Source organism: Arthrobacter rhombi (assembly GCF_039526245.1).
Lineage (GTDB): Bacteria > Actinomycetota > Actinomycetes > Actinomycetales > Micrococcaceae > Arthrobacter_H > Arthrobacter_H rhombi.
This window is the reverse complement of the sequence record NZ_BAAAIV010000019.1, coordinates 14,020-128,172: the sequence shown is the minus strand read 5'-3', so window position 1 is coordinate 128,172 and position 114,153 is coordinate 14,020. Positions and strand designations below refer to the sequence as shown.

102 protein-coding genes and 1 pseudogene (1 of these 103 only partly in view) are annotated in these 114,153 nt (G+C 65.7%); 53 read left to right on the top strand and 50 right to left on the bottom strand.

The window, feature by feature from the left end:
* Positions 1-1,853: the 5' portion of a helicase-related protein gene (locus tag ABD088_RS14800; protein WP_343902731.1), read on the bottom strand. Its footprint begins 1,444 nt before the window's first position; the window shows 1,853 of its 3,297 coding nt (coding positions 1-1,853); its start codon is at positions 1,851-1,853; its stop codon lies beyond the left edge, outside the window.
* 325 nt (positions 1,854-2,178) lie between these two features.
* On the opposite strand from ABD088_RS14800, the gene ABD088_RS14795 reads away from it, so the two are divergent.
* Together ABD088_RS14795 and ABD088_RS14790 are read left to right on the top strand one after the other, a co-directional pair.
* Positions 2,179-3,258 carry a DUF3320 domain-containing protein gene (locus ABD088_RS14795; RefSeq protein WP_343902730.1) on the top strand — a complete coding sequence of 360 codons (1,080 nt, stop codon included), beginning with the start codon at positions 2,179-2,181 and terminating at the stop codon, positions 3,256-3,258.
* Between the two features lie 468 nt (positions 3,259-3,726).
* The gene (locus ABD088_RS14790) at positions 3,727-4,092 is read left to right on the top strand and encodes an RNA-binding protein (protein WP_343902729.1); all 366 of its coding nucleotides are present in this window, start codon (positions 3,727-3,729) and stop codon (positions 4,090-4,092) included.
* 243 nt (positions 4,093-4,335) lie between these two features.
* On the opposite strand, the gene ABD088_RS14785 is transcribed toward ABD088_RS14790, so the two are convergent.
* On the bottom strand, positions 4,336-4,608 hold the full coding sequence (locus ABD088_RS14785) for a hypothetical protein (RefSeq protein ID WP_343902728.1): 273 nt from the start codon (positions 4,606-4,608) through the stop codon (positions 4,336-4,338).
* Between the two features lie 453 nt (positions 4,609-5,061).
* On the opposite strand from ABD088_RS14785, the gene ABD088_RS14780 reads away from it, so the two are divergent.
* The 5 genes and pseudogenes from ABD088_RS14780 (at position 5,062) to ABD088_RS14765 (ending at position 10,271) form a co-directional block, all read left to right on the top strand.
* Entirely contained in the window at positions 5,062-6,147 is a 1,086-nt protein-coding gene (locus ABD088_RS14780) for a hypothetical protein (RefSeq protein WP_343902727.1), read from the top strand.
* A 360-nt stretch (positions 6,148-6,507) separates the two neighbouring features.
* Positions 6,508-7,194 carry a Helicase associated domain protein gene (locus ABD088_RS17285; protein WP_372710974.1) on the top strand — a complete coding sequence of 229 codons (687 nt, stop codon included), beginning with the start codon at positions 6,508-6,510 and terminating at the stop codon, positions 7,192-7,194.
* A gap of 154 nt (positions 7,195-7,348) precedes the next feature.
* Positions 7,349-8,494 (top strand): annotated as a pseudogene (locus tag ABD088_RS14775) (acyl-CoA dehydrogenase family protein).
* A 9-nt stretch (positions 8,495-8,503) separates the two neighbouring features.
* Positions 8,504-8,701, top strand: a complete 198-nt coding sequence (locus ABD088_RS14770; protein WP_343902726.1) for a 3-hydroxyacyl-CoA dehydrogenase NAD-binding domain-containing protein — start codon at positions 8,504-8,506, stop codon at positions 8,699-8,701.
* Positions 8,702-8,765: 64 nt separating this feature from the next.
* A complete protein-coding gene (locus ABD088_RS14765) occupies positions 8,766-10,271 on the top strand; it encodes a hypothetical protein (protein ID WP_343902725.1) in 1,506 nt (501 codons plus the stop codon).
* A gap of 181 nt (positions 10,272-10,452) precedes the next feature.
* Here ABD088_RS14765 and ABD088_RS14760 read toward each other — a convergent pair whose 3' ends face one another.
* The 3 genes from ABD088_RS14760 to pdxA all read right to left on the bottom strand — a co-directional run bounded on the left by ABD088_RS14760 (position 10,453) and on the right by pdxA (position 14,248).
* Positions 10,453-10,908, bottom strand: coding sequence for a phage major capsid protein (locus ABD088_RS14760; protein ID WP_343902807.1), 456 nt, complete (start codon positions 10,906-10,908; stop codon positions 10,453-10,455).
* Positions 10,909-11,189: 281 nt separating this feature from the next.
* Entirely contained in the window at positions 11,190-11,990 is an 801-nt protein-coding gene (locus ABD088_RS14755; protein WP_343902724.1) for a DeoR/GlpR family DNA-binding transcription regulator, read from the bottom strand.
* 29 nt (positions 11,991-12,019) lie between these two features.
* Positions 12,020-14,248: a 4-hydroxythreonine-4-phosphate dehydrogenase PdxA gene (gene pdxA, locus ABD088_RS14750; protein ID WP_343902723.1), complete on the bottom strand. Its 2,229-nt coding sequence runs from the start codon at positions 14,246-14,248 to the stop codon at positions 12,020-12,022.
* Positions 14,249-14,461: 213 nt separating this feature from the next.
* Here pdxA and ABD088_RS14745 point away from each other — a divergent pair, with 213 nt between their 5' ends.
* The 9 genes from ABD088_RS14745 to ABD088_RS14705 are packed head-to-tail and all read left to right on the top strand — an operon-like array spanning position 14,462 to position 23,518.
* The gene (locus ABD088_RS14745) at positions 14,462-16,039 is read left to right on the top strand and encodes an ABC transporter substrate-binding protein (protein WP_343902722.1); all 1,578 of its coding nucleotides are present in this window, start codon (positions 14,462-14,464) and stop codon (positions 16,037-16,039) included.
* 2 nt (positions 16,040-16,041) lie between these two features.
* A complete protein-coding gene (locus ABD088_RS14740) occupies positions 16,042-16,977 on the top strand; it encodes an ABC transporter permease (RefSeq protein WP_343902721.1) in 936 nt (311 codons plus the stop codon).
* Positions 16,974-17,909 carry an ABC transporter permease gene (locus ABD088_RS14735; protein ID WP_343902720.1) on the top strand — a complete coding sequence of 312 codons (936 nt, stop codon included), beginning with the start codon at positions 16,974-16,976 and terminating at the stop codon, positions 17,907-17,909. The genes ABD088_RS14740 and ABD088_RS14735 overlap by 4 nt, the downstream gene beginning before the upstream one ends.
* Positions 17,906-18,808, top strand: a complete 903-nt coding sequence (locus tag ABD088_RS14730; protein WP_343902719.1) for an ABC transporter ATP-binding protein — start codon at positions 17,906-17,908, stop codon at positions 18,806-18,808. Before ABD088_RS14735 ends, ABD088_RS14730 begins: the two co-directional genes overlap by 4 nt.
* Entirely contained in the window at positions 18,801-19,631 is an 831-nt protein-coding gene (locus tag ABD088_RS14725) for an ATP-binding cassette domain-containing protein (protein ID WP_343902718.1), read from the top strand. The genes ABD088_RS14730 and ABD088_RS14725 overlap by 8 nt, the downstream gene beginning before the upstream one ends.
* A 49-nt stretch (positions 19,632-19,680) precedes the next feature.
* Entirely contained in the window at positions 19,681-20,673 is a 993-nt protein-coding gene (locus ABD088_RS14720) for an aldo/keto reductase (RefSeq protein ID WP_343902717.1), read from the top strand.
* A 43-nt stretch (positions 20,674-20,716) separates the two neighbouring features.
* Positions 20,717-21,505, top strand: coding sequence for an HpcH/HpaI aldolase family protein (locus ABD088_RS14715; protein WP_343902716.1), 789 nt, complete (start codon positions 20,717-20,719; stop codon positions 21,503-21,505).
* A 58-nt stretch (positions 21,506-21,563) separates the two neighbouring features.
* Positions 21,564-22,805, top strand: coding sequence for a sialidase family protein (locus ABD088_RS14710; protein WP_343902715.1), 1,242 nt, complete (start codon positions 21,564-21,566; stop codon positions 22,803-22,805).
* Positions 22,805-23,518 carry an SDR family NAD(P)-dependent oxidoreductase gene (locus tag ABD088_RS14705; RefSeq protein WP_343902714.1) on the top strand — a complete coding sequence of 238 codons (714 nt, stop codon included), beginning with the start codon at positions 22,805-22,807 and terminating at the stop codon, positions 23,516-23,518. The genes ABD088_RS14710 and ABD088_RS14705 overlap by 1 nt, the downstream gene beginning before the upstream one ends.
* 28 nt (positions 23,519-23,546) lie before the next feature.
* Here the strand turns inward: ABD088_RS14705 and ABD088_RS14700 are convergent, their stop codons facing one another.
* A complete protein-coding gene (locus tag ABD088_RS14700) occupies positions 23,547-24,209 on the bottom strand; it encodes a GntR family transcriptional regulator (protein WP_343902713.1) in 663 nt (220 codons plus the stop codon).
* A 270-nt stretch (positions 24,210-24,479) separates the two neighbouring features.
* Here ABD088_RS14700 and ABD088_RS14695 point away from each other — a divergent pair, with 270 nt between their 5' ends.
* Positions 24,480-26,060 (top strand): AbgT family transporter, encoded by a 1,581-nt coding sequence (locus tag ABD088_RS14695; RefSeq protein ID WP_343902712.1) that lies wholly within the window; start codon positions 24,480-24,482, stop codon positions 26,058-26,060.
* A 67-nt stretch (positions 26,061-26,127) separates the two neighbouring features.
* Positions 26,128-27,222: an NAD/NADP octopine/nopaline dehydrogenase family protein gene (locus tag ABD088_RS14690; protein WP_343902711.1), complete on the top strand. Its 1,095-nt coding sequence runs from the start codon at positions 26,128-26,130 to the stop codon at positions 27,220-27,222.
* A 383-nt stretch (positions 27,223-27,605) separates the two neighbouring features.
* Here ABD088_RS14690 and ABD088_RS14685 read toward each other — a convergent pair whose 3' ends face one another.
* The 11 genes from ABD088_RS14685 to ABD088_RS14635 form a co-directional block, all read right to left on the bottom strand.
* The gene (locus ABD088_RS14685; protein WP_343902710.1) at positions 27,606-28,055 is read right to left on the bottom strand and encodes a MaoC family dehydratase; all 450 of its coding nucleotides are present in this window, start codon (positions 28,053-28,055) and stop codon (positions 27,606-27,608) included.
* The gene (locus ABD088_RS14680; RefSeq protein WP_343902709.1) at positions 28,052-28,870 is read right to left on the bottom strand and encodes an SDR family NAD(P)-dependent oxidoreductase; all 819 of its coding nucleotides are present in this window, start codon (positions 28,868-28,870) and stop codon (positions 28,052-28,054) included. The genes ABD088_RS14685 and ABD088_RS14680 overlap by 4 nt, the downstream gene beginning before the upstream one ends.
* Before the next feature lie 28 nt (positions 28,871-28,898).
* Positions 28,899-30,164, bottom strand: coding sequence for an acyl-CoA dehydrogenase family protein (locus ABD088_RS14675; RefSeq protein ID WP_343902708.1), 1,266 nt, complete (start codon positions 30,162-30,164; stop codon positions 28,899-28,901).
* Positions 30,157-31,020: a 3-hydroxyacyl-CoA dehydrogenase family protein gene (locus ABD088_RS14670; protein WP_343902707.1), complete on the bottom strand. Its 864-nt coding sequence runs from the start codon at positions 31,018-31,020 to the stop codon at positions 30,157-30,159. Before ABD088_RS14670 ends, ABD088_RS14675 begins: the two co-directional genes overlap by 8 nt.
* Before the next feature lie 7 nt (positions 31,021-31,027).
* Positions 31,028-31,828, bottom strand: a complete 801-nt coding sequence (locus ABD088_RS14665) for an enoyl-CoA hydratase/isomerase family protein (RefSeq protein WP_343902706.1) — start codon at positions 31,826-31,828, stop codon at positions 31,028-31,030.
* 6 nt (positions 31,829-31,834) lie between these two features.
* Positions 31,835-33,076 (bottom strand): acyl-CoA dehydrogenase family protein, encoded by a 1,242-nt coding sequence (locus ABD088_RS14660; protein WP_343902705.1) that lies wholly within the window; start codon positions 33,074-33,076, stop codon positions 31,835-31,837.
* Entirely contained in the window at positions 33,073-34,725 is a 1,653-nt protein-coding gene (locus ABD088_RS14655) for an AMP-binding protein (RefSeq protein ID WP_343902704.1), read from the bottom strand. Before ABD088_RS14655 ends, ABD088_RS14660 begins: the two co-directional genes overlap by 4 nt.
* Before the next feature lie 31 nt (positions 34,726-34,756).
* Complete coding sequence (locus ABD088_RS14650; RefSeq protein WP_343902703.1) at positions 34,757-35,503, bottom strand: SDR family NAD(P)-dependent oxidoreductase; 747 nt, start codon at positions 35,501-35,503, stop codon at positions 34,757-34,759.
* A gap of 80 nt (positions 35,504-35,583) precedes the next feature.
* A complete protein-coding gene (locus tag ABD088_RS14645; protein ID WP_343902702.1) occupies positions 35,584-36,729 on the bottom strand; it encodes an acyl-CoA dehydrogenase family protein in 1,146 nt (381 codons plus the stop codon).
* 43 nt (positions 36,730-36,772) lie between these two features.
* A complete protein-coding gene (locus ABD088_RS14640; RefSeq protein WP_343902701.1) occupies positions 36,773-37,597 on the bottom strand; it encodes an enoyl-CoA hydratase-related protein in 825 nt (274 codons plus the stop codon).
* A 28-nt stretch (positions 37,598-37,625) separates the two neighbouring features.
* The gene (locus ABD088_RS14635; RefSeq protein ID WP_343902700.1) at positions 37,626-38,297 is read right to left on the bottom strand and encodes a TetR/AcrR family transcriptional regulator; all 672 of its coding nucleotides are present in this window, start codon (positions 38,295-38,297) and stop codon (positions 37,626-37,628) included.
* Positions 38,298-38,511: 214 nt separating this feature from the next.
* Between ABD088_RS14635 and ABD088_RS14630 the strand changes: the two genes are divergently transcribed.
* From ABD088_RS14630 to ABD088_RS14620, 3 genes are all read left to right on the top strand, one after another.
* Complete coding sequence (locus ABD088_RS14630; protein WP_343902699.1) at positions 38,512-40,167, top strand: CocE/NonD family hydrolase; 1,656 nt, start codon at positions 38,512-38,514, stop codon at positions 40,165-40,167.
* Between the two features lie 148 nt (positions 40,168-40,315).
* Positions 40,316-41,539 (top strand): amidohydrolase, encoded by a 1,224-nt coding sequence (locus ABD088_RS14625; RefSeq protein ID WP_343902698.1) that lies wholly within the window; start codon positions 40,316-40,318, stop codon positions 41,537-41,539.
* 10 nt (positions 41,540-41,549) lie between these two features.
* Positions 41,550-42,932: an FAD-binding oxidoreductase gene (locus tag ABD088_RS14620; RefSeq protein WP_343902697.1), complete on the top strand. Its 1,383-nt coding sequence runs from the start codon at positions 41,550-41,552 to the stop codon at positions 42,930-42,932.
* A 176-nt stretch (positions 42,933-43,108) separates the two neighbouring features.
* Here ABD088_RS14620 and ABD088_RS14615 read toward each other — a convergent pair whose 3' ends face one another.
* Complete coding sequence (locus ABD088_RS14615) at positions 43,109-43,447, bottom strand: hypothetical protein (RefSeq protein WP_343902696.1); 339 nt, start codon at positions 43,445-43,447, stop codon at positions 43,109-43,111.
* A gap of 269 nt (positions 43,448-43,716) precedes the next feature.
* Here ABD088_RS14615 and ABD088_RS14610 point away from each other — a divergent pair, with 269 nt between their 5' ends.
* Genes ABD088_RS14610 through ABD088_RS14605 form a run of 3 tightly spaced genes read left to right on the top strand, consistent with a single transcriptional unit; the run spans position 43,717 to position 44,982 of the window.
* Entirely contained in the window at positions 43,717-44,355 is a 639-nt protein-coding gene (locus ABD088_RS14610; RefSeq protein ID WP_343902695.1) for an Lrp/AsnC family transcriptional regulator, read from the top strand.
* Positions 44,253-44,831 (top strand): Lrp/AsnC family transcriptional regulator, encoded by a 579-nt coding sequence (locus tag ABD088_RS17280; RefSeq protein ID WP_372710998.1) that lies wholly within the window; start codon positions 44,253-44,255, stop codon positions 44,829-44,831. Before ABD088_RS14610 ends, ABD088_RS17280 begins: the two co-directional genes overlap by 103 nt.
* Positions 44,773-44,982 carry a hypothetical protein gene (locus ABD088_RS14605; RefSeq protein WP_343902694.1) on the top strand — a complete coding sequence of 70 codons (210 nt, stop codon included), beginning with the start codon at positions 44,773-44,775 and terminating at the stop codon, positions 44,980-44,982. The genes ABD088_RS17280 and ABD088_RS14605 overlap by 59 nt, the downstream gene beginning before the upstream one ends.
* 446 nt (positions 44,983-45,428) lie before the next feature.
* On the opposite strand, the gene ABD088_RS14600 is transcribed toward ABD088_RS14605, so the two are convergent.
* Positions 45,429-46,598: a response regulator transcription factor gene (locus tag ABD088_RS14600; protein ID WP_343902693.1), complete on the bottom strand. Its 1,170-nt coding sequence runs from the start codon at positions 46,596-46,598 to the stop codon at positions 45,429-45,431.
* Positions 46,595-47,707 (bottom strand): LuxR C-terminal-related transcriptional regulator, encoded by a 1,113-nt coding sequence (locus ABD088_RS14595; protein ID WP_343902692.1) that lies wholly within the window; start codon positions 47,705-47,707, stop codon positions 46,595-46,597. Before ABD088_RS14595 ends, ABD088_RS14600 begins: the two co-directional genes overlap by 4 nt.
* 121 nt (positions 47,708-47,828) lie before the next feature.
* Here ABD088_RS14595 and ABD088_RS14590 point away from each other — a divergent pair, with 121 nt between their 5' ends.
* The 13 genes from ABD088_RS14590 to ABD088_RS14530 all read left to right on the top strand — a co-directional run bounded on the left by ABD088_RS14590 (position 47,829) and on the right by ABD088_RS14530 (position 61,859).
* Positions 47,829-48,983, top strand: a complete 1,155-nt coding sequence (locus ABD088_RS14590) for an acyl-CoA dehydrogenase family protein (protein ID WP_343902691.1) — start codon at positions 47,829-47,831, stop codon at positions 48,981-48,983.
* Between the two features lie 27 nt (positions 48,984-49,010).
* Entirely contained in the window at positions 49,011-49,820 is an 810-nt protein-coding gene (locus ABD088_RS14585) for an enoyl-CoA hydratase/isomerase family protein (RefSeq protein ID WP_343902690.1), read from the top strand.
* Positions 49,821-49,854: 34 nt separating this feature from the next.
* Complete coding sequence (locus ABD088_RS14580) at positions 49,855-50,745, top strand: SDR family oxidoreductase (protein WP_343902689.1); 891 nt, start codon at positions 49,855-49,857, stop codon at positions 50,743-50,745.
* The gene (locus tag ABD088_RS14575) at positions 50,742-51,515 is read left to right on the top strand and encodes an SDR family NAD(P)-dependent oxidoreductase (protein WP_343902688.1); all 774 of its coding nucleotides are present in this window, start codon (positions 50,742-50,744) and stop codon (positions 51,513-51,515) included. Before ABD088_RS14580 ends, ABD088_RS14575 begins: the two co-directional genes overlap by 4 nt.
* Before the next feature lie 30 nt (positions 51,516-51,545).
* Positions 51,546-52,334 carry an enoyl-CoA hydratase/isomerase family protein gene (locus ABD088_RS14570; RefSeq protein ID WP_343902687.1) on the top strand — a complete coding sequence of 263 codons (789 nt, stop codon included), beginning with the start codon at positions 51,546-51,548 and terminating at the stop codon, positions 52,332-52,334.
* Between the two features lie 88 nt (positions 52,335-52,422).
* Complete coding sequence (locus tag ABD088_RS14565; RefSeq protein ID WP_343902686.1) at positions 52,423-53,976, top strand: class I adenylate-forming enzyme family protein; 1,554 nt, start codon at positions 52,423-52,425, stop codon at positions 53,974-53,976.
* Positions 53,973-54,770: a PaaI family thioesterase gene (locus ABD088_RS14560; RefSeq protein ID WP_343902685.1), complete on the top strand. Its 798-nt coding sequence runs from the start codon at positions 53,973-53,975 to the stop codon at positions 54,768-54,770. Before ABD088_RS14565 ends, ABD088_RS14560 begins: the two co-directional genes overlap by 4 nt.
* A 549-nt stretch (positions 54,771-55,319) precedes the next feature.
* On the top strand, positions 55,320-56,171 hold the full coding sequence (locus ABD088_RS14555; RefSeq protein ID WP_343902684.1) for a response regulator transcription factor: 852 nt from the start codon (positions 55,320-55,322) through the stop codon (positions 56,169-56,171).
* Positions 56,172-56,272: 101 nt separating this feature from the next.
* Positions 56,273-57,601 (top strand): cytochrome P450, encoded by a 1,329-nt coding sequence (locus ABD088_RS14550; RefSeq protein WP_343902683.1) that lies wholly within the window; start codon positions 56,273-56,275, stop codon positions 57,599-57,601.
* A complete protein-coding gene (locus ABD088_RS14545; RefSeq protein WP_343902682.1) occupies positions 57,598-58,824 on the top strand; it encodes an NAD(P)/FAD-dependent oxidoreductase in 1,227 nt (408 codons plus the stop codon). The genes ABD088_RS14550 and ABD088_RS14545 overlap by 4 nt, the downstream gene beginning before the upstream one ends.
* 36 nt (positions 58,825-58,860) lie before the next feature.
* Entirely contained in the window at positions 58,861-59,172 is a 312-nt protein-coding gene (locus ABD088_RS14540) for a 2Fe-2S iron-sulfur cluster-binding protein (RefSeq protein WP_343902681.1), read from the top strand.
* A gap of 45 nt (positions 59,173-59,217) precedes the next feature.
* Positions 59,218-60,321, top strand: coding sequence for an NAD(P)-dependent alcohol dehydrogenase (locus tag ABD088_RS14535; protein WP_343902680.1), 1,104 nt, complete (start codon positions 59,218-59,220; stop codon positions 60,319-60,321).
* Between the two features lie 56 nt (positions 60,322-60,377).
* Positions 60,378-61,859, top strand: a complete 1,482-nt coding sequence (locus ABD088_RS14530; RefSeq protein WP_343902679.1) for an aldehyde dehydrogenase — start codon at positions 60,378-60,380, stop codon at positions 61,857-61,859.
* Between the two features lie 54 nt (positions 61,860-61,913).
* Here the strand turns inward: ABD088_RS14530 and ABD088_RS14525 are convergent, their stop codons facing one another.
* The 10 genes from ABD088_RS14525 to ABD088_RS14480 form a co-directional block, all read right to left on the bottom strand.
* Positions 61,914-62,738: an enoyl-CoA hydratase/isomerase family protein gene (locus ABD088_RS14525; protein WP_343902678.1), complete on the bottom strand. Its 825-nt coding sequence runs from the start codon at positions 62,736-62,738 to the stop codon at positions 61,914-61,916.
* On the bottom strand, positions 62,735-63,985 hold the full coding sequence (locus ABD088_RS14520) for a CaiB/BaiF CoA transferase family protein (RefSeq protein ID WP_343902677.1): 1,251 nt from the start codon (positions 63,983-63,985) through the stop codon (positions 62,735-62,737). The genes ABD088_RS14525 and ABD088_RS14520 overlap by 4 nt, the downstream gene beginning before the upstream one ends.
* A 3-nt stretch (positions 63,986-63,988) precedes the next feature.
* On the bottom strand, positions 63,989-65,488 hold the full coding sequence (locus ABD088_RS14515; RefSeq protein WP_343902676.1) for an aldehyde dehydrogenase family protein: 1,500 nt from the start codon (positions 65,486-65,488) through the stop codon (positions 63,989-63,991).
* A gap of 66 nt (positions 65,489-65,554) precedes the next feature.
* Positions 65,555-66,331: an enoyl-CoA hydratase gene (locus ABD088_RS14510; protein ID WP_343902674.1), complete on the bottom strand. Its 777-nt coding sequence runs from the start codon at positions 66,329-66,331 to the stop codon at positions 65,555-65,557.
* Entirely contained in the window at positions 66,328-67,320 is a 993-nt protein-coding gene (mmsB, locus tag ABD088_RS14505) for a 3-hydroxyisobutyrate dehydrogenase (RefSeq protein ID WP_343902673.1), read from the bottom strand. The genes ABD088_RS14510 and mmsB overlap by 4 nt, the downstream gene beginning before the upstream one ends.
* Positions 67,317-68,450 carry an enoyl-CoA hydratase/isomerase family protein gene (locus ABD088_RS14500; protein ID WP_343902672.1) on the bottom strand — a complete coding sequence of 378 codons (1,134 nt, stop codon included), beginning with the start codon at positions 68,448-68,450 and terminating at the stop codon, positions 67,317-67,319. The genes mmsB and ABD088_RS14500 overlap by 4 nt, the downstream gene beginning before the upstream one ends.
* A gap of 8 nt (positions 68,451-68,458) precedes the next feature.
* Positions 68,459-69,595, bottom strand: a complete 1,137-nt coding sequence (locus ABD088_RS14495; RefSeq protein WP_343902671.1) for an acyl-CoA dehydrogenase family protein — start codon at positions 69,593-69,595, stop codon at positions 68,459-68,461.
* A gap of 51 nt (positions 69,596-69,646) precedes the next feature.
* Positions 69,647-71,611 (bottom strand): cytochrome b/b6 domain-containing protein, encoded by a 1,965-nt coding sequence (locus tag ABD088_RS14490; protein WP_343902670.1) that lies wholly within the window; start codon positions 71,609-71,611, stop codon positions 69,647-69,649.
* 53 nt (positions 71,612-71,664) lie between these two features.
* Positions 71,665-72,663 carry an electron transfer flavoprotein subunit alpha/FixB family protein gene (locus ABD088_RS14485; RefSeq protein ID WP_343902669.1) on the bottom strand — a complete coding sequence of 333 codons (999 nt, stop codon included), beginning with the start codon at positions 72,661-72,663 and terminating at the stop codon, positions 71,665-71,667.
* Between the two features lie 83 nt (positions 72,664-72,746).
* Positions 72,747-73,526 carry an electron transfer flavoprotein subunit beta/FixA family protein gene (locus ABD088_RS14480; protein ID WP_343902668.1) on the bottom strand — a complete coding sequence of 260 codons (780 nt, stop codon included), beginning with the start codon at positions 73,524-73,526 and terminating at the stop codon, positions 72,747-72,749.
* A 196-nt stretch (positions 73,527-73,722) separates the two neighbouring features.
* On the opposite strand from ABD088_RS14480, the gene ABD088_RS14475 reads away from it, so the two are divergent.
* Complete coding sequence (locus tag ABD088_RS14475; protein WP_343902667.1) at positions 73,723-74,235, top strand: thioesterase family protein; 513 nt, start codon at positions 73,723-73,725, stop codon at positions 74,233-74,235.
* Between the two features lie 588 nt (positions 74,236-74,823).
* Here the strand turns inward: ABD088_RS14475 and ABD088_RS14470 are convergent.
* Genes ABD088_RS14470 through ABD088_RS14460 form a run of 3 tightly spaced genes read right to left on the bottom strand, consistent with a single transcriptional unit; the run spans position 74,824 to position 77,988 of the window.
* A complete protein-coding gene (locus ABD088_RS14470) occupies positions 74,824-75,630 on the bottom strand; it encodes a PaaI family thioesterase (RefSeq protein ID WP_343902666.1) in 807 nt (268 codons plus the stop codon).
* Between the two features lie 51 nt (positions 75,631-75,681).
* Positions 75,682-76,794: an acyl-CoA dehydrogenase family protein gene (locus ABD088_RS14465; RefSeq protein WP_343902665.1), complete on the bottom strand. Its 1,113-nt coding sequence runs from the start codon at positions 76,792-76,794 to the stop codon at positions 75,682-75,684.
* A 15-nt stretch (positions 76,795-76,809) separates the two neighbouring features.
* Positions 76,810-77,988, bottom strand: coding sequence for an acyl-CoA dehydrogenase family protein (locus ABD088_RS14460; RefSeq protein ID WP_343902664.1), 1,179 nt, complete (start codon positions 77,986-77,988; stop codon positions 76,810-76,812).
* 121 nt (positions 77,989-78,109) lie between these two features.
* Here ABD088_RS14460 and ABD088_RS14455 point away from each other — a divergent pair, with 121 nt between their 5' ends.
* From ABD088_RS14455 to ABD088_RS14420, 8 genes are all read left to right on the top strand, one after another.
* On the top strand, positions 78,110-78,562 hold the full coding sequence (locus tag ABD088_RS14455; protein ID WP_343902663.1) for an FAS1-like dehydratase domain-containing protein: 453 nt from the start codon (positions 78,110-78,112) through the stop codon (positions 78,560-78,562).
* On the top strand, positions 78,559-80,994 hold the full coding sequence (locus ABD088_RS14450; protein ID WP_343902662.1) for an acetoacetate--CoA ligase: 2,436 nt from the start codon (positions 78,559-78,561) through the stop codon (positions 80,992-80,994). The genes ABD088_RS14455 and ABD088_RS14450 overlap by 4 nt, the downstream gene beginning before the upstream one ends.
* 137 nt (positions 80,995-81,131) lie before the next feature.
* Positions 81,132-81,932, top strand: a complete 801-nt coding sequence (locus tag ABD088_RS14445; protein WP_343902661.1) for an enoyl-CoA hydratase-related protein — start codon at positions 81,132-81,134, stop codon at positions 81,930-81,932.
* Between the two features lie 45 nt (positions 81,933-81,977).
* Positions 81,978-83,120, top strand: coding sequence for an acyl-CoA dehydrogenase family protein (locus ABD088_RS14440; protein WP_343902660.1), 1,143 nt, complete (start codon positions 81,978-81,980; stop codon positions 83,118-83,120).
* 76 nt (positions 83,121-83,196) lie between these two features.
* Positions 83,197-84,099, top strand: coding sequence for an SDR family oxidoreductase (locus tag ABD088_RS14435; RefSeq protein ID WP_343902659.1), 903 nt, complete (start codon positions 83,197-83,199; stop codon positions 84,097-84,099).
* Between the two features lie 64 nt (positions 84,100-84,163).
* Positions 84,164-84,952, top strand: a complete 789-nt coding sequence (locus ABD088_RS14430) for an SDR family NAD(P)-dependent oxidoreductase (RefSeq protein ID WP_343902658.1) — start codon at positions 84,164-84,166, stop codon at positions 84,950-84,952.
* Positions 84,953-85,006: 54 nt separating this feature from the next.
* Positions 85,007-86,068 carry an NAD(P)H-dependent flavin oxidoreductase gene (locus ABD088_RS14425; protein WP_343902657.1) on the top strand — a complete coding sequence of 354 codons (1,062 nt, stop codon included), beginning with the start codon at positions 85,007-85,009 and terminating at the stop codon, positions 86,066-86,068.
* Positions 86,069-86,132: 64 nt separating this feature from the next.
* Positions 86,133-87,296: an acyl-CoA dehydrogenase family protein gene (locus ABD088_RS14420; protein ID WP_343902656.1), complete on the top strand. Its 1,164-nt coding sequence runs from the start codon at positions 86,133-86,135 to the stop codon at positions 87,294-87,296.
* Here the strand turns inward: ABD088_RS14420 and ABD088_RS14415 are convergent.
* Positions 87,284-88,051, bottom strand: a complete 768-nt coding sequence (locus tag ABD088_RS14415) for an alpha/beta fold hydrolase (protein WP_343902655.1) — start codon at positions 88,049-88,051, stop codon at positions 87,284-87,286. The genes ABD088_RS14420 and ABD088_RS14415 overlap by 13 nt on opposite strands.
* A gap of 358 nt (positions 88,052-88,409) precedes the next feature.
* Between ABD088_RS14415 and ABD088_RS14410 the strand changes: the two genes are divergently transcribed.
* The 4 genes from ABD088_RS14410 (at position 88,410) to ABD088_RS14395 (ending at position 92,985) form a co-directional block, all read left to right on the top strand.
* Positions 88,410-89,588: a 2-hydroxyacyl-CoA dehydratase subunit D gene (locus tag ABD088_RS14410; RefSeq protein WP_343902654.1), complete on the top strand. Its 1,179-nt coding sequence runs from the start codon at positions 88,410-88,412 to the stop codon at positions 89,586-89,588.
* A 38-nt stretch (positions 89,589-89,626) separates the two neighbouring features.
* Positions 89,627-91,024, top strand: a complete 1,398-nt coding sequence (locus tag ABD088_RS14405; RefSeq protein WP_343902653.1) for a 2-hydroxyacyl-CoA dehydratase subunit D — start codon at positions 89,627-89,629, stop codon at positions 91,022-91,024.
* A gap of 41 nt (positions 91,025-91,065) precedes the next feature.
* Positions 91,066-92,040 carry an acyl-CoA dehydratase activase gene (locus tag ABD088_RS14400; protein WP_343902652.1) on the top strand — a complete coding sequence of 325 codons (975 nt, stop codon included), beginning with the start codon at positions 91,066-91,068 and terminating at the stop codon, positions 92,038-92,040.
* Between the two features lie 72 nt (positions 92,041-92,112).
* Entirely contained in the window at positions 92,113-92,985 is an 873-nt protein-coding gene (locus tag ABD088_RS14395) for a PaaX family transcriptional regulator (protein WP_343902651.1), read from the top strand.
* On the opposite strand, the gene ABD088_RS14390 is transcribed toward ABD088_RS14395, so the two are convergent.
* Together ABD088_RS14390 and ABD088_RS14385 are read right to left on the bottom strand one after the other, a co-directional pair.
* Entirely contained in the window at positions 92,966-93,784 is an 819-nt protein-coding gene (locus tag ABD088_RS14390) for an enoyl-CoA hydratase/isomerase family protein (RefSeq protein ID WP_343902650.1), read from the bottom strand. The two genes, ABD088_RS14395 and ABD088_RS14390, sit on opposite strands and share 20 nt — an antisense overlap.
* On the bottom strand, positions 93,781-95,442 hold the full coding sequence (locus ABD088_RS14385) for an AMP-binding protein (protein ID WP_343902649.1): 1,662 nt from the start codon (positions 95,440-95,442) through the stop codon (positions 93,781-93,783). The genes ABD088_RS14390 and ABD088_RS14385 overlap by 4 nt, the downstream gene beginning before the upstream one ends.
* Before the next feature lie 337 nt (positions 95,443-95,779).
* Here ABD088_RS14385 and ABD088_RS14380 point away from each other — a divergent pair, with 337 nt between their 5' ends.
* Together ABD088_RS14380 and ABD088_RS14375 are read left to right on the top strand one after the other, a co-directional pair.
* Positions 95,780-97,105, top strand: a complete 1,326-nt coding sequence (locus ABD088_RS14380; protein WP_343902648.1) for an MFS transporter — start codon at positions 95,780-95,782, stop codon at positions 97,103-97,105.
* 12 nt (positions 97,106-97,117) lie between these two features.
* On the top strand, positions 97,118-97,942 hold the full coding sequence (locus tag ABD088_RS14375; RefSeq protein ID WP_343902647.1) for a PaaI family thioesterase: 825 nt from the start codon (positions 97,118-97,120) through the stop codon (positions 97,940-97,942).
* A 5-nt stretch (positions 97,943-97,947) separates the two neighbouring features.
* Here the strand turns inward: ABD088_RS14375 and ABD088_RS14370 are convergent, their stop codons facing one another.
* The 14 genes from ABD088_RS14370 to ABD088_RS14305 form a co-directional block, all read right to left on the bottom strand.
* Positions 97,948-98,961 carry an Rv3169 family protein gene (locus tag ABD088_RS14370; RefSeq protein ID WP_343902646.1) on the bottom strand — a complete coding sequence of 338 codons (1,014 nt, stop codon included), beginning with the start codon at positions 98,959-98,961 and terminating at the stop codon, positions 97,948-97,950.
* A gap of 35 nt (positions 98,962-98,996) precedes the next feature.
* Positions 98,997-100,079, bottom strand: a complete 1,083-nt coding sequence (locus tag ABD088_RS14365) for a phosphotransferase family protein (protein WP_343902645.1) — start codon at positions 100,077-100,079, stop codon at positions 98,997-98,999.
* 13 nt (positions 100,080-100,092) lie between these two features.
* Positions 100,093-100,905, bottom strand: coding sequence for an enoyl-CoA hydratase/isomerase family protein (locus tag ABD088_RS14360; protein WP_343902644.1), 813 nt, complete (start codon positions 100,903-100,905; stop codon positions 100,093-100,095).
* 52 nt (positions 100,906-100,957) lie between these two features.
* The gene (locus tag ABD088_RS14355) at positions 100,958-101,770 is read right to left on the bottom strand and encodes an enoyl-CoA hydratase/isomerase family protein (protein WP_343902643.1); all 813 of its coding nucleotides are present in this window, start codon (positions 101,768-101,770) and stop codon (positions 100,958-100,960) included.
* Positions 101,767-103,029: a CaiB/BaiF CoA transferase family protein gene (locus ABD088_RS14350; protein ID WP_343902642.1), complete on the bottom strand. Its 1,263-nt coding sequence runs from the start codon at positions 103,027-103,029 to the stop codon at positions 101,767-101,769. The genes ABD088_RS14355 and ABD088_RS14350 overlap by 4 nt, the downstream gene beginning before the upstream one ends.
* A gap of 56 nt (positions 103,030-103,085) precedes the next feature.
* Positions 103,086-103,871, bottom strand: coding sequence for an enoyl-CoA hydratase/isomerase family protein (locus ABD088_RS14345; RefSeq protein WP_343902641.1), 786 nt, complete (start codon positions 103,869-103,871; stop codon positions 103,086-103,088).
* 461 nt (positions 103,872-104,332) lie between these two features.
* Positions 104,333-105,859: an acyl-CoA synthetase gene (locus tag ABD088_RS14340; RefSeq protein ID WP_343902640.1), complete on the bottom strand. Its 1,527-nt coding sequence runs from the start codon at positions 105,857-105,859 to the stop codon at positions 104,333-104,335.
* 65 nt (positions 105,860-105,924) lie between these two features.
* Positions 105,925-106,752, bottom strand: a complete 828-nt coding sequence (gene menB, locus ABD088_RS14335) for a 1,4-dihydroxy-2-naphthoyl-CoA synthase (RefSeq protein WP_343902639.1) — start codon at positions 106,750-106,752, stop codon at positions 105,925-105,927.
* Complete coding sequence (locus ABD088_RS14330; protein ID WP_343902638.1) at positions 106,749-107,507, bottom strand: SDR family NAD(P)-dependent oxidoreductase; 759 nt, start codon at positions 107,505-107,507, stop codon at positions 106,749-106,751. Before ABD088_RS14330 ends, menB begins: the two co-directional genes overlap by 4 nt.
* 100 nt (positions 107,508-107,607) lie before the next feature.
* Positions 107,608-108,555: a hydroxymethylglutaryl-CoA lyase gene (locus ABD088_RS14325; RefSeq protein WP_343902637.1), complete on the bottom strand. Its 948-nt coding sequence runs from the start codon at positions 108,553-108,555 to the stop codon at positions 107,608-107,610.
* The gene (locus ABD088_RS14320; RefSeq protein ID WP_343902636.1) at positions 108,552-109,844 is read right to left on the bottom strand and encodes an acetyl-CoA hydrolase/transferase family protein; all 1,293 of its coding nucleotides are present in this window, start codon (positions 109,842-109,844) and stop codon (positions 108,552-108,554) included. The genes ABD088_RS14325 and ABD088_RS14320 overlap by 4 nt, the downstream gene beginning before the upstream one ends.
* Before the next feature lie 4 nt (positions 109,845-109,848).
* A complete protein-coding gene (locus ABD088_RS14315) occupies positions 109,849-111,051 on the bottom strand; it encodes a thiolase family protein (RefSeq protein WP_343902635.1) in 1,203 nt (400 codons plus the stop codon).
* Between the two features lie 4 nt (positions 111,052-111,055).
* Entirely contained in the window at positions 111,056-111,877 is an 822-nt protein-coding gene (locus ABD088_RS14310) for an SDR family NAD(P)-dependent oxidoreductase (RefSeq protein WP_343902634.1), read from the bottom strand.
* Position 111,878: 1 nt separating this feature from the next.
* Entirely contained in the window at positions 111,879-113,045 is a 1,167-nt protein-coding gene (locus ABD088_RS14305; protein WP_343902633.1) for an acyl-CoA dehydrogenase family protein, read from the bottom strand.
* A gap of 300 nt (positions 113,046-113,345) precedes the next feature.
* Here ABD088_RS14305 and ABD088_RS14300 point away from each other — a divergent pair, with 300 nt between their 5' ends.
* The gene (locus ABD088_RS14300; protein WP_343902632.1) at positions 113,346-114,086 is read left to right on the top strand and encodes a FadR/GntR family transcriptional regulator; all 741 of its coding nucleotides are present in this window, start codon (positions 113,346-113,348) and stop codon (positions 114,084-114,086) included.
* The last annotated feature ends 67 nt before the right edge of the window (positions 114,087-114,153 follow it).

Sequence of the window (114,153 nt, the reverse complement as noted above, 5' to 3'; positions counted from 1 at the left end):
TTGCCCAGCGGGAGGGGCAGCTTGTTGTCGATGGCATGCAGGAAGAGCTGGTTGCGGGCGCGTTGGCGCTGCAGGGACTGGATGAAGGAATGGCCGGAGGAGGAAAGCCGCTTGAACAGGCCGGTGCGCACGAATCCGGCCACGTTGCCGCGGCCTTTCTTGATGTCCTCGAGGATTTCCTTGTCCTCGGTGCTGTGGCGTTTGCGTGGTGAATCATAGGAGGCCAACACGTAGCGCGGCAGCAGCAGTGACTTGATCGCGTCCAGTGTCTGGTCGTCCTCCATCAGCCGGGCCGGATCGTCGTCGCTGAAGGCGTGGCTGACCGGTTTGGAGATGCGGGTGGGGAAGAAGAAGTGGGTGCCGTCGGAGAACTGGAGGTATTCGCGCTCGACGGTTTCCCCTTCCGCGTTCTTCACTTGCTGTTTCTTGGCGGAGCGTTTGATGAAGGACCGGGTGCGCCGCACGAGGTGGTCGCTCATCAGCCGGCGCCAGTCCTCTGCTTCCTCGGAAAGGCGGAACGCTGCCAGCGTGTTGGTCTTGCCGTCGACCTTTTCCACGAGTTTGGTGTCCTTGGCCATCGCGGCGGTTGGCTCGATGCCCAGGTCGTCGTCTTCCGCCAGGTACAGGGCGATCTGGTTGGCGACGTCCTCGAAGGCGAGGTTGTAGGGGGTGGCTGTCAGCAGCAGGACCTTGGAGTCGTTGTCCCGCACGTAGGTGTGGATCGCCTCGTAGTCCTTGCGGGCGTTGTTGCGCATGTTGTGTGACTCGTCGCAGATCACGAGGTTGAAGCGCCGCAGTTCCGGCAGGTCCCGTGCCGCGGTGGAGTACGGGATGACCCGCCCGTTGATGTCATAGGCATCCAGATGCTCCTGCCACATTTTCTCGAGGTTCTTCGGGCATAGCACCAGGGTCGAGTAGTCCTCGGCGGTTTGGAGCATCATTGCCGTGGCCACGGCGGTGAGGGTCTTGCCCAGGCCCACGACGTCGCCGAGCATCGTGCCGCCGCGGCGGACGATTCGGCGGGCCAGGATCCGCACCGCGCTTTCCTGGTAGCCCAGCAACAGGTTCTGCATCGAGGGCGGCAGCACGTAGCCGTAGCCGCCGAGCACGTCTTGGGACATAGAGTGGCAGACCTTGAGGAAGACCTCGAACGGGGTCGGTTGCTTCTCGTCGGCCCACGACTCCTCGATGAGCTCGATGACCTGCTCGGTGACGTCCACGGTGTATTCGTCGTCCCAGTGCGTGGCAAACCAGTCAGCCAGCTTGTGTGCCGCGTCTTGTTCGAGGACGTCGATGTTCAGCTCCAGGTTCCGGAACAGCCCGGCCGATGTCAGGTTCGAGGAACCCAGGTAGCCCATGACCGGATATGCGAAGTGCCCCGGGTTGTGCAGGATGTAGGCCTTGCCGTGCAGCGGCCGTGTTGTGTAGACCTTGATCTGCACCAGCCCGGCAGCAAGCTGGCGCTTGAGTCCCCGGAGCGCTTCCTGTCCCGCCGTGGTGGAGAGCCCCCGCATCAGCTGGTCCCTCAAGTGACTCACCAGATGCGCCGCCCGCTTGCCCGCCGTTTCGAAATCGTGCAGCCCTGCATGCGGATCGGGGCGCGCCACCTGCTCCTGCAACGTGGTGAGCATCGCTGCGGCGTCCGAGGGGGCAACCATGCCCACCAGGATCCTGGCCACCGGGTTCTGCGGGTTCGCATTACTGGCCTTGGCATCAACGAGTGGGGTGAAAGCACCCCATCCCCGCAAGTCGAAATACCCGGTCGCCACATCGAGGCGCTGGTGTTCCGGAAAGGCTTCCAACAAGCTGCCACCGAGGGTGCGCCCCTCGGCGTTGTCCAAAATCTTCGGCATGCTCTCCCCCAGTTGTATTTGATCCCGAATGCATTACCCGCACCAGGCATTCACGCGGGGACCAAAGATCCACTCAACGACAGGAAAGCTGCTGCCTTGTCATCCTAGCGAAGAGGCCTAAGCGGGTAATGACATGGGCCTAGCTCCAAATCGACTCATGCCACCGCTACCCTCTTACCAAGTCCGGCGGCTCGAACCCGTCGATGACACACGACTGGGCGTGCCGGACAACAATCGGCATATTTGTTGGCTCGATATCCGGTTCCGCGGTTAAGGGCCATCCGGAACATATTATTCAAGGATATGTATTGACTCTGGGGGGAAAATGACGAACATCCATGTCCAGCAAGCAATGGGCCTTCTCAGCGGGGGCCTGGACGACTTCATCACCGACAAGATTAGACCGCTCATCGGGGACCTCGAGTGGCCGTCCGTGCTGCGCGAGTTGGACAGCATGCGTGGCAAGGTCGGATGGACCTATACACGCAGAGACGTGGCCTTGCAGCTACGAATGCTGACAGAGCGCCTGGGCAATTTCGGATACCCCTTCGATGCGGGGGACAAGAGCCGCACATTGAGCTCCTACGGGTCCGTCCTGCGCATCGTACGTAGACGGTGGGCCCACAACGAGGATTTCGGGACCTTCGACTCACTCACCGCGGTGGACACCGTGCGCACCGTCCTGGTGCACATAGGCGATGAAGCCCGGGCGGCTGAAGCCGCAGCGCTGCGAACTTCCCTGCTCTCGGAACTCGTGGAACCCGCAGACGAAAGACCTGAGCCTGCCGATTCCAGCAAGGCGGAAGAATCCGCTTCGGCCGGGCCGGCCGAAAGTGGTTCCCCTGCCGGACCGGCAAAGGAAACCCCGCTGTCAGGTGCCACCGCGTGGGAACCATGGAATGTCGCAGTCATAGGAGAACAAGCCGATCTTGATTCCCTGCGACCCACGAGGGTGAAGGAAATGGTTCGAAGCCTCATCGAGGAGGTCGCAGAGACCGAAGGACCAATCCACAAGGAACGGCTGGCCAGGTTGGTTGGATACGGTTTCGGCTTCTCCCGGCTTTCCGCAGCCCGGATCAACCGCATTACCAACCAAATCGTTCATGCCGCGGTCTTCGTAGACGACTACGGTTTCGTTTGGCCAGAAGGCATCGATACTAACAAGTGGCTAATCCACCGCACCAGTACCGAGGTGCAGCGCAGGTTCGAAGACATCTCCCCGATTGAGATCGCCAACGCCGCGACTGCGCTCTATAACGCCGATTCAAGCCTCTCCAAGGCGGACCTGCGTCATAAGGTCCTCAAGCAGTTCGGACGGAAGAAGAAAAGCAAAGGATCCGATGCCCAGCTTGGGCTGGGCATCTCCCACGCCATTAGCAGTGGTCGAATCCCGGCCTCGTTCTAATCGCGCGCCAAGGGGGTCAGCTGGATCCATCGCTACTACCTACTGATTGAAGGACCGTTCATGGATTCCTCCTCAAATCATCTCGCCAGCCTTATGCAAGATCCCGTGGTGGCAATACTGGTCCTGCTCGCCCTTCTCCTGGGACTTTTCCTAGGTCACGTTATTTCCCGTAGCCACCCGGGAACCGATAGGCTAGACACCGGCGCTGTGTCCCGGACAGCGGCCCAGAAACCACCTGCCTCAACCCGGGCCGCTGAAAACGTGACAGAGCCACCGCCATCGTCGCCGAAGCCCAAACGAGAACCAGGACTCGATGAACCACCTGGACTTAAGCCAAGCGCCGTGCCTCTGCATCCCGTGGCTACAACTCCCGCCAGTGCAGTAAATGCCGTTCCGCCTCCCAAAGCGACAGAGCCCGGGCTGGACCCCAGCGTCACTGCAGGGGCCATTATACGGACCCGCACAGGAGTGAACCCGGGCAAGGGAAAGCTCCGAGATCCTTATGAGAGTGCGGAACGGCGGTGGCCGGCGGAGGAAGCAAGCCAGGCGGTGGCACTGTATCGGTCCGGCAAGTCAATCATCCAGATTGCCGGCATCATGGGCATCGACCAAAAGCAGGTGTCCATCTGCTTGATCCGGACTCTCTTCAATTTCACCGGCGAGATCGACGATGTCAGGGCCTCGCCCAGGAACGGCAAACGCTATACCGACGAGGAAATTTCGAAAATGGAAAGCTATTTTGACGCAGGGGTCCAGGTCCAAGAAATTGCCATTGAACTACAACGCACCGTCTTGGGTGTCGGCCGAAGGATGATCGATCGTCGAATGCTTTAAACACGATCACGAGAAAACCCCGACCGACGCTAAGGCTTGAAGCCGCGGACGACGGTGCTCAAGCTGGCATCCCATCGAATTACTCAATTTCACCGACTCGGTACGCGAAGCCGAGAGCGGGTAATGCGGGGGAATCCGTGCGTAAAGCGTTCACCACCTTCATCGACAGACTCCGGCGGCTGAGGTACCAGAGGATACGTCGAATATACGGTAGGCGGAACAAGCCATGATGGGCGGAAGATCCTAATTCAGGTACTCTTCAAGTTCGCGGACGGACCAGTCGTAGCCCGTTCCAGTAGAGATCCCGTCGGACTCGTCCCAGAGGTCAATTAGCTCCTCGATGGCGTCCTCGGGTACTCGCATAAGGAGAGCATCATCTAGAACGTAAGGCGAGTTCTTGGGCGTGATGAGGTCCCATCCACCGCTGTCCCTGAACGTCCACGGTTGACCGTCGGGCAGGGATACAAGCGATACGACAAAGTCGTCCTTCACCACCGCAAATACCTCGTCGTTCATGAGACTCCTTCGCTCAACTGCAAATATATCGTCGGTTACGGTGTGCCCGCTGATTATATGGTCCTCGGGCAGTTGGAACCCCGGAATTCCACTGTCCTGACACGCGAGCCCCGGATCGCCTCACCCAGGTTCATGGCCCTAGCGCAAGGAACACGTCCTGCAGTTCTTGCGTACAGGAAAGTCACTCAGCACCGGCACCATGGGAGTATCCCTGGGGCTGTCATTGAGGTGACGAGCAGGCTCGTTGGTTCGGCCTTCCGATCATCAGCGGTGTGGCGTTTTATCAGCACCTGCGGCCTGTCTCCGTAGGATCGGGGATACGCAGTCATCGGAGGGGGAACAGTGGGAAGAAAATCAGGCGCCAAACGGAAGCGGTTGAAGGCCGTAGCGAGCCGGGATGGGTTGCGGATCGTCATTGCCACAACGCCGTCGTCCCACGCTACAGGCGTCGATTTGGCGCACGACCTCCAGCTCATCCGCTCGGCATTGCTTTATGCAGACCAGGTGGAACTCATCAGCCCGAGCGTGACCATGCTCGAGGGCATGCGCCAAATCCACAGGGGTGGACCTGACGCGTTGATTGCGTTGGCCACAACTTTGGATGGTGACACTTTGGCACAACTCGGCGGCGGAGACCCGGCTCAGCTACAAATGCTGATGCAACGGATAGCCGATTACCAGGGTCTCAATCGCGTGCAAAAGCGGAATTTGCCCCCACAGACCCGCTTGCAATACGAGGCGATGTTGGATCACCTGAGGGCCGCCATGGCTTCGTCTGACACTTCTGGGCTGGAACGACAGGCATCGAGCTCCGACCTACTGGAAATCGATGAGGCTCTTGAGTCTGGATTGCTCCATGTCAATCACGGTGTTTCGCAGGTGTTCGGCGATGATGATTTCGGTGAATCCTATGGTGCGATGCTGCGCGAGCTCCTCACGGATGGACGCTCACTCTTGCTGGATGAACAGGTCAGCAAGGTCGTTCGCGCAATGATCCGCGAAGGAGTCGTTGAGGTTACCCCTATGACTGAGGCGCGCTCGATAAAAGCAAGCGCTGGAACGTCGATGATCGCTCAGCTGCCAGCTTTCCATCAGGCCGAAGTAGGAAAAATCCTTGAAGTGCGAAGCGACTTGGATCGGGAGCTATCAAGGTATCGACGCGGGATACGCGAGTATGCAAAGAAACTCGACTCGTCTCCCTTTACTCCTGAACTCCAGAATGAGCTGCACGACATGTGGCTGGAAGAAATACAACCGGCAGTTCGCGAAATCCAGGCAAAATCGGGCCGCAAGGCCATCGCAAAAAATACCCTTTGGGAGGCTGCAGCGTCCATGAAGTTCGCGGGCCTAGAAGGAGCTGCCTCTCTCTTGCACTTCCAAGGTCCTGTGCTGGGGTTGGAAGCAGCAGCTGCAACAGCGGCAGCGGCCGCAACAGCAGTTGGCGGCCTCGGAGGCCCATTTGTCAAAGCTATCCGCGGAGCTCAGGAAGCGAAGGAACATGACCTCTTCTACCTTGCTTCGCTGGACAATGCCTTGTAGCCGACGTTTACTACCACCCGGTCCGTCGGAGCGGCCGTCCCCGCGGTGCCAGATAGGAGTGGCTGGCGGCAGGTATGTCTGGTGATCGCAGTCCTGTGAACGGGTTAGCCGGTCCAGGGGGCCGGGCTCCCCTCACTAAGACGTTTCGGTCTCCGCTACGTCCAACGCCGATAATTCCCTGATATGTCAGCCCAGGAGAAGACCAGGCATCCCAGAGCCCTCGCCTCTACGTACCGTCCACTCATGCCGCGTCTTTCATGACGGGGTATATGGCAGAACTGCCGGCAACACGGACCCCGGCCCTCCACACGCAGAAGAGACGATTCCCGAGCGGCCTTGGGGATGGGATAGGTTGCTGGTATGGCGCGTGATCATGCTTCCAGAGCCGAGTGGATGCTCTTGTACCGGCGCGGACTCGAGCCCACAGACATCGCACGGATCTGCCACACACTGCCATGGACCGCGGAGTCATTCATCCGGGAACAGCTCAAACGCGACCCGACTCTGTTCGACACCCGGCTGTCCCGGTGCCGGGAGCCATCCCTGCCGGTCTTCCGGAACGAAGACGCTATGCAGGGATGGGAAGGCAATCGACTGTCCCTCTCCGTCTTCGTCGAGACACGAGGAAGATTTCCTCGGCGGTCTGCGGACACGACCACGACCTCCGGAGCGCTGGAGGTGTTCCTGTACCACTGGGCCCGTGCTCAACGCAGCCAATCCGCTGCTGGCGACCTGACGGCCCGTCAGGAGCGCCAGCTGGAGTCCATACCCCGGTGGACCATTCTCGGACGCGACCAACTCAACGCCAAACACTGGGATGAACGACTCGCGGCCTGCAGGGTGTTCATCGAAAAACATGGGCGGCTCCCGGCATACCGGGACGGGACAACCGACCACGAGCGCAGCCTGGGTTCCTGGTTGAGCCGGCAACGATCCCGAGGACGTCGTGGCGTTCTGCCTATGGCTCGGGCCAATGCTCTTGACGGTTTGCTATCGAAGTTCAGCAAGAAGCGCTCCGGTTCCCGGGCTCCATATTCTCCTGGATAGCTGGCGACGGATTCGGGAATTCGACTACCACCTCTCGACGCCTGCGGCGTGAATATGCGGCGAATGGTGCAACCGATGCAGTTTCAGCACCATAGCATCGCCATGCAGCGCGACCACCACAGATCCCCGTCCAGCCGCCGACGACCGCTCCGACGTGCTGAACCTCGACGGACTGCTGAGTGCGCCCGAGCTCGAACTGCGCGACAAGGTCCGTGCATTCGTCGATGCACGGATCCGCCCGAACATCGCCGCCTGGTACGAGGACGCGCATTTCCCGGTCGAGATCGCCCGTGAAATGGGCGAGCTCGGCCTGCTCGGCATGCACCTGGAGGGCTACGGCTGCCCCGGCCGCACCGCCGTCGAATACGGCATCGTCGCCATGGAACTCGAGGCCGGGGAGTCCGGACTGCGCACGTTCGTCTCCGTCCAGGGCTCGCCGGCCATGTCCGCCATCCACAAGTGGGGGTCCGAGGAGCAGAAGAACAACTACCTGCCCGGAATGGCGGCTGGCGACATCATTGGCTGCTTCGGCCTGACCGAGCCCACCGCCGGCTCCGACCCGTCCTCGATGGCCACCACCGCCACCGAATAGGCCGACGGGTCCTGGGTCCTCACCGGGGACAAGCGCTGGATCGGACTGGCGTCCATTGCGCAGATCGCCGTCGTCTGGGCCATGACCGATCAGGGCGTGCGCAGCTTCCTGGTCCCCACCGACACCGAGGGGTTCACCGCCACGCCGATCGAGCCCAAGCTGTCGATGCGCGCCTCCATCCAGTGTGACATCGCCCTTGAAGATGTCCGCCTGCCCGCCACCGCGATCCTGCCCGGCGCCAAGGGGCCGCGCAGACGGTTCTCCTGCCTGAACGAGGCCCGCTACAGGATCATCTGGGGCGCCATGGGAGCCGCCCGCGACTCCTTCGAGGCCGCACTGGCGTACTCGAAGGAGCGGATGCAATTCGACAAGCCGCTGGCGGCGTACCAGATCACCCAGCAGAAACTGGTGGACATGCTCCTGGAGATACAGAAGGGCACCCTGCTGGCCATCCACACCGGACGCCTCAAGGACGCCGGCACCCTGGAGCCCGTCCAGATCTCGGTGGGCAAGCTCAACAACTGCCGCGAAGCCATCCAGATCTACCGCGACACCCGCGCCATCCTCGGCGGCAACGGCATCACCCTGGACTACTCACCCCTGCGCCACGCGAACAACCTGGAATCCGTGCGCACCTATGAGGGCACCGACGAGGTCCACACCCTGATCCTCGGCAACCACATCACCGGCACCCCCGCGTTCCGGTAGGTCGCCAGCATGGACATCGAGAACCTTTTGGTCATCGGCTCCGGCGCCATGGGCTCCCAGATCGGACTCGTCGGCGCACTGGCCGGCTACGACATCACCATCCAGGACGTCAGCACCACGGCATTGGGCAAGACCAGGGAGGCCTTGTCCGGCGCCAGCCGAAAAAGCGAACTTTATCTGAAGTGGCTGCCTAGTGCGAGAGGGTGAGGGCACAGGAAGTCGGGGGCTAGACTCCCTTGAAAGCAAGGATCGAATCACAGGGGGCTTACAGGTGGGAAATGGAACGAGCGCTGAGGAAACCGCCGTATCGACGGACGAAGAATTTGTCATTGCCGTGCTGGGCGTTATTGAAGTCCACCTAGAGCAGCAGCAGGAAGTCCTACGTCTAGCGCAATACGTGGATGCAAACAGCGTTTCTTTTTCCGGACGAAAAGAACACGCGAGATCAGTCATCAAACGCTCCTTCCCCGCCGTCGATGACAGCGTTTTCGAAGACGTCTGGCAAAAGCTCAGCGAACTTACGGATCGTGCTGCGTGGACAGATGACAGTGCCACAGCCGATACAGAGGATGCAGCGACAGACGAAATCGCGGCTGAGAAATTGTCTTCAAACGAGGCCGAGGGAGAGCCCGAGGAAGTCGAACTCGACGCCGACGGCGAGAGAGACGTTGAGAGCCAAAGCAGCAGTGACACCTCCACTCCCGCGGGTGAAGATATCAGCAAGAAGATTTCGGAAGTACTGAATGAATCGATGGAGCGCCTGAACTCGAAAGCATCACCAGCATATGTCTTGCGGGTTCTGGAAGAACTACGGCAACCAAGCGAACCGCCCACCAACCGGCTCTTCGCTTCTTTGCTCACATCTCTGGTTAGCGATCTCGAAGTTTTCATCGCGAACCTCTATCGTCTCCTGCTCGAACGCCATCCGGAGAAGGTCGAAGGTGGTCAGCAGTTCTCTTGGAACGACATCAACCAGCACTCTTCACTGGAAGATTTCAAAGCCAGCATTTTCGATAAGAACGTTGAGGGCCTGTTGCGAGGTTCTTATGTGGACTGGGTCCACGCATTCGAGCAATTTGGTGTGAGGAGCTCCGCGAGCACCGGGTCGGAACAGCTACTAGAAGTGATACAGCGGCGTCACGTGATCGTGCACAACGGTGGCCAGGTTTCGAATCAGTACTTGTTGCGAGTCCCTAAGCAGTTTGCTAACGCGCAAGTCGGAGATCAGTTGAGTGTAGACCTGCCGTATCTCCTCATGGCGGCGGACAAAATCCTTGTAGCCGCTACCAGTTTGGCCCTAGTCAGCGCTCATCTTGAAGTAACGAATCCCGATGCGAAAATCTATCTTGAGAACCGTGCATCCAAAGTTATGTATGAATTGCTGCGCGACGGCCGCTACGAGCCTATTCGCGACCTTACTGGCGATCTCAACCCTCGGAAATTCGAAGATCCAGCCGCGGGGCACATGTGGCGCACGAACGGCTGGCTGGCACTGAAACGGCTTGGTAAATTCGAGAGATGCCACAACGAAGTGATGCAATGGAAAACCAATGACTTGAGCCCGCAATTTCAGTTGGCAAAGATGGCTCTCCTCGGCGATCTCGACGAAACTTTAAAATTGCTAGAACGGATCCGGGGTACAGACTTCCTATCGGAGATGTCGTGGCTCGAATGGCCCTTGCTCGAAGAACTTCGCGTATACAAAATGCTCAGCGGTGGGAACGCCAAAATCGTCGTAGAACGAGTGCCGGATGACCAGGAAGGCGAAGACAGGTAATAGGGAGATCACCCGACGGCTTATCGTTTCCCCTGCATCAGTGCTCAAGGCAGGGTAACCGATAAGGTCCCGAAGCAGCCAGATGGGCTACAGCAAACGCCGACGGACCCAGGACTACAGGGCAGAACCGTCCCTCGACACGGAGCGTCGTTTCGTTGATGGTGTCCGTCGAATTCGGGTTTCACTGCGCCGTGATTGAGCCACGCGCGACGAGCCCGACCGAGGCGGAGGAGAAGTCTCCAACTAAGACTATACCGTCCTTCAGGGACTCAGTCAGCGCTAGCGGAGTGTTCCAGAGCCGCCGGCCCTGACCGTTGCCCACCGGGTGATCGGGAAGGACATACTTGCCGTCCTCATAAGTCAGCGTGCCGATATCTTCCCAATCGGTGGCCGTGAACGCGACGTGGGACGCACCGATTCCAGCGGCCTCACGAGTGCGGATACCACGTCGGAGTGTCCGCACCGCGTCCTTCCTAAACGCGGTCTGGTGCACCCCGGACGTCGCCAGCAGGCCGACCAGTTCCTCACCGTCCTCGTCGATGCTGCCGTTCAGCAGTAGGTCATCGAGCCCGAGCGCGAGCTCGTAGAGCATCTCGCCTTGGAGGATCTGCCCGAACTTCTGACCGCCGTCCTGCAGCTACTGCTTCGGCACGGTTGGCACGTAGGCGACCGTTGCGAAGGATCTGGCCTGCCGCGTGAATGCCAGCTCCGACTCAGGCTTCTCGGCGTTGCGGGCCACGGTTGCCGCGGCGTTCGTGCAGCCTGTCTGCTGGAGGTAGCTCACCGACGACGGGCCGGTCCGCTCCGTTCTCTTACGGGACAATCGGGACATCGCAGTCTGAAGAGGTTACTTTCGCCGCTCCATACCATCGGTTAAGCACCCAACCAATGGTATGGAGATCGCCTACTATCGGTTAGCTACGCCTCGGGTGTCGCCTGCACCAGCGGCGTAACCGTCGCCACGGCCACCTCGACGCCAGCCAGGTAAAACGGCTCCAGCTGTTCCTCGGTCGCCGAATCATCGGTGACGAGCGTCCACCCTTCCGGCAGTTTCGCCCACGCGTGGAACGGGGCAGCACCGAGCTTGGAGGCGTCGGCCAGCACCACGACCTCGCGGGCCTGCCGGCACATCATTTCCTTGAGCCGTGTCTGTTGCAGGTCGGCCTCGCAGATCGAATCCACGGCCACACCGTCGGCTCCAAGGAACACCCGGTCGAACGTCATGCGCTCCAACGCCGCCTCGGCCAACGGTCCGACGAACCCCTGGCTGGGATGGCGCAGGGTTCCGCCCAGGCATTCGACGTGAATGGCGTCGACGTCTGCCAGTTCCTCGAGCACAGCGAGGGACGTGGTGGCGACCGTGAGGGAGATGTCGTGTTGCAGCTCGGTGGCCAGCGCTGCGACCGAGGAGCCGGCGTCGAGGAGGATGGATTCGCCGTCGTGGATCAGGGTCCTGGCCAGACGGGCCATGGCACGCTTGGCGGCGGCGGCCTCCTGGTTGCGCTGGCGGAACGTGGATTCCCCACCGTTGCCGGTCAGCGCCATGGCGCCACCGTAGGTCCTGGCGATCTTGCCCTCGCTCGTCAGCCGGGCGAGGTCGCGTCGGATCGTGGAGGCGGTGACGTCGAAGCGTGCCGAAAGTTCCTCGACGCTGGTCAGGCCGCTGGTGTGGGCCAGGAGCACGATGTCTTCCCTGCGCTGGCGTGCGCCGATGGACATGGTCGCTCCTGTTCCGCGCCGGCCGGCCATCAGTGGACCGGGCTCGGCGAAAGGTTGGTGGCCTGGTGAAGTGCTTCGATCATGCTACCCACCTCCACGACCCCGGTCCCGGCAATGTCGAATGCGGTGCCGTGGTCCACCGAGGTGCGGATGACCGGAAGCCCGACGGTGATGTTCACGCCGGCTTCGATGCCGAGGACCTTCACGGGGCCGTGCCCCTGGTCGTGGTACATGGCGACGATGAGGTCATAGTCCCCCCGGCCGGCCAGGAAGAAGGCGGTGTCCGCAGGCAGCGGGCCGATGGCGTTGATCCCGTCCGCCGTCAGCACCTCCAGCGCCGGGATGATCTTTTCCTCTTCCTCGCCGTAGCCGAAGAGGCCGTTTTCCCCGGCATGCGGGTTGATGGCGCACACCCCGATCTTGGGGTTCGCAACGCCGGAGCGGACGAGGGCCTCGTGCCCGCGCCGGACGGTGCGCTCCACGAGGCCGGGTTCGATGCGGGCGATGGCGTCGATGAGACCGACGTGGGTGGTCACGTGGATGACCTTCACCTTGGGGGTGGAGAGCATCATGGACACCTCCTCGACACCCATGAAATGCGCGAGCAGCTCCGTGTGTCCGGGGTAGATGTGCCCGGCACTGTGCAGGGCCGCCTTGTTCAGCGGTGCGGTGCAGATGCCCTGGACATCACCTGCCATGCCGAGCTCGCAGGCGATGCGGATGTAGTGGTAAGCAGCGTTGCCTGCTTCTGGGGATTCGCGGCCCCAGGGCAGGTCTTCCGAGAGCAAGTGCGGGTCGATGACGTTGATGGTGCCGGGGAGGAAGACCGCCTCGGAGACCTTCTCGATTTCCACGATGTCGGCGGTGACACCGAGGGCCGCGGCACCGAGGCGGAGGCGGTGTGTGTCGCCAATGACGACGGGGCGGCATTCGCGGTAGGCACGCTCGTCCAGCAGGGCGCCGACGGTAACTTCCGGGCCAACGCCGGCGCCGTCGCCCATGGTGACGGCGATGAAGGGTCGCGGATCGGTGGTGGTTGCTTCCATGGGATCTCCCGGAGAGGTGGGGGCCCCGCGCAGGGCGCGGAGCGTTTGGATGGCTTCTGTGAGGACGGTGGAGGTGCCGAACGTGCCTGGCTTCGCGGCGACCATTCGGCCGTCGTCGGCGCGGGAGATGACGACACCGTGTTGGATTTGCTGCAGGGGTGCGAGTTCGTTGATGCCCAGGCGTTCCAGGACGGCGCGGGCGGTTTCGCCGCCGGTGAGGACCAGGTCGGCGTCGGGCGAAGCTGCCAACGCGGTGGCCACGGCTGCCTGCATCTCGGCATGGGCGTCAGCCGGGTCGTGGAGCGTGGTGGCGTCCGCCACGAGGGCCGCCGTGGAACCAGAGCCCAGGATGGGCGCTGCGGCGTCCGCCTCTGCGGCCGGGAACACGGGAATGCCCGCTGCACGCAGGTGGCTGATTTGTTCGGCGGCGGTGGTGCTGGCCGAGCCGACGACGGCAAGGATGGCCCGTTGTGGTTCCGAGGAGTCCGCCTGGAGTATCGCCGGCAATGCCTTCGTAGCCGACAGCATGGCCTGCGCGAGCGAGCGGGCCAATGCGCCCGTGCCCACCAAGGCCACCGGACGGGGGTTCCCTCCGTCCGCGATTTCGGTCAAGGCCCCGGCGACGGCATCCAGGTCGGCTATGGTTTCGCAGTCCACGATGACGGCATCGGTTTCCTGCAGCGCCTCGGCCAGGTCCCGGCGAAGGTTCCCGCCCCGGACCTGGTCCACGCCCATTCCCACACTGGAAAGCCCTCCGATCGCCTCCTGGACGGTGGCCGGTGCGCGGCGGTTCTCCACGTGCCACAGCCCAGAGCCGGCGAGCGGCTGCCCGCCTACCAGCGGGATCCCCTGGGCGACCGTCCGCCCGTGTTCGGGCAGCGCGTCGGCGACGACCAACCGGTAGCCGGCGGAGTGGAGGGCTTCGAGTTCGGCGGCAATGTTTCCGCGCCAGAGCGAGTCGATCTTCTTGAACAGCACCGTGCCCGCGGCAATGCCGGGGGGCAGCAGGGCGGTCACGGCCCGGTGCGCCTCGTGCGCAGGGAGCTGGCGCGAATGGGTGTCGACGACGAGGACGTCCGCCGCGCTTTCTGCCGCCGCGGCGGGGTCCGCGTCGTTCAACCGGATCACAGTGAGCGCACCGGCATCGTGCCATTGTGCGGCGACCTCGGTGGCGCCGGTGAAGTCATCGGCGATGACCAGAACGTGGTGCATATACGTTTCCTCCTCCCCTCATCATGTGGTCTGTATGTGCTTCTGGTAGCCATCATGACACGGAATGCGCGAATCACGCTACATGTATTGCGCACAACGCGCAGATATGGCAGAGTGACGGGCACAACATCTTCTGGGCAGTTGCCGCTCGGCTTCATCGGCCGCAACTGCCCGCATCACCCGCTGGACTTCCCTTCACGAACCGAGAGGTCGATGATGACCGTTCCACTCACCGGACACACCGTGTCCCGCCGTCAATTGCTGCGTTGGGGCGCGGCAGGCGGACTGCTGCTGGGCGTGGGCTCCACCACCGCCTGCGCGGGCCCCACCGGGTTGCCGGGGCCGGCGACCCTCACCCTGGCACTGAACCGTTCGCTGGTCAGCCTGGACAACAAGCTCAACCAATTCGATGCAGCAGTCACCGTCCAGCGCGCGGTCCGGCAGGGCCTGACCGAGATCGGGCCGGACATCAAGCCGGTGCCCGTGCTGGCCGAACGCTTCGAACTCACCGCCCCGACCCGGTGGACCGTGACCCTGCGCAAGGGCATCCAGTATTCGGACGGCACCCCGGTACACATCGAGGACGTCGCCACCGCGCTGAAGATGTACGAAAAGGTCCAGGGATCCTTCGTCGCCAGCTTCTTCCCCGAATTCCCGACAGTGGTCGCGAAGGACGAACGCACCTTCTACCTCGACACCGAACGCCCCGTGCCGATCATGGATGCGCTCATGGCGTTGATCCTCATCACCCCCGCCAAGGACAACAAGGCGGCGGAGCTGCAGACGGGCGTCGGCACCGGGCCCTACACCGTGGAGAGCTTCAACCGCGGCGCCGGCACCTACTCCCTGGTCCGCAACGAGAAGTACTGGGGCGAACGCCCGGCGATCGAGCGGGTCAACGTCCGGTTCCTGCCGGAGGAATCCAGCCGGGTCATCTCCCTGCGCTCGGGCGAGGTCGACGTCATCGACTCCATCTCCCCCGACTCCGGCGAGCAACTCGCCGGGTTGCCGGGTGTGGCGATCGACCGGGCGTCCAGCCTGCGGCTGAACCAGATCTTCTACAACTTCCGCAAGCCGAAATCCCACCCGCTCTCCGACCCGAAGGTGCGCCGGGCCCTCTCGATGGCGATCGACGGCAAGTCACTGGTCCGCGACGTCCTCATGGACTCGGTGACCCAGGCCGAAGGCGTGACCCCGTCCTCGCTGTTCGGCTACTCCAAGACCGGTGACTACGTCTACGACCCCGCCGAGGCCAAAAAGCGGCTCACGTCGCTCGGGGTCGACAAGCTGACACTGAAGATCATCTGGGAGACCGGTGAGTTCCCGGCGGACACCTCCATCATGGAGGCCCTGTCCGACATGTACGCGGACATCGGGGTACGCACCCAGCTGCAGCAATTCGAACCCGGCGGAAACATCCTGCAATGGCGCCAGGGGAAAACCGGCGACTGGGACCTGCTTGGGAACGGTTTCTCCAGCCCCACGGGCCTGGCCATCACCATGCTCCAGGGCATGTACGCGGGGACCCCTGCCAAGGAAAAGACCCGCGACACCTATCAGGGCTACGTCAACGAGGCGGTGGCCGCGAAGATCGCCCGCGCGGCGTCCGAGGTGGACGAGACCAGGCGCAACCAGCTGCTGGCCCAAGCCCAAAAGGCCGTCTGGGATACCTGGCCGTGCGCGTGGGCGTTCGTCCCCAAATCGGTGCTGGCCCGGCGCGAACGCGTGGACCACCTGGCTCTCTCCTCGGCCAACTCCTATCCTCTCTCCGCCGTCACGTTGGGGGCCTGACCATGCTGACCTACCTTCCCAAACGCATTGGCCAAGGACTGCTGACCGTGTTCCTGACGGTCTCCACGGTGTTCCTGCTGATCCGCATGGCCCCCGGCGATCCGGCGGCCGCGTATGCCGGCCCGCTGGCGACCAACGAACAACTCGCAGCGGTCCGCGAACAGTTCGGCCTGGACCGTCCGCTGCTGGCCCAATACTGGGTCTTCCTCCAGCAGCTCTTCACCGGCAACCTCGGTGAGTCCTACTCCTTCCAGGCGCCCGCCGCCCAGGTGGTGCTCGAGCGGCTTCCCTACACGCTGACGCTCGCCACGGCGGCGATCGTGCTGGCGGCGGTCATCGCGATCCCGCTCGGCGTGTGGATGGCCCGGCGCACCGATACCGGCCGCGAGCTCGGCGTGAACATGCTGACCATCACCGGCCAGTCCATGCCGGACTTCTGGACCGGCATCATGCTGCTCACCGGCTTCTCCGTGCTGCTGCCGATCTTCCCCTCCTCCGGGTTCGCCACCTGGAGCGGTCTGGCCCTGCCGGCGATCACCATCGCCATCCTGCAGGTCGCCCTGGTCTCGCGCATGGTCCGCCGGGAGATGACGACGAACTTCGCCGCCCCCTACCTGACGGTGGCCCGCTCCCGTGGGGTCAGCGAGGGCCTGCTGACCTGGCGCTACGCCATGGGCAACGCGGCGATCCCGGTGTTCACCGCCCTGGGGACCCGCTTCGCCGCGATGCTCAACGGCGTCGTCGTCGTCGAGGTCGTCTTCGCCTGGCCCGGCGTCGGTTCGCTGATCGTCCGGGCCCTCGAGACCCGCGACTACCCCCTCATCCAGGCCGCCGTCCTGATCACCGCGCTGCTCGCCGTCGGCGTCCAGCTGCTGATCGACCTGGCCTACCCGCTCCTCGATCCCCGCGTTCGACTCGGAAAGGCGGCCACAGCATGAGCACCACCACCACTCCCCCCGCCGGGACCACGGCCCCGACCGGGGCGCGCCCCAGCGGCATCACCGCCCGGGACCTGGCCACCTCGGCCGCCACCCGGCGGTCCCGCTCCACCCGGATCAAGCTCTGGATCGGATCCATCTGCACGCTGGTGGTCTTCCTGCCCATCGTGCTGGCACAGGTCCTGCCACTGGCCGACCCGAACGCGCAGGACCTCTCCCAGCGCCGACTCGCACCGCTAGTGGCCGGGCACCTCTTCGGCACCGACCAGCTCGGCCGCGACCTGCTCTCCCGGGTCCTGCACGGCGGACAGGTCTCCCTGACCATCGGCGTCCTCGCCGTCGTCGTCTCCGGTGCCATCGGCATCATCCTCGGTGCGGCCGCCGGCTTCTACGGCAAATGGGTGGACATCATCATCTCCCGCGTCCTCGAGGCGCAGATGTCACTGCCCCTGCTGATGATGCTGCTGTTGGTCGTCGCGCTCTTCGGCCCGTCCATCCCCGTCATCACGTTCGTCATCGCCATCGCCCAATGGCCCGAAGTCGCCCGCCTGACCCGCTCACTGGTGCTGGTTGAACGCGAGAAGCCGTACGTGTCCGCGGCCCGCATCCTGGGCCTGCACAAGATCCAGATCCTGATCCGCCACGTCATCCCGAACGTGTTCAAGCAGGCCTCCCTGGTGGTCCTGCTGCTGCTGGCCCAGGCAGTGCTGCTCGAGAGCGCACTTAGCTTCCTCGGCGCCGGCCCGCAGCGACCGTTCGCCACCTGGGGCCGGATCATCTCCGACGGCCAGGACTACGTCACCACCTCCTGGTGGATGGTGACCCTGCCCGGCCTGATGATCGCCCTGCTGGTCATCGGCGTTAACCTGCTCGGCGACGGCCTGCGTGACCGCAAACCCCGCGCCAAACGCACGAAAGGAGCGACCCGATGAACGCACAGCAAGAAGCGGCCGCGGCACCCCCGCTGCTCGAGGTCGAGGACCTGGTCGTCGAGCTGATGACCGATAACGGCATTGTCCGGGCCGTGGACGGGGCGACCTTCCGGGTGGGCCGCGGCGAGACCGTGACCATCATCGGCGAATCCGGGTCCGGCAAGTCCACCACCGCGATGGGCATCCTGCAGCTGCTGCCGAAGGACCTCGCGGTACTCTCCGGCACCGTGCGCGTGACCGGCCTGGACGTGCTGGGGAACCGCAAGGCCATCAACAAGGTGCGCGGACGAAAAGTCGCCCTCATCCCCCAGGACCCCATGACAGCGCTCAGCCCGGTGCTGTCCATCGGCAGCCAGCTGGTGGAGGCCATCCGGATCTCAGGACACACCACCGGCCGGGCCCAGACCGCCGAACGGGCCGCCGAACTGCTGGCCTCCGTCCACATCCCCGACCCGCCGTCCCAGCTGAAGAAGTACCCGCACCAGCTCTCCGGCGGCATGCTCCAACGCGTGCTGATCGCCATGGCGCTGGCCAGCGAACCGGAACTGCTGGTCGCGGACGAGCCGACCTCTGCCCTGGACGTCACCGTGCAGGCCGGGATCCTGGACCTGCTGATGGAGATCCAGGAACAGCGCGGCACCGGCATCCTGATGATCACCCACGACATCGGCGTCGCCCGCCTGGTCTCCGATACGATCCACGTGATGAAGAACGGGCAATTCGTCGAATCCGGGCCTGCCGCCACCATCGTGGATTCACCCCGCGAGGACTACACCCGCAAGCTGCTCGGTGCCATCCCGCAACTCGGGCCCTGGGACGAAAGCCCCGCCGAAGGTGCCGGGCCCACCGCACTGGACCCCGCCGTCGACCACTTGCCGCAGGAGGCACACCGTGACTGAGCCGTTCCTCACCGTCGAAAACCTCACCGTCGACTATGCGACCAAGGCCGGGCCCTTCCGGGCCGTGGACGACGTCTCCTTCAGCGTCGGGCGCGGCAGCACCCTGGCCGTGGTCGGCGAATCCGGTTGCGGGAAATCGACCATTGCCAAGGCGGTCATGCGGCTGCTGCAGCCGACCGCCGGGCGGATCGTGCTCGACGGAACCGACCTGGTCCCGCTGAACGATGCGAAGCTGCGGCCGCTGCGCAAGCGCTTCCAGATGGTCTTCCAGGACCCCTACGGTTCCCTGGACCCGCATCTGAGCGCCGAGGACATCGTCACCGAACCGCTCAAGATCCAGGGCGTCCGCTCCGCCGCCGAGCGCGGCGCCGAGGCCCGCCGGCTGTTCGACCGCGTCGGGCTGCCCGAGTCCTCGCTGGAACGCCGGGCCAACGAGTTCTCCGGCGGACAGCGCCAGCGCATCGGCATTGCCCGCGCCCTGGCCTCGAAGCCCGACCTGCTGGTCTGCGACGAGGCGACCAGCGCCCTCGACGTCTCCGTGCAGGCCCAGGTCCTGGAGCTGCTGCACGAGATCCAGGCCGACACCGGCATCACCTACGTCTTCATCTCCCACAACCTGGGAGTGGTGAAGGAGATCAGTGATGAGATCGTGGTGATGCGCCAGGGTCGGATCGTGGAGGCCGGCACCACCGCCGACGTCCTGGCCACCCCACGCGAGGACTACACCCGGCGCCTGCGCCGGGCCGCACTGGATCCGGCCGCGATGGAGGGGGTCAAACCCCGCCATCTGGTGTCCTCGCTGGCACTGAAGACCCCGGCCTGAGCCCCGCCCCCTGCCCGACCGACCGTTCCCGATCCGCCCCAGGAGCACGATGACCACCCCGCAGACTTCACCCGCCGCCTCGACCGCCAGCACCGACCCCTACAGCGGACTGGTGCTGGGCACCATGACGTTCGGCGACACCGTCGACGAGGCCACCGCGGCCCGCATGCTCGACACGGCGCTCGACGCCGGCATCCGCCACCTCGACACCGCCAACGCGTACGTGGGCGGCGAGACCGAGACGATGCTCGCCCGCCTGCTCTCCGGCCGCCGGGACGAGGTCTTCCTGGCCTCCAAGGCCGGTATGCCGCACGCCGACGCCGGGGACGACGCACTGCTCTCCCCCGCAGCGCTGCGCCGCAGTGTGGAGGCATCACTGGCCCGGTTGGGCACCGACCGGCTGGACCTGTTCTACCTGCACCAGCCTGACTATTCCACCCCGCTGGAGGAGACGCTGACCGCCGTGGCCGAGCTCGCCACGGAGGGGAAGATCCTGGCCCTGGGCGTCTCCAACTACGCGGCTTGGCAGATCGCCGACGTCCAGCGCGTCGCCGCGTCCGTCGGCGCCCCCACCCCCGTGGTCGCCCAGCAGCTCTACAACCTGGTGGCCCGGCGGATCGAGGACGAATACCTGCCCTTCGCCGCCGCCCACGGCGTGCGCACCATGGTCTACAACCCACTCGGCGGAGGCCTGCTCACCGGCCGGCACAGCTTCGGCGAGCGCCCCGCCGAGGGCCGGTTCGGGGACTCCCGGCTGGCCGCGATGTATACGCAGCGCTACTGGGACGCCACGCTCTTCGAGGCGATCGACGCGCTGTCCTCCCTCGCCACCGACGCGGGACTGACCCTGATCGAGCTCTCGCTCCGCTGGCTCGCGCACCACCCCGGCGTCGATTCGCTGCTGCTCGGTGGCTCCAAGCCCGCCCAACTCGAATCCAACATCGCGGCCATCGCCGCCGGTCCGCTGCCGGAGGACCTCATCGCCGCCTGCGAGGCCGTCGGCGTCTCGCTGCGCGGCCCCATGCCCGCCTACAACCGCTGATCCTCCTGGACCCATCACTCCCCACGAACCGAAAGCAGGAACCATGACCTCTCCCGTCGCCACCGAATTTGCCCGCAAGATCCGAGCCCGTGAACGCGCCGTGGGCTACTGGATCGTGCTGGACTCCCCCGTCTCCACCGAACGCATCGCCCGCGCCGGCTACGACTACGTCGCCCTGGACGCCCAGCACGGGCTGATCGGATACTCCGGCATGCTCCACGGGCTGATGGCCATCGACGCCGGGCAGACCGCCGCCGGCATGGTCCGCGTGGAGGCCAACAACCCCACCGCCATCGGCAAGGCGCTCGACGCCGGCGCGGTGGGCATCATCGTCCCGCTGGTCAACACCGCGGAGGACGCCGCCGCAGCGGTCCGGGCGGCAAAGTACCCGCCGCACGGCGACCGATCCTACGGGCCCATGCGCTCTGCACTGCGGGTGGGCCCCGTCCCCGCCGAGGCCGACGCCACCACCCTGGTCTTCGCGATGATCGAGACCCCTGACGGGCTGGAGAACGTGGAGGCCATCGCCGCCACCCCCGGACTCGACGGCGTCTACGTCGGCCCGTCCGACCTGGCCCTGGCCGTCGGCGCCAGGTTCCCGGGCGACCCCGACGTCGCCGAGGTCTTCGATACCGCCCTGGTCCGCGTCGCGGCAGCCGCCGAGGCCGCAGGTGTGGCCGCCGGCATCCACAACGCCACCGGTGAACTGGCCGCGCAGCGCCTGGCGTCCGGCTACACGTTCGCCACCGTCGCCTCCGACCTCACCCACCTGGAGATCACCGCGCAGGCCCATCTGGAGGCCGCCCGGGTCACCGCCGACTCCATCGCCTGACCCACCGAGCCCGCACCCTGGCCATCGGGCGGATTCCACGACCACTCCGGGAGAGAGCATGACCACCACCGCCTACGACGCCATCACCCCCGACGGCCGCGTGCACGATGCGCCCGGCACCACCACCGACGGCCTCGCCTTCGCCTACCTGCCGGCACCCACCGTGCAATCACACGCAGCCAACCTCGCCACCCTGCCCGACGGCCGGCTCGGCTGCGTCTGGTTCGGCGGCACCCAGGAGGGCGTCCCGGACATCAGCGTCTGGTTCTCCACCCTGGGCCGCACCGCCACCGGCTGGGACACCACCTGGTCGGAGCCGGTCCGGCTGAGCTCGGACGGCACCCGCTCCGAGCAGAATCCCATCCTCTTCGTCCACGGCGACGAGACCTGGCTGCTCTACACCGCCCAGCATGCCGGGAACCAGGACACCTCCGAGGTCCGCCGCCGCATCTCGCACGACGGCGGTGCCTCCTGGGGCGAGCCACAAACCTTGTTTCCGGCCACCGAGGAGGGCGGGGTCTTCGTCCGCCAGCCCCCGGTCGTCGTCGGATCCCGGCTGCTGGTGCCGATCTTCCGCTGCGTCACCATTCCAGGTCAGAAATGGGTCGGCAACCAGGACGACAGCGCCGTCATGGTCTCCCCGGACGGCGGCGCCACCTGGACCCGGCAGATCGTCCCCGGATCGCTGGGCTGCGTCCACATGAACATCCACCCGCTCGCCGATGGCACCCTGCTGGCGCTCTACCGCAGCCGCTGGGCCGACTGGATCTACTCCTCGCGCTCCACCGACGACGGGGCCACCTGGAACGAACCGGTACCCACCGAACTGCCGAACAACAACTCCTCCATCCAGTTCACCCCGCTGGCCGACGGCCGGCTGGCGCTGATCTACAACCACAGCCAGGCGCAGGCCAACACCGAACGCCGGGCCTCGCTGTACGACGAGATCGACGACGACGGTCTGGCGGACACCCAGGAGACCCTCTCCGAACCGCCGGCCCCCGCGGCCGGCGCGCCCGACGACGGTCCGAAGGCCTTCTGGGGCACTCCCCGTGCGCCGTTGACCGTCGCGATCTCGGAGGATGGCGGGCACACGTGGCCCATCCGCCGCGACCTCGAGGTCGGCGACGGCTACTGCCTGTCCAACAATTCCCGCGACGGCCTCAACCGGGAGTTCTCCTATCCCTCGATCCACCAGACCGCCGACGGGCAGCTGCAGCTGGCGTACACGTACTTCCGCCAGGCCATCAAATACGTCCGGGTCTCCCCCGAGTGGGTCTACGCCGGGGGCACCGACTGATGGCGGCACCGCACGCCGTCGTCACCGGGTGCAGCTCCGGCATAGGGCACGCCATCACCGCCACCCTGCTGGCCGGCGGGTGGAAGGTCACCGGGCTCAGCCGCCGCGAGCCCGGCTTCGCTCCGCATGCAAACCCACAGACGGGAGATGCAGACGAGGGCACCTTCGAATGGCTACGCGCCGACCTCTCCGCACCGGAGGCCCTGCCTGGCCTGCTGAGTCATCTGGATACAGTCGACGCGGTGGTCCATGCCGCGGGATTCATGACGACGGCGCCGCTCGGGTCGCTGGATCCGGCGGCACTGCGCGGGATGTTTGCCGTGCACGTGGAGGCGGCCTCGGCGTTGGTGGACACCCTCAGCACCCGCATCACCGACGGCGGGCGCGTGGTCCTCGTCGGCAGCCGGACCATGAGCGGTGTCGCCGGCAAGAGCCACTACGCGGCCACCAAGTCGGCGTTGGCCGGGCTGAGCCGCAGTTGGGCCATCGAGCTGGCGCCGCGGGCGATCACCTGCAATGTCGTGGCCCCGGGGCCCACCGACACTCCCATGCTCACCGATCCCGGACGGGCCGGCGTGCCGCCAAAGGTGCCGGCGCTGGGCAAGCTCGTGGATCCCGCCGATGTCGCAGCACTCGTGGCCTTCCTGCTCGGCCAACACGGCTCCTCGATCACCGGCCAGACGCTGACGATCTGCGGTGGCGCATCGTTGTAGGGCCTTCGTTCGGGATCCCTCCTCGGTCCTAGGAGTTTTGTCCTTCCCTCACGTTCTGGTTCGCCAGGAGCCCTTCAAGCATGTGCGTGCGGGCACGCTCGATGCCCGCGGACACTGTCTCGCGGATTTCCTCCTCAGACCCGGTGCGAATGACGTCGGCGAGCTTTCCGTGGTTCTTCGCAGTGTAGGGCTGCCCTTGTGTGCCCCTGAAATTAAGGAAACGCTCGATCTCCTCGTGGAGGGCGTTCACCGTCTGCGCAAGGACGGGAATGCGCGCCAGCTCGGCAATGCGGACGTGCAGCAGGCGGTTCAACTCATTGCGAGTTGCCCCGTCGGCGTCGGGGCGGATGCTGGCATTGCTGAGCTCGGCGAGCTCCTCCAACTCCTCGGTGCTCGCACGCCGGGAAGCAAGAACCGCAGCCTCGGGTTCCAGCAACTCGCGCATGCGGTAGGTGTCCTGGAGCTCCCCGAAGTCGATGGGCTTCACCAGCGTCCCCCGCCGGGGAATCACGACGACGAGTCCTTCGCGACGCAGCAAGTTGACGGCTTCCCGGATCGGCGTGCGGCTCATTCCGTACTCTGCTGCCAGATACGTATCCACGATGGCGGACCCCGGTCGGAAACGACAGCGGAGAATGTCGCGCTTGAGCATCTCGTATGCACGATCCGCCATGGATACTGGCTTGTTCATTCACTCAACTTTCGGAGCGGACACGGCTTCGACGGCCACTGATCTAAAAGAATCCTATCCGCACTAGCTTGACATGCTTATGTGACCAGTCTAACGTTCCGTGATATATAACACGAATGACAGACGGATGAATCACCCTTCAAGCCGTCTTCCAGCCCATAACATTCGGCTAGCAGCCACTGTTCAGGCCTCGAACGCATAGCGTTCAGCCATACCGCCCCGTTTGCCCACTTCCACGTGATCCCACTGGATCAGACAAGGCCTCGAGAGATGACACAAGCTCCCGTCGATACAACGACCGGCACCCCCACCAACCGCCTGTACCGAGCACTGAGCGCGATCGAACGTGCCGGCAATAAACTCCCACACCCTTTCTGGCTCTTCGTCATCCTGTGCCTGCTACTGGGCGTCGCAAGTGCGGCTCTCGCCGGCCTTGGCATAACGGTCACCCTTCCGACCAATGGCGAGGTCGTTTCCGTTAACAGCCTCTTCTCGCTGGAAGGGGTGAAATTCGCCATCGAGTCGGCCCTGACCAACTACGCCACGTTCCCACCTTTGGTGATGATCGTCGTCGTGCTCCTGGGCGTCGCAGTCGCCGAGCGCAGCGGCCTGCTGACCGCCCTCCTCAGGGGCACCATCGGGCGGCTTCCAGCACCGATGCTGACCTTCGCGATCGCCTTCAGCTCGATGATCGCCCACATCATGAGCGATTCGGCCTACTTGGTCATGATTCCGCTCGGGGCCTTGGCCTTCCGCACCGTCGGCCGCAGCCCTGTCCTGGGTCTCATGGTCGCCTATGCAGCAACTGCTGTCGGTTTCAATGCCAGCCCATTGGTGACACCACAAGATGCCATCCGCTCGTCCCTGTCGACTGCTGCCGCGGGCATCGTCGACAAGGACTACGTCATCACCCCCGTGGCCACCTACTTCTTCACGGCCGCCTCGTCCGTGGTGCTGGCCGCGACCATCGCCCTGATCGTCGACAAGTTCCTTGCCCGTCGGCCGGAATTCGGGGCGAGCACGCTCGATGCGGACCTGCTGAAGGCCGACAAGGTCTTCAACATCGTGGATACTCCGGACACCGCAGCGGTGAAGCTCACGGCCATCGAAGCCCGGGCGCTCAAGATCACGGCCGTGGTCTTCGTGCTCTGCGTGGCGGTCATCGCGGTGATGCTCCTGCCGGGCTCACCCTTCCTGGGCGAAGGCGGCAGCATTGTCCAGTCCGTCGTCGTGAAGAACATCGCCATCTTCATCTGCGTCATCTTCGCCCTGCTCGGCATCGTCTACGGACGGATCACCGGATCCATTCCGACGCTCGGAGATGTTCCTCCGGCCATGGCAGAAGGCATCCGCACCCTCGCCCCCGTACTTGTCCTCTTCTTCGTCGTCGCCCAGTTCCTGGCCTACTTCAAGTGGACAAATATCGGCTCCGTCATCAGCGTCAATGGCGCCCAAGCGCTGAAGTCACTCGATGCACCGCACCTGGTGATCCTGCTCGTCATCGTGCTGGCCATCACCTTCCTGAATATCCTCATCACCAGCGGTTCGGCGATGTGGGCCATCCTGGCGCCGGTCGTGATCCCGATGGTCATGTATGTCGGCCTCAAGCCGGAGGCCTCGATGGTTGCGTTCATGATCGGGGACTCCGTGACCAACTGCATCACGCCCCTCAACGGCTACTTCGTGCTAGCCCTCGGATACGTGCAGCAATTCCGCAAAGGCGCCGGCATCGGCACCATGCTGTCGTTCACGCTTCCACTTGCCGTCGGGGTCCTCGTGGTCTGGACCGCGTTCTTCGTGCTCTGGTACGCGCTCGGCATCCCCCTCGGTCCCGGCGTTCCCGTCCGCTAACCCTCCTGCCCCCTGATTCACGCCGCGTTGTCCGTGGCGCGCACCCTACAAAAGAAGGAACACCACCATGGGAAGTATTGCAATTGTCGGAGCCGGAAACGTCGGCCAGGCCATCGCCGGCCACATGGTCCTCGTGGGACACGAAGTGCGGATGTTTTCGCGCTGGCAGAAGGATTTTGATGCCATCATTGCCAACGACGGTATCGATCTCACCGGCGAGGTCGAAGGTCATGCTGCCACCCCCCTGTTGACCACGGATTTGGAACAAGCGGTTGTCGGTGCAGACGTGGTCATCGTGGCCGCCCCGGCCTTCGCCCACGCATATCTGTCGGAGCAACTCGCTCCACTGTTGGAGTCAGAACAGCTCATCATCTTCCAGCCCAGTGTGCTCGGCAGCGCGGTCGAGCTTGCCCGGCACTTCGCCTTGGTGCAGCGCACTCCCTGCGTGATTGCCGAAACCGCGACGAGCCTGTACACGTGCCGCCTACGCGGCCCGGCGCAGGTTTACATCGGCGCCATCAAACAGGCGGTTCATCTGGCAAGCATCCCCCACACGGAAACCCAGTCGACCCTGGAACGGCTGCGCCCCTTCTTCGGGGACCGCTACGTACCCGGCAGCGACACGCTTTCGGTTGGCCTCGCCAATTGCAATGCGATCTACCACGTCCCGCCGGCAGTGCTGAACATCAAGACCGTCGAAGACGGCGACAAGCTCCCCCAGCACACGCTAGTCACCCCCAGGGTCGCGGAAGTCATCAATGCGCTCGATGAGGAACGGCTCGCCCTGGCGGCGGCACTCGGGGTTAAAACCATCAGCTTCTGGGAATTCCTGGCCAGCGCCTATGGCGTCACCGAAGGATCCTACGTCGAGCGGATCGTTGAAGGCTACGGACGCCAGGCCTTCCCCGAACCCGACTCCCTGACACACCGCTACTTCACGGAGGACATTCCGTTCGGCCTGGTGATCTGGAATTCACTCGCCAAGCAGATCGGCCTCTCCCTGCCGCTGACGGACTCGTTCATCAAGCTCAGCGGCGTCATCTGCGGCACGGACTTCGAGGCCGACGGCCGAACGGCGGACGCTTTGGGACTGGAGGGTATGGATGCCGCAGCGATCAGGGCCGCTTTCCTCGATGGCGTGACCCCGCTCGTCACGACGTGATGCGGGCGGCACTGCCGCAAGATTGAACCGAGACTGGCCGGGTGGCCCCATCACTGGGGCCCCGGCCAAACTCGGTACCCGTCTCGCCCGTCATCCGCTGCCCACCGGAGGCGGGAATCTGCCGGGGGCGGCCGATAGATTCGGAGCAGCAGACGCCGGCAGGCGGAGTCATGGCCCCAAGGGAATCCGGGAAGGAACCGGACGGAGATCCGTCGCCCGGTTCGCCAGCATGCCGCCGCCATCAACGGCCCCGGGCTGGTACCCGGAGCTCTCGGCGACTGTGTCCGACCGCATTCAGTTGGGACATACCCAAACGGTTTCCAAGGTCAGCCGAGAACACATTCAAACGTATTGGGAGATTGGCCGTGAACTCGTCCTGGGGATCAAACGGCCGTCGGCGACTCCGAGGGGACCCATTTGACGATGTGGGTGGCGATGGCGACGAGCTCGTTGCCCACGAAGGCCTCGACCGTCGCCTCGGCGCGTCGGGTATCGGCGGCGTAGGAGGTGAATTCGTGGCGCACGCGCAGGGTCTGTCCCGGGAAGACGGCCCGGATGAAGCGGATGCGGTCGTAGCCCAGCGACACCGGGACCAGCCCCTCGGGACGCGCGCTTTCGAGGGCCTTTCCGGCGACGGTCGACATGAACCCGACGACCAGCGCACCGTGGACGTGGCGGGTCCCGTACGCGGTGCCGCGCATGTACTCCTCGTCGGTGTGGTTGGCCGCGAAGTCGCCGGTGATGCCGGCGAAGAGCACCATGTCGGTTTCGGTGAGGGTCTTGCGGAATTCGGTCGTGTCGCCGGGTCGGACCGGCTGGTGGGGCGCGTTCACATCGTCAGCCCTCCGGAGACCGAAAGAACCTGGCCCGTGGTGTAACCGGCGTCGGCCGAGGCGAGGTGGGCGACGGCCGCGGCGATCTCGGTGGCCCGGGCCGGGCGGCCCTTGGGAATGGCCTTGACGGTGCCGGCCATGACCTTGCCGGTCAGGCCGTCCTCCGCCAGCATTCCGGCGAGCAGGTGGGTGTCGGTCGGGCCCGGGGAGACGACATTGATGGAGACGTCGGATCGCGCGGTTTCGCGGGCGACGGAGCGGGCCAGCCCGGCCAGGCCGGCGCGGGCCGCCGAGGATGCCGCATCGCCCAGGGTCCCGGCCTTGCCGCTGTCGGAGCCGATCAGGACGATGCGCCCGAAGCCCGCTTCCAGCATGCCCGGCAACACTGCCCGGACCAGCAGGGTGGGCCCGTAGAGTTCGGTGTCCAGGATGTCGTGCAGCGCCTCCACGTCGGTGTCCTTCAGGAGACTCAACGGGTGGCGATGCCCGGTGGTGACCACGAGCGTGTCGATGCCGCCCAGTGCTTGCGTAGCCGCACCGGCCGGCCCGGCGATCCGGTCGACCGCGCCGGGGTCCCTGGCGTCGAGCCGGCTCGTGCCGGCCCAGGAGCCGGTGGGCAGCCCGGCGCCGAGTGCCGTGGCACCGGAGCAGTCGCCGTGGTGCGTGCCGTGGATCCGGGCGCCTCCGGCAGCGAGGCGCTGGGCAACGGCCGCGCCGATCCCTCCGGTGCCGACCAGCAGGACCCGGCGGCCGGCGAAGGCGCCCCCGGCCCGTGGGGCGGTGGTGCCGCCGGGTGGGGTCTGGTCGTCATCCATGCTGGTCCTTCCGTGGGGCTTCCGGGGCTCAGAAGGCGGAGCGCCCGGTGATCTTGCGGCCGATGAGCAGGGACTGGACGAATTCGGTCCCCTCGTAGGTATGGACGACTTCCATGTCGGTCAGGTGCCGGGCCACGTGGAAGTCGAGCAGCAGGCCGTTGCCGCCCAGCAGATCGCGGGCCTGCTGGGCGATGGTCCGGGCCTTGTTGGCGGTGTGCATTTTGGCGATGGATGCCATCGTCCCCGTCCAGGTGCCCTCTTCCTGCAGCTCGGCCATGCGGAAGCAGATCAGCTGCATGGCCGTGAGTTCCGAGAGCATCGACGCCAGCGTGTTCTGGACCAGCTGGTATCCGCCGATCGGATGGCCGAACTGCTCGCGGACGTCGGCATAGGCCACGGCCGCCTCGAAGCAGGCGACGGCGTGCCCCAGCGATTCCCAGCTGGCGCCACCGCGGGTGGTGGCCAGGACCCGTGAGGTGTCCCGGAAGCTGTTGGCCCCGGGGAGGCGGTTGGCCTCCGGGATGCGCAGCCCGTCGAAGGCGAGGTCCGCCTGCAGGACGGCGCGCTTGCCGATCTTCCCGTCGATGGTCCGGGCGCTGAACCCGGCGGGGCGGTCCTCGGGGTTGCGGGGGTCGTCGCGTTCCATGACGAATGCCTTCACGTTCCCGTCGGCCTCGTCACGGGCCCAGATGACCACGAGGTGCGCCATGGAGCCGTTGCCGATCCAGCGCTTGGCCCCGTTGAGCACCCAGGTGTCCCCCTCGCGGCGCGCGCTGGTTTCCAGTTGCGCGGAGTCGGAGCCGCGGCGTGGCTCGGTGAGGGCGAAGGCCCCGATCTTCTCGAGCCGGACCATGCCGGGCAGCCAGCGCTGCTTCTGCTCCTCAGACCCGAGCAGGTTGATGGTCCCCATGGTCAGGTTGGCCTGCACGCCCAGGAAGGTGTTCATCGAGCCGTCGCCGCGGGCCAGTTCGACGGTGGCCAGGCCCGCGGCCAAACGGGACAGCCCGGCCGCGCCATGCCCCTGGATGACTCCTCCGACCAGGCCGGTCGCGGCGAGGCCGGGCAGCAGTTCCCAGGGGAACTCGGCGCGTTCCCAGTATCCGTTGATGACCGGCAGGACCTCGTCGTCGACGTAGGAGCGCATGCGCAGCCGGGCGTCGGCCGCATCGGGCGGCAGGTCGCGGGCCAGCAGGAGGTAATCCGTTTCGCGCGGGACGGACAGGCGTTCGCGCAGGGTGTCCAGATAGCCGTCGGTGTCCTCGAACCCGGTCTGGAAGGGGTGCATGTCACTCATAGTCGTACCATCCCCTGCCGCTCTTGCGTCCGAAGTCCCCTGCCTCGAATTTCTCCGCCAGCAGCGGATGCGGCAGGTCCTGCGGGTCGCCGGTCTGTTCGTAGGTTGCCTGCCGGATGAGGTAGCTGACGTCCAGGCCGACCAGGTCCATCAGTTCGAACGGCCCCATGGGGTGGCCGAGCGCGTCCTTGGCCGCGGTGTCGATGTCCTCCAACGACGAGACACCGTCCGCAAGCAGTGCCAGCGCCTCGTCCCGGACGGCACCCATGAGCCGGTTGGCGATGAAGCCCGGGATCTCCTGGTTGAGCAGCACCGGGGCCTTGCCCATGGCACGCGCCACCTCGGTCACCGTGTCCACCGTTTCGGACGAGGTCTGGTCGTTGCGCACGATCTCCACGGCCCGCATCACCAGGGCGGGGTTGAAGAAGTGCATGTTGCACACCTGGTCCGGCCGCCCGGTGGCGTCGGCGACCGTCGAGGAGCCCAGGGTGGAGGAGTTGGTGGCGAGGATGGCATGGGCCGGTGCCAGCGAATCCAGCTCGGCGAAGATCGCGCGCTTGATCTCCAGGCGTTCCGTGGCCGCCTCGATGACGAGGTCTGCCGTCGAAGCCGGGCCCGCAAGGTCCGTGGTGAAGGCGATGCGTTCCCAGGCGTCCGCCGCCTGTTCGGCGGTGAGGCGGGCCTTCGTCACCCGGCCGTCGATCCAGCGGCGCATGTCGGCCTCGGCTGCGGCCACGGCGTCGGAGTCCACGTCCCGGACCGTGGTCGAGAAACCGGCGACGGCGGCCGCCATGCCGATTTGACGGCCCATGGCCCCGGAACCGATGACGAGGATGTTCTGCACTGTGGTGTCCATGCCGGCTTCACCGTCCCCTGAACTCGGCCGGGCGCTTGCCGAGGAAGGCCGCGGCTCCCTCCGCCTTGTCCCCGGTCGTGTACAGCAGGGTCTGGGCCAGGCGTTCGAGCAGCAGGCCCGTCTTCTGGTCGGTTTCGGCACCCTGTCGGATGACGACCTTGCCCAATCTCACGGCCAGCGGCCCCTTGGAAAGGATCGTCTGCGCCGTCGCCGCTGCGTTGCCCGGCAATTCCCCGGCGGGGACGACGGCGGTCACCAGACCGTAGCGCTCGGCCTCCGCCGCCGTGATGATCCTGCTGGTGAGGATCATCTCGACGGCGCGGCCCGTCCCGACCAGGCGGGAGAGCCGCTGGGTACCACCGGCCCCGGGCAGCACGCCCAGGGTGGCTTCCGGCAGTCCCATCCGCGCAGTGTCGGCGGCGATGCGGATGTCGCAGCTCATGGCCAGTTCCAGTCCCCCGCCCAGGGCGACCCCGTTCAGGGCGGCGATCGTGGGTTTGGGGTAGTCCTCGATGCGGTCGTAGAGCCTCTGCATATGTGCGGCCAGCCCGTGGGCCATGTCGTAGCCGGCCAGTTGGCCGATGTCGGCACCGGCGATGAACGCCTTTTCGCCGGTGCCGGTGAACACGACGGCGCCGATGGCGTCGTCGTCTTCCCAGGCGTCCAGGACCTCGCCGACCTCTTCCAGCACCTTGTTGGACAGGGCGTTGCGCACCGTCGGCCGGTTGATGGTGATGGTGCCGATGGCGCCGTCGATGCTCGTCGTGATCGTCTCGTGGGTCTGTTCCGTGGCCTGCTGGGCTGTCATGTCCTCCTACTTCCCCGACGCCGTGAAGGCGCCGATGCCGGTGAGTGCGCGGCCGAGGATCAGCGTGTGGACCTCGTCGGTTCCCTCGTAGGTCCGCACCGATTCCAGGTTGTTCGCGTGCCGCAGCGGCGAGTGGTCCAGCGTGATCCCGTTGCCGCCGAGCATCTCGCGCGCCTCGCGGGCGATCTTGATGGCCTCCCGGCTGTTGTTGAGCTTTCCCACCGAGATCATCGTCGGGTTCAGCGTGCCGGCGTCCTTTGCCCGGCCGATCTGCAGTGCCAGCAGGTAGCCCTTGTTGATTTCCAGTGCCATGTCGGCGAGTTTGGCCTGGGTCAGCTGGAAGCCGGACAGCGGGGTCCCGAACTGGAGTCGTTCCCCGCTATAGCGCAGGACCTCCTCGAAGCTGTCCCGGGCGGCACCCATGACTCCCCAGACGATGCCGTAGCGGGCCTCGTTGAGGCAGGAGAACGGCCCCTTCAGACCGATGGCGGAGTCGGCGGGCAGGATCGCCTCGGCGGGTAGCCGCAGGTCCGCCAGGGTGATGTCGCACTGCACGGAGGCGCGCATCGAGAGCTTGGACGGGATGGCCTCGGCCCGAAAACCCGGAGTGTCCGTGGGGACGACGAATCCGCGGATGCCGCGCGCGTCACCCGGTTCCCCGGTCTGCGCCCAGATGATGGCGACGTCGGCCAGGGTGGCGAGCCCGATCCACCGCTTGGCGCCGTTGAGCACCCAGTCCCCTCCCGGCTGCCGTACCGCGGTGGTGCGCATCGAGGCCGGATCCGACCCGGCGGTCGGTTCGGTGAGGCCGAAGCAGCCGATGGCCTCTCCGGCGGCCATGCGCGGGAGCCACTGCTGCTTCTGCTCCTCGGAGCCGTGCTTGTGGATGGCCGACATGGCCAGCGAGCCCTGGACGGAGACGAAGGTCCGCAGGCCCGAGTCCCCCGCCTCGAGTTCGGAGGCGGCCAACCCGTATTCCACGGAACTGCGGCCGGGGCAGCCGTGGCCTGTCAGGTGCATGCCGAGCAGTCCGAGCTTGGCCATCTCGGGGATGATTTCGCGGGGGAACACTGCCTGTTCGTACCACCGGGCGATGTTCGGCCGGATGTGCTCGTCGACCAGGGCCCGGACGGCGAGCGTGGTCTGCTTTTCCCCGGCGCTGAACTGCGCGTCCAGGCCGGTGAGGTCGACCGGGCCGAAGACCGATTCCGTGGAGGGTCCGGGCCTACGGGTTGCTGCTGTGGTCATGGGGTTGCCTCCTGGGCCTGGGTGAACTGCTGGCGGATCTTGAATTTCTGGATTTTTCCGCTCGGCGTGCGGGGGAAGTCGCCGACGACTTCCAGGATCTCCGGCCAGTAGGGCTTGGCGAGCCCCTTGGCCTCCAGGAAGGCGCGCAGATCCTCGAGCGTGAAGGGCTGGTCGTCCTTGAGCTGGATGACGACGCCGCCCACTTCCTGAAGGCGGGGATGCGGGACCGCGACGAGTGCCACGCCGGCGATCCGGGGGTGCTCGTAGAGGATGTTCTCCACGTACGCGACGGGGATGTTCTCGCCGCCACGGACGATGATGTCCTTGGTCCGCCCCGCGAGCCGGACATAGCCGTCGTCGTCCATGGTGCCGAGGTCCCCGGTGTCGAACCAGTCGCCGTCGAATTCCTCCAGCGTCTTCTCCAGCTGGTCCAGGTAGCCGCGGAACAGGAAGGCTCCGCGGACCTGGATCTTCCCCTCGTGTCCGGCTTCCGCCGGACCGCCCAGCGGGTCGACGATGCGCAGCTCCATGCCGGGCAGGGTCCGCCCGTCGGAGGTCAAGACCTTCTCCACGGGGTCGGCGGGGCTGCCCATGGTCACCAGGCAACACTCGGTTTGCCCCCAGCCGCCGAAGACGTTCAGCTGCGGCAGTTCCTGCCGGGCGCGTTGCAACAGGGCGTGCGGAATCGGGGCGCCCATGCAGCAGAAGCGGGCCAGTGAGGACATGTCGTGCTGCGCCAGTTCATCCTGGTCGAGCAGGTCCTGCAGGAAGGGCGTGGCGCCGGAGGTGTGCTGGATGCCGTGCTCCTGGACGAGCCCGAGGAATTCGCGGGCGTTCCACACCTCCTGGAACACGCCCTTGCATCCGAGCATCAGCGGCAGGGCGACGCCATACAGGTAGCCGGTCAGGTGCGAGAAGGTCGAGGCCATGTGGATGACCGCGTCGGCGTCCATGCCCAGCCGGTCCGGCCAGGGCAGGGAGCCCGCCAACACCGAGTTGTGGGAGTGCATGACGCCCTTGGGGCTGCCGGTGGTCCCCGAGGTGAACATGATCAGCGCCAGGTCGTCCGGGGACGGGCGCCGTGCGGCCACCTCCTCGGCGGTGATGCCGCGGGCGCGGCCGCGCTCGATCAACGCATCCCAGGTCGAGAACCCGTCACGTGGTTCGGTGGCCCCGATGACCACGCAGTGCTCCAAATCCGGCAGGTCCGGGCGCAGCCGCCCGATCATGGCCGCGTAGTCGAATTTGCGGAACTCGTCCGGGACGAAGATGACCTTGGTGCGTGCCTTGGCGGCCATGTAGCCGATCTCGCGGTCCCGGAAGATCGGCACCAGCGGATTCGTCACGGCGCCGACGCGCTGGGCGGCCAGGTGGGCGACGATCCATTCGTGCCGGTTGGGCAGCTGGATGGAGACCGTGTCCCCGGCTTCGACGCCGAGGGCGAGGAGGCCGGCGGCAACGTCGTCGACGAGGGCGGCCATCTCGGCGTAGGTCCGGGCACCGGCCACGTCGATATTGGCCGTCGCCTGGGGGCGGGTGTTCACCGCCTCGTCGAAGTAATCGAGGAGCAGGCGGTCCTTCCAGTACCCGTGGGTCCGGAAGTCCGCGGCGTTGGCGGGCATTTCAAGCAGGTCGTGCGAGGCGCTCATGGTCCTGATCCATTCGGCTCGGGGGGAGGTGCTAGGACATCGTGAGTCCGCCGGAGACGGACAGGGTTTGGCCGGTGATGTAGGAGGCCTCGTCGGAGGCGAGGAAGGCGACGGCGTTGGCCAGGTCCTCCGGTTGGGCCAGCCGGCGCAGCGGGATGGACTTCTCCAGGGCGGCGCGCAGCTTCGGGTTCTCCGCGCTGATGCCGGCGAAGAGCGGGGTGTCGGCCGGGCCGGGGCAGACGCAGTTCACCGTGATGTTCTGCCGGGCGGTTTCGCGGGCCAGGGTCTTGCTGAAGGAGATGATGCCGCCCTTGGCCGCCGAGTACACGGCCTCCCCGGAGGAGCCGACGCGTCCGGCGTCCGAACCGATGTTCACGATCGTGGCGCGTTCCTGGCCCTGCATGGCCCGCAGTGCCGACTGGCAGCAGTTCAGTGTGCCGTAGAGGTTGATGGCGATCACGCGGTCCCAGTCGGCGGTCTCGCTGTCGACGAACGGGCCGACCTTGTCCCAGCCGGCATTGTTGACCAGCACGTCGATCCGCCCGTATTTCTCCACGACCGCGGCGAAGGCCGCGTCGACGGATGCTCGCGAGGTGACGTCGGTGTGCACCCCCATCGAGTCGTTGCCCAGGGCCGCCGCGGTTTCCTGGGCGGCTGACTCGTTGATGTCGCCGACGATGATGGTGGCGCCCTCGGCGGCGAGTTTGGTGGCGATGCCCCTGCCGATGCCGCTGCCGGCGCCGGTGACGATCGCGATCTTGTGGTCGAGCTTGCCCATGGGGGTTCTCCTTGAACTGTGGGGTGGAACGTCTGTTGTGGGTGTCTGGGTGATGTTGTCCGCTGGCGTGTACGCAGGGGTCAGGGTGCGTACGCCCGGCCGGCCGACTGCCGGGCGATGATCGTCTTCATGATCTGGGCGGTTCCGTCGCCGATCTGCAGGCCCAGGACATCGCGCATCCGCTGCTCGATGGGGCGGTCGGTCTTGTAGCCGAACTGGCCGTGCAGCAACAGGCACTGGTTGATGACGTCGTAGGCGGTCTTGGGGGCCCACCATTTGCACATGGCGGCTTGGGAAGTGTGCGGCAGCCCCTCGTCCTTGAGCCAGAGGGTCTGCTGGCACATCAGCCGGGCGGCGGTCAGCAGCGTCTCGCTTTCGGCCAGCGGGAAGGCCACCCCCTGGAAGCGGCTCAGCGGCTGGTCGAAGGCCTCGCGGCCCTTGACGTACTCCCACGTTTCCTCGACCGTGACGGCGGCCGCGCCGATGCACTGGAGCCCGATGAGGGCCCGCGAGAAGTCGAAGCCCTGCATGACCTGGGTGAACCCCTGGTCCTGGGCACCGAGCAGGTTCGTTGCGGGGATCCATGCCTCGGTGAAGTGGGCCATCCCCCGGGTCACGGCGCGGGTGCCCATGTCCTCGATGCCCTCCATCTCGATGCCCGGCGCGGACAGGTCCACGACGAAGGCGCTGATGCCCCGTCCGCGGCGTTGTGCGGCATCGGTCTTGGCGAAGACGACGGCGGCCTCGGCCTGGAGCGCGAAGGACATGGACTTGGTCCCGTTCAGGACCCACCCCCCGCGTTCCGGGCGGGCGGACAAGGACGGGTTCCCCGCGTCCGAGCCCGCTGCCGGCTCCGACAGGCCGATCGCGACGATGCCTTCGCCGGAGGTGATGCGTGGGACCCAGTGCCGGGCCACGTCCGGTACGGCGTTGGCGGCCAGGATCTGGCCGACCAGGGATCCGACGACCTGCAGGTAGGCCACGTTGAAGTCCCCGCGGGCGATCTCCTCGGTGATGAGCCCCGAGGTGAGCCGGGGCTCACCGCGGCCGCCGAGTTCGCGGGGCAGTTCGGGGGCGATGAGCCCGCGTGCGCCGATCTCCCGGCGCAGCTCCGGTTCGATCCGGCGGTCGATCTCGCGCTGCTTGTAGCCGGGCGCGATCTGCTCGGCGACGCTCCGGGCTTCCTTGACGAAGCCCTGCTGAGTTTCCGTGATATTGAAGTCCATGGGTGACCCTTTCCGGGGCGGGGTGGCGGGCGGTGGGGCGCCGCTAGTGCGTCTGGACGTGGCTGGCGAAGTCGGGCTTGCGCTTCTCGGCGAAGGCGTGGGCGCCCTCCATGCCCTCGTCGGAGACGGCGAACAGGTCCAGGGCCGACATGGCGAGGTTGCTCAGGCCGGCTTGGTGGTCGGTGTCGGCGTTGAAGGACTGCTTGAGGAACCGCAGGGCGGTGGGGCTCTTCTCGGCGATTTCGGCTGCCCACGCCTTCGCCTCGGCCATCAGCTGCCCGGGCTCGACCACGGCGTTGGCGAGGCCCCAGCGCTCGGCGGTGGCGGCGTCGTACTGGCGGCAGAGGTACCAGATCTCCCGGGCCCGCTTCTCCCCGACCACGCGGGCCAGGTAGGCGGAGCCGAAGCCGGCGTCGAAGGAACCGACGCGTGGTCCGGCTTGCCCGAAGCGGGCCGTGGAGGAGGCGATGGTCAGGTCGCACAGCACGTGCAGCACGTGTCCGCCGCCGACGGCGATGCCGTTGACCGCGGCGATCACGGGTTTGGGGATGTCGCGGATCAGCTTGTGCAGGTTGCCGATCTCGAACATGCCCGATTCGGTGGGGCCGTAGTCGCCGGTCTCGGCGCGCTGCTTGACGTCGCCGCCGGTGCAGAAGGCCTTCTCGCCGGCACCGGTCAGGATGACCGCCTGCACGGTGCGGTCGGCCCAGGCCAGGCGGAAGGCCTTGATGAGCTCCTCGACGGTCTGCCCGCGGAAGGCGTTGTGGCGTTCCGGGCGGTTGATGGTGATCACCGCGGTGGCCTGGTCGACCTCGTAGGTGATGTCGTCGAAGTCGGGGACGCGGGGGGTGGATGCCTGGGCGGTCATGGTATTCCTTTCGTTGGCGGTGGCGGCCCTAGGCCAGCGCACCGAGCAGGTCTGCGTAGTCGGAGCGGTTGCCGGGCAGCAGGACGGCGGAGAGGGCCAGCGCCGTGTGTTCGGCGACGTAGCCCTCGTGGGAGATGAAGTCGCCGAAGTACCAGTGCTTGAGCGCCCATCCGTGGGCCGTCATCAGCAGCTGGTAGGCGAAGAGGCGGATGTCGACGGGCCGGATCAGCCCGGCGTCGACGGCGTCCGCCACGGCGGTCATCAGCGGCGCTGCGGTCTGGACCTCGAGGTCCATGATCGTCTTCCGCCCGGCCGCCTCGAGGGTCTTGGATTCGCGGTAGGCCAGCACTGCGGCCTCGCGCTGCTCCTGGACCACGGAGCAGTAGCCGGCGAAGGCCGCGGCGATCCGGCGTACCGGATCGGCCTGGTCCTCCATCGCCTCCTCGACCTCGCGGGTGAAGGCCTCGAGCACGCTGACGATCACCGCCTGCACCAGGTCCTGCTTGTTGCCGAAGTAGCGGTAGATCAGCCCGACGCTGACGCCGGCCTCGTCGGCCACGGCCTGCATGGAGACGTCGTGGGATCCCCGGTCCTCCATCAGCCGTGCCGCCGCGCGGAACAGCTGCTGCCGCCGCGATTCCGTTCGCGCCGCGCGGGCGGCATCCGCAGCCGTTCCGGTGCCGAGGTCCGTCGCGTTCATCCGGCCGCTCCTTCAATGTCGTGTTTATGAATCTGAATTCGTTGTGAATGAACCCTCATTCACATTTCTCACAGTAGTGATGCGGCACACATCCGTCAAGGGGTTTTCGGGGCGGGCCCTCACGGCGCCATGTCGGGAGGCTGTCGGCACCGGCCCGCCGACTAGGGTTTTTCCCAGATGGTTTTTCCGGGGGGCGACGACGAAAGGGGTTCGGTTGGAGAACCGCGGCCGGAAGCGGCGCAGCCCGTGGAAGGCGGGCATCGCCGTCGTACTCCTTCTTCTTCTGGGCACCTCCGCCTGCACTCCGGCACCTCCCACCGAAGATCCCGCAGCGGCCAACCAGCCCGACTGGTTCGGCTACGACCGCCCCGCCGAATACTCGGTCGCCACCACCCGCATCACCGTTCCAGTCACCGACGAGGGGCCGCGTTCCCCGGGAACCCTCAGCTGCCTGCTGCACCGCCCGGCCACCGATGGCGCACCGGCGCCCGGCAGGTTCCCCGGCATCTTCTACCAGTTCGCCCCCTACGGCCTCGCGCAGGCGCCGTTGCGTCCGGACAACGAGGAAGAGTATCTCGCGGAGCACGGCTACAACGTCCTGCACTGCGACATCCCGGGCACCGGGGCCAGCGCCGGCCACGGGTACGACCTGGACTGGCCGGTGCAGGACATCGCGGCGCGGGACGCGATCGACTGGCTGGGCAGCCAGGAGTGGTCCACCGGCAAGGTCGGTGCCAGCGGCCGGAGCTACGGCGGCTGGACCGCCCTGCGCGCCGCCTCCGAACGGCCGGAACACCTGGCCGCCGTGCTGACGAACGTTGCGCCGTCGAACATGTATGAACAGTTCTTCTACCCCGGTGGGAACCTGGCCGGTGCCGACGTGGCCTGGCCCGGAGCGGTGACGTCATCCGACCCCGGCTACGCCGCCCGGCAGGTCAAGACCTGGCGCGCGCACCCGAAGGAGGACGCCTACTGGGCGGACCTGGACCTCTCGGGCCGGATGCAGCGCGTCGAGGTCCCTGTCATGAGCACGGGTGGTTGGTACGACGTCTTCCGCGCCGGCCCCGTCGAGAACCATGCGGATCTGGTGCGAGCCGGCCGCGCCGACACCTCCTACCTGGTGATGGGCCCGTGGGCCCACGGGCAGGCCCACCTGCAGGGGGAACAGCCGCTGCCGCTCGGGGGCCAGCTCGCCTGGTGGGACCACTGGCTCTCCGACGACGCAGCCGGCCGGCTCCCCGAGCAGCACATCTCCAGCTTCGCCATGCCCACCACCGGCTCCCCCGGCTGGGAGTCGTACGACACCTGGCCGAGGACGACGACGTCGACCGTGTTCCCTGCCGCCGGCGGGGTCCTGCGCGACGAGGCCGCGCCGGCATCGTCCGTTGGCTTCGACGTGGACACCACGGTGGGCCACTCGACCACCTGCCTGCTGCGCTGCACGACCCCCGAGACGTCCCCCTCCCCGGCCAGCGACCTCCCCGGCACCGCCGGAATCGCCGGCTTCACCGCGGAACCCGTCGAGGAGCCGCTGCACCTGCTCGGCAGGGTGCGCGCCCGGCTGTCCATCACCAGCCATGCCACCGCTGCCCACCCGTTGGCGGTCAGGGTGCTGGATGTGGGCCCCGACGGACGGACCATGGAAGCCGCGGCCGGCTGGACGCGGGTCGACGCCGACGCCCTGGGCCGCCGCACCCACCACACCGTCGAGCTCCAGGCCACCGATTGGATCGTCCCGCCCGGGCACCGGATCCGGATCGCCGTCTCCGCCGGGGACTCCCCCAAGCTCGCTTCCCCCGACGTCCACGGGACCGTCACCGTGCATACCGGCCCCAACGGCTCCCGATTCGAGCTGCCCGTCGTTCCCTGACACCGATGCGCCCCGTCGGCGTCATGACTGGTCATCGCCCACTTTTGCACTTGGGCGCCGGGGAAGCCGGGAGTAGCTTGGGTTCAGGATCCGCATTCGGGCGACGACCGCCGTCGTCCACGCCTGCAGACGAACCGGAAGGTTGACCATGAGCATTCCCGACATCTTCGACACCCTCGATGCCCAGCTCGACTGGCAGCGCGAACTCTACATGGACCTGCACCGCCACCCGGAGCTGAGCCTGCAGGAGCACCAGACCGCCGAACGCATCGAATCCGAGCTCACCGGCATCGGGTACACGGTCCAGCGCATCGGCGGCACCGGGGTGGTGGGTGTGCTGGAGAACGGTTCCGGGGCCACCGTGCTCTCCCGGGCCGACATCGACGCCCTGCCGGTCACCGAGGACACCGGGCTGGCCTACTCCTCCGAGAACGACGGCGTCATGCACGCCTGCGGTCACGACCTGCACATCACCTGCCTGCTCGGAGCCGCCCGCCTGCTGGCCGAGCACCGCCACGCCTGGTCGGGTACGCACATCGCCCTGTTCCAGCCCGCCGAGGAAACCGCTGCCGGCGCCCAGGCCATGGTCGACGACGGCCTGGTGTCCAAGGTGCCGGCCCCTGACGTCGCGTTCGGCCAGCATGTGATGACCACCGAGGCCGGCACCATCGGCACCACCGCCGGCCCCGTGCTCTCGGCCGGCGACTCGCTGAAGATCACCGTGTACGGGCGCGGCGCCCACGGGTCCATGCCGCACAACTCGGTGGACCCCGTGGTGCTGGCCGCGTCGATCGTGCTGCGGCTGCAGACCATCGTGTCCCGGGAGATCGAGCCCGGGACGTTCGCCGTCGTCACCATCGGCGCCTCCAACGCCGGCACGAAGTCCAACATCATCCCCGACCGCGCCGAACTGCTGCTGAACCTGCGCACCTACGATGAGGGCGTCCGCACGCACATCATGGAATCGATCGAGAGGATCGTCCGCGGCGAATGCACGACGGCGGGATCCCCGAGGGAGCCGGAGTTCGAGTACTACGACCAGTTCCCGCTGACCGACAACGACGCCGACACCAACGCCCGCATCACCGAGGCCTTCACCGAGCACTTCGGTGCCGACCGCGTCTCCCACACCGCCCCCTACACGGCCTCGGAGGACTTCAGCCGCGTGCCCGACGCGTTCGGTGTCCCCTACACCTACTGGACCGTGGGCTCCGTGCAGGCAGAGAAGCTCCGGGCCGCCGAGGCCGCCGGAACCGTCGCGCAGGACATCCCGGCGAACCACTCCCCCTTCTTCGCCCCGGCGATCGACCCGACCCTGGAGACGGGCACCCGGACGCAAGCCGTCGCCGCGCTGGCCTATCTGGCGGGTTAGGCTCGGACCCATGAATTCCACGAGCCATCCAGCAGTCACCGAGGCATTGATGTCGGCACTGCCCGGCCGCGTGGACACGGACCCCCTGCTGCTGCAGACGATGATGGCCGACCGCTCCGGGCACCGTTCGGCCGGTGTCCCGTTGGCCGTGGTCCAGGCCGGCACCATCGAGGACGTGCAGGCCGTGTGCCGCATTGCCTCCGAGCACCGGGTTCCCGTGGTGACCCGCGGTGCTGGGACCGGGCTGGCCGGCGGTGCCATCGCCAGCCCCGGGGAAATCGTGGTGTCGCTGGCCGGGATGACACGGATCCTGGAGGTCTCCAGCGGAAACCGCCTCGCCGTCGTCGAACCCGGTGTCCTCAACGGCGACCTGAACAGGGTGCTGGCCGGGCACGGCCTCTGGTGGGCCCCTGACCCCGCGAGCAAGGACATCTCCACCGTCGGCGGCAACATCGCCATGAACGCCGGCGGCCTGTTGTGCGCGAAGTACGGGGTGACGCGGGAGGCGGTGCTCGCGCTGAAGGTGGTCCTCGCCGACGGGCGCCTGATCACGGTGGGACACCGCACGGTCAAGGGCGTCACCGGCTTCGACGTCTGCGCCCTGATGATCGGCTCGGAGGGCACGCTGGGCATCATCGTCGAAGCCACGCTCAAACTCCAGCCCGTCGTCACCGGCGGGGTCGCCACCGTGGGAGGGTTCTTCGACTCCGTGGAGGACGCCGCCGCAGCGTCCTCCGCCATCACCGCGGAGGGATTGGTCCCGTCCATCATGGAGCTCATGGACGGACGGACCATCACGGCGATGGAGCGTTTCGCCGGGGAGGCGGTCTTCGGCGGGGCCGGGGCGTTCCTGCTGGTCCAGTGCGACGGGCCCGCCGCGCAGGACACCGCGTCCCGGACGGCCGCCTTGGCGACAGCCGCCGGGGGCCGGGTCGAAACCACCACCGACCCCGAGGAGTCGGACCGGTTGGTGGGGCTGCGCCGCAACGCCTTTCCCGCCCTGGAGGCCATGGGCACGATGCTCGTGGAGGACATGGCGGTTCCCCGCGACCGCATGGCCGATGCCTTTGCGGCGATCCGGCGGATCGAGCAGAAATACGACGTCGCCATCCCCAGCACCTGCCACGCCGGGGACGGCAACCTGCACCCGAGTTTCGTCTACACCGGCGACGAGGTCCCGGAGCGGGTCTGGGCGGCGGCCGGCGAACTGTTCCGCACCGCACTCGACTTCGGGGGGACGCTCTCCGGGGAGCATGGCATCGGCCTGCTGAAACGCGCCTGGCTGCGCGATGAGTTGGGTGATGACCAATACGAGCTGCAACGCGGAATCAAGGAGCTCTTCGATCCGCTCGGCATCCTGAACCCCGGGAAGGTCTTCGTCCCGGAGGGCTGAGGGGCGGCATCTCGCCAGGACACCGGCCGGCAGGCCATCCCCCGCCAGCGGGTCGCCCGTGGACAAATCCACGAGGCCGACCGCGATGGTGATCCGGGGCTACTGCCCGGCCGAGCGGCCCCCGATACGCAGCGGCGGGGCCACCACACACTCGGGGATCGGATCGAGGTACGGGGTCACGGCGATGGTATCCGCGTGCTCCTTGTGCGCCGCCACCAGCAGCTCCCGGTTCGTGACGATCGCCGCGGCCGTAGCAGCCATCGACGTGGCGGCGTGGATACTGAATGCCGTCGGAATACCCCCACCTTTTCGGTGACCGTGAACCCGTGCGCCCGGGCTGCCGCCTGGTGCTTGTCCTGGGCACGGAATTCCTCCCAGCGCATCTCCGGATCGTCCCAGATGGCATCGGCCATCGACGTGAACTCGGGGGCCGCGCCCGCCACCCGCTCGGCCAGCTCGTTCAGGTGCTCGGCGTCCAGGACCCCAGCGGGGTCCGTGGTGCTGTTCGTGGTCATAACTGTCCTTTCATAGGGCGGCTCCCCCGTCCCGGCATCGGTGCGAGCCAGTCCGGTCCGTGCCGACCCGCAGAGCGCCGATGCCATCCGCCGCCTGTTCGTCGGCGGACCGGGCGAGTCTGGGCATCGAACGGAGGGTGGCCTCCAAGTGTCTGCCCTGCCTGCGTTTCCCGGTCGGCGGGCCGGTGATGTGGTGACCCTAAAAACACGATGCATCCTTTGTGCCAATACTGGGGAATCTGTGAGGATTTTTTGTTCCCATGCCAGATATGCCCAATTCAGACGAAGATGCCCGGCTGATTCACGCGCTGCAGCTCGCACCACGTGCGCCGTGGAGTGAACTTTCACGCGTGCTCTCGGTGAGCCCGACGGCTCTCGCCCAGCGCTACGCAAGGTTGCGCGATTCCGGCCTCGTCAGGATCACCGGCCATCCCACGTGGATCGAGACCAGACACAACGCTGCCTTCGCCGAGATCGATGTCGAGCCCGGATCGTTGGCCGCAGCCACGGCGATCCTCACGGGGGTCCCGATGGCATTGACCCTGGATGCCACCGCCTCGGGCACTCTCATCGTGTCGATCACGGTCCCCGACGATCTGGAGTTGGCTGCGCTGCTTACGGACGGCTTGCCCTCCCTGCCCGGCGTCCGGGAGGTGCGGGCGCATCTGGTCACCTCGCGGCTGAAATCCGGCGAACGCTGGAACCTCCGGGCGCTTGAACCCGAGCAGGCGGCCCGGATCGGGGGCCACCGCCCGCCGCGAGCCCGGGCCGCCCGCGGGTTGGACCGGCGTTCAGCCGCCCCCTCATCTCGGCGCTGGGGCGCGACGGTCGCCGGCCGGCGTCGGAATTGGCCCGCGAACTCGGGGTCAGCGAACAGCGGGTCCATGATGCCATCGCGTTGCTCTTGAACACCCGACAATTCCACCTTCGAACCGACGTCGTTAACGCATGGTCCGGGTGGCCGGCGCACATCTGGTACTTCGTGGACGTCCCGCCGCACCACCTCGACCCCGTGGCCGCCGCGCTCACCACCCATCCGGAGATCCGCTACGTGGGCACGGCGGCCGGATCGGCCAACCTGACTTTCGATGTCTGGCTGCGCAACCTGGGTGTGCTGCACACGTTGGAGGCGAAGCTCGATCTGCTCTCCAACACCGGCGTGAAGATCAGACGGCAGGTCATCCTCAGCACCCCAAAGCGCCTGGGGCACCTGCTCGATCGATCCGGCCGGTCACGGACAGCTACGTTTCCCCACTGGGATGAGAGCACCTCGGGGCGGCGCTCCCCTACGGCTCGTCGAGCCTGGTGTTCTCCGATCCGGCGACATGACAGTGAGCAGCACCATTCCGCAGTCCCTGCGGATGAGTCAGGCCTGCGAGGCTGAGCTCGCCGAGACCTACCAGTTCCTACATGCCGACCCCGACCTCTCGACGCAGGAGCGCCGGACCGCCGATGACCTGGCCGGGTGCTTGGAAAAGCTGGGCCTGGAGGTGTTCCGCTGCGGGGCACCGGCGTCGTCGGCATCCTGCGCATAGGCGACGGACCCCTTATCGGAGTGCGTGCCGATACCGACGGCCCCCGTGCAGAAGGACACGGTCCCGTCTACGCCGGAACGGCCACGGGCAACTGGAGGACGGCACCGACATACCCCCGGATACCAGAGGGCCTTCCTACCCAAGTTCTCACGCTATCCGACTAGTTGGGGGCCCCGGGACCCTTCACGTGCCACGCGGGCAGTAGCTCCATGAGATGCGCGACCAGTTCATCCGGCGTTAGCGAACCGCTGATATGCCGGAGTCGTCATTCGGCTGCAGCGACTGAATATCGTGTCCGGGACGCACCTCAGCCACGTCGCGGACTCCCTGGTGCATGCCACGTCGAGTTGAGTTCTATCGCCAGGTAATTCCATCGATATCTCAGGGCTGAGCAGCCGGCCGATGGTGCCTTATCACTGGCCGCGCGGGGGATCACGACGACGGCCTCATGTCTGCCTGTGCCCGCTGCGCCATCCCTGGTCGTCGGTCCCTCCGTGGTATCGGGCAATCAGTTCTGTCCGGTTTACTGCTCCAAGCTTTCTCATGGCATGACGCACATGCGATTTGACAGTGCTCGCGGTGACTGCGAGCTGAGTTGCGATCGCCGTGTTGTCATGGCCGAGAACCAGCAGCCGCACCACATCGCTCTCGCGGGTCGTCAAAGTCTTGTCCCAGGTCGACGTCAACTCATTGAGGGGAAGCTCGATGGCGGAAACTGCATCTGTCTGGGTACGTCCGGCGAGGCGAACGAGATCCACGCCAGTGTCAAGCGAACTCATGATCCGCTCCATGGAGCCCGTCGTTGCGCGTATCGTCCTCCGCTGGGCCCGGAATCGGTCATGAAGCAGTTCACGCTCGAGGATGAGACCGAGGCCAGAGGCGAAGCGCTGCACACGCTCGACGTACTCGGAGGGAGAAACCGCGGATCTCGACAATTGGGGCAGATAGAGGAGCGCCACGGCATCCGGACCCACAAAGACCGGTGCCAGAATGTACGGAGCCGACTCGGTCATCCGCCGAAAGGGGCTCGGAAGATCCGCGCCACCTTGAGATCCGGCGTCCAAGATCACAGCACGACCGGCCCGGATGACGTCGATCTCCACGGACAACCCCATTAACGGGATCTCCTCGGCATTTGCCCACTCTTGGCTTCTGCCCCTCGCATCGTGCGAATAACCACGCCACGCCGACCAAGTTTCCTCTGTCACTCGCGAGATCAATACGCTCCGGCTCCCGAGGGCGCGAGTTGCCACCGGGCAGATCCCCTCGAAAAGCCCGGCCTGATCATTGCAGCTACCTAGTTCCTCGAGAGCGTCAGAGACCAGCTCGTCAAGAACGGCCAGAGCCCTGATCCGATGACGGCCCCACTCGCCCAGGAGATCGAGCGCGTCCAACATGACGGCAGAAAGGCGTTTGTCGCCATCGGTGAGGCGCCTGGACGTAAGCGTGCGGACGATCATGCCCAAAGCCTCGAATATCTCATCCGGCCGGCCGCGAAGTCCTTGGACGCTGACGGGGTCGGCGTCCGCTAGATCGTCAAGCAGATCGGCCAGATCTCGAATGTCGGCACGAAGCTCGCGCGTTGTCCGGTACCGCGTATTCTCCGCTGACGTCACTCCGCGTCCTGATCCTTGGCCATTGGACGCATCTGGAGGTATTTGGCCACCGCAGCGGAGCGGGAGGAAACGCGCAGCTTCCGCATCAGGTTGGCGACGTGGCTCTTGACTGTATCTGGCGAGAGCACGAGCTCCCGTGCAATAGCCCGGTTCGTTGCCCCAGCGGACAACAGCGTGAGCACATCTTGTTCTCGTCTGGTGAGAAGATATTGGCGTCCTGCCCCAGAGCGGACATCGGATGAGCCCATGTCAGATATCGACTCGCCCACCTCGGGAACCAGGCTCAACGGAGACTGGGCCAATGCCGACAATTCGACGCTAGTCTTGGCCAACAAGTCAGCCATCCGCGCTCTCTGCGCCTCGATCCGTTCCCTCAGCACCGCGCATTCGAAGAGGACGCTGAAGCCGGCCGCGAACCTCTTAAGACTTTCCAGATCGCCCGACGTGACCGGGCTCTTTTGCCCATGCCGATCGGCGTGGAGGAAGCCGATCACTCGGCGGTTGGTCGTGATCGGAGCTGCAACGTAAGAGTGGCTCCCGGTCACGCGGATTAGCGGCTTGTAGGTACGGGGATCCGCCTCGGCGTCTTCGACCATTATCGGAACTCGGCGGCGCATCATCTCTGTCTCCAGCATCATCCGCGCCAAGGGGATCTCGTTTCGGCCCTGTGCGAACCGCTCGAACTCAGCGGATTCCGAATCTGCGGGGTTCTCTGGAAGGATCGTGTCCGGCAACCACTTCGAGCCACGCGCCGAGGAGATCATCACTCGGGTAAACCCACACGCTTGGCGCAGTTCGGCCGGTGCGCGACGAGAGATCTCCCCGCTCGACGCAAGGGCGTGCAACCGGTCGAGGGCCTCCGAGATCCGTGCATCGGCTTCACGGCGAACGTCGAAGTCGAGCTTGGCGACGGCGTGCATTTCTTCGGCACTGGATGCCAGCAGCGCAATTATGTCTTGATCGTCTCCCCGCGCCCCATACACGGCACGCAATTCGAGATACAGGCCGTCAAGGGAGTCTCGTTCGGCCCGTCCAATGAAGGCGTTGTCCTCGCGAGCCTGCAGCCGCGACTGGCGCACCCTAGCGATCCTGCTTTCCACCGTCGGCATGATCTCACCCTACGGATCCCCGCCCGATAGGGGAAGCATCTCATCCTTTGGTGCGAAGTTTAAATGTCATCTTCCTCCTAGTCTGTGTGATGTGCACCACTCGCCTAAGGAGACCTTGAATATGTCGGCACCACTGAATTTCTCGATCAGTTCTGACCAGCAGGCCCTGGTCGACATGGCGCGGCGGTTCGGCGAGCAGCGGCTGGCCCCGTTCTACAAGCAGCGCGAGAAGGAAGGCGCGTTCGACAGCGAAACCCTGCTGGAGATGGGACGCCTCGGGCTCTTCGGCATTGAGCTGGCCGAGGAATACGGCGGACTCGGCCTGGACTGCGTCACCTCCGGACTAGTGCTGGAAGCACTGTGCCGGTCGGACTACAACATCGGCCAGCTCATGGTGACCATGTCCTTGACCGGAGTCATACTCTCTGGACATGGACATCCCGATGTCGTTAAGCCGTGGCTAACCGGCATGGCCGCCGGAAAACTCATTCCTGCAATTGCACTCACCGAACCAAGCGGGGGCTCAGACGCCGCAAACCTCTCGCTGAAGGCACATCGTGAGGGTGACCATTACATTCTCGACGGGGAAAAAACGTCCACGAGCTTCGCGACTCAGGCGGACTTCGCGGTGGTCTGGGCACGGACTGGCGGCGCCGGACCGAAGGGGATCAGCGCATTCCTCGTCCCCGTCGATCAGCCCGGTATCACCACCAGCGCGTTCGACGACCTCGGTGGCCGCGCGGCCGGGCGAGGCGCCATGCACTTCGACCGCGTCAGTGTGCCAGCCTCGCACCTCATCGGTGACGAGAACCAAGGATTCATCCAGGTCATGCAGGGGTTCGACTACAGCAGGGCACTCATCGGCCTGCAGTGCCTCGCTGTGGCGCGGCAATCGCTGGACGAGACCTGGCTTTCGGCTGCCGGCCGGCAGAGCATGGGCAAGCCCCTGACAGCCCACCAGGGCGTCTCCTTTCCGTTGGCCGAAGCCGAGACACACGTCGAGGCAGCCCGCCTGCTTTGCTTGAAGACCCTCTGGCTCAATGACCAGGGGCTCCCGCACACGACAGAAGCCGCGATGTGCAAGTGGTGGGCCCCCAAGCTCGCCTTCGAAACAGTACAGACCTGCCTGTTGATCAACGGGCATGGGGCATACACGGAGGAAATGCCGTACGAGCAACGTCTGCGTGACGTCCTCGGATTACAAATCGGTGATGGAACCGCGCAGATCATGAAGCTCGTCATCGCACGCCAGAAAGCCGGCCGCAAGGCCGTCTAGGCCCAATACCCCTATGAGGAGAAAAGCATGAGCAAGGTCATCTACGAAAAGCGCGATGGAATCGCCTACATCACCCTGAACCGACCGGAGGTCCACAATGCGATCGACACGGAAACCGACGATCTACTGTTCGAGGCGTGGACGGACTTCGGAAGCGATCCCGAGATGCGGGTCGCCATTCTCACCGGCTCCGGAGACAGGTCCTTCTGCGCCGGAGCCGATCTCAAGTCGCACGTCGACCCCTGGCTGGAGGCGGGCCCCGAACTGGGACGAAGCCTGCTGGACCGCGGCTTCGCAGGCGGGATCACCCGCGGTCTGCATCACATCCGAAAGCCGATCATTGCCGCACTCAACGGTTGGGTTATCGGCGGCGGCATCGAGCTTGCTCTTGCTTGCGACATCCGCGTCGCCTCCGACAACGCGAACTTCGGGTTCTTCCACATGCGCCGTGGCATGCACTTCGCCGACGGTGGCATTGTCCGCCTCGTCAACACCTGCGGTGTAGGCATCGCTATGGAGCTCGAGTTGATGGGTGAGCCCATCGACGCGGAGCGAGCCAGGGAGGTCCACCTCGTCAACCGGGTCGTTCCGCAGTCGGAACTGATGTCCACGGCCGAGCACATCGCCTCAAAGATTCTGCGAAATCCACGGGTGGCCGTTGAGTCCGCCAAGGAGACGATCCTGGAAGTCGTTGGCCGGCCCTTGGACGACCAGCTCCGTCTGGAGTGCCTCTACGGCTATTCGACGATGGGCAACCCGGAGATCAACGATCGGAAACAACAGTTCCTCGACCGGCGCGACGAAGACCGGGCCACCACCCGAACATCCGCAAGCTGATAGCAGCCCCAAGCCTCCAACGAAGGAATCACTCATGAATTACCAGTCCATTTACGGGCCCGGACTCTTTGACGGCAAGGTCTTCGTCGTCACGGGAGGCGGCAGCGGAATCGGCAGATGCACCGCCCACGAGCTGGCATCTTTGGGCGCCCATGTGGCCATCGTCGGCAGAAATCAGGAAAAGCTAGATAGGGTGCGCGTCGAAATCGAGACGGACGGCGGCTCGGTCTCCACCCACGTTTCCGACATCCGCGACGAGCAGACAGTCGTCGCCACCATTGCCACAGTGTTGGCCGACCACGGCAGAATTGACGGACTGGTCAACAACGCAGGGGGCCAGTATCGCGCGCCCATCAAGGACATCGCCACCAAGGGGTTCGAAGCCGTCGTCCGCAGCAACCTCACCGGCGGATTCATCGTGATGCGAGAGGTCTACAACCAATGGATGGCGGACAACGGCGGCTCCATCGTCAACATGATCGCCGATATTTGGCACGGCTGGCCCAATTTCTCTCACTCGGCGGCCGCCCGCGGCGGAATGCTCACCCTCAGTGAATCGGCAGCCACCGAATTCGCCGAGTCCGGGGTCCGGGTCAACACGGTCGCTCCCGGTTCAATCGCCTCCAGCGGGCTGGACACCTACGACGCCAAAGACACCGAGTTCATCCAAAAGGGAGTATCCCCCCACATTCCGCTACAGCGCTTTGGAACCGAATCGGAGGTCTCTGCGGCCATTGTCTTCCTGTTGTCTCCCGGCGCCAGCTTCATCACCGGGTCCTGCATCCGAATAGACGGCGGCGCCCCCAATGCGCGCCGCGGCTGGTGGGACCTGCAGCCCTCGAAGAACAATGAGCCCTTCAACGGCTTCCACCGTGCCACAGAGCCGGCCATCCTCTCCGCAGCAGGCAACAAGGAGACGAGATGACCAGCAAGCCCATCGAAAAATGTGGAGTCGTGGTCCTGGGGGGAACCGCCGGCGTCGGGCTCGAGACCGCCACACAGTTCGCCTCCCAGGGAGCCCGCGTGGTGGTCCTCGGACGCAACCACGAGAGAGGCTCCGCTGCCATCGCTTCGATACGCGAGCGCACGGGTTCGGACGTGCACTTTGTGAAGGTGGACGCGTCTGATCCAACGGACGCGGTCCGAGCCGAGGAGGAATGCCGCAGACATCTGGGGGCGATAGACGTCTTGGTGTCCACCACTGGTCCCAGCGAGCCTCCTCGGCTCATGCACAAGATCCCCATCGAGAACATCCAGCCCCGCATTGAGGAAATCATCCTGCCTCCGCTCCACATGATGCACGCCGTGCTGCCGGGGATGCGGAACCAACGCAGCGGAGCGATCGTGAACGTCGCCTCGGACGCCGCGAAGGTCGCCACCCCCGGCGAAACGGCGATCGGGGCCGCCATGGCGGCCATCGTCATGTTCTCCAAGGCCGCGGCCTTGGAGGTCAAGCGTGAGGGTGTGCGCATCAATCTGCTCACCCCCTCACTCATCTCCGGCACCCCCGGCGCCGCACTCATCCACGGCGAATCGTTCAGCGCCCGGATGTTCGAGAAGGCGGCAGCTATGGCCCATCTCGGTGTCGCCGATTCCGCAGACCTCGCGTCGATGGCGGTCTATCTTTCGAGCCCGGCGGCCGGACGAATCACCGGCCAGGCGATCAGCATCAACGGCGGAATTTCCGTTGCGTGAATCACTCAACGAACGAAGGGGACAAGCGCCATGTGCTTTGAAACTCTCGATGTGACGGTCGAGGACGGCCTCGCTTCCTTCCTGTTGGACCACCCCGATGACGGTAATCCCATGGGCGAGACCTTTTGCCGCGAGTTCGGTCAAGCGGCAAATGAACTCGCGAGACGAGGTGATGTCCGCGCCATACTGCTCCACGCGAGAGGACGCTTCTTCAGCGTCGGCGGCGACGTCGGGCTCTTCTCACGAGACCTCGACGCTGCTCCGGCGGAGGTGCTCAACGGAACCTATGACCTCCATATGGGGCTGACAAGGTTGCTGCGCATGGATGCACCCCTGATTGGCTGTGTCCAAGGACCCGCAGCCGGCGGCGCCGTCTCACTGATCTCGCATTGCGACCTCGTCTACGCTTCACGATCTGCCCGGTTCACCGCCGCTTACGCCCAGCTCGGCTTTACCGGCGACCTCGGCGCGACGTTCGGTCTGGCGTCCCGCATGGGCCTCGCGCGGGCCAGGCGATTCCTGTTGCTGAACGAATCGCTCGACGCCAACGAGGCCCTGCAGGCGGGGCTGGTCGACCATGTCGTCGAGGACGACAAGGTGCTGGTCGAGGCGACCGCGACAGCAGAGGTCCTGCGGAACGGACCCACCCGGGCTTACGGCGACGTCCGGCGTCTCGTCTCCCGAGCACTGGCCACACCGCTGGAGTCCCAGCTTGAAGACGAAGCACAGTCCCTTGCACGTGCCGCCGGCACCGCAGACGCCCGTGAAGGAATCACTGCCTTCACCGAGCGGCGTCCCCCCGTCTTCCGGGGACGGTGAGCACAGCCGTCTCCCAGCCCGGCCAGCCCGTCACCCCATACCCAGGACACACCCGGCACCACCCCTCCTCCCAGAAAGCGAGCCCATCATGTGGCTTTACCGTGAAATCAGGACCCTTGGAGACTTCCCCCGCCACTACGCCCTCACGCTGCCCGACCGGCCGGCCGTCATCGATGCCAACGGACCGCTGTCGTGGGCGGAGCTTGACGTCCGCTCCAACGCGATGGCCAATGCCCTGATCGACCTGGGTGTCACCACGGATGACCGGATCGCTTTTCTGGGGAAGAATTCGTCGAAGTTCTTCGAAATCCTCTTCGGTGCCAACAAGGCCGCAGCCGCGCTTCTGCCCCTTAATTGGCGGCTCGCGGTTCGCGAGCTGGCAGGCGTCGTCGAGGACGCGATGCCGAAGGTGCTCATTGCGGACGCGGAATTCCTCGAGGTGGCGAAGGAGGTCATCAAGATCACGGGTCTCCCATGCCGGATCATCGGGTTCGATTCCTCTTCCACCGCCGGAGAACTCGACACCCTCAGGGAAGGAGCCGACCAGAACGATCCGGGCATCGACGTCAACCCGTGGAGCACCGCGATCCTCATGTACACTTCCGGCACCACGGGCAAACCGAAGGGCGTTCGGCTTTCGCACCAGGGCTATGTCTACCTGTGCCTGTGCGAGCACCTTGACCCCTCGTTCAGCTACACATCCGAGGACTCGATGCTCACCGTGATGCCGCTGTTCCATGCGATGGGTCTTGGTCTATCGCTCCAGGCTCTCTACAACGGTGCCGCAGTCGGCGTGTACTCGATGCCCGACGCGGGGGGCCTGATTGACATCATCGAACGGGACCGGCCCACCATTCTGCCGCTGATCCCCACCGTGATCCAGACGATGCTCGACCATCCCAAAGCCAGCCCGGAGGTCTTTTCCACCCTTCGTCTCGTCGTCTACGCCGGAGCACCGATGCCACCCCATCTGCTCAAGCGCGCCCTCGCAGCGATGGACTGCGACTTCATCCAGTTCTACGGCGCCACCGAGACAGGAAGAGGAGTGACCTTCCTGCGCCCCGAGCAGCACCGACAGGGAATCAAGCTCAATTCAATCGGCAGCCCATTGCCCCTCATCGAGATCAAAATCGTCGATCCGATGGGCGACGAGGTGCCCGACGGCGATGTGGGAGAGTTCCTCATTCGGTCCCCTTCACTCGCCACCGGTTACTTCAACCAACCCGAGATGACGTCGACCGCATTCCCTAACGGCTGGTATCGGTCCGGGGACGCCGGGTACCGCGACGCCGATGGCTTCTTCTACCTCGTTGACCGGGTCAAGGACATGATCATCACCGGCGGCGAAAACGTGTACTCCACGGAGGTCGAGCAGGCGATTCAACAGATCGCCGGAGTCCAGATGTGCGCGGTCTTCGGCGTTCCGGACGAGAAATGGGGCGAACGCGTGGTCGCGGTGGTCCTCGAACCCTCCACGTCCCTGACCGAGCAGGAGATCATCGCCAAGTGCCGCGAGCTCATCGCAGGTTACAAGGTGCCCAAGGAGATCCGGTTCGTCAAGAGCCTGCCGATGACCGGCAGCGGCAAAATCATGAAGGGCGAACTGCGCACGGCGTACCGTGTGGTTCAGGACGCCCCATGACGTTTCCGATTCTCAAGGGCGCACCCGAGTCGCTATTCGAGGTTGACGGGATCGCAAGGGGCCAGAACGCGATGGTGGCGCAGATGGCGACACGTCCATCGATGTGCGACCCCGAAGGCCTCCCCCGACCAGGCATCCTGGGGGTGCTTGCGGACAACGTCCTCGGCTACTCCGTCATCGGGGGAGCACCGACCGGAAGCTGGGCCGTGACAACGGAGATGTCCCTCGACATCGTCGGAGGCCTCCCACGGGACGGCGGGAATGTCCATGGCCGGGCCTCACTCCTCGACAGCGATCTCTCCGGCGGGTTCTCGGAGGGGACTTTCGTGGACGATTCGGGGCGGGTAATTGCCCGGGGGCGTCAACGGGGACGGTTCATTCCGGGGATACCGGAGCCACCCCTAGTCGTGACCGACGCCGAAAGGAACCTGGCCCCACCCGAGGACCTCCACACTCTGCTGGGTGTACACGGCGCCCGACAAGGCACTGCGGAGACAGTCATCACCCTGGAGGTTACCTCTGCGCTGACGAACCAGCTGGACAATCTGCATGGCGGTGTCTCGCTCTGCCTTGCCGAAATGGCGGGCGCCGCAGCCTTGCGGAATGGCGGGCCACCGCTCACGACCGCTTCCGTCCACGTGACCTACCTGCGCCCTGCGAAGCTTGGGTCGACCATCCGGATGACGGCCACGCCCGGGCACCGCGGTCGCACCCTCGGTCTCGCCCACGTCGTTCTCGCACTTGCTGACGGCAGGCCCTGCGTGATGGCCACCGTGGCCGGGCATGGGCAGTAAACCGGGCACGCGCAGTGTCCGGCGACACCGGGCGTTCCTGCTGGTCCAGTGCATCGGGCCCGCGGCTGGAGACCCGCGGGCCCGACGGCAGTGTTGGCCGCAGGTCCCGGTGGCCGGGTCGAGGTCCCACGGAAGAGGCAGCCTGCCCCTTATGATCATCGCCGTAAAACTGTACTATCGGTCAGACCCATCAAATTGGGCCTTTGGACCACACCCCTGGCCGTGGAGTATTTGCACCGAACGGAGAAGAATCGATTGCAGGAACCCGATCCGTCGCTGGTAGCCCGCGCGCGTGAGCTCCTCGAACTAGTCGAGGAACTCACGCATGTGGATTCCAGAACGGGCGGAAGGACGGACGACGCGCTAGGCACAAGCCTCGCAACGGCCGAAAAGCATATCGAGGGGCTCAGCACCTCACAGTCTCGCCAGCGGCCGGACTCCAGGAGCCAGGAGGCAGAGCTACCCACCTTCGCGGCCCGACTCTCAAGCGAAATAGCGGTCGTCCGCAATTCACTGGCCACCGCGCAACTGGCCCAGCAGCACGAAGCCATGCAGCGAGTGGACACGGCCCTCAAGCGGTTGCGGTCCGTCCAGTCGGTCGACGAGCTGGCCTCGATGATTCCCGGTGAGGTGGTGGGACTTGGCTACGCCCGCGCCCTCTTTTCCTGGGTCGAGAACATGCGCTGGATCGCCCACTCCGCCCATTCGCTCGCCGGTCCCGCCGAGGGCCGGGAACTGATCGAAGCCGGCCACCGCCGCCCGTTCCAGCACATCCGGCACCTCTTCGAGCACGAGGTGGTCATCACACGGGAAGCCATCCTCCGAGAGGACATCCGCGACAGCGACCAAGTCCACCCCGAGCTGATGAAGGTCACCCACTCGCGTTCCTACATCGCTGCCCCCCTCGTGAACCGAAGGGGGACCATGGGCTTCGTGCACCTGGACGCCGATGCCAACGGAGACCCTGTCACCGAGCTCGACCGCAAGATCACCTCCTTGTTCTGCGAAGGGGCCAGCTACGCACTCGAACGGGCGCAGGCGCTTGAGGACGTGGCTGCCCTGGAGGCCGGCATACGCAACAACGCGACCGCACTGGAGGGCTTGCTGCAAGGACTGGGCACTGCAGGGCCGGTGGCGCGGCCCGCAACCCTCCACCTGCCGCCGGGGCATGCCGTGTCGAGTTCGACGCCGGCCGACGACGCCGCAACGGCGCTCACCCGCCGCGAGGAACAGGTGCTCGAGCTCATCGCCCACGGATTGACCAACTCCCAAATCGGTGGACGCCTCTTCATCACCGAAGGCACCGCCAAGTCCCACGTGAAGAACGTCCTGCACAAGCTCGGCGCTTCCAACCGCACGGAAGCGGCCGCCCTGTATCGCGAGGGACACCCCGGGACCTAGGCACATCGGCCCTCGCCAGGGGGTGGAAAGACACCCCTTAAGGGAGATGTGAGCCACGTCACCTCGATCGTACGGTGGAACCACCCGATCAAGGAGGACCAATGACTGTCACCGATCAGCAGCAAGATATCGTTGCCGTTCCCGATTCAATCGCCCGGCAGATCGTACTGCCCGAAGGCCACCGCGACGACGATGCCGTCTTCGAGGCGTACCGCTGGATGCGGGAAAACGCCCCCCTGGCCCAAGTGAAGGTCGAGGGCTACGACCCGCTCTGGCTGGTGGTGAAACACGCCGACATCATGGAAATCGAGCGCCAGCCACACGTGTTCACCAGTGGCGGTGGGGACAAGCCGGGCTCCCACAACCCCGTGCTCGCCAACCAGGCCGGCGACGAATTCACCAAGTCCATGAACGGCGACAGCCTGCGCGTCCTGGAGACGTTGACCTACCTGGACCCGCCGGAGCACAGCATGGTCAAGGACATCGCCTCGGAGTGGTTCCGGCCGACCGAACTCAAGAAATGGGAGGACCGGATCCGTACCCTGGCCCGCGAGGCCGTCGAAACCCGGCTGTCCCAGGGGGCCAACGAACTGGACTTCTCACGGGACTTTGCCCTGTACTACCCCCTGCACGTGATCATGACCCTGTTCGGTGTTCCCGCAGAAGACGAACCCCGGATGATGCAGCTGACCCAGGAATTCTTCGGGACCGCGGATCCGGACGCACACCGTGGCGACGTCGAGGAGCTCTCGCCGACCGCTGCGGCCGAGCAGTGGGCTGCCACCATCCAGGACTTCTATGCCTACTTCGACGAGCTGGTCGAATCGCGGCGGGCCAAACCACAGGATGACCTCGCCAGCCTCATTGCCAACGCCCGCATGGAGGACGGTGAGTACTTCGCCCGCAATGTGGCCTACGGCTGGTTCATTGCGATCGCCACGGCCGGCCACGATACGACGTCCAGCACGCTGTCCAGCTGTCTCGAGGCCCTCGCCCAGCATCCGGACCAGCTCGCGGCAGTGCAGGCGGACCTTTCCCGGGTCCCCGACCTGGTCAACGAGTCGCTGCGGTGGGCCTCCCCCGTCAAGCAGTTCACGCGCCAGGCGCTTCAGGACTACGAGCTCAACGGCCAGCAGATCAAGGCCGGGGACCGCATGATGCTGCTCTACCAGTCGGCCAACCGTGACGCAGATGTTTTCGAGGACCCCTACGAGTTCCGGTTCGACCGCAAACCCAACAAGCACATCGCCTTCGGCTACGGCCCGCACATGTGCATCGGCCAACACCTGGCCAAGCTCGAACTGCGCGTCATGCTCGAGGAGCTCCTCCCCCGGATCGAGAGCCTGGAGCTGACCGGCGAGCGCAAGGTCATCCAGACGAACTTCGTCGGAGGTATCAAGAACCGCCCGATGAAGCTGGTGCTGAAATGACCACCCGTCGCGTGGTGGTGGTCGGCGCGGGTCACGCGGGAGGCACCTTCGTGGCCATGCTCCGCCAACAGGGGTACGACGGCGGCATCGATCTCGTCGGCTCCGAGCCGCACCTTCCCTACCACCGGCCCCCGCTCTCCAAGTCCGTCGATGGCGACGGAAAACATGACGAGTTGAGGGGCGCGGACTTCTACCACGACAACGCCGTCTCGTTGCATCTGAGCCGGACCGTGCGGGAGATCGACCCCGTCCGGCAGGCGGTGCACCTGGACACCGGGGACCAGCTGGACTACGACGTCCTGGTCCTGGCCACCGGCGCGGCCCCCCGCATGGTGGACGTCCCGGGTGCAACGCTCGAAGGGGTCCACACCCTGAGGACGGTGGAGGACGCGGCCGGCCTGCGCGCATCCCTCGGGCGCGGCAAGCCCTTGGCCATCGTCGGCGGCGGATATGTAGGCCTCGAGGTGGCCGCTGCCGCACGTGCGCGGGACGTGGGGGTTACCGTCATAGAGCGCGAGGAACGCGTTCTGGCGAGGGTCGCGAGCCCCGGATTTTCCGACCTGATCGCGGCCACCCACCGGGCGGCCGGCACCACCATCCTGACCGGCGCGGAGCTGGGTTCCTTCTCCTGCGACATGGGCCGTGTCGGTGCCGTTGTCCTTGCCGACGGGACCCGGATACCCTGCGGCGCGGCGCTCGTCGGCGTCGGCGCTGTCCCCCGCGACGGCCTGGCCCGGCATGCCGGACTCACCTGCGAGGGCGGAATCGTCGTCGACGAGGACGGGCGAACGTCCGACCCGGCGATCTTCGCCCTCGGCGATGTCACATCCCGCCCGGTGCCCGGCGCTCCTACCGCCAACGGCCGCATGCGTTTGGAGAGCATTCCGGGGGCCGTAGACCAAGCCAAGCGGGCAGCCGCGGCCATCGTCGGCCAAACACCTGGCGGGGCGACGATCCCCTGGTTCTGGTCGGATCAGTTCGACCTGAAAATCAAGATCGCCGGAATCGTCGGCGGCGAATACGCGTCGGTGCTCCGCGGGGACCCGGAATCGCGCTCCTTCGCGCTGTTCCACCATCGGGACGGGGTCCTGGTCGCGGCCGAGACCGTCAATTCCCCGCGTGACTTCATGGCTGCCAAGGCCCTGCTGGCCTCGGGCGACCGCGTGGATCCACGGGTCCTTGCCGATCCGAGCCTCGATGTACGCGCCCAGGCCGTCGCCTAGGCCCATCCCACCCCCACACCAGTACCAGGAGAACCCATGCCGAACATCACCTATGTCCTGAACGACGGAACCGAGCGAGTCATCGACGTGCCCCTGGGCCGCACGGTCATGGAAGGCGCGGTCCGCAACAACCTCCCCGGCATCGTCGCCGAATGTGGCGGAAGCTGCTCCTGCGCCACCTGCCACGTCTTCCTGCAGCAGGGCGACTTCGAGGAGGCCGCCCCCGAGGAGAACGACCTCCTGGAATTCCTGGACGATGCCACGGAATGCTCACGGCTCTCCTGCCAGCTCGTCATCGCCCCGGAGACAGACGGTGCCCGCATCGTCGTCGCGGGCTCCAACGGCTAACCCTTTCCATCCACCCGCCCAGCACCCCATCAAAGGACATACCCCATGAACACCACGGCAGCGATCCTCGACCAGATCGGCGGCAATTTCGCCCTGGCGGAAGTCACCCTGGGAGATCCGGCCCCGGACGAGGTCTTGTTCGACGTCGTCGGAGTCGGCCTGTGCCACACCGACCTTGCGGTGCGCGAGGGCCACCTGCCCTTCCCCCTGCCCGGAATCGTCGGGCACGAGGGCAGCGGAATCGTGCGGGCCGTGGGGTCGGACGTGACGGCTGTCGCCGTCGGAGACCGCATCTGCGCCAGCTTCAACAGTTGCGGTTCCTGCACCGAATGCACTGCCGGAACTCCGTCGTACTGCCAGGAATTCATGCAGCGGAACTTCTCCGGCGCACGCCCCGACGGCACCAGTCCCCTCCAGAACGACGACGGGGCTCTGGGTGGCAACTTCTTCGGACAATCTACCTTCGCCACGGCGGCGATCGCCCGTGAACGCAACGTCGTGCGCGTTCCCGAAGACATGCCACTGGACATCGTCGGCCCCTTGGGATGTGGCATCCAGACCGGGGCGGGGGCCATCATGAACGCGCTGGCCTGCGAACCAGGTTCGTCGCTGCTGGTGACCGGAGGAGGCAGCGTCGGGCTCGCCGCCGTCCTCGGTGCCGTCGTCCAGGGGGTGGGCACCATCATCGTCCTCGAGCCGGTGGCCGCGCGGCGCGAACTGGCACTGGAGCTCGGGGCCACCCATGCGCTCGACCCGGCGGACGGGCCGCTCCAGGAGCAGGTCCGGGGAATTCTTCCCGAAGGCGTCAACTACGCGCTGGATACGACGGCACACCTGGGCGTCTTGGCGGGTGTGGTCTCGGCTCTCAGCCAGCGCGGGCATCTCGGCATGGTGGGCGTTCCCAGCGATCCCGAAGCCACATTCTCCTTCAGCCTGCTGGAAGCCCAGGCACGCGGGCTCTCCTTCACCAGCATCGTCGAGGGGAACAGCAACCCGGCCTCCTTCATCCCGGAGCTGTTCGCGCTGCACCATGCGGGCCGGTTCCCCTTCGAGAAGATGATCACCCGTTTCCCATTCGACCGCATCAACGAGGCCATCGCCGCGCAGGCCTCGGGAAGCGCGGTGAAAGTCGTCCTCGTCCACGAGTGACCGCCGATCCACCCACGAGCGCATCCATCCACCGAGCAACCACCCTAGGAGCAGCCATGACCATCGCCGATTCAACGACCAACACCGCCTTGGTGGACTACGAGAACCTCTATATCGACGGGCGGTGGTCGGCCCCGACCACCGCAGACCGCATCATCGTGAAGTCGCCCACGACGGAGGCAGTGATCGGAGGCGTCCCCGAGGCCCGCGAGGGCGACATCGACGCCGCAGTGGCCGCCGCCCGCCGGGCCTTCGACGAGCCCGGCGGATGGGCCCACTGGTCCCCCGACCGGCGACGCGAGGTCCTGGAGCGGTTCGCCGTCGAATTGGAGGGGCGCGGCGCTGACATGGCGCTCCGCGTGTCGTCGCAGAACGGCATGCCGATCTGGCTCGCGGAACAGTTCGAGGCCGGATTCCCGCCCGTGCTGCTGAGGTACTACTCCGAGCTGGCCGCCGCGGGACAAGAAGAGATCCGCCAAGGCATGCTGGGCAAGCAAGCCCTGGTGCTCCGCGAACCCATCGGCGTGGTTGCCGCGATCGTTCCCTGGAACGTACCGCAAGCCATCACCTTCCTGAAGCTCGCCCCGGCTCTGGCAGCGGGATGCACCATCGTGCTCAAGCCCGCCCCGGAAACCGTCCTCGACGCGTTTCTGATGGCCGAGGCGGCGCATGCAGCCGGTCTACCGGAGGGGGTCCTGAACGTTGTTCCCGCCGGTCGGGAGGTCGGCGCCTACCTGGTCGAGCACCCGGGGATCGACAAGGTCTCCTTCACCGGTTCCACGGCTGCCGGCCGTTCCATCGCCTCCACGTGCGGCCGCCTGCTGCGCCCGGTGACTCTGGAGCTGGGCGGCAAATCCGCAGCCATCGTCCTGGACGACGCGGACCTCGGCGCGAACCTGGAGTCCTTCTTCGCCTCCACCCTGCTCAACAACGGACAGATCTGCTGGCTGGGTACGCGGGTTCTGGCGCCGCGTTCACGATACGAGGAGGTCGTGGACATGGTGACCGATCTGGCCCGGTCGCTGACGATCGGCGATCCGCTGGATCCAGCCACGAAGTTGGGTCCGCTCGTGTCTGCCCGCCAGCGCGACCGCGTTGAGGGCTATATCGCCAAGGGACGGGCCGAGGGCGCACGACTGACCACCGGCGGCGGGCGACCGGAAGGGTTTGACCGTGGCTGGTTCGTCGAGCCGACGATCTTCGCGGACGTCGACCGCAAGGCCACGATCGCGCAGGAGGAGATCTTCGGTCCGGTGCTCTCGGTCATCGCCTACGAGGACGACCAGGACGCGGTGGATATCGCCAACGATTCCCAATACGGCCTGGGCGGTTCCGTGTGGACCTCAGATCCGCAGCGCGGCGCCGATTTCGCTCGGCGTGTGCGCACGGGGACCATCGGGGTCAACGCATATTCCAACGACCCGACTTCCCCCTTTGGGGGCGTCAAGTCCAGCGGCATGGGTCGGGAGTTGGGTCCGGAAGGCATGACCGCATTCCAGCAGCTCAAGACCATCTATCTGGACCAGCCGAACGACTGATCCCCGCCGAAAGGGCGGTGGCTTCCGGAGAAGCCACCGCCCTTTCGGCTGTGCTCAGCGGCCGCTGCCGGCACCGCCATTCCACGTGAACTCGGGCCGGCGCTTCTCGAGGAACGCACCGATGCCCTCCTCGGGATCGCCGCTCCCGGCCATGCGCTGCTGCCACCGGGCATTGACGCCCCCGAGGCCGGCGCTCCCGTCCGCGATCGTGTCCACGATGTCCTTCATCGCCTGGATGGACAGCTGCGAGCGGGTCGCCAGATGCCGTGCGAAGCGCTCCACTTCGCCGTCGAACTCGTCCGAGGCCACCACACGGGATACGAGTCCCAGGGATTTGGCTTCCGAAGCGTCGACGAAGTCCCCGGAGAAAAGCAGCTGCTTGGCCACCGCGGGGCCGGCGATACGGACCAGCCGTTCGATGCCGGACAGCGGGTAGACGATGCCGATCTTGGCTGGTGTGATCCCGAAGGTGGCCCGCGCGCTGGCGATGCGGATGTCGCAAGCCCCGGCGATCTGCCAGCCCCCACCCAGGCAGTATCCGTCCACGGCCGCAATCGTGGGCTTGTGGAATCGGGCGATGGCGTTTTCGCCCGCGCTGACGTGCCCGCCGTCGTGCCGCCCCGTCTCGGGATCGTGGAGGATGGCGCGCAGGTCGCCGATGTCCGCCCCGGCGGAGAAATCGGAACCTGCTCCCCTGACAACGACAACCCGCACACGGTCGTCTTCGGCAAGATCAGCCAGGACCGGCTCGAATTGGGCCCACATTGACCGGGTCAGGGCGTTCCGCCGGTCCGGATGGTCGATGACGATCGTCGCGACTGGCCCGCTCCGCTCGACACGGAGTTCGGCCGTTGCCGGCACCGGTGCCACGGAACTCATGTCAGGACCTCTTGCTGGTTTGCCGCCTCGCGGACGACGCCAGCATCGATGAGCCCGGCGATCTGGTCCCCCGTCAGATCCAGTTCCTCGAGCACCTGCCGGGTGTCCTCGCCCAGTGCCGGTGGCGCCTTCCGGACCGGGGTGGGTACGCCGTCGACGGACAGGGGCCCCCGCAGCAGTGGCAGCTCGGAGCCGTCGGAGCGGTTGATGGTTCGGACCATGTCCACGGCGTGGACCTGCGGGTCCGCGAACGCCTGGGCGTAGGTGTAGATGGGTCCGCAGGGGATCTTTGCTGCCCGGAATTTTGCCAACCATTCTTCTCCGGTGTGGGCCGCCAGCAACACCTCGAGGCGCACGCCCAACTGTTTCCGGTGGGCCGAGCGGGCCCGCCCGGTCACGTATTCCGGCTCCGCCGCCATTGACGGAGCCCCGAGCAAGTCGCACAGCTGGATCCATTGCTTGTCGTTGCCCACGGCGATGATCACCGTGATGTCGGCGGTCTTGAAGACGCCGTAGGGCGCGAGCACCGGGTGGTCATTGCCCTGGGGCTGCGGAACCTCGCCGTTGCTGAGGTAGCGCTGCCCCTGGAACGCCGACAAGGACAGTCCCGATTCGAGCAGCGACGTGGAGACGTCCCTGCCAATGCCGCTGCCGTGCCGTTCGAGGAGCGCGGACACGATCCCGAAGGCCGTGAACATCCCCGCGCTCATGTCCACGATGGGGACGCCAAAGCGGTAGGTGTTCTCGGCGTCCAGCCCCGTGACCGACATCAGGCCGGTCATCGCCTGCGCCACCTGGTCCAGCCCGGCAGTCTGGGCCAGCGGTCCGGTGCGTCCGAACCCGGAGATGGACGCGACCACCAGACCGGGGTTTGACGTGCGCAGTTCGTCCGGGTCGAGGCCCATGGCGCCCAGCACCCCGGGCCTGAAGTTCTCGACCAGGACATCGGCCTGCAGTGCGAGACGCCGCAGCAGGGACTTCCCCTCATCGGTATAGAAATCCACCGAGATGGAGGACTTGTTGCGGTTGGCGGAATCGAAGTAGAGGCTGTGCTCGTTCTCGAAGGGGGGCCAGGACCGGGAGGAATCGCCGCCGTTGGCCCCCTCCACCTTGATGACGTGGGCGCCCATGTCGGCGAGCATCGCCGTGGCGTACGGGCCGGCGAGTGCGCGGCTGAGGTCCAGGACCGTGATGCCGGACAGCAGTCCGGCCGAGGCACCGGTCGCGGGTGGGGTGTCGGGGGCCATTGTTCAGCCGCGCAGCTTCACGTTGATCTGCTTGGTCTGCGTGAAGCCGGCCAGCATGCCCTCAAGAGACACCTCGCGGCCGATGCCGCTTTGCTTGTAGCCGCCGTAAGACTGTCCGACCAGCTGTCCACCGCCCTGGTTGACCTGCACCCATCCGGCCTCCAGCCGGTGTGCGGTGTTCAGCGCGTTGTCGAGGTTGTGGCTCCACACGTAGGCGGCCAGGCCATAGTGCGAGTCGTTGGCCATGCGGATGACGTCGTCGGTGTCCTTCCATCGGATGGCCATGAGGACTGGACCGAAGATCTCCTCCTGGGATAGGCGGAAATCATTGCCGGCTCCGCCGAAAACGGTCGGCTGGTGGAAGAACCCCTCGGTCAGGCGGGCCTCCGTGGGAGTGGAACCGCCCAGCAGCACGTCGAGACGGGGGTCGTTGCGGCCCTCGTCCAGGTACTCGCCGATCTGGCGGTGCTGGCTTTCGTTGATGATGGCGCCCATATCCGTCGCCTCGTCCAGCGGATCACCGACCTTCAGCGATCCGAGTTTGGTGACCAGCCGATCCAAGACGTCGTCGTACACGTCCTCATGCAGGAACAGCCGGGAACCGGCGGTGCAACTCTGGCCCTGGCGGGTGAAGCGCGAGGCGGCCAGGAGTCCGTCGATCAGCTCGTCGTCGACGGCGTCGGGGAAGACGATCGAGGGGTTCTTGCCGCCCAGCTCGAGTGAAACGTGGGCAAGCCGCTCGCCGGCCTGGCGGGCGACGCCGCGCCCGACGTCCGTTGAACCGGTGAACGAGACCTTGTCGACGCCGGGGTGGCGGGAGAGCGCGTCACCGATGATGCTGCCACGTCCGGTCAGCGCATTCACGACGCCGGGCGGGAGGTGCCTGTTGCAGATCTGGGCGAGGAGCAGGATGGTCAGCGGTGCATCGTCGGCTGCCTTGAGGATGACGGTGTTCCCGGCGGCCAGGGCGGCCGGGACCTTGAACCCGGCAATCATCAGCGGGGAGTTCCACGGCAGGATGCAGGCTACGACGCCGAGCGGCTCAAGCCGGGTGTACTGCAGTTGTGCGTCGCCGGCGGGCAGGGTGGCACCCTTGACCTCACCCGCGATGCCGGCGAAGTAGCGGAACAGCGCGACCAGCGTGGTGACTTCCGGACGCGCCTGGGTGCGCAGCGCGTTGCCGGTGTCCAGAGCCGTGAGCCGGGCGAAGTCCTCGGCGCGCTCCTCGATCTCGTCCGCGATCTTCGCCAGCGCGCGGGCGCGCTCCGTGAAATGGCGCGCACGCCAGGGGTCGAAGGCACCGCGTGCCGCGGTAACCGCGCGCTCGACGTCCTCGATGCCAGCCGCGGGAACGCGCCCGATGACCGAACCGCGTTTGGCGGGATTCTTCACCTCGCGCCACTCACCGGTGGCGGCCTCCGTCGGCCGTCCACCGATCCACATCAGTTGCTCGAGGTCCTCGAAGATGGAATCGGTTCGGGGATCTGTGGCTACCTGGGTCATGGTTCCTCGTTTCGGGTGGTCCGCCCGAAACCGGGAGGACAGTGGGTGGTAAGTCGACGACCGGGACTAGCGGTGGGTGAATCGGGGCTTCCGCTTTTCGATGAATGCACCCATGCCCTCTTTCTGGTCCTCGGTGGCGAAGGAGGCGTGGTTCAGACGGCGCTCCAGCCGGATGCCCTCGGCGAGCGGCGATTCGAAGGCCGCGTTGACGGCTTCCTTGGCCATCAACGCCACTGGTTTGGACATGCCGGCGATGGTAGCGGCCACCGTGAGCGCCTCCTCCAAGAGGTCGGCGACGGGGACCACCCTGGCCACGAGGCCCGCGCGTTCTGCCTCCTCCGCCCCGATGGTCCGTCCGGTGAGGACCATGTCCATGGCCTTGGACTTGCCGACGGCCCGGGTCAGGCGCTGGGATCCGCCCATGCCCGGGATGACCCCCAGCTTGATCTCGGGCTGGCCGAATTTGGCGTTGTCCGCCGCGATGATGAGGTCGCAGAGCATCGCGAGTTCGCATCCGCCGCCCAGGGCGTGGCCGGCGACGGCGGCAATCATGGGCGTACGCACGCGCGCCAGCTCGTCCCACACCGAGAACCAGTCCGCCATGTACATGTCGGTGAAGGACCGCTCGGCCATCTCCTTGATGTCGGCCCCCGCCGCGAAGGCCCGGTCGGAACCGGTGATCAGGATGGAGCCTATGCCTTCGTCCCGGTCGAGGGCACGGGCGGCGTCAACGACCTCGTGGGCGAGCTGGTCGTTGAGCGCGTTCAGGGCCTCCGGCCGGTTCAGCGTGATGGTCCCGACGCGTTCCTGCCGCTTGACGAGGATGGTCTGGTAGTCGCTCATGCCGCGGCCGTGGTGGTCTTGGACGCCGACCGGATCTCGTTGATGATCGCCGAGAAGTCCTGGCCGCCGCCGTCGCCGGCAGCGAAACCGCGGTAGATCTCCTCAGCCGCGGAACCAAGCCGCGCCTCGACGCCGGTTGACTCCAGGGCCCGCGCCGCGAGGCCGAGGTCCTTGGCCATGAGCGCTCCGGCAAATCCCGGTTGGTAGTCGCGGTTCGCGGGGCTGGTCGGGACCGGCCCCGGGACGGGACAGTTGGTGGTCAGCGCCCAGCATTGACCGGACGCCGCGGAGGCCACGTCATACAACGCCTCGTTGGACAGGCCCAGCTTCTCACCTAGGACGAAGGCCTCACTGACCGCGATCATCGAGACGCCGAGGATCATGTTGTTGCAGACCTTTGCGGCCTGACCGGCTCCCGCACCACCACAGTGGACCACCCGCTGGCCGACCACATCCAAGACGGGACGGGCCTCTGCGAAATCAGCGTCGGAGCCGCCGACCATCATTGCGAGCGTCCCGGCTTCGGCGCCGACGGTTCCGCCCGAGACCGGGGCATCCAAACTGCGGTGCCCCGCCGCCGTCGTGATCTCGTGGACTGTGCGGGCGTCCTCCACGGCAATGGTGGAGCAGTCCATGAACAAGGTGCCCGGTGCCGCGGCACCCAGGAGGCCCTCGACCGGCTCACGCCCGTCGGCACCGTCGCCGCCTTGGTAGGCGCCGATCACGTGGCGTCCTGCGGGCAGCATGGTGATGACCAGCCCCGCGGTGCGGACGGCGTCGGCGGCCGTGGCGGCAATCTGCACGCCTGCGGCCCGGGCCTTTTCCAGCGCCTCTGGCACCAGGTCGAAGCCCGCGACCTGATGGCCGGCCTTGACGAGGTTGGCAGCCATCGGCCCGCCCATATTTCCCAAGCCGATGAAGGCGACGTCGATCGGCTGCGCGGAGCCGGTGGTCGCGCCGTTGGCTTCTGCGTTCGTGGTCTTGCTCATGGCTGGTACTCCTTGGTTGCGCTATGGTCCGGTGCTGAACCCGGAGAGGTGTTTGCTGGCTTGCTCGGTTTTACGGTGTCGCCGTGGCGGTCAACTGCCGCGAAAAGCGCGGCGACATCCTGCGCGGTGACGTCCTCGAGGGTGGCGGGGTTCCATTGCGGATTGCGGTCCTTGTCCACGAGCTGGGCGCGGATCCCCTCGCGCATGTCGTGCCCGCGGAGCAGGTGGTGCGCCAGGCGGGCATCCATCGCCAGGACGTCCTGCACGCTGGTCATGTCCCCGGCGCGGCGCAGCAGTTCCAGGGTGGCCTTGACCGATGTCGGCGACTTGGCCAGGATCTGCGTGGCGGCATCGGCAGCCGCCGGGTCCCCGTCCGCCTGCAGTGCCTCCACGATTCCTTCGGCGGTCCCGCCGGCATAACAGGACTGGATCCACCGCCGGTCCCCCATCAGTGGAGAGTCCGGTGGCGTGGTGGAGACGGCGTCGATGGCCGTCTGCGCGTCGGTGGTCTCCAACGCAGTGGCGAGAGCTGCCAAGTTCCCGGAGGGGACGAAACGATCGGCGAAGCCGAGTGCCACGGCATCGGCGCCGGTCACGTGGCCGGAGGTCAGGGCCATGTGCAGGCCGAATCCGGATGGCGCACGGGAGAGCAGCCAGGCGCCGCCGACGTCGGGAAAGAAGCCGATGCCGGTCTCGGGCATGCCCAGGCGTGTGCGTTCGGTGACGATGCGGTGTGAACCGTGTGCGGAGATCCCCACGCCACCGCCCAAGACAATGCCGTCCATGAAGGCGACATAGGGCTTGGGGAAGTCCGCGATCAGCGCATTCATGGCGTATTCGTCGGCGAAGAAGGCGTCGCCGACCTCCGGGCGTCCGTCCACGGCTGCTCGGTAGAGGGACACGACGTCGCCTCCGGCACACAGCCCCTTCGCCCCTGCGCCCGAAACGAGGACGGTCGCGACGTCGTCGTCATCCCGCCATCGTTCCAAGGTGGCCCTGACGATCTGCACCATCTGGTGGTTGAGTGAGTTCAGGGCCTGTGGGCGGTTGAGGATGAGGTGTCCGAGCTGGCCGGCGCGTCGGACGATGACCTCGGGTTCGCTGGCCTGGGTTGTTGCTGGTGTTCCCATGGTTGCCCTCAGCCCTCGACCAGCATCCGGCCGACGATCAGCCGCATGATCTCGTTGGACCCCTCGAGGATCTGGTGGACCCTCAGGTCGCGGACGATCTTCTCCACCCCGTATTCGTGGAGGTAGCCGTAGCCGCCGTGGAGTTGGAGGGCCTTATTGGCGGCCTCGAATCCGGAGTCGGTGGCCAGGAGCTTGGCCATGGCGCACAAGCGGACGGTGTCCGGGTCCTTCCGGTCCAGGGCATCAGCCGCCCGCATCAGCAAGGTGCGCGCCGCTTCGAGGTTCGTCGACATTTCGGCCAGATCGAAGACGAGGGCCTGCTTGGTCGTCAGGGGCGCACCGAAGGCGTGGCGTTCCTTGAGGTAGCCGGTCGCCTTGTCCAGGGCCGCCTGCCCTCCACCGAGGGAGCAGGCACCCATGTTGATGCGCCCACCGTTGAGCCCCTTCATGGCGATGCGGAACCCGTCGCCTTCGGCGCCGAGCCGATTGCCGACTGGCACGCGGGCATCCTCGAAGATCACCTGGCGGGTTGGTTGGGTGTTCCACCCCATCTTCTTCTCGTTCGGGCCGAATGACAGGCCGGGGGTGTCCTTGTGCACCACCAGCGTGGAGATGCCCTTGGAGCCCGTATCCGCCGTCCGGCACATCACCACGTAGTACTCGGATGAGCCGGCGCCGGAGATGAACTGCTTGACGCCGTTGAGGACGTATTCGTCACCATCCCGGACCGCCCTGGTACTGAGGGCGGCTGCGTCCGAGCCGGCGCCGGGTTCGGTGAGGCAATAGCTGCCCAGGTGCTCCATGCTGGCGAGCTTCGGGACCCATTGGGAGCGCTGGTCGTCCGTGCCGAAGGAGTCGATCATCCACACGACCATGTTGTGGATGGAGATGTAGGCGGCCAGCGCGGGATCGGCCTTCGCGAGCTCCTCGAAGATGAGGACGGCATCCTTGCGATCGAGGCCGGCACCACCGTAGTTCTCGTCCACGTAGATACCACCCAACCCGAGTTCACCCGCCTCGGCCAGGACATCGATGGGGAAGTGTTTCTCGGCGTCCCACTGGAGGGCGTTCGGGGCGATCCGTTCGGTGGAGAAGTCGCGAACGGCCTCCACGAGTGCCTGCTGGTCCTCGGTGATCTGGTACATGAATGCAGTCCTTCCTCCGGGCCTACCGGAATGTTGGCGCGTCGGCCGGAGTTATTTGGAGACCTTGCCCATACGTCCCGCGATGGGGGTGGTGAACAGGGGTTTGGACAGGAACCAGGCAGCGGCGATGACGACCAGGGAGACCAGGAAGATGACCAGGCCCCACCAGTCCGCGGCGTCCCTCGAGGTGAACATGTGGTTCAGGTTCCGCAGGGCGCCGGTGAAGAACACCAGGAACACGTGCACGATCGTGAACGCGACGAAGTAGAGCATCACCGGAAAGTGCACGGCCCGGGCCCACTCGACCGGGTAGATCTTGTTCAGCCGCGCGGCGTTCGCTGGCCACCAGGTGGAGAACCGGATCCCGGAGAGGATCGCCAGCGGGGCAGCGATGAACACGGTCAGGAAGTAGGACATCACCTGCAGGGCGTTGTAATGCACCCAACCGTGCTCGGTCGGCCAGTCCAGCGAGGCGTACTGGATGGCCCCGGAGACCATGTTCGGGAAGATGTCCCAACTGGTGGGCACGATCCGCAGCCAGTGGCCGGTGGCGAACAGCAAGACGATGAAGATGATGCCGTTGGCTACCCAGAGCACGTCCAGGGACTGGTGGAGCCACTGGGTCAGCGAGACCTTCTTCGGGGTATTGGACTTCGGGGAGAAGAACGAGCCCTTCTTCGCCGTCCAGTAGCCCGGGGGCTTGCGCTCGGTGCGCACCTGGAGGCCGGTGCGGATGATCAGCACGATGAAGAACATGTTCAGGAAGTGCTGCCATCCCATCCACCACGGCATGCCCACCGGCGTGGTGTCCGGTTGCGAGGCGTGCCCATCGTAGGTGGCGATGAACTGCTGGACGCCCTCCAGGGTCCGGAGCCCGCGGGCCCCCAGCACGACCAGGAGTGCGACGATGACGAGCCCGCCGATGATCGCCGCGGGTTTGACCCATGCGGGACGTTCCCGCGATGTCGCGCCCGTCGAGGACTTCGAGTTCTTTGCGGCTGCCTGCGGTCCGGCGGCCGCCGGCGCGGACTGTGCTGCCGGTCGCGTGGTCGGTGCGGAATGCTGCGCGCCGGCCGGTGACGTCAAGGCTTCAGCCGGCTCTGCTGCCGCCGGAACGCTGGTCTCGGAAGCTGGTGGGGTGGGCGCGTTCCCGCCGGCGTCAGTGGTGGGTGTTCCGGTCGTCGGGGCACCACCCATGCGCTTCCTGGGACCAGCCGTTGTGGCCGCTTCCGGCGTGTGCGACGCAGTTTCCTGGTTTGGGGCCGGGGCTTCTTCGACGCCGGTCGTCGATACCGGAGCGATCCGCTGGGTGGCAGAGCCAGTGCCCATGCGCCGCTTGGGCGCCGCTGGGGGTTGGTTCTCGGGTACCGCCGCTTCTGGTATCTGGTTCTCCGGCGTGGAGACCGGTGCCGTGGACGCTGCTTTCTGGGGTGTGGCCGCCGAGGTGGGGGCACCGCCCATGCGCCGCTTCGTCGGCGCGCCCGCGGTTGCCGCGTCGGTGGTTGCCGCGCCGGTGTCGGTTCCCGGTCGGGCGGTCGCATCGGAACCAGTGGCCGCCTCAATCCGGCCGGCTGGCGGCGTGTTGGCGGTGGAATCCTGGCCCTTGTCCTGAGTGCTGGCTCCTCCGGTTGCCGGCAGTGCTGCCGGGGCTCCGGCCATTCGGCGCTTACGCGCCGGAGCGGCAGAAGACGGCGGGACCTGGGGCACGGCGCCCGGCCCCGGGACCGGTCCATCTTCTGGGGCAGCCGATGCCGGGGACACGCCGTGGCTCGCGGGCGGGTTGTGGCTCTGCGGGTCCGAGGGTACAGCGGACGTTGTATCCGCTGCCGGGGGCTGGGGCTGCCCGGGCCCGGTCGCGGCGGGGCCGGCTGCTGCGGCGTCAGGCAGGGAGGCTTCGGCTTGGGGGGAAGCGCTTTCGGCTGGCGGTTCTCCCACTGGGTGGCCGGTGGCCAGCGGCGTGTAGCCGGCCATGCGGCGTCGAGCCGGGGTGCGGTCCGGATCCAGTTCGCTGGTCATGGTGGGTGTCGGTCCTTCGGTCTTGTCGTCGGGATGGGAGCGGCCGGCAGGGCTCAGTTACGGCGGTTGTTGATTTCCTCGATGAGCTGCGGGACCACGGTGAACACGTCACCGACCACGCCGAAGTCCGCGACCTCGAAGATGGGGGCGTCCTCGTCCTTGTTGATCGCCACGATCGTCTTGGAGGTCTGCATCCCGGCACGGTGCTGGATGGCCCCGGAGATCCCCAATGCCACGTACAGCTGCGGGGTTACCGTCACACCGGTCTGGCCGACTTGGTAGGACTGCGGCACATAGCCGGCATCCACGGCTGCGCGCGAGGCACCTACCGCGGCACCGAGAACGTCTGCAAGGTCATTGACCACGGAGAAGGCCTCCTTCGACCCAACACCGCGGCCTCCGGAGACCACGGTTTTCGCCCCGCGCAGGGCCGGACGATCGGTGGCGGCAGGGGCCTCGCTGGCCCCGGTGATGACCGCCCCCTTGGCGGTCTTCGTCGCCACGGCGGCGGTGGTCGCCTCCGGGGAGGCCACGGCCTCGGCGCGGGCCTCGATCGAGCCGGGGCGCACGGTGGCGATCATCAAGCCGCCCTCGACGGTGGATTCGGTGGTGAAGTCCCCACCGAAGACGGCATGGGAGGCGATGACCTCCTGGCCCTCCGCGTCGTATTCGATGCCCACTACATCGGCGGCCACCGAACCTCCGGCCACGATCGCCAGCCGGCCGGCCACGGCCTTCGAGTCGTTCGTGGCCGAGACCAGCACCACGGGCGCCGAATACACCTGGACGGCATCGGCCAACGCACCGACCTGGGCGGAGCCCAACTCGGTGGCGACGTTCCCGGCCTCGGCCAGGTACACCTGGGCCGCGCCCAGGGCACCGAGTTCGGCGGAGAGGTTTTCGCCCTGGCCGGGGGTGGTAACTGCCACGGCCACGGGGGTGCCGATTCCGGCTGCCGCGCCCAGCAGGCCGGCAGCCGTGGACTTCGGCGCACCGGCAGCGGTGGTTTCGATCAGGACCAGAATGTTTCCGGCATTTGCTGTGTTCGACATGGTGGATGATTCCTTCAGGTCTACAGGTCGGGTGACGTCGTTCGGGGGGTGCGGGACCGTGGGGGTCCTGCGGGAGGGCCGGTTCAGACCAGCCGGTTGGATACCAGGAACTCGGCCAGCTGCGCCGCGGCCGTTCCGTCGTCGGCGATCTTCGGCCCGGCCTGCTTCGGCGGGCGTGCCGCAGCCGAGACCATCACCGAACGGACCGGGGCCGCATCCGGGCCGGCCTGGATGCCCAGGTCGGCCAACGACCAGGACTCCAACGGCTTCTTCTTCGCGGCCATGATCCCCTTGAAGTTCGGGAACCTGGGCTCGGCCGTCTTCTCCGTCACGGAGACCACGGCCGGGAAGGCGGAGGAAACCTCCAAGTTGCCGCCATCAACGGGCGCCGAGCCCGAGACGGCATCCGCGTCGATCCGGATCGAGTCCAGTCCCGGCAACACCGGCCAGCCCAGGATCTCCGCGACCATCGCCGGGACCATTCCGCCCCGGCCATCGGTGGCCTCGTTGCCCGCCAACACCAGGTCGCACCCGGTCCTGCCCACCGCCGCAGCCAACACGCGGGCGGTCTGCACCATGTCCGAACCGGCCAGGCCGTCATCGGAGACCAGGACGGCCGAATCCGCGCCCATGGACAACAGCTTGCGCAGCGACTTGCTCGCACCCTCCGGGCCCATGGCGACCACCACGATCTCGGTGTCCTTATCCGCGTCCTTGACCTGCAGGGCATTTTCCAGGGCACGTTCGTTGATCTCGTCCGGCACCGGCTCCGACGCGGCCCGGTCCAAAATTCCGGACTCCAGATCGATCTTCCGATCCGACCAGGTATCAGGTACCTGCTTCGCCAACACGACAATCTTCATGGAGCCTTCTCCTCGTCAATGGGTCGATAAGTAATCTACAAACCAAGATACTAGGACGCCCTACCAAATACTAGATCTTACGATCATTTCGGCGTATTTTGTTATATTGGTAAGACCATAACTTATTCAGCGCTAACCACGGATACCGTATGACCGGAAGCCGAAGTTCGCGATGAGCCCATTACAGGAGGCCACCATGGTCGACGTCCGCATCTCCCCCACCACGGAACAAGTTCTGCAGATCCCAGCGCATTGGACCGATGAAGTCCGACCGGACTGGATCGACATGAACGGACACATGAATATCCGCCACTACGTGGACATGGGTGGGTTTTCCACGGATGAGGTGTGCCAGTCCATCGGGATCGATGACACCTACCGCACCAAGCGGCGAATGGGCGTCTTCACCGCCGAGCAGCACCTGACCTATCTACACGAGATGCAACTGGGCACCCCCATCACCGCGCACGTCCGCGTTCTGGAACGAAGCGGCAAGGTCGGACACATGATGTCGCTCATCATGGACCGCGACAAGGAAAGGCTGGCATGCATTTACGAGACCGTGCTCATTCACGTGGGGATGGACAGCCGTCGTCCCATCGATTTCCCTAAGGACATCGCCGACGGGTTCGACAGATTCATCGCCAGGGAAGCGACACTCGACTGGCCCGCTCCGACCTGCGGAATCCTGGGCATACGGCGTCGTTAGCCCCCTGCTCCGCCTGTGCCCTTCGCGGGAAGTGGCGTCGCCACTTGGCTGGGGCCGAAGTCCGCCCACGATGCAGAGACGTGGCCGCCACCTCGATCGTTGGGTCGGCGGCCACTGGCGCCAAGCACCTTGTCCACGTGGATGGCCCTGGCGGCCAACGACAATCCGGCAGTCCCCATGGCTTCGGCCGCCCGGCGAGGGTCCAACGGCGGAGCGCGGTACCACCATGCACGTTCCCCAGTGGAATGTCCCGGGTGGGGGTTGCCTCGACCTCGAACAAGGTGGTCTCCTCGTCCCGGCAGTCGAGCGAGTCCCCGAAGGCACTCAAATCCGCGGCTCATCGGAGTGTCCCGGCCGCGACTTCCTGGTCATCGGCGGATCGGGTTGCCCGTCACTGGAGCGCCTCCGGAGTCGATCTGATGAGTGGGAAGTTCACGACATATGCAATTTCCACTGCTGGGCTGGCCCATCCCTCTCAGCCGGAGACAGCGCTGCTTCCGTATCTGGTCAATCCTGTCGGCGGCCGGTGCCGTCCCGCCGGTCCGCGCCACGGCGATACCGCCAGACCTTGATGTGTTGGGACTTGTTTCAGCGCTCCGGAGAACGAAACGTCAGCAACGCCCAAGCCGACGCCTTGCCGTCGCAGCGCGATGCCGTGACCTCCGCGCTGGCGAAAGTCCGTCCCCGGTGGAGCTGCTTGACGCTAAAATGAATGTCGCCAGATGCTGGGCGCAGGTAACTCACCCGAATTGACGCCGTCGACATCCCATCAGGACGCGCGCCCCCATCCACAGCTGCCCGCTCAAAAGCCGGCACGAGTACTCCACCGTGGATGACACCGAGAGGGTTCACGGTGTCGACCCTCTCGGGAAGCACCCGCCGATCCCTGTCCCCGGACAGTCCCAGCAACTCGCCTATGGACCCGGCCCGGGAGTCCAGGGACGGCGCTCGGCGTTGGTCGATGATGGCTTGCGGCACTCCCTCTATGTAGCGTCCCCAGAAGGTCGCCGTAGCGACCACCGTTCCATCGTCATCGACCACATGGCCGGTTGAGCCGCCGCCCCCGGCGTCACTTGTCAGCGCCCGGCCACTGGCGGTCAATCGACCTTCCGGAGCCGGTGTGGCAAAGAAATCGAATGCCAGCTCCGTTGTCACGGCCCACATGTCCTTCGGCCGATGCGCAAGGACCGCCAAGGCGAGGACGTTGTCGACCAACACCCCCATGGCCCCCATCGCGAAGCGACCGTCCGCTTCCCGCGCCCATGGCCCCAAGGCCATGGATCCGAAAGCACCTTCTGGTGAAATTCCCGACGATGACAAGCCAAAAAGCTCCTCGGGCGGCCCGTGTGGTATCGCAACCTTGAGCTCGATCGTGGACTCCACTCCTTCGCTCATCCTTCGACCTTCCCGACCATGGCGTGCCATCCCGAAACCAGCATGCCGGGCTTACTCTCCGCCGACCGTGGCAAGTGGCGTCGAGTTTACGATGTCGGTGCTCGCAACCAGGTCCAGCGCATCGGCCAATCGCTCATTCCAGGCACCGGGGGAACCGAACAGTCCGGAGTTCAGCTTGGCCCGCTTGTAGTACAGGTGCAGATCGTGTTCCCACGTGTATCCGATCGCCCCGTGCATGGTGAGCGCGGAGTCCGCGGCACGCGGCCCTTCCTGGGTCACCTGCGCCTTGGTGGCTGCGGCGTGCAGGGCCGCGTCCGGTTGATCAGAGTCCACAGAGGCAGCCGTGTAGTACACGGCTGAGCGGCCCGCCTCCACGCCAACCATCATCGTTGCTGCGGCGTGTTTGACCGCTTGGAACGAGCCGATGGGTACTCCAAACTGTTGACGTTGCTTGGAGTACCCCACGGACAGGTCCAGCATGGTCTGGGTGGCACCGACGGTATCCGCGGCAACCAGAACGGCCGCGCGACGGGAAATGGCATCCAGCACGGTGACTACGTCAACGTTCAGACGCTCCGAGGCCGCGCCCGCCAGGGTGACGTCGGCCAGGGAACGGGAGCGGTCCAGCAGGGAACGCGTCGCCCTGGTGACCCCAGGCTGGTCCGCTTCCACGAGGTGTAGTTCGATACCGAACTCTCCGTTCACGGGCACCACGAAACGGGTGGCAGTGTCGCCCGCCAGGACCATGGGAACAGCCCCCTGGAGCCCTCCGGGGCCAGCCGCCACCGTGGTGTCGCCATCGGGAATCCGGTTTGCGGGGACCAGGAGAACGGTGGGGCGGCCCCCGAGCGATTCCTCCACGATTTCCGGCTGACCGGCGAGCGCCGGCAGGGCCAGGACTGTCGCCAGCCAGTCCCCGGAGGGGGCGTCGACGCGAGCGAGATTCTCGGCGGTGAGGGCCAGTTCAACCAGCCCTCCGCCTTGGCCGCCTTCCTCTTCCGGGGTCCCGACACCGGCCCAGTCGCGAACGAACGGCACGGTGAATCCCGAGGCGTCACCGGATTCGAACCATCCCCTCAGCCGCTCCGAGTCCACCGCGCCTGCCAGCCAGTCCTGCAGGGCCTCCGCATAGGCTTCCTGTTCTTCAGAGAACTTCCATTCCACGGTGCTGTCCCCGATCTATTTCTTCGGCATTTTCAGGATGCGTTCGGCCACGATGTTGCGCTGGATATAGGTGGAGCCGCCCGCGATGGCGGTGCCCCGGGCCTGGTTGGCGAGACGGAGCCAGTGCCGCTCGTTTCCGGCCACCTCGTCTTCGAGCCCGAATTGGTCGTCCAACGGCTCAAGCGATAAGCCGAAGTCGGCCAGGTCCTCCACCAGAGGGCAGAAGTACAGCTTGCCGATGGAAGTGACTTCCCCCGGGGGTTCGCCACCGGCGGCTCCGGATATCACCCGTTGGCTGATGGCCTGATGCAGGTGAACCCGTCCCCATAGGTCGGCGAGGGAGCGTCTCACGTGCGGATCGGCGCCCAGGGGACGGCCGTCCGCATCCGCGCGGGATCGGACGTCGTCCACGAGGTTCCGCATTTCCTTCACGGTGTTCACGCGGCCGGTGGCGATGGCCACGCGTTCGAAGGACAGGGTGCCCATGGTCACCTTCCATCCCCCGTCCACGTCGCCGACGACTGCCGAGTCCGGCAGGAAGACGTCGTCCAGAAACACTTCGTTGAACTCGGCCTCGCCCAACATGTGCTCCAACGGACGGACGGTGACGCCCTCGGCGTCCATCGGCAGCAGGAAGTAGGTGATCCCCTTGTGCCGCTCGCCGCCCCCTGTCCTGGCCAGCAGGATGGCGTGGGCGGCCAGCTGGGCACGGGAGGTCCAGATCTTCTGGCCGGTGATCCTCCAACCGCCGTCGACTTTGACGGCCTTGGTGCGCAGCGAGGCCAGATCGGACCCGGAGTCGGGCTCGGAGAACAGCTGGCACCAGATGTCTTCGCCGGTCAGGATCCGGCGCAGGTACTTTTCCTTCTGCTCCGGCGTGCCGAAGTGGGCGATAGTTGGTCCTGCGAAGTCTTCTCCGATGGTGTTGAGACGCTCCGGGGCACCCATATGGGCGGACTCCTCGGAAAAGATGGACGCCATGCGCTCATCCAGGCCTTGACCGCCGTACTCGCGGGGCCACGTCAGGCCGGCATAGCCGACGCGGAAAAGTTCCGTCTGGTACTTGCGCCAAAACGGCAGCTTGTCCTCGAGCTCTGGCGGCTCGGGCCAGTCAAGCGTGGGAAGAACACCAGCTAGCCAGGACCGCGCTTCGGCGCGGAACTGCGCCTCTTCCGGCTTCTCGGAGAAATCCATCCTCGTCCCTTCATCGTTCTTTCGCTACACTGGACTTTAGGTCAGACCATTTGATTTGGCTAGTCTTGGATGAAGCAGCATGTCTCGCAGGTCACATTCCCCATCAAAGAGAGGACGGACCATGGACGGCACCACCCTGGTCGGAACGGTCGTGGACGAAGTCGCCTTCGACGTGGAGCGAGGCAAAATCGCCGAGTTTGCCCACGCCACCGGCGTTGACGATCCCATACACACGGATCGCCGGGAGGCGCAGCGGCGCCAACTGCCAGATGTTGCCGCCACGGCTACCCACGTGGTCGTGGCCGGTCATCACCGCAGCCAGTCCGCCATGCTGGACACGCTCGGCCTCGAACTCGCCCGCGTGGTCGTCGGAAAAACGGGATGGGAGTACATCCGGCCGCTCGTCGCCGGCGACAGCCTGACCGGTCAGCGCGTGGTGACCGGAGATGAGGCCAAGACCAGCAGCAACGGCTCACCCCTACGGATCATCACCCTCCATACCGACTACCGGGACCGCGGCGGCAACGTCGTCGTCCGCCAACAGGAAACGATCATCGAAAGGGGCCGAAAATGACCACACCCAGCCCAGGAAGCTTCGGCCCCGTCACGCAAACGGACATCGTCCGCTTCGCCGGTGCTGGCGGGGACTTCAACCCGCTGCACCATGACGCGTCCTTTGCCCAGGCAGCGGGTTTCGACGCCCCCATAGCCATGGGCCAGTTCACCGCGGCGCTCTTGGCCGGCTGGTTGACGGACTGGTGCGGCGTGGAGAACCTCCACGCCTTTGAGGTGCAGTTCAAGGCCCCGGTGAAGATCGGCGACGTCGTCGGCTTCTCGGCCGTCGAAGCCGCCCCTGGCTCCGATCCGGCCCAGCCGTCCCACCCGCGGCAGTCGTTGGACCTGACCGCGGCCGTGGAGGGGAACACCGTCGTGGTGGGTCGTGCAGTGATCACGCCCCCCGCTGCCAACTCAACTTCCGGCGATGATGCGGGGGCAGGCACGGCCGACACCGGGCACGGCGACCGGCAGCTGATGTGGACTCCCTCTACCGCCCGCGTGGAAGGCTCCCGGATGCTGGACTTCCAACGCTGGGCCGCCGACCATCGGGGCGCGACCGCAAGGGACTATGCGTCCCTGCACCAGTGGTCCGTCACGGACCTGGAAGGATTCTGGGGCGCGGTGTGGGAGTACTTCGGGGTGGAGGCCTCCGTCCAGCCGGACCTGTCACGGCCTGGCGCCGTTCTGGCGAACGACACGATGCCGGGCGCGTCCTGGTTCCCGGGGGTGAAGCTGAACTACGCCGAGAACATGCTCCGGCACGCTGCCGATCGCCCCGACGAGATCGCGATCGTCGGTGAGCACGAGCAGCTGGCCGCCACCGCGTTGACGTGGGGCGAGCTCGAGGCCCAGGTGGCTGCCCTGGCCGCAGAGCTGCGCCGGCTCGGCGTCGAACCCGGGGACACCGTGGCGGCCGTCCTGCCGCACATTCCGCAGGCCGTCGTCGCACTGCTGGCCACGGCCTCCGTGGGAGCGGTCTGGTCCGTGGTCAATACCGACTTCGGCAGCACCGGCGTCGCAGACCGATTCGCCCAAATCGAGCCGAAGATCCTCTTGACCGTGGACGGCTACGAATTCGGCGGCAAGCTGCGTGACATGACGGGTAGCATCCCAGAGCTGCTCGGCGTATTGCCCACCGTGCAGCACGTCATCGTCGCCGACCAGTTCCCCGACGGAACCTGCGGACCTCTTCCCGAACAGGCCACGCGTTTTTCCGAGATCATGCTCCATTCCGCGGAGCCCAGCTACGAGCAGGTCAGCTTCGACCATCCACTATGGGTTCTGTATTCCTCCGGGACGACCGGCAAGCCCAAGGGCATTGTCCACTCGCATGGCGGGGTGCTCCTGGAGGCCCTCAAGGCCAATGGCCTTCACTACGACCTCGGACCTGAGACCCGAGCATATTTCGCCGTGTCGACCACCTGGGTGGTCTGGAACATGGTCGTGGACACCATGTCCGCGGGCGGCTCGATCATCACCTACGACGGTTCCCCCCTGCACGACGGCGCCGGTCGGCATTTTGAGTTGATCTCCCGCCACCGGGCCACTTTCTTCGGCACCGGCGCTGCGGTGCTGACCATGATCGAAAAGGCCGGAATCGTCCCCAACGCCCGTTATGACCTCACCGCCCTGACCGCGATGATGGTCACCGGCTCCCCGCTGCCAGACCCCACCTGGGACTGGGTCTACCGGGCCGTTGGCAACGATCTGCGCGTGGGTTCCGACTCCGGCGGCACCGACGTGGCCACCGCGTTCATCGGCTCCAATCCACTGGACCCGGTCTTCCGCGGGGAGCTCATGGGGGCTTGTCTGGGCGTGGCCGCCGAGTCGTGGGACCAGCACGGAAATCGTGTCCACAACGAGGTCGGCGAGTTCGTGGTGACCCGCCCCATGCCATCGATGCCGATCCGGTTCTGGAACGATCCCGATGGCACCCGCTATTTCGATGCCTACTTCGGCACCTACCCAGGCGTCTGGCGGCACGGCGACTGGGTCACCGAGCTTGATGGCGGTGAGTTCATCATTCACGGCCGCTCCGACTCCACCATCAACCGCGGCGGCATCCGCATGGGCTCGGCCGACATCACCCACGCCGTCGACCAGGTCCAGGGCGTGTCGGCATCCATGGTCATCGGCGCCGAACTCGCCGGCGGCGACTACTACATGCCCCTCTTCGTGGTCCCCACGCCGGGACGAACCGTTGACCAGGCACTCAAGGATGCCATCGTCGCGGCGGTTCGAACGCAGGTATCCCCCCGCTACGTCCCCGACGAGATCATCGAGGCTCCTGCGGTCCCGAAGACCCGCACCGGCAAGCTCATGGAGGTCCCGATCAAGAAACTCTTCCAGGGAGCCGGACCGGAGACACTCAACCGCGGAACCGCGGAGGACGCCACGGTGTTGGACTGGTATGCCGCGCAGGCGGAGGCGTTCCGGCAGGGACGGTAACCAAACGGGCGAAACGGCACTCTTTCATTGCCCCTCTTGATAACGATCGTTCACACGCATAGAGTATGCAAATGGTAAGGCCAAATAATCTTGTGGCTTGATCGACAGAACACCCAATGAACAATGCAAGGAGAATCATGCCGTCCATCGATAACTTCACCGACGTCACCTACGAGGTGGACAACGGTCTCGCATGGATCACCATCAACCGCCCGGATCGGTACAACGCGTTCCGGGCCCGGACCGTCGACGAGCTGGTGATGGCCTTCAAATCGGCGTGGAACGATCCGGCCGTGGGCGTAGTAGCCCTGACCGGCGCAGGAGACAAAGCCTTCTCTGCTGGCGGCGACCAGAAGCAGCGGATGGAGACCGGAGACTACGGCCCGTCGGACTCTGGCCTATTCGAGATCGATTCGCTGCACCACGCCATCCGGGACACCCCGAAGCCAGTCATCGCCGCAGTCAACGGCGTTGCCATCGGAGGCGGACACGTACTGCACATGCTGTGCGACCTGACCATCGCAGCCGACCACGCGATCTTCGGGCAGAACGGCCCACGCGTCGGCTCCTTCGACGCAGGCTTCGGCACCGGACTGATGGCCCGCGCCATCGGCGAGAAGCGTGCCCGCGAAATCTGGTTCCTGTGCCGCCGGTACACGGCCGCGCAGGCCGTCGAATGGGGCCTGGCGAACAAAGCCGTCCCCGCCGACCAGCTCAAGAGCGAGGTCCGGGCCTGGGCCGACGAGATCATGAACCTCTCCCCCACGTCTTTGAAGGTGCTCAAGCAGGCCTTCAATGCCGATACCGAGCACTTCGGCGGGCTGACCCAGATGGCGAACACCACGCTGTCGTTGTTCGGGGAAACGAACGAGGCGAAAGAGGGCATCACGGCCTTCAATGAGAAGCGGGCGGCCGACTTCCGGGCCCACCAGGCCTGACGAGACCCCATCTGATCACCAGGCCCGAACCTAAGGAAGAACCCCGTGCAGCTCAATGAAGAACAGCAAGACCTGGCCAGAGCGGTCCGCGACTACTGTGCGCAGAATACTGCCACTGTCGCCCAGCGTGACGCCCTCACCGAAGGCAACACGCAGACCACCTCGCGTCAGGTCCTGGCCGACATGTCCGAATTTGGCTGGCTCGGGATTTCCCTGCCGGAAGAATACGGCGGACAGGGCGGGACATTCCTGGACGAGGTGGTGTTCCTGGAGGCTTCATCCCGCGGTCTCGGCCTCACGCACGCGTACTCGACGGGGCTCACTGCCGCGCAAACCTACCTGAAGTGGGGGACGGACGAGCAGAAGACGACTATCTGCACCAACTTGGCAGCGGGAAAGCTCGAGGCGATCTCGCTCTCGGAGCCGAACACTGGTTCGGATCTGGCAGGGGTCCAGTGCAAGGGTGTGCGCGACGGGGACGAATACGTCGTCAACGGCCAGAAGACCTGGTGCACCGCGGCGCACCTGGCCGAGAACATCCTCCTTTTGGTGCGCGAGGACACCACCGGTACCAGGCACGAGGGTCTGACCCTGCTGATGGTACCGGCCAACAGCCCCGGCTTGGACATGGTGGCCATCGAGACGATGGAACCACACACCGTGAACGAGCTGTTCTTCAAGGACGTACGGGTACCGGTTTCCGCAGTCGTCGGCGAAGCCGGCCAGGGGTGGAAGCAGCTGATGCGCGGGTTGAGTGTAGAGCGGCTGATCATTGCTGCCATGAGCCTGGGAGCGGCTCAACGCTCCTTGGACGACACGGTCGCCTATGTCAAGGCACGCGACGCCTTCGGCACCAAGCTGGCCAGCTTCCAGGCCTTGCGCCACCGCATCGCGGACTTGGCCACCGACATTTCCATGGCCCGTTCTTTTGTGTACGACGCCGCCGCGAAAGTGGACTCCGGGCTCGAGGATTCGCTGGCAAGCGAATCTGCGATGGCCAAGTCACGTTGCACGGAGATTGCCCAGAAGGCCGCACTCGAAGGAATCCAGATGCACGGCGGCAACGGTTTCACGAGGGAGTACGGGATGGAAGCGCAGCTCCGCGCAGCCATCGCCCCTCCGATCTACGGCGGGGCCAACGAAGTGCAGCGGGACATCATCGCCAAGGCGCTGCTGGGCAAGCCCTGACACGATAGCCGGCCGCCAAGACGCCGCCCGAGTAACCTCTCGCCCACCCTCCCTTGACCCTACGGAGAGATTGAACATGACCGAACACCCGTCACCCTTCCGGGCAGATATCCTGACTGGCCAGCGGATCCTCATCACCGGTGGAGGCACCGGTCTCGGACGCGGCGTGGCCAAGCACCTGGCCGCGCACGGCGCCCAGGTCCACCTCTGGGGGCGCCGCGAGGCGATCCTGCAGGAAGCCGCAGAGGAAGCCTCCGCCCAGTGTCCGGGCAGCGTCCACTACCAGGCCGTCGATGTAAAGGACTATGACGCCGTCGACGCCGCGATGGAAGTTCTGTGGGCAGAGCACGGCCCATTGACCGGCGTCATCAACAATGCGGCAGCCAACTTCATCGCACAGACCAAGGACCTCAGCCCCCGGGGCTTTGACACCGTATCCTCAACCGTGATGAAGGGCTCCTACCATGTCACGCACGCCGCCGGTAAGCGGTGGATCGACCAGGGCCTGAAGGGCAATGTGCTGTCCACCCTCACGACCTGGGTATGGACGGGATCCGCCTTCGTGGTGCCCTCCGCCATGGGCAAGGCGGCCGTGAACGCCATGACCATGTCCCTCGGCGTGGAATGGGCCAAATACGGGATCCGCATCAATGCGATCGCGCCCGGCCCCATTCCCACCGAGTACGCCTGGGAGATGCTGAACCCCACGGAGAACTCCTCCGCCGGCGCCACCCAGTATGACACCGTCCCCGCGGGGCGGCCCGGAACCATCGAAGAACTCGCGAACCTCACGATCTTCCTGCTGACGAATGCCTGCGACTACATCACGGGGCAGACCATTGCCATGGACGGCGGGCAGATGCTTGCCGGTCCCGGTACCTTCGCAGGCTTGTCCTCCATGACAGACGAGGACTGGGCCGAGGCCCGCGAGAAGTCCAAGGCGGCTACCGAAGCCTCGAGGGCCCAGCGGAGCGTGTAACCACCGACCCTGCGCGGCACCCAACTTCATCGAAATCTCGTTCCCCACCACGCCAGGAGCATCCATGCCCTCCCCCACTGTTCGCACGTACGAAGATTCTGCCGTTGTCATTGCCGGCGGCTCATCTGGCGTCGGCTTGGCCTCAGCACAAAAGTTCGTAGAAGCCGGCGTCACCCGCCTGACGCTGTTGTCCCGTTCGCCGGAGCGGGGCAAGGCCGCCCGAGACCAGGTTCGAGCCCTGAACCCCAAGGCCACCATCGAGTTCATCCCAGTGGATCTTGCCTACCCGGACCAGGTCACCGCGGCCATCGAGTCAGCCCACCAGCAGCTGGGGGCCATCGACGTCCTGGTCAGTTCCGTAGCGGCGTCCTACCGCCCGGAGCTGTTGCACACGATAGATCCACAGGACTTCGGCGGGATCATCAACAAGCAGGCGCTGCCCCCGATGTATCTCACCCGCGCGGTCTTGCCGATCATGCAGGGTCAGGGCGGGGGCAGCATCATCAACATCGCCTCGGACGCGGCCAAGGTTCCGACCCCCGGGGAATCCGTCCTCGGCGCGGCCATGGCCGCGATCGTCATGTTCAGCCGCACTGCCGCCATGGAGGCCAAGCGCAACGGCATCCGGATCAATGCCGTGACACCGTCCCTCATCGCCGGGACGCCCACGGCGGAACGCGTTCTCAGCGACGGCTTCAGCAAGTCGCTCTTCGAGAAGGCCGCGCGCATGGCCCACCTCGGCGTTGCTGAGGCGGAGGACCTCGCCGATCTCGTGCTCTTCCTCGGGGGGCCAGCTTCGGCACGGCTCACCGGCCAGGCCATCAGCGTCAACGGCGGCATCTCCGCCGGTTGATCACCCTTGTCCATATGTCTGTAGCGCCTCACCCAAACGAAAGGCGGGGTCTCCATGGCCTCCATCTCCAACCGTTACACCCAGCTCATCGGTATTGAGCACCCCATCGTCCAGGAGGGCCTCGGTCCATTCCGCACCCCGAAGCTCGCCGCTGCGGTGTCCAACGCGGGTGGGCTGGGCACGGTATCCATGCCGGGCATGCCGGTGGACATTGATGCCGGTGCCCGCACCTTCCGCGAGCACATCGAGGAAGCAGCGAGCCTCACGGATCGCCCCTTTGCCGTGAACATCCCGGTCGGCGTGGACCACAACGGCGAGGTGTTGCCCTTTACCGACACCTACATCAAGACCGTGCTCGCTGCCCGGGAAGCGGACGAAACTCTGGCTCGCCAGCTGCGGGTGATGACCACTTCGGCCGGGTTCCCCGGCCCCTACATCCAGGCGATCAAGGACGCCGGCATGATCCACCAGCACAAGGTCGGGTCCACGCGCCAGGCAGTAAAGTCCGAAGAGGCGGGGATCGATGTCGTCATCGCCGCGGGTTTTGAAATGGGCGGACATGCCCCCAGCAAGGCCGTCCACACCTTCGTCCTGATACCGAGCGTCACCGAATCCGTGGATGTGCCGGTCCTGCTCACCGGTGGGGCCAGGGACGGACGGGGGCTGGCCGCGGCGCTGGCCATGGGCGCCGATGGGGTGGCGATGGGTAGCCGATTCATCGCCAGCCACGAAAACTCCGACTGGCATCCGAACTACATCCAGGCGTTGCTGGACGCCGTCGAAGGCGACGACGTCGCTTTCGACGGCGTCTATGGACCGTGTCGCGGACTACGAAACAACGCCTCGAAGCAACTGCTGGCCGGCGGCGGCCTGGGGCCGGACGGCTCTGCCGAAAAGCTCAGCGAGGTGGAGCTCATGCGCTGGAAGATCGAGTCGATGCAGTTGTCACAGACCGACGGTGACGTGGAAAACGGACTGGTTTTGGCTGGGCAGGTCTCCTCTGCCCTCCACGAACTCATCCACATCGCAGAGTTTGTCCCCGCGATGGCCGAAGAAGCCGCCGGAATCCTCCGTGGTCTTGCGTCCAGGCTCGATGCATCGGTGATGCCGAACTGAACCGACAACCCGACGATCCGGGCATTTCAGCTTCCGTCCAGAAACAACAGATAAGGATCCACGCATGGACTTCGGGTTAACGGAAACACAACAGGAACTCCGGGACGCCGTACGTGCCTTCGCCCGCGAAAAATTGGCTCCCGGATACCTCGAGAGAGCCCGGTCGGACCGCTTCGACTGGGACGTGCACCGTCAGGTCGCCGACCTCGGCGTCTTTGGGCTGCTCGCGGGCGAGGAACACAACCCATTGCCCCAGGAGGACTTCGTCGCCGTTGGGCTCGTGGTCGAGGAACTGGCCTATGCGGACTTCAACATCGCCAACGCTGCCATCCCGGTCATGCTCATGAGTTCCTTGTTGGCCCAACACGGCAGTCCACGGGTCCGGGACGAGTACCTGTCCCGGCTCGTGGACGGCAGCGTTTACGTGGCCTTGGGACTCACGGAACCCGAATGCGGTTCCGATGTCAGCGCCATCACCACCACTGCAACGGCCACCGGAGACGGCGGCTACGTCATCAGCGGCGAGAAGACCTCGGTGACCATGCTTCCCGAAGCCGAGGCGATCATCCTTGTCGCCCGGACGATTCGGGACGGCCAGGACGTGGGTGCCTCTGCCTTCCTGGTGCCGCTGGATGGCGCGGGAATCTCCAAGGCCCCCATAGAAGATCCCGGATGGAAGCCGCTGGTCCGCGGGGTCCTCCACCTGGACCGGGTGTCCATACCCGCCGATGCCCTCCTGGGCCAGGAGGGCGCGGCCTTCCGGCAGGTTCTCAATGGCTTCGACTTCACCCGCCCGCTCCTGGCTTTGACGGGCATCGGCTGTGCGCAGGTCTCCATCGACGAAACCGTGGCATACGTCAGCCAGCGCACCACTTTCGGCTCCCCGCTGGCCAAGTACGAGGGCGTCTCCTTTCCCCTGGCCGAACACGCCACCCACCTGCAAGCGGCACGGCTGCTGTGCTACTCGACACTCTGGCACCGCACCGCCAACCAGCGGCATACGGCACTGGCCGCCATGACGAAGTGGTATGGGCCGCTGCATGCCGGACAGGCCATCCGCGAGTGCCTTTTGCTGCACGGCAATTTCGGCTACAGCAGTGAGTTTCCATTCGAACAACGGTTGCGCGATGTGCTCGCCGTCGAAATCGCGGACGGCACAGCGCAGATCCAGAAGATCATCATCGCCCGGGAACTCTTCGGCCGTCAGTTCGTGCCCTACGGCAAGTGACTCGTTCCCGACGGCGAGCGCGCGCCTCGGGAGGGCTTGTCCCACCCCGCGGTCACCGCCCGCAGAGCCGCCACCAGCGCCGCAGGTTGGTCCAGCATCGGTGCGTGGCCTGCGCCCGGCAGGTCCAGGAAGATCCCGCCGGCAGCCTCAATCAGCCCGCGCGCCGACGGCGGCACCATGCCGAGTTCGCCCCGCAGGTATGCCAACCGGCCGCCAGGGGTCGGCAGTGTCGTGCGCATCCGGGTCGTGCCGTTGAAGATGCGGGCGTCGAACTTCCAACTCCAACCGCCCTCGGCTCGGAGCACCGAGTCGCGGGCCACGTGATCGTGCACCTCGGGTACCGATGCCTGTGCAGGGATGGGCCTGAAGCGCTGCACAGCAATTTCTTCTGACGGGTAGAGCCTGTGTCGGGCGACGAAGCCGCCCGCTTCGAGCAGCTCTTGGGCGTCGGGTCCCCCCACGGGCGAGTCCACCACGATGGCACGGTTGACCCCGGATCCTGCCTGCTCGCGTAGATAGAGGGTGATCAGGCCGCCCAGGCTGTGGCCGACGAGGGTGCACTCTGGATCCAGACCGGCAACACGCCGGACTTCCAGGACCTCGGCCCCCCATTGGTCCATGTCGTAGTGGTCTCGGTGATCGCTGTCGCCGTGGCCCGACAGGTCGAGGGCCACGACCCTGCCACCCCCTGCCAGCAGCGGGGCGATGTGGTCCCACCATCCCGAATGGGCACCGCCGCCGTGCACCAGGAGCACGCCCCGTCCCTGGCCGCTCCCCCATACTCGGAAAGCGATGCGCGAACCGCCAACAGTGACTGAGTCCCGCTGGGGCCTCATCTCCAGCGCGGACGATATCCACCCCGTTGTCGTGGTCTCCATCCGCTTCCTTATCTCGTCCTGAACGGCCTGTTTCGACCCGGTCATCGTCATCGGTGTTCCTTTTTTCGGGAGCCACTTCGTCGGTCTGTCCTGCACCATCATGCCGTGAAGAACAGCATCCAAACATTCTACATCTCTAGAAACTGAGTCCCCTTCATTGACAAATGTTAGCCGTGGGCGGATCGTATATGGAAGATGCAACGAAAACCCGCAGTCAATGGTGGAGAGATACGTAATGGATACATTGGACCCCACGGCTTTTGAGGCTCTGGAGCGCGCCGCACAGAACCCTGTTGCCTACGCACAGCAGTGGAAGGACCGCACCGGCCGCAAGGTTATCGGCTCCTTCCCCATGAATTTTCCCTCCGAACTGGTCCACGCCACCGGCGCCCTGCCCGTGATCGTGCAGGAGAGTCGCACCACGATCACCGAGGGCCGCAGCCTGTTGCCGGAGTTCTACTGCAGCTACACCCGCAGCGTGGCCGATCAGGCCGCCGTCGGGGAGCTGGACGTCTTCGATGCCTTCGTTCTGGTGGACCACTGCGTCCAGCTGCTCGGTGCTGCCGATGTCATCCGGTGGGCGAAGCCCGAGACGCCCATGCACTTCGCCCAGTTCATCAGCTCCATGGACGACCCCTGGAGCCGGGGGCAGGTGGAGGACAAGATCGGTGCCATGCGACGCGAGGTCGAGGAGATCACCGGGGTCACCATCACCCCAGAAGCCCTCACCGCCAGCATCCGGGCCTTTAACGAGAACCGCCGCCTGCTCAGGGAGTTCTTCGAGCTGCGCCGCACCGGCCGGTTGCACATCCCCGCGAGCCGGCTCCAGGCCCTGGTGAAGTCCAGCATGGTGATGGACATAGAGGAGCACACCGGTCTGTTGCGGCAGTTGCTGGACCACCTGGATCCCCAGTCCCCGGCCCCCGACCATCTGGTTCGGCTGCACTTATCCGGCCATTTCTGCGCCCCTCCCCGCCCCGAACTGCTCGACCTGCTCGAGGAATGCGACGTCGTCGTGGTCAACGACGACCTCTACCACGGCTCCCGGTACATCTCGACCGATGTCCCGGACGGCGTAGACCCCTTCTCCGCCTTGGCGGGCTGGTACCTGGAGCGCAACATCTCCGCTCCCTGCGGGACGCGCGTCCAACGCAACGTGGACTGGCAGGCCTACCTGATCGACAATCTGGACGAGACCGGCGCAGAGGGTGTCATCACCCTCATGGCCAAGTTCTGCGAGCCCCTCATGCTCTACTACCCCGAACTGCGCAAGGCCCTCAACACCCGCGAGATCCCCGAACTACTCATCGAAACCGAACACGAGGGACTGGCGGCCGAGTCGCTGCGGACCACCGTGGAGACATTCGTGGAGCGCATCCGCCGCCAGCGGGCCCGCCAGCTCACTCCGGCCTGAACCGACGACACCCCACCTGACGAAACTGGAGCCATCCGATGTCACTGGACCTCAGTAACAGCAACAAGCAGTCCCTCGATCTTTCCCCGACCCGCCTGTGGACCCCCGATCGTCCCGACAAGTCGAACCGCCTGTCCAGCACCAAGATGGGCGGCAAGATGGTCGCCGAGTACTGGGAGAACATCTTCAGCGCCCGCGAACGGGGCAAGACCGTGGTCTGGTACAACGGCACCGCCCTTAACCCGATCTTCCAGGCCGCCGGCTTGGAGTGGTGCCACGGCGAGGCGTTCTCCGCCCGGCTGGCCGCGATGCACATGGAGGAGCCGGCGCAGCAGGCCGGTGCCGAGTACGGATACATCGGCGAACTTTGTTCTTATGCCCGCACCCACCTGGGCTGTGCGGTGATGACCCAGAAGGGCATCACCGAAAAGCAGAACGGCATCGTCGGGATGGTCGACCAGGAAGAGCTCGCGGCCAAGCTCCCCTCCCCTGACTTCTTCGTCAATGCGTATGCCGGTTGCAGCACGGGCCAGCAGTGGGACGCCATGACCTACCGGGTCTTCGGCAAGGAGCTCCCCATGTTCAACGTGTCGCTGCCGATGATCTGGGGCAACAAGAAGGACTCCGGCTACCTGCGCGGCGAGGAATGGGAGACGACGCCGCTCTATGTCGAGGATCAGCTCAAGGAGTTGATAAGCTTCATCGAACACCAGACAAAGCGTCCTTTCGACTGGGACGCGCTGTCCGAGAACATGTACTACATCAAGAAGGCCTCGGAGTTGCGGCTGGAGGCGATGGCACTGTGCGCCAAGGCCCCCACCCCGGCAACGTATTGGGACTGGGTCGCGAGCATCGCCCCGATCAATTTCCTCCCGGCGAACCAAATGCTGGTGGATTACTTCCAGGGCGTCAAGGACGAGATCGAGCAGCGCATCCGGGACAACGTCTCCGCGGTGGAGAACGAGCGGTACCGTGTCTACTTTGACGGCATCATGAACTGGAACAAGCTGGGCTTCCTGACCCGCAAGTTCGCCGAGTACGACGTCGCCGTGGTGGCGGGCCGCTACACCCACGATTCGTTCTGGCAGGAGCCGGACCTCATCGATGTGAACAGGCCCCTTTTGGGTATGGCCCAGCACTACCTGATCTGTCCCATCAACCACGGACTCAAGATCATGGAGGAGTTGTTGCTCAAGCGCTGCGACGAGTACGCCATCGACGGCATCGCCTTCCACTCCACCCGGACCTGCCGGGCGATGACCAATCCCCAGCACATCCTGGCCCGGACCGCCGAACGTGATCGCGGGATCAAATCCTTCTTCTTCGAGGGTGACGTGGCCGACGCGTCGTTCTACAAGGATGAGACCCTGGAGAGCGGCTTGGTGGCCATGCTGGAATCGATCGACCAACAGCGCGCGAAGGCCCAGGTCGGCTAGCTTCGGCGCATGCCGTGAACAAGAGGGGACGAGGAAAAGCAATGCAGTGGTACACGATGGGTGTCGATCTGGGATCGACGACAGCCAAGGCCGCGATCGTGGACAGCGACGGCAGGATGGTCTCATCCGCGGTGGTGCAGATGGGCGCGGTCAGCCGCCAGGCGGTCGGTGTGGCCATCGACCAGGTCCTCCAGGATGCAGGACTGCAGTCATCGGACATTGCCCGGACCATCAGCACCGGCTACGGCCGGCGGCTGGTGCCGTCCGCGGACAAGACCTTCACCGAGATCACCTGCCACGCCCGGGGCGCCGCCGCCTTGTCACCAGGGGTCCGCCTGGTGATCGACATCGGCGGCCAGGACAGCAAGGCCATCGCCGTGGACGAGGAAGGGCTGGTCGACCGGTTCGCGCTCAACGACCGGTGCGCCAGCGGCACCGGACGGTTCTTCGACGTGCTGTGCCGTGCCCTGGAGGTTGACCTTCGCCAGGTCGTGGACCTGGCCCTCGATGGAAGCGAGAACCTCGAGGTGAGCAGCATGTGCGCCACATTCGCCGAAACCGAGGTGATCTCCCTGCTGGCGCAGGGCGCCGAGCCGGCGGACATCTCCGCATCCGTGCATCGCTCCGTCGCGGCGCGGACGCTGGGACTGGTTGCCCAGGTCGGTAAGGCGTTCCCTGCGGTCATGACCGGCGGGGTCGCCAAGAACCAGGCCTTGGTACGGTTCCTCTCGGATTCCCTCGGCCAGCCTCTCGTCGTCCTGGACGACCCGCAAATCGCAGGTGCCCTCGGGGCCGCGCTGATCGCGCGGGACGAACACCGGGGGAACCTCAGCCTCGAGGTCGCCGACGTCGACGCCGACCGCCAGCTGGTCGCCCAACGTACGGCCGGGCCAAGCGATTGCACCGGCTGTGACGGCAACCCTGACCACAACCATTCGTCACATCGGGGCAATGGACCGGTCCCGGTCATCCTCAGCATGGACCACCTGGCCGTTCCCGGGCCCGGGGGAAGGTGAGATGACGGCGCCGGCCCTTCCGGCCGGCGCCGCGCTTACTTCGCCACGGCGGCACCGGTAGAGTAGAAAACCATGACGCGCGCTACCAGAACCGGGACGATCTCCGAGCCCACGCCACCCCGGCAACCGCAAGCCGGATTGACCCAAGGCAGTGCGCGATCCGTGCTGATGACGATCCTGGGTGAGCTGGTGTGGCCGACGGATGAGGCGGCGCGGACTTCTGCACTGCTGTATGTGATGAGCGGCCTCGGCTTCGAGGAGGCCACCGCCCGCCAGGCGATCATCCGGGCAGCCGATTCGGGATGGATCGAGGGGCACAAACACGGCCGAGAGGTCAGCTGGTCCCTCACCCCCTACCTGCGCAAGGTCTTCGACGAGGGCTCCAATCGAGTGCTTGCGCTGAGCGACCCGTTCCCCGACTGGGACGCTCGGTGGCTGGTCCTTTTCATCACCGTCCCGCAGTCGCAGCGGTCGCAACGCAAGCGGCTGTACAGCGACCTGACCTGGGCAGGTTTCGGCAATCCCTCCCCCGGCGTCTGGCTGAGCCCACACGGTGAGCGCCGCGGACAAGTGAACGAAGTGGTGGAGCGGTTGGGCCTGGCCGAATCGACGATGTCCTTCTACGGCCCCGTGGATGGTGTCGGGCTGTCGGAGGACGAGATCGTGGCCGCCGGTTGGGATCTGGCGTCCCTGGCCGAGGACTACGCACGGGTTTATGACGAATTCCGCGATCCGAGCCCGAGCAGCGACGACGACCTGCTCTTCACGGAGATCCGTGCCATGGGACAGCTTCAGCGGTTCCCGTTCACCGACCCACAGTTGCCGGAAGCCCTTCTCCCTGAATGGATCGGCCGCTCGGTGGTGTCCCATATCAAGTCCCTACGGAATGAGTGGGCCGGAACCGTCAGCCGACGCTGGGCTTCCATCAACGGCGGAAAGTGCTGACGGCACTCGGATATCCGTCCGTAAAAGTCGGCTGCTCCTTGGCGAGGAAGGACATGATCCCCTCGGCAGAATCGGCCGCCGCAGCACAAGTGTGGATCGCCTCCGCCTCGGCCTGGAGGTGCTCCAGATAACCGTTCGTTGACGATGCCGCCAGGAGCCGCTTGGCCTGGCTGAAGGCCGTCGCCGAGCGCCGCGAGAACCGCCGCGCCGCCGCCCAAGCGGCGTCCACGAGCTCGACGTCGGGGACGACGGCGTTGACGATTCCCCACTCCAGCGCGGTGGCCGCGTCAATCGGAAGGTTGTCGAGGATCATCGCCTGGGCCCGGCGCAGCCCGACGTACCGGGGCAGGTGCCAGGACGCGCCGCCGTCGCCGGAGAGGCCGATATCGGCGAAGCCGCCGGCCATCCGGGTGCTCTCGGCCGCGATGACGTAATCGGCGCACCATACCGGGCCCAGCCCGCCGCCGGCCGTACCGCCCTGGACGGCCGTGACCACCGGGATGTCCAGGGCGGACAGTCGTCCCAGCACCTCGTGCCAGTGGTCCACCATCCAGCACAGGATCTCCTCATGGCGGTCCGTGTTGGCCGCGAAATGCTTGAGGTCTCCACCAACGCAAAACGAGGGGCCTTGGGCAGTGATCAAGAGTGTCCGAACAGATGAGTCGGCCGCGACCCGGTCAATGGTCGCCCCGAACTCCTCCACAAAGGTCGGGTCCATGGCGTTACGCGCCACGGGCCGACTCAGTTCCAGATGGGCGATTCCGTTCGCGATGGCGAGGGTGACTCGGTCACCGATCACGAGACCACCGATTCCGCGCCTTGCTTGGCAGGACGCGCGGGGGCCACGACGGCTTCTAGCTGGCCGGACTTGATCTGCTCCAGTAGGGCAAACTTCTGGATCTTGCCGGACGGGGTCTGGGGGTATGCCTCGGTGAAATACCAGCGGCTGGGGGTCTTATGGGCCGAGATGCGGGCCCGGCACCATTCCTTCAGCACGGCGGGGTCGGGCCGGGTGCAGCCGTCCTTGAGCCGGACGACGGCCGCCACTTCCTCACCCCACTTTTCGCTGGCCACCCCGAGCACCACCAGATCGGCAAAGTCCGGATGGCCGGCTAGCACTTCCTCGATTTCACGGGGATAGAGGTTCACGCCGCCGCGAATGACCATGTCCTTGAGGCGGCCGGTGACCTTGACGAAACCTCGTTCGTCCATGATGCCGAGGTCCCCCATGTGGAGCCAGCCGTCCGCATCGATGGTGGCCGCGGTCTGGTCCGGCAGCTGGTCATAGCCGAGCATGTTCTGGTAGCCGCGCGCGCAGATTTCGCCCTGCGCGCCCACGGGCACGATCTCGTCCGTATCGATGTCGACGATCTTCATTTCCAGTTCAGGCAGCGGCTGCCCGACCGTTCGTGACTGGTCTTCTGGCGAATCAGTGACCCTGGTTTGATTTGTCACGCCGTGCATCTCGGTCTGCCCGAACAGGATGCTGAACTGGCACCCCCAGCGGTCGATGACCCGTTTGACCAAGGCCTCGGACACAGGCGCCGCCCCGGACATGATGGTCTGTGTGCTGGACATGTCCCTCGTGGCGGCGTCCGGATGCTCGAGAACGGCCAACAGCATGGTGGGGACCATCAGCGAATGCGTGCCGTGGTAGGTCTCGAAGAGCTCGAGCGTGAGGGCCGGGTCGAAGGCCGGCATCACCACGTAGGTTCCCTTCGCGGCGATCGTCTGCAGTTCCGTGACTGCACCGCCGCCGATGTGGTACATGGGCATGGCGTTGATGCACACGCCGTCCGATCCCATAGCAGCCCGCTCCCCGACGAAGGAGGCCTCGTTCACGATCCCCTTGTGGTGGAGGATCGCGCCCTTGGGGAAGCCGGTGGTACCCGAGGTGTACTGCACCTGCACCGGGTCGGTCGGGTGGACTTCCGGCAATTCGATGTCGGGGTCGGCTGAGTCCAGGAACTCTTGCCAGTTGTCAGGGGTGACCAGCGTCTTCACGTCGGTGGCGGTGGCGATCGCGTTCTGAACCACCGGTTCGAGGTTCGCGCCCCGATAGGAAGGGACGTAGAAGAGGCCCACCGCGCCCGAGTGGCGCAGCACGAACTCCAGCTCATGGGTCTTGTAGGCGGGATTGGCCGCCACGATGATCATCCCCGCCATGGCGATCGACTGCTGCAGGATCACCCAATTCGCACTGTTGGGGGCCCAGACGGCGATCCTGTCCCCAGGGGAGAAATGGGCGAGCAGGGCGCGGGCCCCCTGCTCGACGTCGGCGAGGAACTCGGCATAGGTCCAGTGGCGCCGGTTCTCGGGATTCTTGGCGCCATAGACCAGGGCCAGTTTGTCCGGGAATTCTTCCGCGGCCTCACGCAGCAGCCCCGGCAACGTAATGTCACGGACGCCATCACTCTTCTCGGCCGGCCAATAGGACTGAGTCAGCAGGGGGCACATCAGATACTCCTTCATGGCGCTTCAGTTATCACGCCGGAATGGTCCAGGAACATCGCTCCCGGGGAGTCGCTCAAACACTCGACATCGGCAGCGATGAGCACAACGGTAATGTAAAAGGTCAGGCCTTTCAAGGGTTATTTGTGATTGGCCTCACAACTTTTTGGACTCGGAAAAACAAGGGAAACCCGCCATCCCATAACCACTCAACCAGATCTTATGTGGTAAGACCATTGAGTTTGTGCTAATGGACTGCTTGAATGGTTCCGGAGGTGGTCTGCTTCACTCGCATTCGCGTTCCGCTACTCCCTGCCGACGCCGCCCTTGCCAAGGAGCCCCAATGAGCACAGACATCCATTCGCCCGCGGGCGCAAACCCCCGCCAACTCAATCGCTGGTGGTACGTCCTCACGGGTTTCCTGACGCTGTTGTTCGGCACGAGCACGGTAAACGTCCTCGTCAACGTCCTAGCAGCACCCATGACCAAGGAGTTCGGCTGGGAACGCAGTGTCATGACCAACGGGCTCTCCATCGAAACCATGATGGTCGGCATCAGCATCGTGGTGCTGGGCTTTCTCATCGACCGGTATGGACCGCGTATCCCCACTGTGCCCATGTCCCTGGCCTTTGGTGGCGGCCTCATGCTCATGGCAGCCCTACCGAACAGCGAATTCCTGTACTACCTACTGTGTTTCGTCATTGGTGCCGGTGCGGGCGCTGTCAACCCCGTCGCGCATTCGACGGTCGTCAGCGCGTGGTTCAAGAACGGTAGAGGATTGTCCTTGGGCATCCTCATGACCGGCTTGGGTGCGTGTGGCGTCATGATGCCCTACCTAGCCAACTGGGTCCTGTCCTGGGGCGGTTGGCGCATGACCTTCCTGATTATCGGCGCCCTCTGCACCATCATTCCGGCTGCCGTGTATGCCTTCATTACCCGCATGCCGGCGGAGCACGAAACCGTTCGCCAGGCAGCCCGGAGCCGGGGGAAGGTCGCCGGCGAATCGCTGCTGACAGTTGCGCGAAAATATCGTCAGTTCTGGCTCCTGTCCATCGCCATTTTCCTGGTTTCGTCGGCCACTTTCGGACTGATGGGCCAGACCGTGCCCATGACCACGGATAAGGGGGTGGACCCGGTCACTGCCGTGACCGTTCTGTCGGTGATATCCATGACCTCGATTGGGGCGCGGTTTCTGGTCGGCTTCCTCCTCGACCGGTTCTACGCCCCCTTGATCGGCATCATCATCTTCGCCCTGTGCGGAGTCGGCGTCTTCTTCCTCATCAGCTCGGCCTCCGTGGGCCCCATGATGCTCGGTGCCGCCCTCATCGGGCTCGGGCTGGGTGCCGAGGGAGACGTTGCGGCCTACATGTGCAGCCGCTATTTCCCCCAGCACTCCTATGGCCGGGTCCTTGGCTTCATCTACTTCCTCTACGCCCAAGGGTCGGCTTTCGGCATCTTCCTGCTTGGCCATATCTACGGCACGACCGGCTCGTACCAGTCAGGTGCGCTGCCGATCATCATCATGGTCGCAGCCGCCATCCTCTGCCTTCTCTTCATGGGTCCCTACCGGTTCACGCTGGATCATCAGGAAACCGGGACCTCGGCGAAGCCTGACTCCGGTGCAGGGACAACCGATTCTACTCACGACGAAACCGGCGTTTCCGCCTGAAAGGAGCGATTCTTGGGGAACATCTTCGAGAGCGCAGGGACACCGGCACTGTCCGGCGTGCTCGGCCCGCCGGAACGCCGGCTCTCGGTTTCCCGATGCAGTCTCTCCGGGAGCCGCGTGGAGGCACAGATGACCACTGGCCCCTGGAACCGGCGCGGAGATGGGACGGCGTCCCACTCCGCGCTCGGCGTCCTCGTCGATGACGTCGTCGGCAATGCCGCGTTGCTGTACCGGGACCCGGAAAGCTGGGCCGTGACGACGGAACTGTCCCTGGACATTCTCGCGCCGCTCCCGGCTGACGGAAGTTTGCTAACGTGCCGGGCCGTACACCTCGGGCAGGACGAAACCAGCTGCTATGCGGCGGGCGAGGTCCGCACCGATTCCGGCACGCTGCTGGCCCGGGCCTCGTCGTGGCTGATCTTCGTCCCCGGAGTGCCTGAGAAGGTGCGTGGTCAGCACACTGCCCCGGCGACCATTCCGCCGGCCGACGCACTCGAGGAGGCCTTGGGCCGCCCCGACGCAAACGGCCCGGGTGGTGACACTTTCCCAGCTCGGTCTGGCGCATTCCATGCCACTGAGTGGCAGCTCAACCCGGCTGGCGCCATCCACGGCGGAATGGTCGCTGGGATGTGCGGGCTGGCAGCCGAGGAGGCCGTGGCGGGCACAGGGGTGAGGCTGCAGTCACTCAGGGTCACTTTCCTCCGCCCTGGTCGAGGCATCCAGGTCCCCCAGACACGCGTGATCCATAACGGGAACCGGCTCAAGAAGGTGTCGGTTTCCCTCATGGGCCCCTCGGGGAAACCGACTGCCTCGGCCGAAGCGGTCCTGCGTCCCTGACCCGGTCAGCCCTTCGTCGGCTTATAGAGATACGACGAGGAGCGCGTCAGTGCGTATTCGAAGATTCCGTAGCCGGTGACGCCGTTCCAGGTGAAGCGGGTGCACCGGTCGGTCAGGGCCGAGTCGAGTGTCTTGGCACTCACTGACCCGTCCAGGGGGTACACGTCGGACTCGGAGTGGTTGCGGCCAAGGACCTTGCCGTGGTTACCGCCGTAGCCACCGCCGGCCATGTAACCGCCCCCGGCGGTGGCGTCGGCCTCCACTTCGTAGGTCCTGCCAGCGGCCGTCGCGAACTGGACCGTCCCGGAGACCAGGTCGTTGTTCTGGTTGAACTTAAGGTCGTGGACCACGTTGATGATGTCGTCAACTTGCCCGTCTTCATGCATGACCGCACCCTCGAGCACGATTCGTCCCCCAGAACGGTCCTCCACCAATAGGAAGCCAATCGCCCGGTCCGGGAACTGCGCCTGATACCAGACGTGCAGGCCCTGGCCACCAGACATGGTGCGCACACCGCGCGAACGGTCCCTGACCCCGTACCAACCGTCGACGGATCGGCGCTGTCCGTCCAGGATCAGGGTTCCTTCATAGCGGCCGGGCTGGAAGAGGTGGTCGAACGAGGTGGCGTTGCCATCCGTGTTCTCCACGTCCACTGACCCAAACCAGTACGGGGCCCGTGCCCTCCAGACCAGGTCCAGCTGCAGGCCCGTGGGGTTTTCCCCAAGCACCACCCGCCACATTTGGTTGTCTTCCACAGTCTCCCAACGCAATGGCCCGACGGAGGAACCATCCGTGGACGAAAGCTCGGTGGAGAAACGATGGTTGCGCTGTTCTGTCTCGGTATTCAACACCACGAACCCGTCGACCACGTCCCGGGGCGGATAGGCCCCGGCACCCAGGATGAGCGAGGGGACGGTTCCGTCGTCGGGGTGGAGATTGAACATGAACCGGTCGAAGAACCTCTCGGGCATGTCCGTGGTCTCGTCGGTGATCATCGCGTCATCGAAGGCGGTACTCATGGTGCTCCTTGGTTGTTGTCGTTGGCGCGGGCAGGTCAGGCAGGTGACAGTCCGGCAATCTCCCTGGCCTCTGCCAGGAAGCTGTCCACCAGACCGGGCGTGAGGTAGTAGTCGTCCTCCCCGCGGCGTCGGCTGTATTCGTAGAGTGCGGCCAGCTTCCAGAGCGCCAGGGTGGTGTACCACGGCAGATGTGTCAGGTCCGCTCCGGTCTGCCGAGCGTAGCGTTCAGCCAGTACGGCCCGGCTCGGGTAACCCTCCTCGAGCATGGCCGTTCCCAGGTCCTCCGTGGGCGTGCGAGCGTGGCCCTTTTCGGGAACCGAGGACAGGAAGTACCCCAAGTCGAACAAGGGGTCTCCCAGGGTGGCCAGCTCCCAATCCAGGACGGCGGCGACCCGGCCCGGTGCCTCAGATCCGATAACGGTGTTGCCGATCCGGTAGTCGTTGTGGATCACGGCGGCGCCCGATTCCTCCGGCACGTTGTCCTGCAACCAGGCGTGGATGTCGGCGAACTCCGGTGGCTGGTTGCCGTCATTGTCCTGGACCAACCGGGCCATGCGCTTCAGATGCCGGGCGTTGAAGCCCTCGGGATGTCCGAGGTCGTCCAGGCCGGCGGCGGTGTAGTCGGTCTGGTGCAACCGGGCCAGGTTGTCTATCAATGAGTGGGCGATGTTGAGCCGCTGTTCAGGGGAGGACAGCTCTGCGGGCGTCCTCGTGGTCACCACGTGCCCAGGGGCGAAGGACATGACGTAGAACGGCACGTCCAACACCTCGCCTTCCGGCACGGTGGCGAGCACTTCCGGCACGGGATAGCCCGTTGCGTGCAGGCCAGCCAGGAAGCGGGCCTCTCGGAGCATGTCATTGGCTCCCGGCGGCAGTGGCGGCGGTGGAGGGCGGCGGACAACGACGGAGCGTTCCCCATTCCCAACGAGGAACGTCAGATTGGAATGGCCGTCCCCGATCGGCTTTGAGGTCAGTGGACCGGATAGCACGCCACGGTCCTCGAGGAAGGCTGCCAGGGCCGCCAGGGTCGCGTCTGTCCAGTCCCAAACCTGGTCCCGGCCTTCGCCCGTTCCCGGGGTGGACGCTTCACGTGATGGGCTCGCGCCGGTCGGTGTCATGGCGTGTCCCACCTCAGCGTCCCGTGAAATTCGGTTCGCGCTTTTCCCTGAAGGCCGCAAGGGCCTCTGGCATGTCCTCTGTGCGCGTCATCAGCGCCTGGCCTCTGTTCTCCAATTCCAGAGCGGCCGCATAGGAGGTGATTTCCTGATTACGCTGGATGGCGCGTTTGGACATGCGGACCCCACCGGGCGAGTTCCGGGCGATTTCTTGGGCCATCAGCACGGCCGCGTCGGACAGCTCATCAACGGGGACAATGCGGTTGACCAGGCCGATCCGTTCGGCTTCGTCGGCCTTGACGATCCGGCCCGTGTACCCGATCTCCGCGGCCCGGCCCGGTCCGACGAGCCGAGTGAGGTTGTAGGAGGTCCCCAGTTCACCGATCGACAGACCCACCTTGACGAAGGCGGCGCTGAACTTCGCGGTGGGGGCCGCCAGCCGGATATCCGCGGCCAGTGCCAGCGCCAGCCCGCCGCCAGTGGCCGGTCCATGGATGGCTGCGATCACGGGGAATGGAAGGTGTCGGATGCCCTGGATGCCACCGGTCGCCGTTTCCTGGAACTTCAGGAATTCGCGGACGCCCATGGTGGTGATGATGTCGATTTCGTCGAGGTCGAAACCAGCACAGAAGGCCCGTTCCCCGGCGCCGGTGACAATCAGTGCCCGGGCACCGCTGTCGCGCAGGGCCCTGGCAGCGAGCCCGTACTCGGTGAACATCTTCACGGTCTGCGAGTTCATCCGGTCTGGCCGGTTCATCCGCAGGACCACGATGTCTCCGGGAAGTTCCTCGATGGTCAGGGTTTCCAACTCGGGAATCTGCAGCTTCATGTCTCTCGTCTTTCGTCGCTCGGGTTGCCTGGTTAGCTACTGATGGAGGGCCTCAGGCCCCGATGAAGTTCGGCTTCCGCTTTTCCTTGAAGGCGTTCAGGGCCTCGGCCATGTCCTGAGTGCGGGTCAGCAGGGCCTGTCCGCGGTTCTCCAGTTCCAGTGCTCCGGCGTAGGAGGCTGCCTCCATGTTGGCCTGCAGGGCGCGCTTCGAGAGCTGGACGCCGGTCGGCGAATTCTCGGTGATGGACACGGCCAACTCGACGGCGGCGTCCACCACCTCGCCGTCCGGGTGCACGCTGGTCACCATGCCCAGGCGCAGGGCTTCCTCGGCTCCGACTTGCCGGCCGGTGTAGGCGATCTCGGCCGCGTGCCCGGGGCCGATCAAACGGGTGAGTAGCCAGGACACGCCCAGGTCGCCGGCGGTCAGGCCGATCTTGACGAAGGCAGCGTTGAACCTGGCCTTCTCGGAAGCCAGTCGAATGTCCGCTGCCAAGGCCAGGGACATGCCCCCACCCGCTGCCGGCCCGTTGATCGCGGCGATGAAGGGGATGCGGATACTGCGAAGGGCCAGCAGGGCCCGCGCCGCCAGCTCCTGCTGGTCGAGCATCCCCATGGCACCCAGGTTCGGCAGGTCCTGGGCGTCTTTCAGGTCGTATCCGGAGCAGAAGGCCTTGCCGGAACCGGTCATCACCAGTACCCGGATGTCGTCGTCGTCATCTATTGACCATGCAAGCTCCTCGAATTCCCGGAACATGGTGTTGTTCATGGCGTTATAGGTCTCGGGGCGGTTCAGGGTCATGACCGTGACCCCCGGTGCCCGCTCTTCCAGGGTGAAGGTCTCGTAACTGGTGTCGGTCGTCTTCATGGTGTCTCCGTGGCAACTCGGGTCCGCACGTCCGCGGACAATTCGGTGGTGTTCGTCCCGACGGCGCTGTCATCGTTGGGTCCTGCACAGACAACGGCGCCAGAGCCCAGCCATTTGGCGATCCGCCTCTTCGGCGTCCCCCAGTTGGTGAGGACTTCTTCGCTATGTTGGCCGGGTAGCGGCGGGGAAGCCGTCACGGTCGCAGGGGTCCGGCTGAATCGCGGCGCCGGGGAGGGCTGGGGGACGCCGTCGACCTCGGTGAAGGATCGACGCGCCCGGGCGTGCTCCGATTGGGTCGCCTCCTCCGTGGTCAGGACGGGATGCAAGCATGCATTGCGTCCTGTGGAAGCTGCCACCCACTCGTCCCTTGTCCGGGTAAGGAAGCGCGCAGCAAACACCTGCTTGAGAGCTGGCCACGCGGCCTCGTCATCCTGGCGGCCGGGAAGAAGTGCCTCATCCAGGTCGAGGACGTCGAGCAGGTCGGCGTAGAAGGCAGGTTCCATGGCACCAATGGCGACCCATTTGCCGTCCGACGTTTCATAGCTGTCATAGAACGGCGCGCCGCTGTCCACGAGGTTCGTGCCCCGTTCCGCGCGCCAGGTGCCGGTCGACATGAAACCGAAGAACGCCGTACCCAAGAGCGCGGCACCGTCCACCATGGCGGCATCGATGACCTGGCCTTTGCCGGACCGTCCTGTTTCCCACAGGGCCGCAAGAACGCCCATGGCCAATAGCATCCCGCCGCCGCCGAAGTCGCCGAGGAGGCTCAGCGGCGGGGTAGGTGGGGAGCCCTTCCGGCCGATGAGCGATAGCAGGCCCGAGGTGGCGATGTAGTTGATGTCGTGGCCTACGTCTTGGGAGAGGGGGCCATCCTGGCCGAATCCGGTCATACGCCCGTAGATGAGCCGTGGGTTGCGACGGAAGCAGTCCTCGGGACCAATACCGAGCCGTTCAGTCACCCCGGGCCGAAATCCCTCGATCAGCACGTCGGCCCGCTCGACCATGTCCAGCACCACGTCGGCACCGTCGTCGTGTTTTAGATCCACAGCGAGCGAGCGGCGTCCGCGATGCATGGCCTCCTTGCGGAAGTCGAGGTTCGGTCCCGGCAAGCTCGCACCGTGAGCACGATCAACCCGGACCACGTCGGCACCCAGATCGGCCAGCACCATTGCGGCAAAGGGCCCAGGGCCCATGCTCCCGATCTCCAGAACCCGAAGTCCCGCCAAAGGGCCTGTGAACGATCGTTCCGGAATGGCCATACTGTCCCATGATCCCTTCTGGTGGTTACCGAATGGCGTGCCGACGCCGTGCAGTGTCAGGCGAAGTTCGGCTTGCGCTTGTTGATGAAGGCGTCGATGCCCTCGGCGGCCTCGCCGTGCTCGAACAGTCCCTGTTCTTGTTCGACCTCCACGCGGATGCCCTCGGCAAACGGCAGGTCATATGCGGCGTCGACGGACCGGATCCCTGCGATCTGGGCAGGCAGCGAGGCGCCTGCAAATTCGTCTGCAAAGGCCAGGGCGGCATCCACGACATCACCGTCGGTGGAGCGGTCAACGAGCCCGATTTCGGCGGCCTCGGCGGCGTGGACATGGCGGGCCGTCAGGATGATGTCGAGCGCCCTGCCCCGGCCGACGAGCCGGGGTAGACGTTGAGTGCCGCCGGCGCCGGGGATCAATCCGATGTTGACTTCCGGTAGGCCATAGCGGGCCCGCTGGCCGCCCACGCGGAAGGTGCAGGCCATGGCCAGTTCCATGCCGCCGCCGAGGGCCAGGCCGTCGACTGCGGCGATACTGACGAAAGAGGCTGCCGCTATGCGGTCGTTGGCGGCCCGCATCTGGTTTCCGTAAGCCGTGAAGGAGCCCGCATCGATGGTGCCAAGGTGCTTGATGTCAGCTCCTGCAGCGAAGAAGCCATCGATCGCGGAACGAATGATCATCACCTTGATATCACCAGCCTTCTCGGCGGCATCACAAGCGGCCTGCAGGCCGTCCAAAAGGGGAATGCCCAGGGCGTTGGCCGGACCCCGTTCCATGGTCACAACCATGGTTCCGGGACGGACCGTTTCCCACGTCACCACCTCGGTAGCCAATTCTGCGGGCATCAAGACCTCCAGGGTAAAGCACTAATGTTTATGGTTAGACCATACTTTATGGCGTCCGCTTTGTGAAGTCGTCTTCGATCCAGCAATCCAACCGGCGTCCGGCTTTTCATCTCCACTTCACGACATCACGGCGACCCCACGCCGGCCCGCATCTCCACGTTGTGGGCTTCCCACGTGATTACCGAGTTGGTGCCATTCTGCGGGACATCAGTGCCGCCGAACGGGCATCAAGCAGTCCCGGCAGAGTGACGGAGCGGGCATGGTCAAGCCCGGTTGGATCACGACGCGACGCACCTCGCCAGCCATACGGAAAACGGCCGTTCCTTGGGATCGACTCCACGAACACGCAAAACAGAGCTCGCGCTGACACTCAGCGCGGCTTCCCGCTAGTGGGATGGGGACTCGCGAGGCGAATCCCAACTGGGCGTGGTCTCCGGTCCGTTGAAGTCCACGGGTTTAATTCAATCGGCGGGGGCCGGCGCACGTAGTTCATGCTTGAGCACCTTGCCCGTGGCGTTGCGGGGCAGCTCAGGAACAAGCCGCAACTCCAAGGGGAGCTTGTAGCGAGCCAGTTTGGCCCCGGCGAACTCCCGGAGGGCTTCGAGGTCGAGTTCGACACCGGGTTTGGGTGCCACGACTGCCACCACGCGTTCGCCCCATCTCTCGTCTCCGACTCCGATGACGGCGACCTCCTGGACGCCGGGATGCCCATACAGGACATCCTCCACTTCGGCCGAATAGACATTCTCTCCGCCGCTGATGATCATGTCCTTGAGCCGGTCGACGATGTAGAAGTACCCGTCCTCGTCCTGGTATGCGACATCGCCACTGCGGAACCACCCGTTTCCGCCCTGCGCGGCGGCCGTCGCCTCCGGCATGTTCCAATAGCCCGGGGTGACGGTATCACCGCGCACACATAGTTCGCCCCGGACACCCGGTTCCGTGATGTCGGTGCCACCGAAATCGACCAGTTTGACTTCATTGAGCAGGCCCGCGGTTCCGCAGGAGCCCAGCTTGCCGAGCGCATCCCGGGTCCCGAGAAATGTGGCACCTGTAGCCACCTCGGTCTGTCCCCAGCACTGGCTCACGGGGATGCCGCGCGATCCATAGAGTCGCAAGAGGGACTCGGGTACGGGCGCCGCCCCGGCAACGACGATGCGGATGCTGGACAGGTCGGCAGCTTCGAAACGCTCATGGCGGCCGATTCCCTGCATCATGGCCGGGACCAAGAACAGCGAGGTCACCCGGTAGCGCTCCACGTCGTCCAGCAGGAGGCCCGGATCGAACTTCTCGTGGATGATCACGTGGGCACCGGCCATGAGCATGGGCAAGGTCATGACGCACATGCCGCCGGAGTGGAACAACGGTGCCGATGTCAGGGCCACGTGGTCAGCGGCATAGCCCACGGAGAGCATCCAGTTCACGTTGTTCGTCCACAGATTCCGATGTGAGAGGACGGCGCCCTTGGGGTTTCCGGTCGTGCCAGAGGTGTAGACGATCACGCCCGGTGAATCCGGATCCACGGGCGCCTCCTCCACATGGGGGTGTTCCCGGGCCAGAAGTTCGTCGATTCCCTGCCACCCGTGCACTCCCTGGCCGAACCGCAGGTAGCTGCGGATCTCGAGGTCATCGCGGACCTCGTCGACGGGAGCCGAGTGGGCTTCATCGGCGATCAGCAGCTCCGCGCCGCTGTCGCGGACGAAGTAGGCGAGCTCGTGGCCGGTGCACCGGAAGTTCAGGGGCACGAAGATGGCCCCGAGTCGTGCGGTGGCGAACAGGGCGATGAGGAAGCGGCTGTGGTTGAACCCCACATATGCCACCCGGTCCCCCGGCGCGACGCCGGAGGCCGCCAGCATGTCTGCGAAGGCCTCGACGGCGGCCTGCGCCTGGCCGAAGGTCAGGGTAGTACCGGCAAAGGAGATCGCGTCACGGGCACCGTCCCGTTCGGCGCGGCGGCGGAACCAGGTGGCCAGTCCAGTGGGGTGCATGATGGTCCTCTCGAAGGTTGCCAACGGTGGGTGTGGGCCCGGCGTGAAGCTAACCGGTCCCGGGATCACGCCCGGCGCGGGAACTTCGAGAAGTCCGGCTCCCGCTTGGCCTTGAACGCGTCCCTGCCTTCCTGGGCCTCTTCCGTGCCGTAGAACAACAGATTGGCATCGTGCGCCAACTGCTGGATCCCGGCGAACCCATCCTCGGCGGCGTGGAAAGACGCCTTCATCAGACGGAGGGCATACGGAGAGAGGGCGAGCATCTCCCGGCACCAGGCCAGCGTCTCCTCTTCGAGCCGCTCCAGCGGAACCACGGTGTTGACCAAACCCATCTGCAGGGCCTGGTCCGCATCGTATTGGCGGCAGAGGAACCAGATCTCCTTGGCCTTGCGGGCCCCCACCAATTCAGTCAGCAGCGACGCGCCGAAGCCGCCGTCAAAGGATCCGACGCGCGGGCCCACCTGGCCGAACCGCGCGTTGTCCGCCGCAATGGCCAGATCGCAGACGAGTTGGAGGACGTGCCCGCCGCCGATGGCCCAGCCAGCGACCATGGCAACGATCGGTTTGGGGCACCGTCTCATCTGGACGTGCAGGTCGGTCACGTGGAACCGGCCGGTTGCCTTCGCATCCGTCTTGTACCCGCTGTCGCCCCGCACCCGCTGGTCCCCCCCGGAGCAGAAGGCCTGGTCCCCCGCGCCGGTGAGGATGATGACGCCCACGGATTCGTCCTCCCGGGCGGTAACCAAGGCGTCGGAGACCTCGATCAACGTCTGGGGGCGGAAGGCATTGTGGACTTCCGGGCGGTTGATGGTGATCTTGGCGATCCCGTCCTCGGTGGTCTCGTACCGGATGTCCTCGTACTGGCCGAAGGCTGTCCAGGTTTCGACGCTCATGCCATCGTCAGTCCGCCGGAGACGGACAGGGTCTGGCCGGTGATGAAACCGGCACCGTCCGAGGCGAAGAACGCGACCGCCGGGCCGATGTCCTCCGGGGTGCCCAGACGCTTCATGGGAACGGCGCGGGTCATGCCCGAAAGGACCTTGTCGGCGTCGTCCCCGGCACCATCAGCGAACTTGCGTAGGGCCGGGGTGTCCGTGGGGCCGGGGCAGACCACGTTGGCGGTGACGCCCTTGGTGGCGACCTCTCGGGCAAGGGTCTTGGTGAAGGCAATGACGCCGCCCTTCGCTCCCGAGTAGACGGCCTCGAGCGAGGAGCCGACGCGGCCTGCGTCGGAACCGATGTTGATGACCCGGCCGAAGCCGCGCTCGATCATGCCCGGAACGATGGCCTTGATGGTGCGCAGGTGTCCCTTGAAGTTCAGGTCCACGATCTTGTCCCAGAAGTCCTCGGTGGTGTCCAGGAACGGCATGAAATCGTCCCATCCGGCGTTGTTGACCAGCACGTCGATGGGCCCGGACTGGGTCTCCGCCTGCTGCACTGCCTCCTGCACGGAAGCCGCGTCCGTGACGTTCATCTTCACGGCTGAGGCCTTCAGGCCCCGACCGGTCAGTTCCTCTGCGGCGGCCTTGGCGACGTCCAGGTTCAGGTCGGCAATCACCACGGAGAAGCCGGCTTCGGCCAGCGACGTGGTGATGCCCTTGCCGATGCCCTGGGCTCCTCCGGTGATCAATGCGGTGCGGTCGGTCATGGTCGTTCCCTTCGTGTTGGCTGGTGTGGATCTCCCGTGCCGACGGGACGCCGGGTTGGGAGGAGTTGGGGTGGGCTGGACGGCCGATGTCGGCGCCGGTTCAGGCGGCCGTGCCCCAGCCGATGGGGCCGGCCACGATGGAGTGGCTGGTCAGCTTGCGTCCCAGGATGTCCTGGGCGTGACGTGCGGATTGGATGATCGCCTCGAGATCCACCCCGGTCTGCACGCCCATCTCATGGAACATGCTGATCAGGTCCTCGGAGGCGATATTGCCCGTGGACCCCTTGGGGACGGGGCAGCCGCCAAGTTCCCCGAAACTGGATTCGAAGGAGCGGCAGCCGGCCTCGAGTGCCGCGTAGGCATTGGCGAGGCCCTGGCCGCGGGTGTTGTGGAAGTGGGCGGTGAGTTCCACGTTGGGAAGCCGACGGGCAGCTTCCGTGAAGAAGCGGCTCACGTAGGCGGGATTCGCCATGCCCGTGGTGTCGCCGAAACCCAGCTCGGTGGCACCGGACTCGGCGAACTCCTCGGCCAGGTCCAGGACCCGGTCCATCGGCACGTGTCCCTCGTAGGGGCAACCGAACGAAGTGGCGATAACCGCACCGTATTTGATGCCCTCCGCGACAACGCGGCTGCCCATTGCCTTGACGTCGTCCATGGTCTGTCGGACCGTACGGTTGATGTTGGCCTTGTTGTGGGTCTCGGAGGAGCTGACAAACAGGGTGCACGCATCGAAGAGATCGCGGATGGCCAAGGCGTTGTCCAGGCCCTTGGAGTTCGGGATCAGGACCATGCGCTCGACCGATGCCGGCAGGTCGATGCCCTTCAGGACTTCGACGCCGTCGGAGAGCTGCGGGATGACGTCCGGGCGGACGAAGCTGGCGACCTCGATCCGGGTCAGTCCGGTTTGGCCGAGCTCGTTGATCAGCTGGATCTTGTCCGCGGTCGGGATGGTTTCCGGTTCGTTCTGGAAGCCGTCGCGGGGGCCGACCTCGCGGATCACGACGGTACGGTCCTCGCCGGGGGTGGCGTTGGTGGTTGTCGCGGTCATGCCGGTACCTCCTGGATGTTCTGGTTGTGGACTGCGCGGGCAAGTTCGTCCCGGTGTTCCTCGGCCGCGATATTGATCAGGGCCAGGGCCCGGGCCCGTTCGGTGAGGCCCGTCAGCACGGCTGCACCGTGCTCGGTGACGACCACGTCGACGTCTGCCCGCACGGTGGTGACCAGTCCGCCGTCGAGCACGGGCCGGATGGTGGAGGCCCCCCTCGATGTGGAGCGCAACGCGATGATCGACCGGGCCCCCGTGAGGGACGCCGCTCGGCTGAAGTCCGCCTGGCCTCCAATGGCGCCCAGATACCGTCCGGCCACGCGTTCGGAACCGACCTGCCCGGCGAGGTCGACCTCCAGCGCGGAGTTGATGGCGACGAGACCGCCCAAGCGGGAGAGCACGCGCGGGTCATGGGTATAGCTCGCCGGGCGGAAGGACACCTGACATGCCTGGCCAGCCGGCTCGCCGAGTCGTCGGTAGAGGTTGGCGGAGCCCAGCGCGGAGCCGGTGACGACGGCGCCCGGGTCGATCTCCTTGCGGGCACCGGTCACCGCCCCGGAATCGATGAGGTCGAGAACGCCGTCGGTGATCATCCCCGAGTGGAAGCCCAGGTCCCGGTGGCCGGACAACGCCTGGAGCACCGCGTTCGGCAGGGTGCCGACGCCGACCTGCAGGGTGGCCCCGTCCTCGATCAGCCCGGCCACATGGCCGGCGATGGCCTGGTCGACCTCGTCCGGAGCGCGCAGGGGCATGGTCGCCAAGGGACGGTCCACCTCAACGGTTGCCGCGAAATCCGACAGCGATAGGGTGGGGCCGTCCTCGATGAACGGCATGGCATGGTTGATCTCGGCCACGAGCGTGCGCGTGTGCTGCAGGGCGTCACCGCAATAGTCGACGCCGATGCCCAGCGAAACGCGCCCATTGCGGTCCGGCGGTGAGACCTGCAGCAGCCCGACGTCGGCTGGCAGCCTGCCCTGCGCGAACAGGCGCGGCAAGGCCGAATAGTGCGCGGGGATGATCTCCAGCCGTCCGGCGGCGGCCACCTTCCGTAGTTCGCCAAGCGCACCGTAGGAGACCATCTCCAGTCCGTCCGGTAGGTCCCGGCTCAGCCGCGGGTTCAGGCTCAGGCCGCTGAAGGCGCGGACGGCATTCACGCCGGAGTCCGGGTCCGCCACGGTATCCAGGAGCGAGTCCACGAGCGACATCGGTTCCCCGGCACCCTGCCCCCACCAGACGCCGGGGACTTCGCCTACGGCCCCGGCGAACAACGCACTGAAATCGATGGAGTCCATGTCGTCAGACCCGCTGGATCAGGGTCGCCGTGCCGAGACCGCCGCCACAGCACATGGTGACCAGGCCGATCTCCACGTCGCGGCGTTCCATTTCGGCCAGCAGGGTGGCGAACAACCGGGAGCCGGTGGCACCCACCGGGTGGCCGAGGGCGATGGCGCCGCCGTTGACGTTGACCCGGTCCATGTCCGGCTTCAGTTCCTGCTCCCAGGCCAGGACCACGGAGCTGAACGCCTCGTTGATCTCGACCAGGTCGATGTCGTTGATCGTCATGCCGTTTCGCTCCAGCAGCCGCTGGGTGGCCGGGATCGGACCGGTCAGCATGATGATCGGATCGACTCCGACGGTCGTCTGGTCCAGGATCCGTGCCCGCCGGGTGAGCCCGTGGCGTTCGACGGCCTGGTCGGAGGCGAGCACCACGCCGGCGGCACCGTCGCAGATCGGCGAGGATGAGCCGGCGGTGATACGGCCGCTTTCGCGGAACACGGTTTTCAGACCTGAGAGGGTTTCCGCAGAGGTTCCCGGACGGATGGACTGGTCACTGTCGTGCAGTTCGCCGTGGGTTTCCCAGGGGATCATCTCCCTCTTGAACCTGCCCTCGGCCACCGCCTGCGCGGCCAGGGCGTGGGAGCGTGTGGCGAACTCGTCCATCTGCCCGCGGGTGATGCCCCAGCGGTCGGCAATGAGTTCGGCGCTTTCGCCCTGCGGCACGAAGTCGTAGAGCTCGCGCAGCTCGGCGGGCCACGGCTCGCCATAGAGCTTGGAAATTTCCGCAGGTGAGTTCATCGGCACATGGCCCATGTGCTCCACGCCACCGGCGATCACCAGATCATGGGTTCCGGAAGACACGAGCCCGGCCGCCATTTCGACGGCGGTCTGGGCAGATCCGCAGCGGCGGTCCAGGACCGTGGCGGGGACCTCGGCCGGATACCCGGCCTGCAGCCAGGCGTTGCGGGCGACATTGCGGGATTGTTCGCCAAAGGGCGCGGTGCACCCGATCACCAGGTCTTCGATATCCATCGGATCAAGCCCGGTGGAGCCGAGCATCTCCGTGTAGAGGCGGCCCAGCAGTTCGTTGGGATGGACGTCCCGGAACCACCCCTTGTCCGGGTGGGACTTGCCCATCGGCGTGCGCAATGCCTCGACGATCCAGGCATCCCGGCCGTTCTCGATGAAGGGATTGCTGAACGTGCGATTCGTGTGTGCCATCGTGTCAGACCACCGTTCCGCCGTCGACCGGCAATACCTGGCCAGTGATGTAGCTGGCCGCATCGGATGCGAAGAAGACAAAACTGGGCGCGATCTCCTCCGGTGTGGCCCAGCGTCCCATGGCTATCCGGGCCAGCTGCTTTGCCGAAAGCTTCTCGTTGGTCCGCACCGTTTCCGTCATGGCCGTGGCGGCCAGGGGAGCCAATGCGTTGACGGTGATCTGGCGGCGGGCCAGTTCCTTGGCCAGCGATTTCGTGAGTCCGATGATGCCGGCCTTGGCGGAACCGTAGTTGATCTGGCCGATCGTGCCGGTCAGCCCGGCGGCCGAGGTGACGTTGAGGATGCGGCCGGTGCCGTCATCGGGCAGGTATTCCTGGGCCGCCTGGCTGACCGTGAAGGAACCGACGAGGTGGACGCCGACCACGAATTCGAACTGCTCGGCGGTCATTTTCGGGAACATGGCCGGGGCGATGGCCCCGGCATTGTTGACGAGGATGTTCAACGTCCCGCCGTTCAGCCCGGCGGCCTGCCGGGCCGCGGCCGCCGCTTGTTCGGCATTCCGCACGTCCAGGGCCGCGGACTCGGCACGACCACCGTCGGCCACGATGCCCTCGGCGACGGACCGCGCGGCTTCCTCGTTGAGGTCGGTCACGAGGACTGCGGCCCCGGCGGCGGCAAAGGCCCGGGCAATGGCCTCGCCGATGCCGGCACCGGCACCGGTCACCAGGGCTGAACGACCTTCCAGTGAAAAGACATCGGGATACCGGGCCGGGGTGTGCACTGCGGCCTCGCCGTCCCGGGCGGTTCCTGTGGTGTTCTCAGCCATTTCAGTAGCTCCTCGGCAGGCCCAGCACATGCGAGCCCAGGTAGTTCAGGATCATTTCCTGGCTGATGGGAGCAATCCGGGTCAGTCGGGCCTCCCGGAAGAAGCGTGCGACGGGATATTCCTCGGAGTACCCCATGCCACCGTGTGTCTGCAGGGCGCGGTCCGCTGCATCGAAGCCGGCGTCTGCACACAGGTACTTGGCCATGTTGGCCTCCTTGCCGCAGGGCTTGCCGTGGTCGTAGAGCCAGGTTGCCTTGCGGAGCATGAGTTCTGCTGCTTCCAAGCGGGCCAGCGAGTCGGCCAGCGGAAACTGGATCCCCTGGTTCTTCCCGATGGGGCGATTGAAGACCACGCGGTCGTTGCCATACTGGGTGGCGGCCTTCAGCGCCGCGTAGCCTATGCCGAGGGCTTCGGCGGCCACCAGCATGCGCTCGGGGTTCAGCCCGTCCAGCAAATAGGTGAAGCCCTTGCCCTCCTCGCCGATCCGGTGCTCCTCCGGGATGCGCAGATCATCGATGAACAGCTCATTGGAGGTCACTGCATTGCGGCCCATCTTCTTGATGGGCCGGATATCCACGTGGTCGCGGTCGATGTCCGTAAAGAACAGGGTCATGCCGTCGGTCTTCTTCTGGACGTCCTCGGACTTGGTGGTCCGTGTCAGCAGCAGCACCTTCTCGGATTCGGCGGCCTTGGAGATCCAGACCTTGCGGCCGTTGACCACGTAGTCGCTGCCGTCCCTGCGGGCGAAGGTGGTGATCTGGGTCGTGTCCAGCCCGGCACCGGGCTCGGTAACACCGAAGCAGACATGCAGATCGCCGTTGGCGATCCGGGGCAGGTTCTCCTGCTTCATCTGTTCCGTGCCGTGGACGACGACGGGATGCATGCCGAAGATGGACAGGTGCATGGAACTGGCACCATTCATGCCGGCTCCGGAGGCAGCCACCTCCTGGAGCAGGATGGAGGCCTCGGTGATGCCCATGCCATGGCCACCGAATTCCTCCGGCATGGTGATGCCCAACCATCCTCCCGAGGCGAAGGCCTCGTAGAACTCGGTGGGGAACTCCTTGTTGAGATCCTTGTCCATCCAATACTGATCGTCGAAGCGGGAGGCGAGATCCGCCACTGCTTCCTTAATCGTCTGCTGGTCGTCCGTCAGCTCGAAGTCCATGCGGAGGCCTCCTTCTTGCGGGGTGCCCGGTGAGGGCGCGGACGCGGTCGTTGCGTCCGATATGAAAAACCATAGCAAAGGTCAGACCGAATAGCCATCTGGTCGTTAGTGCTAATCTTGACGGACAACGAACTCTTCAAAAGGTCGGCACCCCTACAGGTCAGACCACTGCAAGGGCGTCCCCCGCGGACTACAGACAGCACGGCACCACGACCCGCAACCGCGGGAGCGATCCCGCCCCTGGAGGCAAGCATGGTCACGCAGCGCAGCACATCGCAGAGCACGGATACCCTCCCGGCCATGCTCTCCCCCCTACAGGTGCCGAAGGCTTCTGATGTGTTGGCGGATGACCTGCGCGAGAGGATCCTCCGCGAGGAGTTCCCCGAGGGCACGTCCTTGCCGCCCGAGCGTGAGCTGGTCTCGCAGACCGCCATGAGCCGCACGACCGTGCGCGAGGCGCTGCGCATACTCGAAGTCCAGGGGCTGGTCACCATTCGCACCGGCCGGGCCGGGGGTGCCTTCGTCCGCCGCCCGGACAGCGACTCGATGGCGAATTCCGCCCAGTTGTTGATCCGCGGCCGGCAGGTCCGCATGGAGGACTTGCTGGAGACCCGCGAGGCGATCGAGCCCCAATGCGCCGGGCTGGCCGCCAGGCACAGGACGGATGAGGACCTCAAGAAACTAGAGCACCTCAATGACCGGATCGAGAACGCCGACAGCACCTCCCTGGCCGAGTTCCTGCAGGTCAACGTGGACTGGCATGTGGCCGTGGCTGCAGCCAGCCACAACGAGCTGCTCTCCGGTCTCATGCGCGCCTTGTCGGAGGCCATTTACGCGGGCACCGACAACCAGGGCTTCGTCACCGACGAGGTGCGGGCGACCACCGTCAGGGCCCACCGGTCCATCACCCGCGCCATCCGCGAGCGGGACCGGGACGCGGCAGTGCGCCGCATGAACCGCCACGTGCACTCCTACGCCGAGGCGATCCTGCAGGTGGACCATCCTTCGGAAGTCAGCGTCACCAAGCAAGCCGGCGTCTGAGACGTCCGCCGCCCCTCACCCATGGTGTGTGGCGGCAGCGCTTCAAGCAGAACCGACGGCGGTGCGC

Excerpts from the sequence above, each read along its gene's own strand:
- ABD088_RS14795 (WP_343902730.1), top strand. The coding sequence starts at position 2,179 with ATGACGAACATCCATGTCCAGCAAGCAATGGGCCTTCTCAGCGGGGGC.
- ABD088_RS14785 (WP_343902728.1), bottom strand. The coding sequence starts at position 4,608 with ATGAACGACGAGGTATTTGCGGTGGTGAAGGACGACTTTGTCGTATCG.
- ABD088_RS17285 (WP_372710974.1), top strand. The coding sequence starts at position 6,508 with ATGGCGCGTGATCATGCTTCCAGAGCCGAGTGGATGCTCTTGTACCGG.
- ABD088_RS14770 (WP_343902726.1), top strand. The coding sequence starts at position 8,504 with ATGGACATCGAGAACCTTTTGGTCATCGGCTCCGGCGCCATGGGCTCC.
- ABD088_RS14755 (WP_343902724.1), bottom strand. The coding sequence starts at position 11,990 with ATGTCCATCGGCGCACGCCAGCGCAGGGAAGACATCGTGCTCCTGGCC.
- pdxA (WP_343902723.1), bottom strand. The coding sequence starts at position 14,248 with ATGCACCACGTTCTGGTCATCGCCGATGACTTCACCGGCGCCACCGAG.
- ABD088_RS14745 (WP_343902722.1), top strand. The coding sequence starts at position 14,462 with ATGATGACCGTTCCACTCACCGGACACACCGTGTCCCGCCGTCAATTG.
- ABD088_RS14740 (WP_343902721.1), top strand. The coding sequence starts at position 16,042 with ATGCTGACCTACCTTCCCAAACGCATTGGCCAAGGACTGCTGACCGTG.
- ABD088_RS14735 (WP_343902720.1), top strand. The coding sequence starts at position 16,974 with ATGAGCACCACCACCACTCCCCCCGCCGGGACCACGGCCCCGACCGGG.
- ABD088_RS14730 (WP_343902719.1), top strand. The coding sequence starts at position 17,906 with ATGAACGCACAGCAAGAAGCGGCCGCGGCACCCCCGCTGCTCGAGGTC.
- ABD088_RS14720 (WP_343902717.1), top strand. The coding sequence starts at position 19,681 with ATGACCACCCCGCAGACTTCACCCGCCGCCTCGACCGCCAGCACCGAC.
- ABD088_RS14715 (WP_343902716.1), top strand. The coding sequence starts at position 20,717 with ATGACCTCTCCCGTCGCCACCGAATTTGCCCGCAAGATCCGAGCCCGT.
- ABD088_RS14710 (WP_343902715.1), top strand. The coding sequence starts at position 21,564 with ATGACCACCACCGCCTACGACGCCATCACCCCCGACGGCCGCGTGCAC.
- ABD088_RS14705 (WP_343902714.1), top strand. The coding sequence starts at position 22,805 with ATGGCGGCACCGCACGCCGTCGTCACCGGGTGCAGCTCCGGCATAGGG.
- ABD088_RS14700 (WP_343902713.1), bottom strand. The coding sequence starts at position 24,209 with ATGAACAAGCCAGTATCCATGGCGGATCGTGCATACGAGATGCTCAAG.
- ABD088_RS14695 (WP_343902712.1), top strand. The coding sequence starts at position 24,480 with ATGACACAAGCTCCCGTCGATACAACGACCGGCACCCCCACCAACCGC.
- ABD088_RS14690 (WP_343902711.1), top strand. The coding sequence starts at position 26,128 with ATGGGAAGTATTGCAATTGTCGGAGCCGGAAACGTCGGCCAGGCCATC.
- ABD088_RS14680 (WP_343902709.1), bottom strand. The coding sequence starts at position 28,870 with ATGGATGACGACCAGACCCCACCCGGCGGCACCACCGCCCCACGGGCC.
- ABD088_RS14675 (WP_343902708.1), bottom strand. The coding sequence starts at position 30,164 with ATGAGTGACATGCACCCCTTCCAGACCGGGTTCGAGGACACCGACGGC.
- ABD088_RS14670 (WP_343902707.1), bottom strand. The coding sequence starts at position 31,020 with ATGGACACCACAGTGCAGAACATCCTCGTCATCGGTTCCGGGGCCATG.
- ABD088_RS14665 (WP_343902706.1), bottom strand. The coding sequence starts at position 31,828 with ATGACAGCCCAGCAGGCCACGGAACAGACCCACGAGACGATCACGACG.
- ABD088_RS14660 (WP_343902705.1), bottom strand. The coding sequence starts at position 33,076 with ATGACCACAGCAGCAACCCGTAGGCCCGGACCCTCCACGGAATCGGTC.
- ABD088_RS14655 (WP_343902704.1), bottom strand. The coding sequence starts at position 34,725 with ATGAGCGCCTCGCACGACCTGCTTGAAATGCCCGCCAACGCCGCGGAC.
- ABD088_RS14650 (WP_343902703.1), bottom strand. The coding sequence starts at position 35,503 with ATGGGCAAGCTCGACCACAAGATCGCGATCGTCACCGGCGCCGGCAGC.
- ABD088_RS14645 (WP_343902702.1), bottom strand. The coding sequence starts at position 36,729 with ATGGACTTCAATATCACGGAAACTCAGCAGGGCTTCGTCAAGGAAGCC.
- ABD088_RS14640 (WP_343902701.1), bottom strand. The coding sequence starts at position 37,597 with ATGACCGCCCAGGCATCCACCCCCCGCGTCCCCGACTTCGACGACATC.
- ABD088_RS14635 (WP_343902700.1), bottom strand. The coding sequence starts at position 38,297 with ATGAACGCGACGGACCTCGGCACCGGAACGGCTGCGGATGCCGCCCGC.
- ABD088_RS14625 (WP_343902698.1), top strand. The coding sequence starts at position 40,316 with ATGAGCATTCCCGACATCTTCGACACCCTCGATGCCCAGCTCGACTGG.
- ABD088_RS14620 (WP_343902697.1), top strand. The coding sequence starts at position 41,550 with ATGAATTCCACGAGCCATCCAGCAGTCACCGAGGCATTGATGTCGGCA.
- ABD088_RS14615 (WP_343902696.1), bottom strand. The coding sequence starts at position 43,447 with ATGACCACGAACAGCACCACGGACCCCGCTGGGGTCCTGGACGCCGAG.
- ABD088_RS14610 (WP_343902695.1), top strand. The coding sequence starts at position 43,717 with ATGCCCAATTCAGACGAAGATGCCCGGCTGATTCACGCGCTGCAGCTC.
- ABD088_RS14605 (WP_343902694.1), top strand. The coding sequence starts at position 44,773 with ATGACAGTGAGCAGCACCATTCCGCAGTCCCTGCGGATGAGTCAGGCC.
- ABD088_RS14595 (WP_343902692.1), bottom strand. The coding sequence starts at position 47,707 with ATGCCGACGGTGGAAAGCAGGATCGCTAGGGTGCGCCAGTCGCGGCTG.
- ABD088_RS14590 (WP_343902691.1), top strand. The coding sequence starts at position 47,829 with ATGTCGGCACCACTGAATTTCTCGATCAGTTCTGACCAGCAGGCCCTG.
- ABD088_RS14585 (WP_343902690.1), top strand. The coding sequence starts at position 49,011 with ATGAGCAAGGTCATCTACGAAAAGCGCGATGGAATCGCCTACATCACC.
- ABD088_RS14580 (WP_343902689.1), top strand. The coding sequence starts at position 49,855 with ATGAATTACCAGTCCATTTACGGGCCCGGACTCTTTGACGGCAAGGTC.
- ABD088_RS14575 (WP_343902688.1), top strand. The coding sequence starts at position 50,742 with ATGACCAGCAAGCCCATCGAAAAATGTGGAGTCGTGGTCCTGGGGGGA.
- ABD088_RS14570 (WP_343902687.1), top strand. The coding sequence starts at position 51,546 with ATGTGCTTTGAAACTCTCGATGTGACGGTCGAGGACGGCCTCGCTTCC.
- ABD088_RS14565 (WP_343902686.1), top strand. The coding sequence starts at position 52,423 with ATGTGGCTTTACCGTGAAATCAGGACCCTTGGAGACTTCCCCCGCCAC.
- ABD088_RS14560 (WP_343902685.1), top strand. The coding sequence starts at position 53,973 with ATGACGTTTCCGATTCTCAAGGGCGCACCCGAGTCGCTATTCGAGGTT.
- ABD088_RS14555 (WP_343902684.1), top strand. The coding sequence starts at position 55,320 with ATGCAGCGAGTGGACACGGCCCTCAAGCGGTTGCGGTCCGTCCAGTCG.
- ABD088_RS14550 (WP_343902683.1), top strand. The coding sequence starts at position 56,273 with ATGACTGTCACCGATCAGCAGCAAGATATCGTTGCCGTTCCCGATTCA.
- ABD088_RS14545 (WP_343902682.1), top strand. The coding sequence starts at position 57,598 with ATGACCACCCGTCGCGTGGTGGTGGTCGGCGCGGGTCACGCGGGAGGC.
- ABD088_RS14540 (WP_343902681.1), top strand. The coding sequence starts at position 58,861 with ATGCCGAACATCACCTATGTCCTGAACGACGGAACCGAGCGAGTCATC.
- ABD088_RS14535 (WP_343902680.1), top strand. The coding sequence starts at position 59,218 with ATGAACACCACGGCAGCGATCCTCGACCAGATCGGCGGCAATTTCGCC.
- ABD088_RS14530 (WP_343902679.1), top strand. The coding sequence starts at position 60,378 with ATGACCATCGCCGATTCAACGACCAACACCGCCTTGGTGGACTACGAG.
- ABD088_RS14525 (WP_343902678.1), bottom strand. The coding sequence starts at position 62,738 with ATGAGTTCCGTGGCACCGGTGCCGGCAACGGCCGAACTCCGTGTCGAG.
- ABD088_RS14520 (WP_343902677.1), bottom strand. The coding sequence starts at position 63,985 with ATGGCCCCCGACACCCCACCCGCGACCGGTGCCTCGGCCGGACTGCTG.
- ABD088_RS14515 (WP_343902676.1), bottom strand. The coding sequence starts at position 65,488 with ATGACCCAGGTAGCCACAGATCCCCGAACCGATTCCATCTTCGAGGAC.
- ABD088_RS14510 (WP_343902674.1), bottom strand. The coding sequence starts at position 66,331 with ATGAGCGACTACCAGACCATCCTCGTCAAGCGGCAGGAACGCGTCGGG.
- mmsB (WP_343902673.1), bottom strand. The coding sequence starts at position 67,320 with ATGAGCAAGACCACGAACGCAGAAGCCAACGGCGCGACCACCGGCTCC.
- ABD088_RS14500 (WP_343902672.1), bottom strand. The coding sequence starts at position 68,450 with ATGGGAACACCAGCAACAACCCAGGCCAGCGAACCCGAGGTCATCGTC.
- ABD088_RS14495 (WP_343902671.1), bottom strand. The coding sequence starts at position 69,595 with ATGTACCAGATCACCGAGGACCAGCAGGCACTCGTGGAGGCCGTTCGC.
- ABD088_RS14490 (WP_343902670.1), bottom strand. The coding sequence starts at position 71,611 with ATGACCAGCGAACTGGATCCGGACCGCACCCCGGCTCGACGCCGCATG.
- ABD088_RS14485 (WP_343902669.1), bottom strand. The coding sequence starts at position 72,663 with ATGTCGAACACAGCAAATGCCGGAAACATTCTGGTCCTGATCGAAACC.
- ABD088_RS14480 (WP_343902668.1), bottom strand. The coding sequence starts at position 73,526 with ATGAAGATTGTCGTGTTGGCGAAGCAGGTACCTGATACCTGGTCGGAT.
- ABD088_RS14475 (WP_343902667.1), top strand. The coding sequence starts at position 73,723 with ATGGTCGACGTCCGCATCTCCCCCACCACGGAACAAGTTCTGCAGATC.
- ABD088_RS14470 (WP_343902666.1), bottom strand. The coding sequence starts at position 75,630 with ATGAGCGAAGGAGTGGAGTCCACGATCGAGCTCAAGGTTGCGATACCA.
- ABD088_RS14460 (WP_343902664.1), bottom strand. The coding sequence starts at position 77,988 with ATGGATTTCTCCGAGAAGCCGGAAGAGGCGCAGTTCCGCGCCGAAGCG.
- ABD088_RS14455 (WP_343902663.1), top strand. The coding sequence starts at position 78,110 with ATGGACGGCACCACCCTGGTCGGAACGGTCGTGGACGAAGTCGCCTTC.
- ABD088_RS14450 (WP_343902662.1), top strand. The coding sequence starts at position 78,559 with ATGACCACACCCAGCCCAGGAAGCTTCGGCCCCGTCACGCAAACGGAC.
- ABD088_RS14445 (WP_343902661.1), top strand. The coding sequence starts at position 81,132 with ATGCCGTCCATCGATAACTTCACCGACGTCACCTACGAGGTGGACAAC.
- ABD088_RS14435 (WP_343902659.1), top strand. The coding sequence starts at position 83,197 with ATGACCGAACACCCGTCACCCTTCCGGGCAGATATCCTGACTGGCCAG.
- ABD088_RS14430 (WP_343902658.1), top strand. The coding sequence starts at position 84,164 with ATGCCCTCCCCCACTGTTCGCACGTACGAAGATTCTGCCGTTGTCATT.
- ABD088_RS14425 (WP_343902657.1), top strand. The coding sequence starts at position 85,007 with ATGGCCTCCATCTCCAACCGTTACACCCAGCTCATCGGTATTGAGCAC.
- ABD088_RS14420 (WP_343902656.1), top strand. The coding sequence starts at position 86,133 with ATGGACTTCGGGTTAACGGAAACACAACAGGAACTCCGGGACGCCGTA.
- ABD088_RS14410 (WP_343902654.1), top strand. The coding sequence starts at position 88,410 with ATGGATACATTGGACCCCACGGCTTTTGAGGCTCTGGAGCGCGCCGCA.
- ABD088_RS14405 (WP_343902653.1), top strand. The coding sequence starts at position 89,627 with ATGTCACTGGACCTCAGTAACAGCAACAAGCAGTCCCTCGATCTTTCC.
- ABD088_RS14400 (WP_343902652.1), top strand. The coding sequence starts at position 91,066 with ATGCAGTGGTACACGATGGGTGTCGATCTGGGATCGACGACAGCCAAG.
- ABD088_RS14395 (WP_343902651.1), top strand. The coding sequence starts at position 92,113 with ATGACGCGCGCTACCAGAACCGGGACGATCTCCGAGCCCACGCCACCC.
- ABD088_RS14385 (WP_343902649.1), bottom strand. The coding sequence starts at position 95,442 with ATGTGCCCCCTGCTGACTCAGTCCTATTGGCCGGCCGAGAAGAGTGAT.
- ABD088_RS14380 (WP_343902648.1), top strand. The coding sequence starts at position 95,780 with ATGAGCACAGACATCCATTCGCCCGCGGGCGCAAACCCCCGCCAACTC.
- ABD088_RS14370 (WP_343902646.1), bottom strand. The coding sequence starts at position 98,961 with ATGAGTACCGCCTTCGATGACGCGATGATCACCGACGAGACCACGGAC.
- ABD088_RS14365 (WP_343902645.1), bottom strand. The coding sequence starts at position 100,079 with ATGACACCGACCGGCGCGAGCCCATCACGTGAAGCGTCCACCCCGGGA.
- ABD088_RS14360 (WP_343902644.1), bottom strand. The coding sequence starts at position 100,905 with ATGAAGCTGCAGATTCCCGAGTTGGAAACCCTGACCATCGAGGAACTT.
- ABD088_RS14355 (WP_343902643.1), bottom strand. The coding sequence starts at position 101,770 with ATGAAGACGACCGACACCAGTTACGAGACCTTCACCCTGGAAGAGCGG.
- ABD088_RS14350 (WP_343902642.1), bottom strand. The coding sequence starts at position 103,029 with ATGGCCATTCCGGAACGATCGTTCACAGGCCCTTTGGCGGGACTTCGG.
- ABD088_RS14345 (WP_343902641.1), bottom strand. The coding sequence starts at position 103,871 with ATGCCCGCAGAATTGGCTACCGAGGTGGTGACGTGGGAAACGGTCCGT.
- ABD088_RS14340 (WP_343902640.1), bottom strand. The coding sequence starts at position 105,859 with ATGCACCCCACTGGACTGGCCACCTGGTTCCGCCGCCGCGCCGAACGG.
- menB (WP_343902639.1), bottom strand. The coding sequence starts at position 106,752 with ATGAGCGTCGAAACCTGGACAGCCTTCGGCCAGTACGAGGACATCCGG.
- ABD088_RS14330 (WP_343902638.1), bottom strand. The coding sequence starts at position 107,507 with ATGACCGACCGCACCGCATTGATCACCGGAGGAGCCCAGGGCATCGGC.
- ABD088_RS14325 (WP_343902637.1), bottom strand. The coding sequence starts at position 108,555 with ATGACCGCGACAACCACCAACGCCACCCCCGGCGAGGACCGTACCGTC.
- ABD088_RS14320 (WP_343902636.1), bottom strand. The coding sequence starts at position 109,844 with ATGGACTCCATCGATTTCAGTGCGTTGTTCGCCGGGGCCGTAGGCGAA.
- ABD088_RS14315 (WP_343902635.1), bottom strand. The coding sequence starts at position 111,051 with ATGGCACACACGAATCGCACGTTCAGCAATCCCTTCATCGAGAACGGC.
- ABD088_RS14310 (WP_343902634.1), bottom strand. The coding sequence starts at position 111,877 with ATGGCTGAGAACACCACAGGAACCGCCCGGGACGGCGAGGCCGCAGTG.
- ABD088_RS14305 (WP_343902633.1), bottom strand. The coding sequence starts at position 113,045 with ATGGACTTCGAGCTGACGGACGACCAGCAGACGATTAAGGAAGCAGTG.
- ABD088_RS14300 (WP_343902632.1), top strand. The coding sequence starts at position 113,346 with ATGCTCTCCCCCCTACAGGTGCCGAAGGCTTCTGATGTGTTGGCGGAT.